Source organism: Peribacillus sp. FSL P2-0133 (genome assembly GCF_037975445.1).
In the GTDB taxonomy this organism is placed as follows: domain Bacteria; phylum Bacillota; class Bacilli; order Bacillales; family DSM-1321; genus Peribacillus; species Peribacillus simplex_E.
In genome coordinates this window covers 12,501-127,843 of sequence record NZ_CP150254.1, presented here as the reverse complement: position 1 = coordinate 127,843, position 115,343 = coordinate 12,501, and the positions used below count along the sequence as shown (strand labels likewise).

General features: G+C 42.9%; 97 protein-coding genes, 16 tRNA genes, 11 rRNA genes, 1 other RNA gene and 3 other annotated features (2 of these 128 cut by a window edge). Of the genes, 7 read left to right on the top strand and 118 right to left on the bottom strand.

Annotated features, from left to right (window positions below; all coding sequences use genetic code 11):
• The 57 genes from rpoC to spoIIE all read right to left on the bottom strand — a co-directional run.
• A protein-coding gene (gene rpoC / locus MKY17_RS00680) for a DNA-directed RNA polymerase subunit beta' (RefSeq protein WP_339201216.1) crosses the window boundary here: on the bottom strand, nucleotides 1-810 show its start. The gene continues 2,790 nt to the left of window position 1, outside the view; only the first 810 of its 3,600 coding nucleotides appear in the window; its start codon is at nucleotides 808-810; its stop codon lies off the left edge, out of view.
• A gap of 184 nt (nucleotides 811-994) precedes the next feature.
• Nucleotides 995-4,564 (bottom strand): DNA-directed RNA polymerase subunit beta, encoded by a 3,570-nt coding sequence (gene rpoB / locus MKY17_RS00675; RefSeq protein ID WP_048677874.1) that lies wholly within the window; start codon nucleotides 4,562-4,564, stop codon nucleotides 995-997.
• Nucleotides 4,565-4,802: 238 nt separating this feature from the next.
• Nucleotides 4,803-5,408, bottom strand: coding sequence for a class I SAM-dependent methyltransferase (locus tag MKY17_RS00670; protein ID WP_098373580.1), 606 nt, complete (start codon nucleotides 5,406-5,408; stop codon nucleotides 4,803-4,805).
• A 197-nt stretch (nucleotides 5,409-5,605) separates the two neighbouring features.
• A complete protein-coding gene (rplL, locus tag MKY17_RS00665; RefSeq protein ID WP_034305050.1) occupies nucleotides 5,606-5,965 on the bottom strand; it encodes a 50S ribosomal protein L7/L12 in 360 nt (119 codons plus the stop codon).
• A gap of 62 nt (nucleotides 5,966-6,027) precedes the next feature.
• The gene (rplJ, locus tag MKY17_RS00660; protein WP_098373568.1) at nucleotides 6,028-6,528 is read right to left on the bottom strand and encodes a 50S ribosomal protein L10; all 501 of its coding nucleotides are present in this window, start codon (nucleotides 6,526-6,528) and stop codon (nucleotides 6,028-6,030) included.
• A gap of 39 nt (nucleotides 6,529-6,567) precedes the next feature.
• Nucleotides 6,568-6,718, bottom strand: a sequence feature (ribosomal protein L10 leader region).
• A gap of 46 nt (nucleotides 6,719-6,764) precedes the next feature.
• Nucleotides 6,765-7,460, bottom strand: a complete 696-nt coding sequence (rplA, locus tag MKY17_RS00655) for a 50S ribosomal protein L1 (protein WP_057276474.1) — start codon at nucleotides 7,458-7,460, stop codon at nucleotides 6,765-6,767.
• 104 nt (nucleotides 7,461-7,564) lie between these two features.
• On the bottom strand, nucleotides 7,565-7,990 hold the full coding sequence (gene rplK, locus MKY17_RS00650; RefSeq protein ID WP_034305057.1) for a 50S ribosomal protein L11: 426 nt from the start codon (nucleotides 7,988-7,990) through the stop codon (nucleotides 7,565-7,567).
• A gap of 174 nt (nucleotides 7,991-8,164) precedes the next feature.
• Complete coding sequence (gene nusG / locus MKY17_RS00645) at nucleotides 8,165-8,698, bottom strand: transcription termination/antitermination protein NusG (protein ID WP_048677866.1); 534 nt, start codon at nucleotides 8,696-8,698, stop codon at nucleotides 8,165-8,167.
• Between the two features lie 257 nt (nucleotides 8,699-8,955).
• Nucleotides 8,956-9,138, bottom strand: coding sequence for a preprotein translocase subunit SecE (gene secE, locus MKY17_RS00640; protein ID WP_076372883.1), 183 nt, complete (start codon nucleotides 9,136-9,138; stop codon nucleotides 8,956-8,958).
• Between the two features lie 50 nt (nucleotides 9,139-9,188).
• On the bottom strand, nucleotides 9,189-9,338 hold the full coding sequence (gene rpmG / locus MKY17_RS00635; RefSeq protein WP_081113075.1) for a 50S ribosomal protein L33: 150 nt from the start codon (nucleotides 9,336-9,338) through the stop codon (nucleotides 9,189-9,191).
• Nucleotides 9,339-9,537: 199 nt separating this feature from the next.
• Complete coding sequence (sigH, locus tag MKY17_RS00630) at nucleotides 9,538-10,170, bottom strand: RNA polymerase sporulation sigma factor SigH (RefSeq protein WP_094246690.1); 633 nt, start codon at nucleotides 10,168-10,170, stop codon at nucleotides 9,538-9,540.
• An 85-nt stretch (nucleotides 10,171-10,255) separates the two neighbouring features.
• Nucleotides 10,256-10,765 carry an NYN domain-containing protein gene (locus tag MKY17_RS00625; RefSeq protein WP_098373569.1) on the bottom strand — a complete coding sequence of 170 codons (510 nt, stop codon included), beginning with the start codon at nucleotides 10,763-10,765 and terminating at the stop codon, nucleotides 10,256-10,258.
• Between the two features lie 4 nt (nucleotides 10,766-10,769).
• On the bottom strand, nucleotides 10,770-11,513 hold the full coding sequence (gene rlmB, locus MKY17_RS00620; protein ID WP_063235788.1) for a 23S rRNA (guanosine(2251)-2'-O)-methyltransferase RlmB: 744 nt from the start codon (nucleotides 11,511-11,513) through the stop codon (nucleotides 10,770-10,772).
• Nucleotides 11,510-11,932: a Mini-ribonuclease 3 gene (locus tag MKY17_RS00615; RefSeq protein WP_034305071.1), complete on the bottom strand. Its 423-nt coding sequence runs from the start codon at nucleotides 11,930-11,932 to the stop codon at nucleotides 11,510-11,512. The genes rlmB and MKY17_RS00615 overlap by 4 nt, the downstream gene beginning before the upstream one ends.
• A 3-nt stretch (nucleotides 11,933-11,935) precedes the next feature.
• A complete protein-coding gene (gene cysS / locus MKY17_RS00610; RefSeq protein WP_098373570.1) occupies nucleotides 11,936-13,333 on the bottom strand; it encodes a cysteine--tRNA ligase in 1,398 nt (465 codons plus the stop codon).
• Between the two features lies 1 nt (nucleotide 13,334).
• The gene (cysE, locus tag MKY17_RS00605; protein WP_098373571.1) at nucleotides 13,335-13,985 is read right to left on the bottom strand and encodes a serine O-acetyltransferase; all 651 of its coding nucleotides are present in this window, start codon (nucleotides 13,983-13,985) and stop codon (nucleotides 13,335-13,337) included.
• Nucleotides 13,986-14,069: 84 nt separating this feature from the next.
• Nucleotides 14,070-14,318: a binding site (T-box leader), on the bottom strand.
• A 42-nt stretch (nucleotides 14,319-14,360) separates the two neighbouring features.
• Nucleotides 14,361-15,818: a glutamate--tRNA ligase gene (gltX, locus tag MKY17_RS00600; protein ID WP_098373572.1), complete on the bottom strand. Its 1,458-nt coding sequence runs from the start codon at nucleotides 15,816-15,818 to the stop codon at nucleotides 14,361-14,363.
• 90 nt (nucleotides 15,819-15,908) lie between these two features.
• Entirely contained in the window at nucleotides 15,909-16,388 is a 480-nt protein-coding gene (ispF, locus tag MKY17_RS00595; RefSeq protein WP_098373573.1) for a 2-C-methyl-D-erythritol 2,4-cyclodiphosphate synthase, read from the bottom strand.
• A 14-nt stretch (nucleotides 16,389-16,402) separates the two neighbouring features.
• Nucleotides 16,403-17,089 carry a 2-C-methyl-D-erythritol 4-phosphate cytidylyltransferase gene (ispD, locus tag MKY17_RS00590; protein ID WP_339201211.1) on the bottom strand — a complete coding sequence of 229 codons (687 nt, stop codon included), beginning with the start codon at nucleotides 17,087-17,089 and terminating at the stop codon, nucleotides 16,403-16,405.
• 21 nt (nucleotides 17,090-17,110) lie between these two features.
• The gene (locus MKY17_RS00585) at nucleotides 17,111-18,208 is read right to left on the bottom strand and encodes a PIN/TRAM domain-containing protein (RefSeq protein WP_076372901.1); all 1,098 of its coding nucleotides are present in this window, start codon (nucleotides 18,206-18,208) and stop codon (nucleotides 17,111-17,113) included.
• A 225-nt stretch (nucleotides 18,209-18,433) separates the two neighbouring features.
• A complete protein-coding gene (disA, locus tag MKY17_RS00580) occupies nucleotides 18,434-19,507 on the bottom strand; it encodes a DNA integrity scanning diadenylate cyclase DisA (protein WP_076372903.1) in 1,074 nt (357 codons plus the stop codon).
• Between the two features lie 2 nt (nucleotides 19,508-19,509).
• Nucleotides 19,510-20,898 (bottom strand): DNA repair protein RadA, encoded by a 1,389-nt coding sequence (gene radA, locus MKY17_RS00575; protein WP_076372905.1) that lies wholly within the window; start codon nucleotides 20,896-20,898, stop codon nucleotides 19,510-19,512.
• 205 nt (nucleotides 20,899-21,103) lie between these two features.
• A complete protein-coding gene (gene clpC / locus MKY17_RS00570) occupies nucleotides 21,104-23,545 on the bottom strand; it encodes an ATP-dependent protease ATP-binding subunit ClpC (RefSeq protein WP_098373576.1) in 2,442 nt (813 codons plus the stop codon).
• 130 nt (nucleotides 23,546-23,675) lie between these two features.
• On the bottom strand, nucleotides 23,676-24,752 hold the full coding sequence (locus tag MKY17_RS00565) for a protein arginine kinase (protein ID WP_339201210.1): 1,077 nt from the start codon (nucleotides 24,750-24,752) through the stop codon (nucleotides 23,676-23,678).
• Nucleotides 24,749-25,300: a UvrB/UvrC motif-containing protein gene (locus MKY17_RS00560; RefSeq protein WP_339201209.1), complete on the bottom strand. Its 552-nt coding sequence runs from the start codon at nucleotides 25,298-25,300 to the stop codon at nucleotides 24,749-24,751. Before MKY17_RS00560 ends, MKY17_RS00565 begins: the two co-directional genes overlap by 4 nt.
• 21 nt (nucleotides 25,301-25,321) lie before the next feature.
• A complete protein-coding gene (locus tag MKY17_RS00555; protein WP_098373579.1) occupies nucleotides 25,322-25,783 on the bottom strand; it encodes a CtsR family transcriptional regulator in 462 nt (153 codons plus the stop codon).
• Nucleotides 25,784-26,147: 364 nt separating this feature from the next.
• Nucleotides 26,148-26,263 (bottom strand): 5S ribosomal RNA (gene rrf, locus MKY17_RS00550).
• A 64-nt stretch (nucleotides 26,264-26,327) separates the two neighbouring features.
• Nucleotides 26,328-29,260: ribosomal RNA gene (locus tag MKY17_RS00545) — 23S ribosomal RNA — on the bottom strand.
• Between the two features lie 175 nt (nucleotides 29,261-29,435).
• Nucleotides 29,436-30,986 (bottom strand): 16S ribosomal RNA (locus MKY17_RS00540).
• Nucleotides 30,987-31,144: 158 nt separating this feature from the next.
• A tRNA-Ala gene (locus MKY17_RS00535) sits at nucleotides 31,145-31,220 on the bottom strand.
• Between the two features lie 10 nt (nucleotides 31,221-31,230).
• Nucleotides 31,231-31,307 (bottom strand) — tRNA-Pro (locus MKY17_RS00530).
• Nucleotides 31,308-31,315: 8 nt separating this feature from the next.
• A tRNA-Arg gene (locus MKY17_RS00525) sits at nucleotides 31,316-31,392 on the bottom strand.
• 16 nt (nucleotides 31,393-31,408) lie between these two features.
• Nucleotides 31,409-31,497, bottom strand: a tRNA-Leu gene (locus MKY17_RS00520).
• A 12-nt stretch (nucleotides 31,498-31,509) separates the two neighbouring features.
• Nucleotides 31,510-31,584 (bottom strand) — tRNA-Gly (locus MKY17_RS00515).
• Nucleotides 31,585-31,589: 5 nt separating this feature from the next.
• Nucleotides 31,590-31,671 (bottom strand) — tRNA-Leu (locus MKY17_RS00510).
• Between the two features lie 9 nt (nucleotides 31,672-31,680).
• Nucleotides 31,681-31,756 (bottom strand) — tRNA-Lys (locus MKY17_RS00505).
• Between the two features lie 42 nt (nucleotides 31,757-31,798).
• Nucleotides 31,799-31,874, bottom strand: a tRNA-Thr gene (locus MKY17_RS00500).
• 11 nt (nucleotides 31,875-31,885) lie between these two features.
• Nucleotides 31,886-31,961 (bottom strand) — tRNA-Val (locus tag MKY17_RS00495).
• 10 nt (nucleotides 31,962-31,971) lie between these two features.
• Nucleotides 31,972-32,087, bottom strand: a 5S ribosomal RNA gene (rrf, locus tag MKY17_RS00490).
• A gap of 64 nt (nucleotides 32,088-32,151) precedes the next feature.
• Nucleotides 32,152-35,084: ribosomal RNA gene (locus MKY17_RS00485) — 23S ribosomal RNA — on the bottom strand.
• A gap of 175 nt (nucleotides 35,085-35,259) precedes the next feature.
• Nucleotides 35,260-36,810, bottom strand: a 16S ribosomal RNA gene (locus MKY17_RS00480).
• Together the 16S, 23S and 5S rRNA genes with 9 tRNA genes alongside form the textbook arrangement of a ribosomal RNA operon.
• Before the next feature lie 423 nt (nucleotides 36,811-37,233).
• Nucleotides 37,234-38,733, bottom strand: a complete 1,500-nt coding sequence (gene lysS / locus MKY17_RS00475) for a lysine--tRNA ligase (protein ID WP_179891136.1) — start codon at nucleotides 38,731-38,733, stop codon at nucleotides 37,234-37,236.
• A gap of 189 nt (nucleotides 38,734-38,922) precedes the next feature.
• The gene (gene dusB, locus MKY17_RS00470) at nucleotides 38,923-39,921 is read right to left on the bottom strand and encodes a tRNA dihydrouridine synthase DusB (RefSeq protein ID WP_098372680.1); all 999 of its coding nucleotides are present in this window, start codon (nucleotides 39,919-39,921) and stop codon (nucleotides 38,923-38,925) included.
• Nucleotides 39,922-39,944: 23 nt separating this feature from the next.
• Entirely contained in the window at nucleotides 39,945-40,157 is a 213-nt protein-coding gene (locus MKY17_RS00465; protein ID WP_098372679.1) for a helix-turn-helix transcriptional regulator, read from the bottom strand.
• Nucleotides 40,109-40,636 carry a 2-amino-4-hydroxy-6-hydroxymethyldihydropteridine diphosphokinase gene (gene folK, locus MKY17_RS00460; RefSeq protein ID WP_098372678.1) on the bottom strand — a complete coding sequence of 176 codons (528 nt, stop codon included), beginning with the start codon at nucleotides 40,634-40,636 and terminating at the stop codon, nucleotides 40,109-40,111. The genes MKY17_RS00465 and folK overlap by 49 nt, the downstream gene beginning before the upstream one ends.
• A gap of 2 nt (nucleotides 40,637-40,638) precedes the next feature.
• Nucleotides 40,639-40,998 (bottom strand): dihydroneopterin aldolase, encoded by a 360-nt coding sequence (gene folB / locus MKY17_RS00455; RefSeq protein WP_098372677.1) that lies wholly within the window; start codon nucleotides 40,996-40,998, stop codon nucleotides 40,639-40,641.
• 1 nt (nucleotide 40,999) lies between these two features.
• Nucleotides 41,000-41,836, bottom strand: a complete 837-nt coding sequence (folP, locus tag MKY17_RS00450; protein WP_098372676.1) for a dihydropteroate synthase — start codon at nucleotides 41,834-41,836, stop codon at nucleotides 41,000-41,002.
• 163 nt (nucleotides 41,837-41,999) lie between these two features.
• A complete protein-coding gene (gene cysK, locus MKY17_RS00445) occupies nucleotides 42,000-42,926 on the bottom strand; it encodes a cysteine synthase A (RefSeq protein ID WP_076372979.1) in 927 nt (308 codons plus the stop codon).
• A gap of 130 nt (nucleotides 42,927-43,056) precedes the next feature.
• On the bottom strand, nucleotides 43,057-43,953 hold the full coding sequence (locus MKY17_RS00440; RefSeq protein WP_339201205.1) for a peptidyl-prolyl cis-trans isomerase: 897 nt from the start codon (nucleotides 43,951-43,953) through the stop codon (nucleotides 43,057-43,059).
• Between the two features lie 18 nt (nucleotides 43,954-43,971).
• The gene (gene hslO / locus MKY17_RS00435) at nucleotides 43,972-44,853 is read right to left on the bottom strand and encodes an Hsp33 family molecular chaperone HslO (protein ID WP_098372674.1); all 882 of its coding nucleotides are present in this window, start codon (nucleotides 44,851-44,853) and stop codon (nucleotides 43,972-43,974) included.
• A 26-nt stretch (nucleotides 44,854-44,879) separates the two neighbouring features.
• The gene (locus tag MKY17_RS00430; protein ID WP_098372673.1) at nucleotides 44,880-45,659 is read right to left on the bottom strand and encodes a type III pantothenate kinase; all 780 of its coding nucleotides are present in this window, start codon (nucleotides 45,657-45,659) and stop codon (nucleotides 44,880-44,882) included.
• Between the two features lie 168 nt (nucleotides 45,660-45,827).
• Nucleotides 45,828-47,888 (bottom strand): ATP-dependent zinc metalloprotease FtsH, encoded by a 2,061-nt coding sequence (ftsH, locus tag MKY17_RS00425; RefSeq protein WP_098372672.1) that lies wholly within the window; start codon nucleotides 47,886-47,888, stop codon nucleotides 45,828-45,830.
• Between the two features lie 117 nt (nucleotides 47,889-48,005).
• The gene (hpt, locus tag MKY17_RS00420) at nucleotides 48,006-48,545 is read right to left on the bottom strand and encodes a hypoxanthine phosphoribosyltransferase (RefSeq protein WP_076373001.1); all 540 of its coding nucleotides are present in this window, start codon (nucleotides 48,543-48,545) and stop codon (nucleotides 48,006-48,008) included.
• 32 nt (nucleotides 48,546-48,577) lie between these two features.
• On the bottom strand, nucleotides 48,578-49,972 hold the full coding sequence (gene tilS / locus MKY17_RS00415) for a tRNA lysidine(34) synthetase TilS (protein WP_098372671.1): 1,395 nt from the start codon (nucleotides 49,970-49,972) through the stop codon (nucleotides 48,578-48,580).
• 93 nt (nucleotides 49,973-50,065) lie between these two features.
• On the bottom strand, nucleotides 50,066-51,064 hold the full coding sequence (locus MKY17_RS00410) for a protein kinase family protein (protein WP_339201203.1): 999 nt from the start codon (nucleotides 51,062-51,064) through the stop codon (nucleotides 50,066-50,068).
• Complete coding sequence (locus MKY17_RS00405) at nucleotides 51,030-51,767, bottom strand: VWA domain-containing protein (protein WP_063235926.1); 738 nt, start codon at nucleotides 51,765-51,767, stop codon at nucleotides 51,030-51,032. The genes MKY17_RS00410 and MKY17_RS00405 overlap by 35 nt, the downstream gene beginning before the upstream one ends.
• A gap of 200 nt (nucleotides 51,768-51,967) precedes the next feature.
• A complete protein-coding gene (gene spoIIE, locus MKY17_RS00400) occupies nucleotides 51,968-54,442 on the bottom strand; it encodes a stage II sporulation protein E (RefSeq protein WP_098372670.1) in 2,475 nt (824 codons plus the stop codon).
• 327 nt (nucleotides 54,443-54,769) lie between these two features.
• Here spoIIE and MKY17_RS00395 point away from each other — a divergent pair.
• Both MKY17_RS00395 and MKY17_RS00390 read left to right on the top strand, forming a co-directional pair.
• Nucleotides 54,770-54,843: transfer RNA gene (locus MKY17_RS00395), tRNA-Met, on the top strand.
• A gap of 19 nt (nucleotides 54,844-54,862) precedes the next feature.
• Nucleotides 54,863-54,934 (top strand) — tRNA-Glu (locus MKY17_RS00390).
• 165 nt (nucleotides 54,935-55,099) lie between these two features.
• Here MKY17_RS00390 and MKY17_RS00385 read toward each other — a convergent pair.
• The 30 genes from MKY17_RS00385 to metG form a co-directional block, all read right to left on the bottom strand.
• Nucleotides 55,100-55,555 carry a S1 domain-containing RNA-binding protein gene (locus MKY17_RS00385; RefSeq protein WP_034316303.1) on the bottom strand — a complete coding sequence of 152 codons (456 nt, stop codon included), beginning with the start codon at nucleotides 55,553-55,555 and terminating at the stop codon, nucleotides 55,100-55,102.
• 81 nt (nucleotides 55,556-55,636) lie between these two features.
• Nucleotides 55,637-56,023 (bottom strand): septum formation initiator family protein, encoded by a 387-nt coding sequence (locus MKY17_RS00380; protein WP_098372669.1) that lies wholly within the window; start codon nucleotides 56,021-56,023, stop codon nucleotides 55,637-55,639.
• A 13-nt stretch (nucleotides 56,024-56,036) separates the two neighbouring features.
• The gene (yabQ, locus tag MKY17_RS00375; RefSeq protein ID WP_098372668.1) at nucleotides 56,037-56,669 is read right to left on the bottom strand and encodes a spore cortex biosynthesis protein YabQ; all 633 of its coding nucleotides are present in this window, start codon (nucleotides 56,667-56,669) and stop codon (nucleotides 56,037-56,039) included.
• Nucleotides 56,666-56,974, bottom strand: a complete 309-nt coding sequence (gene yabP / locus MKY17_RS00370) for a sporulation protein YabP (protein ID WP_034316308.1) — start codon at nucleotides 56,972-56,974, stop codon at nucleotides 56,666-56,668. The genes yabQ and yabP overlap by 4 nt, the downstream gene beginning before the upstream one ends.
• Nucleotides 56,975-57,050: 76 nt before the next feature.
• On the bottom strand, nucleotides 57,051-57,314 hold the full coding sequence (locus tag MKY17_RS00365; protein ID WP_034316386.1) for an RNA-binding S4 domain-containing protein: 264 nt from the start codon (nucleotides 57,312-57,314) through the stop codon (nucleotides 57,051-57,053).
• 23 nt (nucleotides 57,315-57,337) lie between these two features.
• A complete protein-coding gene (gene mazG / locus MKY17_RS00360) occupies nucleotides 57,338-58,810 on the bottom strand; it encodes a nucleoside triphosphate pyrophosphohydrolase (RefSeq protein ID WP_141993372.1) in 1,473 nt (490 codons plus the stop codon).
• Nucleotides 58,803-60,425, bottom strand: coding sequence for a polysaccharide biosynthesis protein (locus MKY17_RS00355; protein ID WP_339201200.1), 1,623 nt, complete (start codon nucleotides 60,423-60,425; stop codon nucleotides 58,803-58,805). The genes mazG and MKY17_RS00355 overlap by 8 nt, the downstream gene beginning before the upstream one ends.
• A 222-nt stretch (nucleotides 60,426-60,647) precedes the next feature.
• Complete coding sequence (gene spoVT / locus MKY17_RS00350) at nucleotides 60,648-61,184, bottom strand: stage V sporulation protein T (protein WP_063235918.1); 537 nt, start codon at nucleotides 61,182-61,184, stop codon at nucleotides 60,648-60,650.
• A 187-nt stretch (nucleotides 61,185-61,371) separates the two neighbouring features.
• Entirely contained in the window at nucleotides 61,372-64,908 is a 3,537-nt protein-coding gene (gene mfd, locus MKY17_RS00345; RefSeq protein ID WP_339201199.1) for a transcription-repair coupling factor, read from the bottom strand.
• Between the two features lie 162 nt (nucleotides 64,909-65,070).
• Nucleotides 65,071-65,301 (bottom strand): anti-sigma-F factor Fin family protein, encoded by a 231-nt coding sequence (locus tag MKY17_RS00340; RefSeq protein WP_034316319.1) that lies wholly within the window; start codon nucleotides 65,299-65,301, stop codon nucleotides 65,071-65,073.
• Between the two features lie 104 nt (nucleotides 65,302-65,405).
• Entirely contained in the window at nucleotides 65,406-65,966 is a 561-nt protein-coding gene (gene pth / locus MKY17_RS00335; RefSeq protein ID WP_098372664.1) for an aminoacyl-tRNA hydrolase, read from the bottom strand.
• 259 nt (nucleotides 65,967-66,225) lie between these two features.
• Complete coding sequence (locus tag MKY17_RS00330) at nucleotides 66,226-66,864, bottom strand: 50S ribosomal protein L25/general stress protein Ctc (protein ID WP_098372663.1); 639 nt, start codon at nucleotides 66,862-66,864, stop codon at nucleotides 66,226-66,228.
• Nucleotides 66,865-67,025: 161 nt separating this feature from the next.
• Nucleotides 67,026-67,778: an ATP-binding cassette domain-containing protein gene (locus MKY17_RS00325; protein WP_098372662.1), complete on the bottom strand. Its 753-nt coding sequence runs from the start codon at nucleotides 67,776-67,778 to the stop codon at nucleotides 67,026-67,028.
• A 13-nt stretch (nucleotides 67,779-67,791) separates the two neighbouring features.
• Nucleotides 67,792-68,577, bottom strand: coding sequence for an aliphatic sulfonate ABC transporter permease SsuC (gene ssuC, locus MKY17_RS00320; protein WP_098372661.1), 786 nt, complete (start codon nucleotides 68,575-68,577; stop codon nucleotides 67,792-67,794).
• Nucleotides 68,540-69,712 (bottom strand): FMNH2-dependent alkanesulfonate monooxygenase, encoded by a 1,173-nt coding sequence (gene ssuD, locus MKY17_RS00315; RefSeq protein ID WP_098372682.1) that lies wholly within the window; start codon nucleotides 69,710-69,712, stop codon nucleotides 68,540-68,542. Before ssuD ends, ssuC begins: the two co-directional genes overlap by 38 nt.
• A gap of 13 nt (nucleotides 69,713-69,725) precedes the next feature.
• Nucleotides 69,726-70,706 carry a sulfonate ABC transporter substrate-binding protein gene (locus tag MKY17_RS00310; protein WP_098372660.1) on the bottom strand — a complete coding sequence of 327 codons (981 nt, stop codon included), beginning with the start codon at nucleotides 70,704-70,706 and terminating at the stop codon, nucleotides 69,726-69,728.
• Nucleotides 70,707-71,017: 311 nt separating this feature from the next.
• Nucleotides 71,018-71,971, bottom strand: coding sequence for a ribose-phosphate diphosphokinase (locus MKY17_RS00305; RefSeq protein WP_057276495.1), 954 nt, complete (start codon nucleotides 71,969-71,971; stop codon nucleotides 71,018-71,020).
• 15 nt (nucleotides 71,972-71,986) lie between these two features.
• The gene (gene glmU, locus MKY17_RS00300) at nucleotides 71,987-73,360 is read right to left on the bottom strand and encodes a bifunctional UDP-N-acetylglucosamine diphosphorylase/glucosamine-1-phosphate N-acetyltransferase GlmU (RefSeq protein ID WP_098372659.1); all 1,374 of its coding nucleotides are present in this window, start codon (nucleotides 73,358-73,360) and stop codon (nucleotides 71,987-71,989) included.
• Nucleotides 73,361-74,001: 641 nt separating this feature from the next.
• Entirely contained in the window at nucleotides 74,002-74,298 is a 297-nt protein-coding gene (gene spoVG, locus MKY17_RS00295) for a septation regulator SpoVG (RefSeq protein WP_034316332.1), read from the bottom strand.
• Between the two features lie 190 nt (nucleotides 74,299-74,488).
• On the bottom strand, nucleotides 74,489-74,863 hold the full coding sequence (locus MKY17_RS00290) for a RidA family protein (protein WP_053537019.1): 375 nt from the start codon (nucleotides 74,861-74,863) through the stop codon (nucleotides 74,489-74,491).
• 13 nt (nucleotides 74,864-74,876) lie between these two features.
• Nucleotides 74,877-75,701, bottom strand: a complete 825-nt coding sequence (purR, locus tag MKY17_RS00285; protein ID WP_098372658.1) for a pur operon repressor — start codon at nucleotides 75,699-75,701, stop codon at nucleotides 74,877-74,879.
• A gap of 61 nt (nucleotides 75,702-75,762) precedes the next feature.
• Complete coding sequence (gene ispE, locus MKY17_RS00280; RefSeq protein ID WP_098372657.1) at nucleotides 75,763-76,632, bottom strand: 4-(cytidine 5'-diphospho)-2-C-methyl-D-erythritol kinase; 870 nt, start codon at nucleotides 76,630-76,632, stop codon at nucleotides 75,763-75,765.
• A 322-nt stretch (nucleotides 76,633-76,954) separates the two neighbouring features.
• Nucleotides 76,955-77,131, bottom strand: coding sequence for a small, acid-soluble spore protein, alpha/beta type (locus MKY17_RS00275; RefSeq protein WP_034316340.1), 177 nt, complete (start codon nucleotides 77,129-77,131; stop codon nucleotides 76,955-76,957).
• Nucleotides 77,132-77,281: 150 nt separating this feature from the next.
• Nucleotides 77,282-77,533, bottom strand: a complete 252-nt coding sequence (locus MKY17_RS00270; protein ID WP_034316343.1) for a Veg family protein — start codon at nucleotides 77,531-77,533, stop codon at nucleotides 77,282-77,284.
• A gap of 313 nt (nucleotides 77,534-77,846) precedes the next feature.
• Complete coding sequence (gene yabG, locus MKY17_RS00265) at nucleotides 77,847-78,725, bottom strand: sporulation peptidase YabG (RefSeq protein ID WP_098372656.1); 879 nt, start codon at nucleotides 78,723-78,725, stop codon at nucleotides 77,847-77,849.
• A 199-nt stretch (nucleotides 78,726-78,924) separates the two neighbouring features.
• Complete coding sequence (gene rsmA / locus MKY17_RS00260; RefSeq protein WP_098372655.1) at nucleotides 78,925-79,803, bottom strand: 16S rRNA (adenine(1518)-N(6)/adenine(1519)-N(6))-dimethyltransferase RsmA; 879 nt, start codon at nucleotides 79,801-79,803, stop codon at nucleotides 78,925-78,927.
• A complete protein-coding gene (rnmV, locus tag MKY17_RS00255) occupies nucleotides 79,796-80,359 on the bottom strand; it encodes a ribonuclease M5 (protein WP_096340998.1) in 564 nt (187 codons plus the stop codon). The genes rsmA and rnmV overlap by 8 nt, the downstream gene beginning before the upstream one ends.
• Before the next feature lie 249 nt (nucleotides 80,360-80,608).
• A complete protein-coding gene (locus MKY17_RS00250) occupies nucleotides 80,609-81,763 on the bottom strand; it encodes a G5 and 3D domain-containing protein (RefSeq protein WP_260398226.1) in 1,155 nt (384 codons plus the stop codon).
• A 279-nt stretch (nucleotides 81,764-82,042) separates the two neighbouring features.
• Entirely contained in the window at nucleotides 82,043-82,810 is a 768-nt protein-coding gene (locus MKY17_RS00245; RefSeq protein WP_098372653.1) for a TatD family hydrolase, read from the bottom strand.
• A gap of 209 nt (nucleotides 82,811-83,019) precedes the next feature.
• Complete coding sequence (metG, locus tag MKY17_RS00240; protein ID WP_098372652.1) at nucleotides 83,020-84,981, bottom strand: methionine--tRNA ligase; 1,962 nt, start codon at nucleotides 84,979-84,981, stop codon at nucleotides 83,020-83,022.
• Nucleotides 84,982-85,613: 632 nt separating this feature from the next.
• On the opposite strand from metG, the gene MKY17_RS00235 reads away from it, so the two are divergent.
• On the top strand, nucleotides 85,614-85,898 hold the full coding sequence (locus MKY17_RS00235; RefSeq protein ID WP_048689982.1) for an AbrB/MazE/SpoVT family DNA-binding domain-containing protein: 285 nt from the start codon (nucleotides 85,614-85,616) through the stop codon (nucleotides 85,896-85,898).
• Nucleotides 85,899-85,946: 48 nt separating this feature from the next.
• Here the strand turns inward: MKY17_RS00235 and rsmI are convergent, their stop codons facing one another.
• From rsmI to tadA, 23 genes are all read right to left on the bottom strand, one after another.
• On the bottom strand, nucleotides 85,947-86,828 hold the full coding sequence (rsmI, locus tag MKY17_RS00230) for a 16S rRNA (cytidine(1402)-2'-O)-methyltransferase (RefSeq protein WP_098372651.1): 882 nt from the start codon (nucleotides 86,826-86,828) through the stop codon (nucleotides 85,947-85,949).
• Nucleotide 86,829: 1 nt separating this feature from the next.
• Nucleotides 86,830-87,090, bottom strand: coding sequence for a GIY-YIG nuclease family protein (locus MKY17_RS00225; RefSeq protein ID WP_076372928.1), 261 nt, complete (start codon nucleotides 87,088-87,090; stop codon nucleotides 86,830-86,832).
• A complete protein-coding gene (locus MKY17_RS00220) occupies nucleotides 87,077-87,820 on the bottom strand; it encodes a tRNA1(Val) (adenine(37)-N6)-methyltransferase (RefSeq protein ID WP_098372650.1) in 744 nt (247 codons plus the stop codon). The genes MKY17_RS00225 and MKY17_RS00220 overlap by 14 nt, the downstream gene beginning before the upstream one ends.
• Before the next feature lie 173 nt (nucleotides 87,821-87,993).
• On the bottom strand, nucleotides 87,994-88,368 hold the full coding sequence (gene yabA, locus MKY17_RS00215) for a DNA replication initiation control protein YabA (RefSeq protein WP_076372924.1): 375 nt from the start codon (nucleotides 88,366-88,368) through the stop codon (nucleotides 87,994-87,996).
• Between the two features lie 14 nt (nucleotides 88,369-88,382).
• Entirely contained in the window at nucleotides 88,383-89,213 is an 831-nt protein-coding gene (locus tag MKY17_RS00210; RefSeq protein ID WP_061440314.1) for a stage 0 sporulation family protein, read from the bottom strand.
• Nucleotide 89,214: 1 nt separating this feature from the next.
• Complete coding sequence (holB, locus tag MKY17_RS00205; protein ID WP_098372681.1) at nucleotides 89,215-90,213, bottom strand: DNA polymerase III subunit delta'; 999 nt, start codon at nucleotides 90,211-90,213, stop codon at nucleotides 89,215-89,217.
• A gap of 14 nt (nucleotides 90,214-90,227) precedes the next feature.
• Nucleotides 90,228-90,668, bottom strand: coding sequence for a YaaR family protein (locus MKY17_RS00200; RefSeq protein WP_098372649.1), 441 nt, complete (start codon nucleotides 90,666-90,668; stop codon nucleotides 90,228-90,230).
• 24 nt (nucleotides 90,669-90,692) lie between these two features.
• Nucleotides 90,693-91,022, bottom strand: coding sequence for a cyclic-di-AMP receptor (locus tag MKY17_RS00195; RefSeq protein ID WP_063235895.1), 330 nt, complete (start codon nucleotides 91,020-91,022; stop codon nucleotides 90,693-90,695).
• 101 nt (nucleotides 91,023-91,123) lie between these two features.
• Nucleotides 91,124-91,765, bottom strand: coding sequence for a dTMP kinase (tmk, locus tag MKY17_RS00190; protein ID WP_098372648.1), 642 nt, complete (start codon nucleotides 91,763-91,765; stop codon nucleotides 91,124-91,126).
• Nucleotides 91,766-91,804: 39 nt separating this feature from the next.
• A complete protein-coding gene (locus MKY17_RS00185; protein WP_098372647.1) occupies nucleotides 91,805-93,253 on the bottom strand; it encodes an aminotransferase class I/II-fold pyridoxal phosphate-dependent enzyme in 1,449 nt (482 codons plus the stop codon).
• A 240-nt stretch (nucleotides 93,254-93,493) separates the two neighbouring features.
• Nucleotides 93,494-93,712, bottom strand: coding sequence for a sigma factor G inhibitor Gin (locus tag MKY17_RS00180; RefSeq protein ID WP_098372646.1), 219 nt, complete (start codon nucleotides 93,710-93,712; stop codon nucleotides 93,494-93,496).
• A gap of 209 nt (nucleotides 93,713-93,921) precedes the next feature.
• Nucleotides 93,922-94,037 (bottom strand): 5S ribosomal RNA (rrf, locus tag MKY17_RS00175).
• A 64-nt stretch (nucleotides 94,038-94,101) separates the two neighbouring features.
• A 23S ribosomal RNA gene (locus MKY17_RS00170) occupies nucleotides 94,102-97,034 on the bottom strand.
• A 104-nt stretch (nucleotides 97,035-97,138) separates the two neighbouring features.
• Nucleotides 97,139-97,214: transfer RNA gene (locus tag MKY17_RS00165), tRNA-Ala, on the bottom strand.
• A gap of 16 nt (nucleotides 97,215-97,230) precedes the next feature.
• Nucleotides 97,231-97,307 (bottom strand) — tRNA-Ile (locus tag MKY17_RS00160).
• A gap of 115 nt (nucleotides 97,308-97,422) precedes the next feature.
• Nucleotides 97,423-98,973: ribosomal RNA gene (locus MKY17_RS00155) — 16S ribosomal RNA — on the bottom strand.
• Between the two features lie 338 nt (nucleotides 98,974-99,311).
• On the bottom strand, nucleotides 99,312-99,575 hold the full coding sequence (locus MKY17_RS00150; RefSeq protein ID WP_076373247.1) for a pro-sigmaK processing inhibitor BofA family protein: 264 nt from the start codon (nucleotides 99,573-99,575) through the stop codon (nucleotides 99,312-99,314).
• Between the two features lie 111 nt (nucleotides 99,576-99,686).
• Entirely contained in the window at nucleotides 99,687-99,905 is a 219-nt protein-coding gene (locus tag MKY17_RS00145) for a YaaL family protein (RefSeq protein ID WP_063236519.1), read from the bottom strand.
• A gap of 20 nt (nucleotides 99,906-99,925) precedes the next feature.
• Nucleotides 99,926-100,522, bottom strand: a complete 597-nt coding sequence (gene recR, locus MKY17_RS00140) for a recombination mediator RecR (protein ID WP_034316264.1) — start codon at nucleotides 100,520-100,522, stop codon at nucleotides 99,926-99,928.
• A 60-nt stretch (nucleotides 100,523-100,582) separates the two neighbouring features.
• Nucleotides 100,583-100,900: a YbaB/EbfC family nucleoid-associated protein gene (locus MKY17_RS00135; RefSeq protein WP_076373267.1), complete on the bottom strand. Its 318-nt coding sequence runs from the start codon at nucleotides 100,898-100,900 to the stop codon at nucleotides 100,583-100,585.
• Nucleotides 100,901-100,921: 21 nt separating this feature from the next.
• Nucleotides 100,922-102,610 (bottom strand): DNA polymerase III subunit gamma/tau, encoded by a 1,689-nt coding sequence (gene dnaX, locus MKY17_RS00130; protein WP_339201188.1) that lies wholly within the window; start codon nucleotides 102,608-102,610, stop codon nucleotides 100,922-100,924.
• 183 nt (nucleotides 102,611-102,793) lie between these two features.
• Nucleotides 102,794-103,058, bottom strand: an RNA gene (gene ffs, locus MKY17_RS00125) — signal recognition particle sRNA large type.
• A gap of 144 nt (nucleotides 103,059-103,202) precedes the next feature.
• The gene (gene tadA, locus MKY17_RS00120) at nucleotides 103,203-103,709 is read right to left on the bottom strand and encodes a tRNA adenosine(34) deaminase TadA (protein WP_098373826.1); all 507 of its coding nucleotides are present in this window, start codon (nucleotides 103,707-103,709) and stop codon (nucleotides 103,203-103,205) included.
• Between the two features lie 141 nt (nucleotides 103,710-103,850).
• Here tadA and MKY17_RS00115 point away from each other — a divergent pair, with 141 nt between their 5' ends.
• The 3 genes from MKY17_RS00115 (at nucleotide 103,851) to MKY17_RS00105 (ending at nucleotide 105,887) form a co-directional block, all read left to right on the top strand.
• Entirely contained in the window at nucleotides 103,851-104,396 is a 546-nt protein-coding gene (locus MKY17_RS00115) for an isochorismatase family cysteine hydrolase (protein ID WP_098373825.1), read from the top strand.
• Between the two features lie 182 nt (nucleotides 104,397-104,578).
• Nucleotides 104,579-105,238 carry a deoxynucleoside kinase gene (locus MKY17_RS00110; protein WP_098373824.1) on the top strand — a complete coding sequence of 220 codons (660 nt, stop codon included), beginning with the start codon at nucleotides 104,579-104,581 and terminating at the stop codon, nucleotides 105,236-105,238.
• A complete protein-coding gene (locus MKY17_RS00105) occupies nucleotides 105,216-105,887 on the top strand; it encodes a deoxynucleoside kinase (RefSeq protein ID WP_098373823.1) in 672 nt (223 codons plus the stop codon). The genes MKY17_RS00110 and MKY17_RS00105 overlap by 23 nt, the downstream gene beginning before the upstream one ends.
• 121 nt (nucleotides 105,888-106,008) lie before the next feature.
• On the opposite strand, the gene MKY17_RS00100 is transcribed toward MKY17_RS00105, so the two are convergent.
• From MKY17_RS00100 to guaB, 4 genes are all read right to left on the bottom strand, one after another.
• Nucleotides 106,009-106,101: transfer RNA gene (locus tag MKY17_RS00100), tRNA-Ser, on the bottom strand.
• A 131-nt stretch (nucleotides 106,102-106,232) separates the two neighbouring features.
• Entirely contained in the window at nucleotides 106,233-107,510 is a 1,278-nt protein-coding gene (gene serS, locus MKY17_RS00095) for a serine--tRNA ligase (protein WP_098373822.1), read from the bottom strand.
• Between the two features lie 63 nt (nucleotides 107,511-107,573).
• Nucleotides 107,574-107,800: a binding site (T-box leader), on the bottom strand.
• A 69-nt stretch (nucleotides 107,801-107,869) separates the two neighbouring features.
• A complete protein-coding gene (locus MKY17_RS00090; RefSeq protein WP_286177281.1) occupies nucleotides 107,870-109,189 on the bottom strand; it encodes a D-alanyl-D-alanine carboxypeptidase family protein in 1,320 nt (439 codons plus the stop codon).
• Nucleotides 109,190-109,362: 173 nt separating this feature from the next.
• Nucleotides 109,363-110,826 (bottom strand): IMP dehydrogenase, encoded by a 1,464-nt coding sequence (gene guaB, locus MKY17_RS00085; RefSeq protein ID WP_063236531.1) that lies wholly within the window; start codon nucleotides 110,824-110,826, stop codon nucleotides 109,363-109,365.
• A 111-nt stretch (nucleotides 110,827-110,937) separates the two neighbouring features.
• Between guaB and MKY17_RS00080 the strand changes: the two genes are divergently transcribed.
• Nucleotides 110,938-111,903, top strand: a complete 966-nt coding sequence (locus MKY17_RS00080; RefSeq protein WP_098373821.1) for a YaaC family protein — start codon at nucleotides 110,938-110,940, stop codon at nucleotides 111,901-111,903.
• Nucleotides 111,904-111,982: 79 nt separating this feature from the next.
• On the opposite strand, the gene rrf (MKY17_RS00075) is transcribed toward MKY17_RS00080, so the two are convergent.
• The 4 genes from rrf (MKY17_RS00075) to MKY17_RS00060 all read right to left on the bottom strand — a co-directional run.
• Nucleotides 111,983-112,098, bottom strand: a 5S ribosomal RNA gene (gene rrf / locus MKY17_RS00075).
• 64 nt (nucleotides 112,099-112,162) lie between these two features.
• Nucleotides 112,163-115,095: ribosomal RNA gene (locus MKY17_RS00070) — 23S ribosomal RNA — on the bottom strand.
• Between the two features lie 104 nt (nucleotides 115,096-115,199).
• Nucleotides 115,200-115,275, bottom strand: a tRNA-Ala gene (locus MKY17_RS00065).
• 16 nt (nucleotides 115,276-115,291) lie between these two features.
• Nucleotides 115,292-115,343, bottom strand: a tRNA-Ile gene (locus tag MKY17_RS00060); it runs 25 nt beyond the window's last position.

Below are 115,343 nucleotides of genomic sequence, written 5' to 3'. Positions count from 1 at the left end.
TCTTTTCAATCGATTATTACGGTTGATAACACGGCGATATAAATCATTTAGATCAGATGTGGCAAAACGTCCTCCATCAAGTTGAACCATAGGACGAAGTTCCGGTGGAATGACCGGAAGCACGTCAAGGATCATCCATGAAGGCTCATTTCCGGAGTTACGGAATGCTTCAAGCACTTCCAAGCGTTTGATTGCACGGGTTCTGCGTTGTCCTTGAGCTGTTTTAAGCTCCTCTTTCAACGACTCTACTTCCTTTTCCGTATCAATATCTTGTAAAAGTTTTTTAATAGCTTCCGCACCCATGGCAGCTTGGAATTTCTTACCGTATTTTTCACGGTATGTACGATATTCCTTTTCAGAAAGAAGCTGTTTCTTTTCTAAAGTTGTATCGCCCGTTTCAGTTACGACGTAAGATGCAAAGTAAATAACTTCTTCCAAAGCCCGTGGAGACATGTCAAGCACAAGTCCCATACGGCTAGGAATTCCTTTAAAATACCATATGTGTGAAACTGGAGCTGCCAGCTCAATATGACCCATACGCTCACGACGTACCTTAGCACGAGTGACTTCAACGCCACAACGGTCACAGACTACGCCTTTATAACGAACACGTTTATATTTTCCGCAATGACATTCCCAGTCCTTTTGAGGTCCAAAAATTCTCTCACAGAATAAACCGTCTTTTTCTGGCTTTAACGTACGATAGTTGATTGTTTCTGGTTTTTTAACTTCTCCATGGGACCAAGAACGAATCTTGTCTGGTGAAGCAAGACCAATTTTCATATACTCAAAATTATTAACGTCTAACAAGGGGCCTACCTCCCTTTTAATCTCCAGGTTTAACCCTTGATTGCCGTCAAATATCAGGCAATCTTACACCGGATGATGGTTGATTGAATCAATAAGGCTCTAACAAGGCAGCATGATCTTCAAACGAACATCTCGCTGCCAGTCAGAGCAGGTAATATATAACTAGATATGTTTATATTTAATTTTATTCTTTGACAGGTGCCCCTACTTCGGAAGCAACCATATCTTTAGTTTCTGAATCAAGGCTTAATTTGTCTGCTTGGTTGGCTTCATCTTCATCTTCCAAGTCACGCATTTCGATTTCACGATCTTCGGCATTGAGAATTTTAACATCCAATCCTAAACTTTGAAGCTCCTTAATCAATACTTTGAAGGACTCAGGAACGCCTGGTTCAGGGACATTTTCACCTTTGACGATCGCTTCGTACGTTTTAACACGACCTACGACATCATCTGATTTAACGGTTAGGATTTCTTGTAATGTATAAGCAGCACCATAAGCTTCAAGTGCCCATACTTCCATCTCACCGAAACGCTGTCCACCAAATTGCGCTTTACCACCAAGTGGTTGCTGCGTAACAAGGGAGTAAGGTCCAGTTGAACGTGCATGAAGTTTATCATCGACCATATGTGCCAGTTTGATCATATACATGACACCGACTGATACACGGTTATCGAATGCTTCACCTGAACGGCCGTCATAAAGGACAGTTTTTGCATCACGGGACATCCCGGCTTCTTCAATCGTACCCCAAACATCTTCCTCAGTAGCACCATCGAATACAGGAGATGCTACATGAATGCCAAGTGCGCGTGCAGCCATACCTAAGTGAAGCTCCAACACCTGACCGATATTCATACGTGAAGGTACACCCAATGGGTTTAACATGATGTCGACTGGAGTGCCGTCTGGTAAATAAGGCATATCTTCTTCAGGAAGAATCCTGGAGATTACCCCTTTGTTACCATGTCGTCCAGCCATTTTATCGCCTTCATGGATTTTACGTTTTTGAACGATATATACACGTGCGAGTTGGTTTACACCAGGAGGCAGTTCATCACCGTCTTCTCTGTTAAATACTTTAACATCAAGAACGATTCCGCCGCCGCCGTGAGGTACACGAAGTGATGTATCCCTTACTTCACGTGCTTTTTCACCGAAGATTGCATGTAATAGACGTTCCTCAGCAGTCAGTTCCGTTACACCTTTAGGCGTGACTTTACCAACGAGAAGGTCTCCGTCTTTCACTTCAGCACCCACACGGATTATTCCGCGCTCATCAAGATTACGAAGCGCATCTTCCCCTACGTTAGGGATATCACGTGTGATTTCTTCAGGTCCTAATTTTGTATCGCGTGATTCAGATTCATATTCTTCAATATGAATGGAAGTGTACACATCATCTTTAACCAATCTTTCACTCATGATGATGGCATCTTCATAGTTATATCCATCCCATGTCATGAAGGCAACCAATACGTTACGTCCAAGTGCCAACTCACCTTTTTCCATTGAAGGACCATCAGCAAGAATTTCACCTTTTACAACGTTGTCGCCAACACTTACGATAGGGCGTTGATTATAGCACGTTCCTTGGTTGGAACGAATGAATTTTAATAGACGGTATTTATCAAGGTTTCCTTTTACTTGCTGTCCGTCAACCTCACTTACCCTACGTACCCATACTTCACGTGATTCAACGTGCTCTACGATACCAGGGTGTTTACAGATTACAGCAGCACCGGAGTCTTTCGCTGAAACATACTCCATACCCGTTCCTACTCGAGGGGCTTCCGGTTGCAGCAAAGGAACTGCTTGACGTTGCATGTTCGCTCCCATAAGGGCACGGTTGGAGTCATCATTTTCCAAGAAAGGAATACATGCTGTCGCAGCAGATACAACCTGTTTAGGAGATACATCCATGTAATCTACGCGGTCACGCGGAACAACGGTATTTTCACCGCGGAAACGTGCAACAACATCATTATCAAGGAATGAGCCGTCATCTGACAGTCGTACATTCGCTTGGGCAACTACATAATTATCTTCCTCATCAGCTGTTAAGTAGTCAATTTGGCTTGTGATTTTACCTGTTTCAGGGTCCACACGGCGGTATGGTGTTTCAATGAAGCCATATGGGTTAACCTTTGCGAAACTGGATAATGAGTTAATCAAACCAATATTCGGTCCCTCAGGCGTTTCGATCGGACACATGCGGCCATAGTGGGAATAATGAACGTCACGTACTTCAAAGCCAGCACGCTCACGTGTCAGACCACCAGGTCCCAATGCAGATAGACGACGTTTATGTGTCAATTCAGCCAACGGGTTCGTTTGATCCATGAATTGGGAAAGCTGTGAGCTTCCAAAGAACTCTTTAATGGATGCAATGACCGGGCGAATGTTGATTAGTTGCTGTGGAGTGATTGTATTCGTATCCTGAATGGACATTCTTTCACGGACAACACGCTCCATACGGGATAAACCAATTCTGAATTGGTTTTGCAGCAATTCACCAACGGAACGCAGACGACGGTTACCTAAATGGTCAATGTCATCCGTGATTCCCACACCATGCAATAAATTAAAGAAATAACTGATGGAAGAAATGATATCAGCCGGTGTAATGTTTTTGACCTGGTCGGTCACATAGGCATTACCGATGATATTGATCACTTTTTCGCCTTCAGCATCGTTTGGCGCAAACACTTTAATAGGTTGAAGAAGAGTTTCTTCCTCTACTACACCGCCTGATGGATGGAATGTTTTGAATCCGATTCCACCTTCGATATGAGGCAGGATCCTATCAAGAGTCCGACGATCAAGCATTGTCCCTTTTTCAACGATGATTTCACCTGTTTCAGGATCAATCAAAGTCTCTGCAATACGTTGTCCGAATAAACGGTTCTTGATATGCAGTTTTTTATTAATTTTATAACGGCCTACATTAGCTAAATCATAACGTTTCGGATCAAAAAAGCGGGATACTAAAAGACTTTTCGCGTTTTCGACAGTAGGCGGTTCACCTGGGCGTAGACGCTCATAGATTTCTAGTAATGCTTTTTCTACACTCTCGGTGTTATCCTTTTCAAGAGTGTTGCGAAGGTATTCGTTGTCTCCGATTAAATCGATGATTTCTTGATCTGTTCCGAATCCAAGGGCACGCATCAATACCGTAATCGGTAATTTCCTGGTGCGGTCGATCCGAACATACACAACATCCTTGGCGTCTGTTTCATATTCGAGCCATGCTCCACGGTTAGGAATAACGGTCGCAGAGAATCCAAGCTTACCGTTTTTATCCATTTTTCCATTGTAGTAAACACTCGGTGAGCGCACTAATTGGGATACAATTACCCGTTCAGCACCATTGATGACAAATGTACCTGTTTCAGTCATCAGCGGGAAGTCGCCCATAAATACATCCTGGTCTTTCACTTCCCCTGTTTCTTTGTTAACAAGGCGCACTTTCACACGAAGTGGTGCAGAATACGTAACATCGCGTTCTTTTGTTTCTTCCACAGAATACTTCGGCTCAGCTAAGCTGTAATCGATGAATTCTAACGATAAATTACCTGTAAAATCCTCAATAGGAGAAATATCCTGGAACATTTCCTTTAAACCTACATCTAGAAACCATTGATAAGAAGCTGTTTGAATTTCAATCAGATTCGGAAGATCCAAAACCTCACTGATTCTTGCATAACTTCTACGTTGGCGGTGTCGTCCATACTGAACAAGTTGACCTGTCAACTGATTCACCCCTTAAATCAAGCGTTATAAGGATCCATTTGCCTCGGAAAAGGAATCATTTCCATAGACAAAAAGAAAATGGTTTTTATTTTAAAAACCACTATTTCTCATAAAACGAACTATTATTTATATATTTTTTCCATATTATCCATTGATTATACATCAATGGTATAAAAATTGCATAGTTACGGAATTATATATATGCATTTTATAATACTAACATAGCGAAAATTTAGAGTCAAACCTTTTTGGATAATAGTATATAGTAACCTTTTTTCTTAACGGGCACTTCAACATTTCCAAATAATTGCTCCATTTTATCCATTGCGGATGGAGCCCCTTGTTTTTTTTGAATGACAACCCATAATTCTCCACCAGCTACCAAACTGCGATAGCCTTCTTCTAAAATTTCGTGGACTACACTTTTACCTGCGCGAATGGGAGGGTTCGTAAGAATCGCCGCGAATTGATTGGAGGCAACTTTGTCAAAACGATCACTTTCGTATATCTTCACATTTGCGATCCCATTAGAAGCCGCATTCTCTTTTGACAATTCAACTGCCCTGCTATTTATATCAATCATTTCTATCGTTCTTTCGGGATAAGCTGCCGCAATCGATATTCCGATTGGTCCATATCCGCAACCAACATCAAGAATATCTCCTTTTACAGCTTCATCAAGGTTAAAACTCTCAACCAAAAGACGCGATCCGAAATCAACTTCCTTTTTCGAAAAAACACCATTATCACTTTTGAAGCGAAATGTACGTCCCTTTAATGTGAAATCCCAAAATTTCGGATTGCTTACGACATCCGGTTTATGTGAGTAGTAATGCTCTGTCAGAGTCATCTCCCCCTATCAGAAAGGAATATTGAAGATTTAATGAGAGAAGAGAATTGAAGAATGGATGCTTGCACGCCGGAATGTTCTAATAACGAAATCCTCTCGTTACCAAACCATTAACGGCTAGTTTCCGTCATTTCTTTAAAAATGAAGAAAAAAAGCCCGCCAGTGATAGCGAGCTTTTTGTTTATGCAAGATTACTTAACTTCAACGCCAGCTCCAACTTCTTCAAGTTTAGCTTTGATTTCTTCAGCTTCTTCTTTAGAAGCAGCTTCTTTGATTGCTTTTGGAGTGTTGTCAACAAGTTCTTTTGCTTCTTTAAGTCCAAGACCTGTAACTTCACGTACAGCTTTGATAACTTTGATTTTTTGATCTCCAGCAGATGTAAGGATTACATCAAACTCAGTTTTTTCTTCAGCAGCAGCGCCACCAGCAGCAGCTACAGCTACAGGTGCAGCTGCAGTTACGCCGAATTCTTCTTCGATTGCTTTTACAAGGTCGTTTAATTCTAAAACAGTCATATTTTTAACTGCTTCAATGATTTGATCTTTAGTCATTTTTATTTCCTCCTCGAAATGGTTGGTTTTTTTTGAATCAATAGGCTAGATAAGCGGTTAGCTTACGCGCCTTGTTCTTCTTTTTGCTCTGCAACAGCTTTTGTAGCAAGAGCAAGTCCGCGCATAGGTGCTTGTAGCACGCTGAGTAGCATTGAAAGTAGGCCTTCGCGTGAAGGTAGTTCTGCAAGAGCTTTAATTTCTTCAGCAGTTGCAACATTTCCTTCGATAACTCCAGCTTTGATTTCTAAAGCTTCATGTTTTTTCGCAAAATCGTTAAGGATTTTTGCTGGCGCAATAACATCTTCAGTTGAGAATGCAATTGCGTTTGGACCTGTTAATGATTCGTTCAAAGCGCTAAGTTCAGCACTTTCAGCAGCACGGCGAGTCATAGAGTTTTTGTAAACTTTAAACTCAACGCCAGCTTCACGAAGTTGCTTACGAAGTTCTGTTACTTCAGCAACAGTCAATCCACGGTAGTCAACAACTACTGTTGATTGGCTTGAAGTTAACTTATCAGAAATCTCAGCAACGATTTTTTGCTTTTGTTCAATAATTGCGTTCATCCTTACACCTCCTGTAGATTTGCTTGAAAACATTTATACCGTTTCAAAGAAAAAGCCTTCATCTCTATTGCAGACATGAAGGCAGTAATTTCAAAAGTCATAGTCTAGGACTATTATTATCGAATTACCTCGGCAGGGAATTAAGCTCGTAATGAGCACCTACTGTCTACGGTACAAATAGTATTCATTTATTCACAACAAAACTTATTATAACAATAATAGTTTTGATATGTCAATTATTTATTGAAAGTAGAAGGATCAACTTTCACACCAGGGCCCATTGTAGTTGTTACAGAAACATTTTTCATGTAAGTTCCTTTAGCAGCCGCAGGTTTAACTTTCATTAATGTATCATAGATAGTAGTGAAGTTTTCCACTAGTTTAGCATCTTCGAAAGATACTTTACCGATTGGAGCATGGATGTTACCAGCTTTATCTACGCGGTATTCAACTTTACCAGCTTTGATTTCATTAACAGCTTTCGTTACATCGAAAGTTACTGTGCCAGTTTTAGGGTTAGGCATTAAACCTTTAGGTCCTAATACACGGCCAAGTTTACCAACTTCACCCATCATGTCTGGAGTCGCAACGATTACATCGAATTCGAACCATCCTTGTTGGATTTTGTTGATGTAGTCAGATTCGCCAACGTAGTCAGCACCAGCAGCTTCCGCTTCTTTTGCTTTTTCGCCTTTAGCGAACACTAATACGCGTTGAGTTTTACCAGTACCATTCGGCAGAACAACAGCTCCACGAATTTGTTGGTCAGCTTTCTTAGGGTCTACGCCTAAACGGAAAGCAACTTCAACAGTCGCATCGAATTTTGCGAAGTTTGCTTTTTTAGCAACTTCGATTGCTTCAGTTACAGCATAAGCCTTAGAAACTTCTACAAGCTTAGCTGCTTCAAGATACTTTTTACCTTTTTTCGCCATGATATAAATCCTCCTAAATTGTGGTTTTAACGGAATGACCTCCCACGAATAAAGGTTGCGAGTATCAATCGCAACCCCGTAGAAACAAATAGCAATTACATGGATTAGTCTTCGATGACAATACCCATGCTGCGAGCAGTACCTTCAACCATACGCATTGCAGCTTCAACGCTTGCAGCGTTTAGGTCAGGCATTTTAGTTTCAGCAATCTCGCGCACTTGATCACGCTTGACTGTAGCAACTTTATTACGGTTAGGTTCACCAGAACCAGACTCGATACCAGCTACTTTCTTAAGCAATACTGCAGCCGGCGGAGTTTTTGTAATGAATGTAAATGAACGGTCTTCAAATACCGTGATTTCAACAGGAATAATTAGACCAGCTTGATCTGCTGTACGAGCGTTGAACTCCTTACAGAATCCCATGATGTTTACACCAGCTTGACCTAATGCAGGACCGACTGGCGGTGCCGGATTCGCTTTACCAGCAGGAATTTGCAATTTAACCATTTTAATTACTTTTTTAGCCACGAGACACACCTCCTTATAAGTCCGTGATGTGGTAATAGGGTAATACCCTCCCACTCATCTTGAATTCTTTATATATTAATAAAGAATGCTTGTATCGTTGAGGCCTAAAAATTGAAACATACTGACCTTTGAAATTTTACCACTTTCAAAAGGCAATTTCAAGTTTTTTTCCGTTTATAATTTTTCCACTTGATTAAAATCAAGTTCAACCGGTGTATCACGACCGAACATATTGACTAGGACCCTTACTTTCCCTTTGTCTTTATCAAGTTCTTCAATTGGCCCTGCAAAGGTTGCGAAAGGTCCTTCTTTAACTTGAACCGTATCACCGATTTCAAAATCAACTTCGATTTTGCTTTCATCCACGCCCATTCGTTTAAGGACGACTTCAATTTCTTCCGGAAGCAATGCAGTCGGTTTTGACCCAGCTCCAGATGAACCTACGAAACCTGTTACGCCAGGCGTATTCCGGACAACGTACCATGAATCATCCGTCATGATGATCTCAACCAATACATAACCTGGAAATACTTTCTTTTTGGTCACTTTCTTTTTGCCATCTTTCACTTCTGTTTCTTCTTCTTCTGGAACTACAACGCGAAAGATCTTGTCTTCCATCCCCATAGTTTCAACACGTTTTTCCAAGTTAGCCTTAACCTTGTTCTCATAACCTGAATAGGTGTGAACTACATACCAATTCTTTTCCATGTGTTAGGACTTTAACGTCCTTCCCTCCCTGCAATCAATCATTTTCTTTATTAATCTTTATCTTTGAACGTTTTAGCCAAAAAACCATACCGGCGTCATCCTGACTTAACTAGAAAATATTGTGATGATTCATATTACAGCAGTGCTCGATTTTGAGCTTCTTCACTTATTAAAAAAGACAAATTAAAAAACCCGTTTCCGGGCTTTTCTGCTGACACATATTATTCTATCACTATTATACCTTATTTTCGAATCTCTTATTCAATAACTAAGCGAATTAATTCGGAAATGCCCAAATCGACCACTGTAAAGAATAAAGCCATAAACAATACAGTCGTTACTACCACGATTGTATATTTGGTAAGCTCCTTGCGTTTCGGCCAGCTTACTTTTCGCATTTCGCGAGCGACTCCGCTGAAAAATTCGGTAAAACGTTTCATGAATGTACCTCCAAGCATTAGAAGCTTCTGTCAATCTATTTATAAAACGGTTATTTCGTTTCTTTATGAATCGAGTGTGAGTTGCATGTACTGCAAAATTTCTTGATTTCCAGTCGTTCGCCGCTTGTCGATTGTTTGCTCTCATAACTATAATTTCTTGAACCGCAATCAGTGCATGCAAGAACTATTTTTTTTCGCATTAGATACACCTATCCTATCTACTATATCCATAAAACCTTATCACGGCTGTTTTTTATTGTCAATATCAAAGCGGGTTTCACCAATACGGACACCGGAAATCAAAACTTCGGTTACTTAACATCCATTAAAAATTTTAGTGAATAATAAACTTCCTTGTGGAGAAGGGACAGATGAAATTAAGCGGAAAAAGCGGAGGGATTATAAACTGATTTCCCTTACTTCCAGATAGCGCTCGAGCTTTCTTTTCACTCGCTGAAGGGCGTTGTCGATTGACTTAACATGCCGGTTCAACTCTTCCGAAATTTCTTGGTAGGTTTGTCCATCCAGGTAAAGAGCTAACACTTTTCTCTCAAGATCACTCAGGAGCTCGGCCATCTTTAATTCGATATCGTCAAACTCTTCTTGGTTGATGATCAGTTCTTCCGGGTCCAAAACTTTCGTACCCGATATAATATCCATTAGAGTTCGGTCCGATTCCTCATCATAAATGGGCTTGTCCAGGGAAACATAGGAATTGAGCGGAATATGTTTTTGACGTGTTGCTGTTTTGATAGCTGTAATGATCTGCCTCGTAATGCATAGTTCTGCAAATGCTTTAAAGGAAGATAATTTATCCCCTTTAAAATCACGGACGGCTTTATATAAACCAATCATACCTTCTTGCACGATGTCTTCCTTATCGGCACCAATCAAGAAATAAGTCCTTGCTTTCGCTCTTACAAAATTACGATACTTTTGGATCAAATAATCCAGCGCCTCACTGTCTCCAGTGTGCACCAACCCTATCAATTCATCATCCTCAAACTGCAGATACTTTTCGTTCAGCTTCATTCCGAATTTGAGACCCACATTATATCCCCCTGACCTGACTCAGATAGAAATATTATACAGCAGGTAAATTTTACCCGTCAATGGTTCAAATTTTACCTCGACGCCATTTTTCGAAAATTTCTGCCACTTCTTCACTTAAAGGAATTTTGGCCACAGGTCTTATCGTCGTTGTTTTTCGTACATCTTTCTTGATTTCGCCTTGAATTTCTTCCATTTCAATAAGCAGTTCACGAGCGGATTTCCTTAGGGCCCCTTGGCCAAAGATCACCCACTGTTCCGTGAAGTCAGAGGTTGCCACTTGAATTTGCGTTTTGACATTATTCAGTTCAATGGCCATCTTTTCTATTCTTTCATCCGCAGTTTCATTTTCTTTTGTAAAAATTACGTCAACTTTGTGATTTTTGAATATACGGGCAATTCCCTGAACATATTGAGCGTCAAATACGATAATTACACGGTATCCGGTAAATGCTTGATATTCCGCCATCATTTCTATCAACCGGTCTCTTGCAGCAGCAAGATCCCGTTCTTTTAATTCTCTCAGTTCCGGCCAAGCCCCAATAATGTTATAACCGTCCACCAACAGAATATTCATTCCATCATTGCCCTAGAGGATTTCTTTTTCTATAAACCTCATACATCAATAAACCGGCCGCTACCGATGCATTTAACGAAGTTACTTGTCCTGCCATAGGGAGACGGATGAGAAAATCACATTTGTCCTTCATTAGCCGTGCCATGCCTTTTCCTTCGCTGCCGATAACAAGTCCGATAGGCATTTTTCCGTCCATGTTACGGTAATCATCGCTGCCTTTCGCATCGGTACCGACTATCCATACCCCTCGCTCTTTCAACTCTTCAACCGCTCGTGCCAAATTTGTAACGCGAGCTACCGGAATATATTCGATTGCACCCGTCGAAGCTTTTGCCACTGTTGCCGTCAAGCCCACCGCTCTTCTTTTTGGGATGATGATTCCATGGGCCCCAACTGCATCAGCCGTCCTCATGATCGAACCTAAATTATGCGGATCTTCAACTTCATCAAGGATCATGAAAAAAGGTGCTTCGTCCCGCTCAGCCGCTTTTGCGAATAAGTCATCCAGCTCCACATATTCATATGCGGCCACTTGTGCGATAACGCCTTGATGGATGCCTTCTGCCATTTGGTCAATTTTTTTCTTCGGTACGATTTGCACGAATACCTTCTTTTCCTTCGCCAGACCGATTAGTGGTTGCATCGAGCCTTTTTGCGAGCCCTCGGCTATCCAAATTTTATTAATATCCCGTTCGGAGCGAAGTGCTTCCAATACGGGGTTTCTGCCAATGATATATTCTTCGCTCATGGGTTACTCCCCTTTTCTTCTTCAATGTATTCAATGGATTTTTTGATGAGTTCTTCCATTCTTTCTATTCGACCGGATAAATACAAAAATCCCATAAGTGCCTCGAAGGCTGTACTGTAGCGATACGTTTGCACATCTGTATTCTTCGGTACCGTACCGGATTTTGCATTTCGGCCGCGCCGAACGACAGCGGATTCCTCTTCCGATAACCAATCTGACTCCAGGAAAAAGTGGATGATTTTATTTTGCGCTTTAGCAGCTACAAAAGATGTAGCTTTTTTGTGTAGTAGATTGGGCTTGACCGCTCCTTTTTGAATGAGGTGATGCCGTATATACGTTTCGTATACAGCATCACCTATATATGCCAAAGCAAGACTGTTCAGCATTTTTGCATCTACCTTACTATCGTAATGAAGCATTAATTACCCTCTTTTCCATCTTGTACCTTGAGGGGTATCCTCTAATATGATATTCATGTTTTTCAAGCGATCACGAATTTCATCGGACAACCCAAAATTGCGGTCTTTCCGCGCTTGAATTCTCTGCTGTATCAAGCCTTCAATTTCTTCATCCAAAAGCCCCTCTTCTTCAAGGGACAACCCTAGGACAGAAAATAAGATGTTGAATTTATCAAGGAAAGCATCAATCACTTCCTTGTCTGTGTTTTTCTCCATCAAGTAATAATTTGCCTGTTTGGAAAGTTCAAAGAGCATGGATATTGCATTAGCTGTGTTGAAATCATCGTCCATTTCTTTAATGAATTGTTCATGTAATTCATTCAGCTTCCCCAACCAAACATCATTATTCTCAGTCAATCCGTCACTAACTTGAAGGCGATGCTTTAAGTTTTGATAAGATGTCCTTAAGCGATCGAGGGACGCTTTTACATTTTCAAGCACTTCTTCACTATAATTGATGGGATGACGGTAATGTACAGATAACATAAAGAAGCGTAACACTTGTGGATCATGCTTCTGAATGATGTCGTGCACAAGGACGAAATTGCCTAAGGACTTAGACATTTTTTCATTCTCAATATTTATATACCCGTTATGCATCCAATAATTCGCAAAAGTCTTACCCGTCAATGCTTCGGATTGTGCAATTTCATTTTCATGATGCGGGAAAGCCAGATCTTGACCTCCGGCATGAATATCGATTGTATCACCCAAATACTTTTTGACCATTGCGGAGCATTCGATATGCCAGCCAGGACGCCCTTTACCCCATGGGCTCTCCCAAGATATTTCATCATCCTTTGCCGTTTTCCAAAGGGCAAAATCAAGGGCATCTTGTTTTTTCTCCCCTATTTCAATACGTGCCCCCACTCGCAGCTCATCGATGGACTGATGTGAAAGTTTTCCATAACCCTCAAACTTACGAGTTCGGTAATACACATCCCCTTCGGATTCATAAGCGAATCCTTTCTCAATTAATGCCGAGATGAATTCAATGATTGCATCCATGTTCTCCATTACGGTTGGGTGAGCATCGGCTTTTTTGCAGCCCAACGCCGACACGTCTTCAAAATAAGCCTTGATGAAACGCTCTGATATGGTTGGGACATCTTCCCCCAATTCTTTTGCCGCACGAATCAGCTTATCATCCACATCCGTAAAGTTCGAAACGAATTGCACATCATATCCGCGGTAATCCAAATACCTACGAACGGTATCGAATACGATTGCCGGTCTTGCATTACCAATATGAATGTAATTATAGACAGTGGGTCCGCATACGTACATCTTCACCTTTCCCTCTTCCATCGGGACGAAGGTTTCCTTTTTTCTTGTAGCTGTGTTATATATTTTAATCGCCATATTATAGACTCCTTTCCTTCTGCTTCTGTTCAGCCATCTTCGCTCTTAAAGCCCTGATTTCACTATCCAATTCCTTAAAGCGATCAGCGATTGGATCAGGAAGATCACAATGATTTAGATCTTTGTTGATTTTGATACCATCTTGAATGACCACTTTACCTGGAATACCCACCACTGTGGAATTAGGTGGCACTTCCTTTAAAACGACCGATCCTGCACCGATTTTTGAGTTTTCCCCAACAGTGATGGAACCCAGCACTTTTGCTCCTGTAGCAATCAAAACGTTATCCTTTATCGTAGGATGACGTTTTCCCTTTTCCTTTCCTGTCCCCCCAAGGGTTACACCTTGAAAGACAGATACATTGTCGCCAATTTCACAAGTTTCGCCAATGACGATCCCCATTCCATGGTCAATGAAGAAACGACGGCCAATCGTAGCCCCTGGATGAATTTCAATTCCGGTAAAAAACCTACTGATCTGAGATATACTTCTTGCCAGGAAAAAGAATTTCTTCTTAAATAGTGCATGAGCCATCCTATGACTCCAAATCGCATGTAAACCCGCGTACGTCAATATGACTTCCAAATAGCTGCGCGCAGCAGGATCTTGATCAAAAACCACTTCGATATCCTCTTTAAACACCTTTAACAAAATGATTCCCCCCTATGTTGCGTTCTTTTCCAACATCCCCTTTGAAGCTTTTAAAGCATATAAAAAAGCGTCTCTGTCCAAATAGACAGAGACGCTTTAAGCGCGGTTCCACTCTGTTTGGAATGTACGAAGCAGGTAAAGCTTTTTCCTGTTTATTCATCCCCAACTTTAATCCCTGTAACGGAGGACATTCCGCCTGTGCCTACTATAGGTTAGTTCAGCAAAGGACTCAAGGGTGCATTTCAGAAAACGAGAGGCTTGAACCACTTTCAGCAGGTTATGGTTCTCTCTAAAAAGCTTCGTTTACTTACTTCTCCCCATCTACGCGTTCTTTTGTAAGATTATTAAATACTATATTACATTTTTGACAAATTGTTAATATAAAATACTCTGAATACGCTGTTTAATTTTTTCTTTGCCCAGTAATGAAATCGCCTTAGGCAAGTCAGGACCATGTGTTTGACCCGTGACGGCCGCCCTTATCGGCATGAATAATTTTTTCCCTTTATGGCCTGTGCTTTTTTGTACGGCTTTAATCGACTTCTTGATTTCATCCGCGTTAAATTCTTCAAGGCCATCGATCTCCTGAAGGAAAGCTTTCATGACTTCCGGTACCTGTTCTTCAGCCAGTACTTCCTTGGCTTCTTCTTCGAACACGACCTCATCCATGAAAAACAGTTCAGATAGCTCGACTATTTCCGCTCCATAGCTCATCTGCTCTTGAAAAAGGGAAACTAGCCCATGTACCCACTCTTCTTCTTCGGCGGTCAGTGTCTCTGAAACCTTCCCGGCTTTAATTAAGTGAGGCATTGACAATTCCACTGCACGATTTCCGTCCAATTGCTTCACATATTGGTTATTCATCCATGTAAGCTTTTGTTTATCGAAAAGTGCAGGTGATTTAGACAGCCGATCAGCATCGAAAAGATTAATGAATTCTTCCTTCGTGAAAATCTCTTCTTCCCCGACCGGAGACCATCCTAATAATGTAATGAAATTGAATAAAGCTTCAGGTACATAACCAAGCTCTTCATATTGCTCAATGAATTGAATGATGGACTCATCACGTTTACTCAGTTTCTTCCTGCTTTCGTTTACAATCAGCGTCATATGTCCGAATACCGGCGGTTCCCAGCCGAAAGCTTCGTAAATCATCAGTTGTTTGGGAGTATTGGAGATATGATCATCACCGCGAAGGACATGGGAAATCTTCATCAAGTGATCATCGACGGCCACTGCAAAGTTATAGGTTGGAATGCCATCTTTTTTAACGATGACAAAATCACCAAAGCCATCCGCTTCAAACGAAACCTCATCCTTAACCATATCTTTGAAAGTAAGGACCTTCCCAGCTGGAACGGCAAAGCGAATGCTCGGTTTTCTTCCTTGAGCCACTAGTTCCGCTTGCTCTTCTTCAGTTAAATGCTTGCACTTCCCTGAATATTTTGGCGTTTCATTCCGTTCGACCTGTCCTTCACGCTCTGCTTCAAGCTCTTCTTCCGTACAATAGCATTTATATGCCAAACCCTTATCTAAAAGCTCTTGATACAATTCCTGATAAAGGTCGTTCCTTTCGGATTGACGATATGGCCCGAATTCACCGCCAACATCAACACCTTCATCCCAATCCATACCAAGCCATTTCAAATATTTAAGCTGACTTTCCTCTCCGCCTTCAATATTTCTCTTTTGGTCGGTATCTTCAATACGGATGATGAATTTCCCGCCTTTATTTCGTGCGTATAAATAGTTAAATAAAGCAGTCCGTGCATTACCAATATGTAAATGTCCAGTCGGACTCGGTGCATAGCGAACTCGAATATCGCTGCTCATGATATATATAGACCTCCCAGTCGTTCTATTCTATTGTATATATTATCATTTAAATACATTGGGATAAAGGCATCCACTCTAAAAACGAAATTAGTTTGATTTAACCAATAAAACCACAGCCTGTGCCGCGATTCCTTCGCTCCTGCCTGTAAATCCAAGTTTCTCGGTAGTGGTCGCCTTTACATTAATTCTGTCTATCGGCGCATCTAAAAGTTCAGCAATCCTGCCGCGCATTTCCTCAATATACGGTGCCATTTTCGGGCTTTGTGCAATGATTGTACAGTCCGCATTGCCTAGGGAATATCCTTCTTTTTTTACGATCGCCCAAATATACTGCAGCAGTTTTGCCGAATCGGCATCTTTAAATTCAGGATCGGTATCCGGAAAATGCTTACCGATATCCCCGGCACCAATTGCCCCCAAGCAGGCATCAGCAACAGTATGCAGAAGGACATCCGCATCCGAATGACCTAGCAAACCTTTCTCATACGGAATCGTAATCCCGCCAATAATCAAAGGTCTCCCCTCCACAAGCTGATGAACGTCATATCCTTGTCCTATTCTAAACATATCATTCTCCCCAATCATCTTTTTCCATGTTGTTTATGTAAAATCGCTTCTGCAAAATAAAGGTCTTCCTGAGTCGTAATTTTAATATTATCATAATTGCCCTCAATAATAACTACCTGTTCATTGATCCGCTCTAGCAAACTTGCATCATCCGTCCCTAAAAATGCATCAGCTTCTGCCTGTTCATACGCGCTTTTTAATATGGATACACGAAAAGCTTGTGGAGTTTGTACCGCCCACAAGCTAGATCGTTCCACTGTTTCCACTACCTTATTGTTTGACGCTTTTTTAATCGTATCCTTAACGGGCACTGCAATTACGGCACCTCCATGAAGGGAGGCTGCAGTAGTCAATTCACTGATTTGCCCAACATTGATAAAAGGGCGGGCACCGTCGTGGACCAGGACGATTTCTTCTCCTGCATGTTGCAGTCCATTATAAACGCTTTGTTGGCGCTCCTTGCCACCCATGACCAGTTTCTTGACCTTTTTAAGCCCATATGCTGCAATCAATTGACTGAAATAATCCTTTTCTGCCGGGTTTATCGAAAGGATAATCCCCCGACAGTCAGGATCTTCTTCGAAGACACGCAGTGTATAAACAATGATCGGGATACCCGATAGTTCAATAAAAAGTTTATTCTTGCCCGCCTTCATTCTTTTGCCTTGTCCAGCTGCAGGTATCACTACTTCATAAAACATAACGGTTTCTCCTACTCTTCTTTATAATGCTTTTTCTAATAGTTTCGGTTTAGCGAATATCATACGGCCTGCAGAGGTTTGCAATACACTTGTGACAAGTACATCGATGCGTTTCCCGATATGGTCACGGCCACCCTCGACAACGATCATGGTGCCATCGTCTAAATAAGCGATGCCCTGGTTCTGCTCTTTCCCGTCCTTGATGACCTGAACATTCATCTCTTCCCCAGGAAGCACAACAGGTTTTACGGCATTGGCAAGGTCATTGATATTAAGGACCGCCACATTTTGAAACTCGCATACTTTGTTTAAATTGAAATCATTGGTAACGACCATTCCGCCCGATATTTTGGCAAGTTTCACTAGTTTACTGTCCACTTCCTGAATGTCTTCAAAATCCCCCTCGTACATCTCCACTTTAATCGGAAGATCTTTTTGAATCCGATTCAAGATATCCAAACCACGTCTTCCACGATTCCTTTTCAATGCATCAGATGAATCGGCAATGTGCTGCAGTTCGTTTAATACGAATTGAGGAATGACTATGGTACCCTCCAGAAAGCCTGTCTGACAAATATCCGCAATTCTACCATCAATGATGACGCTTGTATCGAGAATCTTAAGCCGCTTGCTATACCCCTCTTCATCCTCTTCGCTCGCTTCACCATCAGTGTTCTTTTTCTTATTGCTTTTCGTGAATAAACTCAATAGCTCATCACGCTTTTTAAAGCCCACCTGAAAACCAAGATAACCAAATAAAAGCGTAAGGATGATGGGAACCACTGTATTTAAAATAGGAACCTTGATGGCACTGAAGGCGGAGCCAACCAAGAACGCCGCAAGCAGTCCCACTAAAAGACCGACGCTGCCAAAGATTATATCCGTAATTGGTATCTTTACAAGCTGTTCCTCCAGCCACTTCATAAAATAGATCACATGATCTACTGCCCAAAAAGTTATAAGATAAAAGATAATGGCACCCAACAGTACACTTACATAAGGATTGTTTATTAAAGCAATATCATCTGCATGTAAAACAATTAATAATTCTGGAATAAGTAACATACCAAGTGTTCCGCCGACTATTAAGAAGCATGCTTGTATAATGCGTTTTAACATCCCTTTCACCTCCTTCTATTCATTATTGACCAATAAAATAAAATGAAACCTTCGAAAATTCGTTTTCATTATATACGTTAAATTCACTTAAGGAATTAGTGGATTTACAAATATGATTTTTTCTCTTTTTCGTAATATTAGCCTAGCACCCTGAGTTTTGAGTGTCAAAAATAAACACCAATCAATTTCAAGCTAGTTCAGGGGAATTTAAAAGGCCAGCTGCACCTACATCCTTCTATTTGTGACAAGCTGATTTTTCAAAATCCGGAGTCCTTCTTTGATTTTATTGGCGCGGACTTCGCCTATGCCCTCCACATCGTCAAGGTTTTCAACCGTAGCTTTATTGACTTCACTAAAGCTTCCGAACTGTTTCACTAAATTTTCGATGATCAAACCCGGCAAGCGTGGGATTTTATGAAGAATACGGTAACCACGGGGATGTACTGACTCATCAAGGTGTATGTATCCATGATAGCCCAGCACCTTTAGAAGAATGCTTTCATCCAGTTTTTCCTGCATGGCCAACTCTTGAAGCCTAAAAATGATTTCCTCGGGATTTTCATCATTACTGGAGGTATAATCCTTGATAAGCCATTTTCCTTCCGTTTCAATATCTGCCAGAATTTCATTCATTTGCAAACGGATCAATCTTCCTTCCGTACCAAGCTCATTAAGGTACGTTAATAGCTCCGCCTTGATTCTGAGCACCATTACATATCGGTGAAATACCTGCAAAAGGTCGGCATAGGTCACGATTTCCTCAAACTCGAGTGCTCCTAAAACCGATATGCTCTGCTGCAGGACCACCTTGTATTTTTCCAAGGTCTGGATGGCTAAATTAGCCTTGGCAAGTATGACTCCTATATCTTTAAGGGCGTATCGGAAATTTCCTTGATATAAAGTGATGACATTCCGACGTTGTGAGATTGCGATGACCAACGACTTGGTCTCCCTTGCCACACGTTCCGCTGTCCTATGCCGCATTCCCGTTTCTGTGGAAGGTGTACTGTTATCCGGCACTAGTTGGGCATTTGCGAAAATGATCTTATCTGCTGTTTCATTTAAAATGATGGCCCCGTCCATCTTTGCCAACTCATATAATGTGCTGGGGGTACAGCTGCAGTTGATTTCGAAGCCGCCATCCACGATCACTCGCACCTTCTCATTATATCCGACCACTATCAAACCACCTGTGTTTGCCCTCAGGACATTTTCAATCCCCTCCCGAAGCGGGGTACCTGGAGCAACAATTTGCAGAATTTCCAATTTTGTTTTCTCATACCCTTTTTTATCTGTCATACTTAACCCCCTAACGATTGTTTAAGAGCCTCCGAAACCGATGAAACACCAACGATCTTAATACCCTTCGGCGCGGTCCATCCCCCTATATTATTAGCCGGTATGATAACCCGCTCAAACCCTAATTTTGCTGCTTCCTGCACCCTTTGTTCAATTCTTGACACCCTTCTTACCTCACCAGTCAGCCCCACTTCACCAATGATGCAATCGGCAGGGTTTGTTGGTTTATCACGGAAGCTTGAAGCAATGCTTATTGCGACAGCAAGGTCAATTGCAGGTTCATCCAGCTTGACACCACCGGCAACCTTTAAATACGCATCTTGGTTTTGAAGAAGCAAGCCCACTCTCTTTTCCAGAACAGCCATTAAAAGCGAAACTCGATTGTGGTCGATTCCCGTGGCCATTCGCCTCGGATTGCCAAAACTCGTAGGTGAAATCAATGCTTGAATTTCGACTAGCACCGGCCTTGTGCCCTCCATGGATGCGACGACTGTGGAACCCGAGGCTCCCTGCGACCGTTCTTCAAGGAAAATTTCCGATGGATTCGCGACCTCTTCCAATCCATGTTCTTTCATTTCAAAAATACCCATCTCATTCGTCGAACCAAAGCGATTTTTAACCGCACGTATAATTCGATATGTATGGTGTCTTTCACCTTCAAAATATAATACTGTATCAACCATGTGCTCAAGCAGCCGTGGCCCCGCGATGGCCCCTTCCTTTGTAACGTGTCCGACGATAAAAATCGCGATTCCGTTCGTTTTAGCAATGCGCATGAGTGAGGCTGTGCACTCCCTCACTTGTGAAACGCTTCCTGGGGCAGATGTAACCTCCGAATGGTATACCGTTTGAATGGAGTCAATAATGACCAAATCCGGTTTTACATCCGTAATTGCCTGTTGGATATAATCCATATCGGTTTCAGCATAAACGAATAGATTTTCCGACATGGTCCCAAGCCGATCCGCTCTCAATTTGGTCTGCTTGACTGATTCTTCACCAGAAATATAAAGCACTTTTTTCTGTTTATGCGCCAATTGGGATGATACCTGTAAAAGCAGGGTGGACTTACCGATACCCGGGTCCCCTCCGATCAATACAAGTGATCCCTGTACGATCCCGCCCCCAAGAGCACGATTCAATTCCATTAAATCCGTCTTAATCCGGGGTTCTTTTTCTGATTGAATAGTCGTTATGGGTGCTGCCTTCTCCCGTTCCCCGGAACCTCTAACCTCTGAATTGGTAAAAGCGCCTTTTCTAGCAGGTTTAACGATTTCGGTTTCCTCGACCATTTTGTTCCATTCACCGCATCCTGGGCATTTCCCCATCCATTTCGGTGACTCATATCCACAAGACTGACACATAAATTTTGTTTTCTTCTTTACAGCCATAAATTACTCCTTTTCCTCTGGAAAAAATATCTATATTAAGGATATTATACCTCGGTTTTATTTAAACCTTCTTAAGGCTAAGTTTTTTAAAAAAAATATTCACTCTGCACTCTGCTTGTCCCATTTATACTCAAATCTACCTATAGATAAAAAACAGAGGTACACTGCAAAAGAATCTGCGTGTACCTCGAAGTTTAGGATCTGGTTATTCACTTACATTAACAGGCTCGCCTTGTCGGATTGCAAACTCATTATTCACGACATCCATTACGACCGTTTGCCCTTTTTTCACGTTGCCCTTAAGCAACTCTTCGGATAGATAATCTTCTACATGCTTCTGAAGTGCCCTGCGGATTGGCCGTGCCCCATATTCCGGATCAAAACCTTCCGTAGCAATTTTTTCTCTAGCCGCATCTGTCAGCTCCAAGTATATCTCCTGTTCTTTCAAACGGGTAGTAAGCTGATTTGACATTAATGTAACGATTTGTTTCAAATGATCCTTCTCTAATGAGTGGAACACGATAGTTTCATCAATACGATTCAGGAATTCCGGACGGAATGCACGTTTGAGTTCTTCCATCACTTTCCCTTTCATATTTTTATAGTCCTGGCCAGTATCCTGGATATTAAAGCCGACATACTTATCAATTTTCAAGGCCGACGCCCCTACATTCGATGTCATAATCAGGATGGTATTCCTAAAATCGACAGTACGCCCCTTGGAATCTGTCAGTCTTCCGTCTTCCAATACTTGAAGAAGAATATTGAAGACATCCGGATGGGCCTTTTCTATTTCATCAAGCAGAACGACGGAGTATGGTTTCCTCCGCACTTTTTCCGTTAACTGACCGCCTTCTTCGTATCCAACATATCCTGGAGGGGATCCAACAAGACGTGAAGTCGAATGTTTCTCCATATATTCGGACATATCGATGCGGATCATGGCATCTTCATCACCAAAAATGGATTCAGCTAAAGCACGGGCTAGCTCGGTTTTACCGACCCCTGTAGGTCCTAAGAAGATGAATGAACCAATTGGACGTTTAGGATCTTTCAAACCTGCCCTTGCACGTCGTACTGCTTTAGAAACCGCAATGACAGCCTCTTCCTGCCCAATTACACGATCATGGAGGATTGACTCCATATTAAGCAGTTTGTCTGACTCTGTTTGTGCCAATTTAGTAACTGGAACTCCCGTCCAACTGGATACGACGTGTGCAATGTCATCCACAGTCACTTCACTGTTCTCCTGCCCTTGTTTTTCTTTCCAAGTCTTTTTCGTTTCTTCCAATTGTTCTCTTAAGCGTTGTTCTGTATCGCGAAGCGAAGCTGCTTTTTCAAATTCCTGACTCTGAACGGAAGCATCCTTTTCCTTACGAACATCATCCAGCTTCACTTCAAGTTCTTTTAAGTTAGGTGGCGTTGTGTATGAACGCAGCCTAACCTTGGAACCAGCTTCATCAATCAAGTCAATCGCTTTATCCGGTAAAAAGCGATCGGAAATATAACGGTCGGATAATTTGACTGCGGCATCAATCGCTTCGTCAGTAATCGATACGCGGTGATGTGCCTCATAACGGTCACGCAGCCCCTTGAGAATTTGGATGGATTCCTCAATAGTCGGCTCATCGACTTGGATTGGCTGGAAACGACGTTCAAGCGCGGCATCCTTTTCAATATACTTCCGGTACTCATCCAAAGTCGTGGCACCGATACATTGTAATTCACCTCGCGCCAATGATGGTTTAAGGATATTGGAGGCATCAATGGCACCTTCTGCACCACCTGCACCAATCAATGTATGCAATTCATCGATGAATAGGATGATATTACCCGCCTGACGTATTTCATCCATAACTTTCTTCAACCGGTCCTCAAATTCACCCCGGTATTTAGTACCAGCCACAACAGTACCCATATCAAGTGTCATTACGCGTTTATCACGTAAAATTTCAGGTACCTCATTATTGATGATCTGTTGGGCAAGCCCTTCAGCAATGGCTGTTTTACCAACCCCAGGTTCACCGATTAATACTGGGTTATTTTTTGTACGACGGCTTAATACCTCGATGACACGCTGTATTTCCTTACTTCTTCCGATAACGGGATCCAAACTTCCTTCCCTGGCAATCGCCGTTAAATCACGTGCAAGGCCATCCAGTGTCGGCGTGCTTGCATTTGAAGCGGCTGAACCTTGGTGACCACCTGATTCATTGCTTCCCAGAAGTTGTAATACTTGTTGTCGAGCTTTATTTAAACTTACTCCCAGATTATTCAATACGCGGGCAGCTACACCTTCCCCTTCTCGGATAAGACCTAGAAGAACATGCTCTGTCCCAACATATGAGTGACCTAATTTTCTTGCCTCATCCATGGAAAGTTCAATGACTTTCTTGGCTCTTGGGGTATAATGTATCGTTTGAGCCGTATCCTGTCCTCGGCCAATTAGATTTTCCACTTCTTTCTGAATCTTATCCGGACCCAATCCAAGAGCATATAACGCTTTGGCTGCAATACCATCACCTTCTCGGACAAGGCCCAGTAAAATATGTTCCGTGCCGATATTATTATGACCTAAACGGATTGCCTCTTCTTGGGCTAATGCTAATACTTTCTGGGCTCTTTCAGTAAAACGACCAAACATCATAGGGAATTCCTCCTTAAGAATTTTCGTTTTGAATAAAGTTGCTGGCAATTCTTTAAGTTATGGCAGAAGCTTCTTCTTGCTCTATATCTATTACATGAAATTTGATACTCCCTAAAGGGGTCAATGACCTCTATGAGGAGGAAGATTCCGTGAAATTCAAGCGTTCCCGGATGAGTGCCGCTCTACGGATATCCCTTTCATGGGGTCTTAAAGGGCCACCTGCGTACTTTTGTAAAAATCCCGACTGCGTCAAAATCATCAACTCATTTAGAATGCTTTTAGAAATATTCTTTATATACCCAAGATCTATCCCTAATCTAACATCGGAGATACAGGTAGCTGCTTCCTTGGTCTCGATGATGCGAGCATTGGACAAAATCCCATATGAACGGAAAATTCTATCTTCTAATTGTATGTGGGAAGTCCTCGCTAATGCATCCCTCGCTGACCGTTCCTGGGCTATGATTTGTTGCACTACACTTGTTAGATCTTCAACGATATCCCTTTCCGACTTTCCAAGAGTAATTTGATTGGAGATTTGAAAAATATTCCCCAAGGCTTGACTGCCCTCTCCATAAATCCCTCGAACCACCAACCCCAATTGGTTGATAGCCGGTATGATATTATTCATCTGCTGTGTAAGGACAAGGCCAGGCAGATGCATCATGACCGAAGCTCTTAATCCTGTTCCCACATTAGTCGGACAACTAGTTAGGTATCCTCTTTCCTCATCATATGCATAGTCTATGGATTCTTCAATCCAATCGTCAAGAACATTTGCAATCTTTAAGGTTTCCTTTAGCTGCAACCCCGACATTAAACATTGAATACGGAGATGATCCTCTTCGTTTATCATGATACTTATTTCTTCATTTTCCGAAAGGAGACATGCGCTTTTCGCTGAATCTTCAACTAAATGGGGACTGATTAAATGTTTTTCAACGAGAACACGCTTTTCCAGTGGCTGCAATTGGTCAATCTCTAATAGTTCCAGTTTTCCAAGCTCTGGGGTTACTTCTTCTTCGATTCTTTTTTTGACCAATTCAATGATTTTTTTAGCTTCTTCGTTAGAAAAGGAGGTTGGGAAGGTAAAGTCTTTAAAATTCCTGGCCAGCCGAATCCGCGAACTCAATACAATATCGATTTCCGGCCCTTCGGCACTCATCCAGGAACTCAAGGCGTTTTCTACAAACTTTTCCAAGCTCATAATTCCTCGCCTCCCTCTTGCGCTTCATACCTTTTTTCAAGGGAACGAACCTTATCTCTTACCTCTGCCGCTTTCTCAAACTCCTCTTGATCAATGTGGACCTTTAAAACTTCTTTTAAATCCAAAATTTGCTTTCGAAGATATATGGTGCCACCAATCCTTTTTGGAATTTTCCCTATATGTGCTGTATTGCCGCTATGAACCCTCTTTAAAATGGGATTTAACTGTTCATTGAACGTTTTATAACATTCGGCACAGCCAAACTTACCTATATGGACAAATTCTTTATAAGATCGATGACAATGCGGGCAACGCCTCTCTTCCGTTTTGGGAAATGCATTTGCCTTTGTCTGTTGAATATTCGACTCAATATTCAACAATCCTGCTAATAAATTATTTATTGAAAAACCAGGTCCACCTACATCCATGAACATTTCACCTTTTTCCTGAGCACATTTCTCACAAATCATGACTTCAGTCTTTTTTCCATTGATGATTTTGGTGAAGTGCAGGGTAGCAGGCCTTTGATGACATTCTTGGCAAATCAACGCTCATCACCTCTGCCAGTTTCATTTATATTTTAAAGTCGTAAGCATCGCAGTTAAAATTCTTGCCCTAAGCTCATCGCGGTCAGGTAGGTCGATATAAATCACCGATCTATCTATGACGCTCATCATAATCTTTGCTTCTCGTTCATTAATGACGTCTTCATTCATCAGCCTTGAAATTACTCCTTCAGCCATCGATTGGGTTACCCTTGAACCAATAAGCGATAATAATTGGTTGATAAGTTGCACGGAATCCTGCGATTCGACTTTCATGATGCGTATGTAACCGCCGCCTCCACGCTTACTCTCTACAACATAACCTCGCTCGATGGTAAACCTGGTATTGATTACGTAATTGATTTGAGAAGGAACACACTGAAATTTATCTGCTATTTCACTTCTTTTAATCTCTAAGATATCTTTTTGACTTATTTCAAGTACTTGCTTTAAATAAGTTTCGATAATATCAGATATGTTTCTCACTCAGCCTCCTCCATTCTGACTTTGACTATATTTGACTATTATTATACAAGGAATAATGCATTTTGCAACTTAAACGCACTTTCTCTTTCTGTATTATCCATTTTCCCCAAATTATATGTAGTTACATACCCCATTGAACATTAAAGTTGAAATATCTTACATAAATACCCTAAAAAGATAAATGCAAAACCTGATATTTTTCTTCTCTCTTAATGTTTCACCACTTAAATTCGGCCCAATTCCTCCTCATGATATTGTAACCAATTCAAATAAGGCCAGCCCTATGCTGTCCCTGAAAATAAAAAACCTTTTTTAAATTACGAATAACAAAAAAGACCAGCCGGATGGCTGATCTTTTTAAATGGCTTGGCGGCGTCCTACTCTCACAGGGGGAAACCCCCAACTACCATCGGCGCTGAAGAGCTTAACTGCCGTGTTCGGAATGGGAACGGGTGTGACCTCTTCGCTATCGCCACCAAACATAAAAGGAACGTTGTTCCTTCAAAACTAGATAATAAGAAGGTATTTCATTTTTTAAAAAGCGTTGGTTAAGTCCTCGATCTATTAGTATCAGTCAGCTCCACATGTCGCCACGCTTCCACCTCTGACCTATCAACCTGATCATCTTTCAGGGATCTTACTAGCTTGCGCCATGGGAAATCTCATCTTGAGGGGGGCTTCATGCTTAGATGCTTTCAGCACTTATCCCGTCCGCACGTAGCTACCCAGCTATGCCTTTGGCAAGACAACTGGTACACCAGCGGTGCGTCCATCCCGGTCCTCTCGTACTAAGGACAGCTCCTCTCAAATTTCCTGCGCCCGCGACGGATAGGGACCGAACTGTCTCACGACGTTCTGAACCCAGCTCGCGTACCGCTTTAATGGGCGAACAGCCCAACCCTTGGGACCGACTACAGCCCCAGGATGCGATGAGCCGACATCGAGGTGCCAAACCTCCCCGTCGATGTGGACTCTTGGGGGAGATAAGCCTGTTATCCCCGGGGTAGCTTTTATCCGTTGAGCGATGGCCCTTCCATGCGGAACCACCGGATCACTAAGCCCGACTTTCGTCCCTGCTCGACTTGTAGGTCTCGCAGTCAAGCTCCCTTGTGCCTTTACACTCTACGAATGATTTCCAACCATTCTGAGGGAACCTTTGGGCGCCTCCGTTACTCTTTAGGAGGCGACCGCCCCAGTCAAACTGCCCACCTGACACTGTCTCCCACCCCGATAAGGGGCGCGGGTTAGAATTTCAATACAGCCAGGGTAGTATCCCACCAACGCCTCCACCGAAGCTAGCGCTCCGGCTTCTCAGGCTCCTACCTATCCTGTACAAGCTGTACCAAAATTCAATATCAGGCTGCAGTAAAGCTCCACGGGGTCTTTCCGTCCTGTCGCGGGTAACCTGCATCTTCACAGGTACTATAATTTCACCGAGTCTCTCGTTGAGACAGTGCCCAGATCGTTACACCTTTCGTGCGGGTCGGAACTTACCCGACAAGGAATTTCGCTACCTTAGGACCGTTATAGTTACGGCCGCCGTTTACTGGGGCTTCGGTTCAAAGCTTCGCTTGCGCTAACCTCTCCCCTTAACCTTCCAGCACCGGGCAGGTGTCAGCCCCTATACTTCGCCTTGCGGCTTCGCAGAGACCTGTGTTTTTGCTAAACAGTCGCCTGGGCCTATTCACTGCGGCTTTTCTGGGCTATTCACCCTAAAAAGCACCCCTTCTCCCGAAGTTACGGGGTCATTTTGCCGAGTTCCTTAACGAGAGTTCTCTCGCACACCTTAGGATTCTCTCCTCGCCTACCTGTGTCGGTTTGCGGTACGGGCACCTTACATCTCACTAGAGGCTTTTCTTGGCAGCGTGGAATCAGGAACTTCGGTACTATATTTCCCTCGCCATCACAGCTCCGCCTTAATGGAAACGGGATTTGCCTCGTTTCCGGCCTAACTGCTTGGACGCGCATATCCAACAGCGCGCTTACCCTATCCTTCTGCGTCCCCCCATCGTTCAAACGATGTATAGGTGGTACAGGAATATCAACCTGTTGTCCATCGCCTACGCCTTTCGGCCTCGGCTTAGGTCCCGACTAACCCTGAGCGGACGAGCCTTCCTCAGGAAACCTTAGGCATTCGGTGGAAGGGATTCTCACCCTTCTTTCGCTACTCATACCGGCATTCTCACTTCTAAGCGCTCCACCAGTCCTTCCGGTCTGACTTCAACGCCCTTAGAACGCTCTCCTACCATCGACACCTAATGGTGTCAATCCACAGCTTCGGTGATACGTTTAGCCCCGGTACATTTTCGGCGCGGAGTCACTCGACCAGTGAGCTATTACGCACTCTTTAAATGGTGGCTGCTTCTAAGCCAACATCCTGGTTGTCTAAGCAACTCCACATCCTTTTCCACTTAACGTATACTTTGGGACCTTAGCTGGTGGTCTGGGCTGTTTCCCTTTCGACTACGGATCTTATCACTCGCAGTCTGACTCCCAAGAATAAGTATTTGGCATTCGGAGTTTGACTGAATTCGGTAACCCGTTGGGGGCCCCTAGTCCAATCAGTGCTCTACCTCCAATACTCTCATCTTGAGGCTAGCCCTAAAGCTATTTCGGAGAGAACCAGCTATCTCCAGGTTCGATTGGAATTTCTCCGCTACCCACACCTCATCCCCGCACTTTTCAACGTGCGTGGGTTCGGGCCTCCATTCAGTGTTACCTGAACTTCACCCTGGACATGGGTAGATCACCTGGTTTCGGGTCTACGACCTCATACTCATTCGCCCTATTCAGACTCGCTTTCGCTGCGGCTCCGTCTCATCAACTTAACCTCGCATGAAATCGTAACTCGCCGGTTCATTCTACAAAAGGCACGCCATTACCCATTAACGGGCTTTGACTACTTGTAGGCACACGGTTTCAGGATCTATTTCACTCCCCTTCCGGGGTGCTTTTCACCTTTCCCTCACGGTACTGGTTCACTATCGGTCACTAGGGAGTATTTAGCCTTGGGAGATGGTCCTCCCTGCTTCCGACGGGATTTCTCGTGTCCCGCCGTACTCAGGATCCACTCAGGAGGGAACGAAGTTTCAACTACAGGGTTTTTACCTTCTTCGACGGACCTTTCCAGATCACTTCATTTACCCCGTTCCTTTGTAACTCCATGTTGAGTGTCCTACAACCCCAAGAGGCAAGCCTCTTGGTTTGGGCTAATTCCGTTTCGCTCGCCGCTACTCAGGAAATCGCGTTTGCTTTCTCTTCCTCCGGGTACTTAGATGTTTCAGTTCCCCGGGTCTGCCTTCAGTACCCTATGTATTCAGGTAAAGATACTGTTCCATTACGAACAGTGGGTTTCCCCATTCGGAAATCTCCGGATCAAAGCTTACTTACAGCTCCCCGAAGCATATCGGTGTTAGTCCCGTCCTTCATCGGCTCCTAGTGCCAAGGCATCCACCGTGCGCCCTTTCTAACTTAACCGTTAAAAAAGTCTTACAGATGCTTTGAAAAAAATTAATTGCCTTCTATCTATTATCTAGTTTTCAAGGAACAAAGCAGAAAGAATCCATCACATCGTGATGCTTCTCTTTCCTATTTGAATGAATTACTCATTCAAAACTGAACAAAACAAAAGCGCTCTCGTAATTATCCTTAGAAAGGAGGTGATCCAGCCGCACCTTCCGATACGGCTACCTTGTTACGACTTCACCCCAATCATCTGTCCCACCTTAGGCGGCTGGCTCCATAAAGGTTACCTCACCGACTTCGGGTGTTACAAACTCTCGTGGTGTGACGGGCGGTGTGTACAAGGCCCGGGAACGTATTCACCGCGGCATGCTGATCCGCGATTACTAGCGATTCCGGCTTCATGCAGGCGAGTTGCAGCCTGCAATCCGAACTGAGAATGGCTTTATGGGATTCGCTTACCTTCGCAGGTTTGCAGCCCTTTGTACCATCCATTGTAGCACGTGTGTAGCCCAGGTCATAAGGGGCATGATGATTTGACGTCATCCCCACCTTCCTCCGGTTTGTCACCGGCAGTCACCTTAGAGTGCCCAACTGAATGCTGGCAACTAAGATCAAGGGTTGCGCTCGTTGCGGGACTTAACCCAACATCTCACGACACGAGCTGACGACAACCATGCACCACCTGTCACTCTGTCCCCCGAAGGGGAAAGCCCTATCTCTAGGGTTGTCAGAGGATGTCAAGACCTGGTAAGGTTCTTCGCGTTGCTTCGAATTAAACCACATGCTCCACCGCTTGTGCGGGCCCCCGTCAATTCCTTTGAGTTTCAGCCTTGCGGCCGTACTCCCCAGGCGGAGTGCTTAATGCGTTAGCTGCAGCACTAAAGGGCGGAAACCCTCTAACACTTAGCACTCATCGTTTACGGCGTGGACTACCAGGGTATCTAATCCTGTTTGCTCCCCACGCTTTCGCGCCTCAGTGTCAGTTACAGACCAGAAAGTCGCCTTCGCCACTGGTGTTCCTCCAAATCTCTACGCATTTCACCGCTACACTTGGAATTCCACTTTCCTCTTCTGCACTCAAGTTCCCCAGTTTCCAATGACCCTCCACGGTTGAGCCGTGGGCTTTCACATCAGACTTAAGGAACCACCTGCGCGCGCTTTACGCCCAATAATTCCGGACAACGCTTGCCACCTACGTATTACCGCGGCTGCTGGCACGTAGTTAGCCGTGGCTTTCTGGTTAGGTACCGTCAAGGTACCAGCAGTTACTCTGGTACTTGTTCTTCCCTAACAACAGAACTTTACGACCCGAAGGCCTTCTTCGTTCACGCGGCGTTGCTCCGTCAGACTTTCGTCCATTGCGGAAGATTCCCTACTGCTGCCTCCCGTAGGAGTCTGGGCCGTGTCTCAGTCCCAGTGTGGCCGATCACCCTCTCAGGTCGGCTACGCATCGTCGCCTTGGTGAGCCATTACCTCACCAACTAGCTAATGCGCCGCGGGCCCATCTATAAGTGACAGCGTAAACCGTCTTTCCATCTTCTCTCATGCGAGAAAAGAACGTATCCGGTATTAGCTCCGGTTTCCCGAAGTTATCCCAGTCTTATAGGCAGGTTGCCCACGTGTTACTCACCCGTCCGCCGCTAATCTCAGGGAGCAAGCTCCCATCGATTCGCTCGACTTGCATGTATTAGGCACGCCGCCAGCGTTCGTCCTGAGCCAGGATCAAACTCTCCGAAGAAATGTTTGACTTGCTCATTTGCTTTTTTGATAGTGTGTGCTCACTTAAAATTTAACGTTGGCGCTTTGTTTTGTTCAGTTTTCAAAGAGCAATTTGACTCTTCTTAAAGAATCAACTTTCTTATCATATCAAAGCCAAATGGGCTTGTCAAGTTTTTTTGGTGGAGCCTAGCGGGATCGAACCGCTGACCTCCTGCGTGCAAGGCAGGCGCTCTCCCAGCTGAGCTAAGGCCCCAAAAAAATCATGGTCGGGAAGACAGGATTCGAACCTGCGACCCCTTGGTCCCAAACCAAGTGCTCTACCAAGCTGAGCTACTTCCCGAAAAAATATGGTGCGCCCGGCGGGAGTCGAACCTACAACCTTCTGATTCGTAGTCAGATGCTCTATCCAATTGAGCTACGGGCGCATATTAAGATGAAAGATGGTGCCGAGGACCGGAATCGAACCGGTACGGTAGTCACCTACCGCAGGATTTTAAGTCCTGTGCGTCTGCCAGTTCCGCCACCCCGGCATAAATAAATAGTGGAGCGGAAGACGGGATTCGAACCCGCGACCCCAACCTTGGCAAGGTTGTATTCTACCACTGAACTACTTCCGCGAACATGCGGGTGAAGGGACTTGAACCCCCACGCCTTGCGGCGCCAGATCCTAAGTCTGGTGCGTCTGCCAATTCCGCCACACCCGCATAATAAAATGGTGAGCCATGAAGGATTCGAACCTTCGACCCTCTGATTAAAAGTCAGATGCTCTACCAACTGAGCTAATGGCTCATATATACTATTTATATATGCTATATCAAGCTTGTATGAAAATGGTGCCGGCAAGAGGACTTGAACCCCCAACCTACTGATTACAAGTCAGTTGCTCTACCAGTTGAGCTACACCGGCAAGTGTAAAAATGGTGGAGGATGACGGGATCGAACCGCCGACCCTCTGCTTGTAAGGCAGATGCTCTCCCAGCTGAGCTAATCCTCCATATATAACTGCTTGGCGGCGTCCTACTCTCACAGGGGGAAACCCCCAACTACCATCGGCGCTGAAGAGCTTAACTGCCGTGTTCGGAATGGGAACGGGTGTGACCTCTTCGCTATCGCCACCAAACATAAAAGGAACGTTGTTCCTTCAAAACTAGATAATAAGAAGGTATTTCATTTTTTAAAAAGCGTTGGTTAAGTCCTCGATCTATTAGTATCAGTCAGCTCCACATGTCGCCACGCTTCCACCTCTGACCTATCAACCTGATCATCTTTCAGGGATCTTACTAGCTTGCGCCATGGGAAATCTCATCTTGAGGGGGGCTTCATGCTTAGATGCTTTCAGCACTTATCCCGTCCGCACGTAGCTACCCAGCTATGCCTTTGGCAAGACAACTGGTACACCAGCGGTGCGTCCATCCCGGTCCTCTCGTACTAAGGACAGCTCCTCTCAAATTTCCTGCGCCCGCGACGGATAGGGACCGAACTGTCTCACGACGTTCTGAACCCAGCTCGCGTACCGCTTTAATGGGCGAACAGCCCAACCCTTGGGACCGACTACAGCCCCAGGATGCGATGAGCCGACATCGAGGTGCCAAACCTCCCCGTCGATGTGGACTCTTGGGGGAGATAAGCCTGTTATCCCCGGGGTAGCTTTTATCCGTTGAGCGATGGCCCTTCCATGCGGAACCACCGGATCACTAAGCCCGACTTTCGTCCCTGCTCGACTTGTAGGTCTCGCAGTCAAGCTCCCTTGTGCCTTTACACTCTACGAATGATTTCCAACCATTCTGAGGGAACCTTTGGGCGCCTCCGTTACTCTTTAGGAGGCGACCGCCCCAGTCAAACTGCCCACCTGACACTGTCTCCCACCCCGATAAGGGGCGCGGGTTAGAATTTCAATACAGCCAGGGTAGTATCCCACCAACGCCTCCACCGAAGCTAGCGCTCCGGCTTCTCAGGCTCCTACCTATCCTGTACAAGCTGTACCAAAATTCAATATCAGGCTGCAGTAAAGCTCCACGGGGTCTTTCCGTCCTGTCGCGGGTAACCTGCATCTTCACAGGTACTATAATTTCACCGAGTCTCTCGTTGAGACAGTGCCCAGATCGTTACACCTTTCGTGCGGGTCGGAACTTACCCGACAAGGAATTTCGCTACCTTAGGACCGTTATAGTTACGGCCGCCGTTTACTGGGGCTTCGGTTCAAAGCTTCGCTTGCGCTAACCTCTCCCCTTAACCTTCCAGCACCGGGCAGGTGTCAGCCCCTATACTTCGCCTTGCGGCTTCGCAGAGACCTGTGTTTTTGCTAAACAGTCGCCTGGGCCTATTCACTGCGGCTTTTCTGGGCTATTCACCCTAAAAAGCACCCCTTCTCCCGAAGTTACGGGGTCATTTTGCCGAGTTCCTTAACGAGAGTTCTCTCGCACACCTTAGGATTCTCTCCTCGCCTACCTGTGTCGGTTTGCGGTACGGGCACCTTACATCTCACTAGAGGCTTTTCTTGGCAGCGTGGAATCAGGAACTTCGGTACTATATTTCCCTCGCCATCACAGCTCCGCCTTAATGGAAACGGGATTTGCCTCGTTTCCGGCCTAACTGCTTGGACGCGCATATCCAACAGCGCGCTTACCCTATCCTTCTGCGTCCCCCCATCGTTCAAACGATGTATAGGTGGTACAGGAATATCAACCTGTTGTCCATCGCCTACGCCTTTCGGCCTCGGCTTAGGTCCCGACTAACCCTGAGCGGACGAGCCTTCCTCAGGAAACCTTAGGCATTCGGTGGAAGGGATTCTCACCCTTCTTTCGCTACTCATACCGGCATTCTCACTTCTAAGCGCTCCACCAGTCCTTCCGGTCTGACTTCAACGCCCTTAGAACGCTCTCCTACCATCGACACCTAATGGTGTCAATCCACAGCTTCGGTGATACGTTTAGCCCCGGTACATTTTCGGCGCGGAGTCACTCGACCAGTGAGCTATTACGCACTCTTTAAATGGTGGCTGCTTCTAAGCCAACATCCTGGTTGTCTAAGCAACTCCACATCCTTTTCCACTTAACGTATACTTTGGGACCTTAGCTGGTGGTCTGGGCTGTTTCCCTTTCGACTACGGATCTTATCACTCGCAGTCTGACTCCCAAGAATAAGTATTTGGCATTCGGAGTTTGACTGAATTCGGTAACCCGTTGGGGGCCCCTAGTCCAATCAGTGCTCTACCTCCAATACTCTCATCTTGAGGCTAGCCCTAAAGCTATTTCGGAGAGAACCAGCTATCTCCAGGTTCGATTGGAATTTCTCCGCTACCCACACCTCATCCCCGCACTTTTCAACGTGCGTGGGTTCGGGCCTCCATTCAGTGTTACCTGAACTTCACCCTGGACATGGGTAGATCACCTGGTTTCGGGTCTACGACCTCATACTCATTCGCCCTATTCAGACTCGCTTTCGCTGCGGCTCCGTCTCATCAACTTAACCTCGCATGAAATCGTAACTCGCCGGTTCATTCTACAAAAGGCACGCCATTACCCATTAACGGGCTTTGACTACTTGTAGGCACACGGTTTCAGGATCTATTTCACTCCCCTTCCGGGGTGCTTTTCACCTTTCCCTCACGGTACTGGTTCACTATCGGTCACTAGGGAGTATTTAGCCTTGGGAGATGGTCCTCCCTGCTTCCGACGGGATTTCTCGTGTCCCGCCGTACTCAGGATCCACTCAGGAGGGAACGAAGTTTCAACTACAGGGTTTTTACCTTCTTCGACGGACCTTTCCAGATCACTTCATTTACCCCGTTCCTTTGTAACTCCATGTTGAGTGTCCTACAACCCCAAGAGGCAAGCCTCTTGGTTTGGGCTAATTCCGTTTCGCTCGCCGCTACTCAGGAAATCGCGTTTGCTTTCTCTTCCTCCGGGTACTTAGATGTTTCAGTTCCCCGGGTCTGCCTTCAGTACCCTATGTATTCAGGTAAAGATACTGTTCCATTACGAACAGTGGGTTTCCCCATTCGGAAATCTCCGGATCAAAGCTTACTTACAGCTCCCCGAAGCATATCGGTGTTAGTCCCGTCCTTCATCGGCTCCTAGTGCCAAGGCATCCACCGTGCGCCCTTTCTAACTTAACCGTTAAAAAAGTCTTACAGATGCTTTGAAAAAAATTAATTGCCTTCTATCTATTATCTAGTTTTCAAGGAACAAAGCAGAAAGAATCCATCACATCGTGATGCTTCTCTTTCCTATTTGAATGAATTACTCATTCAAAACTGAACAAAACAAAAGCGCTCTCGTAATTATCCTTAGAAAGGAGGTGATCCAGCCGCACCTTCCGATACGGCTACCTTGTTACGACTTCACCCCAATCATCTGTCCCACCTTAGGCGGCTGGCTCCATAAAGGTTACCTCACCGACTTCGGGTGTTACAAACTCTCGTGGTGTGACGGGCGGTGTGTACAAGGCCCGGGAACGTATTCACCGCGGCATGCTGATCCGCGATTACTAGCGATTCCGGCTTCATGCAGGCGAGTTGCAGCCTGCAATCCGAACTGAGAATGGCTTTATGGGATTCGCTTACCTTCGCAGGTTTGCAGCCCTTTGTACCATCCATTGTAGCACGTGTGTAGCCCAGGTCATAAGGGGCATGATGATTTGACGTCATCCCCACCTTCCTCCGGTTTGTCACCGGCAGTCACCTTAGAGTGCCCAACTGAATGCTGGCAACTAAGATCAAGGGTTGCGCTCGTTGCGGGACTTAACCCAACATCTCACGACACGAGCTGACGACAACCATGCACCACCTGTCACTCTGTCCCCCGAAGGGGAAAGCCCTATCTCTAGGGTTGTCAGAGGATGTCAAGACCTGGTAAGGTTCTTCGCGTTGCTTCGAATTAAACCACATGCTCCACCGCTTGTGCGGGCCCCCGTCAATTCCTTTGAGTTTCAGCCTTGCGGCCGTACTCCCCAGGCGGAGTGCTTAATGCGTTAGCTGCAGCACTAAAGGGCGGAAACCCTCTAACACTTAGCACTCATCGTTTACGGCGTGGACTACCAGGGTATCTAATCCTGTTTGCTCCCCACGCTTTCGCGCCTCAGTGTCAGTTACAGACCAGAAAGTCGCCTTCGCCACTGGTGTTCCTCCAAATCTCTACGCATTTCACCGCTACACTTGGAATTCCACTTTCCTCTTCTGCACTCAAGTTCCCCAGTTTCCAATGACCCTCCACGGTTGAGCCGTGGGCTTTCACATCAGACTTAAGGAACCACCTGCGCGCGCTTTACGCCCAATAATTCCGGACAACGCTTGCCACCTACGTATTACCGCGGCTGCTGGCACGTAGTTAGCCGTGGCTTTCTGGTTAGGTACCGTCAAGGTACCAGCAGTTACTCTGGTACTTGTTCTTCCCTAACAACAGAACTTTACGACCCGAAGGCCTTCTTCGTTCACGCGGCGTTGCTCCGTCAGACTTTCGTCCATTGCGGAAGATTCCCTACTGCTGCCTCCCGTAGGAGTCTGGGCCGTGTCTCAGTCCCAGTGTGGCCGATCACCCTCTCAGGTCGGCTACGCATCGTCGCCTTGGTGAGCCATTACCTCACCAACTAGCTAATGCGCCGCGGGCCCATCTATAAGTGACAGCGTAAACCGTCTTTCCATCTTCTCTCATGCGAGAAAAGAACGTATCCGGTATTAGCTCCGGTTTCCCGAAGTTATCCCAGTCTTATAGGCAGGTTGCCCACGTGTTACTCACCCGTCCGCCGCTAATCTCAGGGAGCAAGCTCCCATCGATTCGCTCGACTTGCATGTATTAGGCACGCCGCCAGCGTTCGTCCTGAGCCAGGATCAAACTCTCCGAAGAAATGTTTGACTTGCTCATTTGCTTTTTTGATAGTGTGTGCTCACTTAAAATTTAACGTTGGCGCTTTGTTTTGTTCAGTTTTCAAAGAGCAATATCTTTCGGAACAGCTTATTTATAATAACATTTTCATTACTGCAAGTCAACAACTTTTTAAAACTTTTTAAAAGTTTGTAATCTGTTTGCAACTCGTTCGTAACGACAGATATAAATATAACACCATTACGTTAAGTGCGCAATACCTTTTTTAAAGTTTTTTTGAGATAATGTTGTTTTTCTTTCAAGCCCTAGAATCCACTCTATTAAAAGACATGAAATTATAATAAAAAAACAAAAAACCGAATGGGACATACCAGGATCATGAGCTACGCCCAATGATCCCAGCCATCCGAATTCGGCCTGCAATCAATATTCATTTTGCTTATATTAGCGATGTCTCATCAACGGGAATAACAGGACGTCACGTATAGACGGAGAATTGGTCAATAGCATAACCAAACGGTCAACACCAATTCCAAGTCCGCCAGTTGGCGGCATTCCATATTCTAACGCCTCCAAGAAATCTTCATCCATTTCATGGGCTTCATCATTACCTTGCTCTCGTTCTTTTAATTGAGCTTCAAAGCGTTGACGTTGATCAATAGGGTCGTTTAGTTCCGTGAAGGCATTTGCATGCTCCCTACCAACAATAAATAACTCAAAACGATCTGTGAAACGGGAATCTTCCGGATTTTTCTTTGCTAAAGGAGAGATTTCCACTGGATGGCCATAGATGAATGTAGGTTGAATCAACTTATCTTCTACCCTTTGTTCAAAGAATTCATTTACGATATGGCCGAACTCCATGGATTCCTTAACTTCAATCCCATTTTCTTTAGCAAGCTGCTGGGCTTCTTCTTTACTCATTTGAGTCCAGAAGTCCACACCAGTATATTCTTTTACAGCATCAACCATGTGAAGTCGTTTCCATTCCGGCTTTAACTCTATCTCATACTCCCCATACTGGATGGTAGTCGTCCCCAGAACTTCTTGAGCGATATGGGCAATCAGGTTTTCCGTTAAACTCATGATATCTTGGTAATCCGCATATGCCTCGTATAATTCGATCAATGTGAATTCAGGATTGTGTCTTGTGGATACTCCTTCATTTCTGAAAACCCGGCCAATTTCATAAACTTTCTCCAATCCGCCGACGATTAAGCGTTTTAGATGAAGTTCGATGGCAATCCTTAAATTCAAAGGCATATCCAAGGCATTATGGTGAGTAAGGAAAGGGCGTGCTGCAGCTCCACCAGCAACAGAGTGCAGTAGAGGCGTTTCCACTTCAAGGTATCCATGATCGTCCAAATACCGTCTCATGGCTTGTACAATACGACTGCGCATTATCAATGTGTTTTTGCTTTCCTCATTTGTAATTAAATCGACATAACGCTTCCGGTAACGCTCTTCAACATCCTTTAGGCCATGAAATTTATCAGGCAACGGACGAAGCGCTTTAGCAAGGAACACATATTCTTTAGCTTTAATGGAAAGTTCCCCGACTTTCGTTTTGAAAATAACGCCAGTTACCCCTACGATATCGCCAAGATCCGTTTGGTTGAAAATTTGGTAAGAATCTTCTCCTATGTTATCTAAACGGACGTAGATTTGGATTTGACCGCTAATATCCTGGATATGGGCAAATCCCGCTTTCCCTTTTCCACGCTTCGTCATGACACGGCCAGCGATCGTAACTTCAATTTCTTTTTCTTCAAGATCTTCTTTTTCTAATTCACCATAAGCACTGACTATCTCCTGAGTGTTATGTGTGCGCTCGAATCTGCTCCCGAAAGGGTCTTGTCCATTATCCATCATGGCCTGCATTTTATCGCGCCTTACCTGCAGTTGGTCATTCAATTCTTCATGACTCACGAAAATCATCTCCATCTTTATTAATAAATGCATTATATAATTAATCAGAAATTCTTTTGCATACATATTTATTCTTACATAAAGTAAAGGAATTCAACAGCTTTTTATCTTAAAACATTGTTTTATGTACATATAAAAACTGCCAGGATTACTGGCAGTTTAAGATAAGCGTATTATAGGAAAATAGGAAGGTAATGTCAAACATCAGACCATTTGGATATTTTGTTGCTTCGCTTCTATATCATCAACAAGTCCATATAGAAGGCTAACAACATCTTCCCTTGTTTCACAATCATTAATCCCTTTACGAGCCTTAGCATTCCCTTTAACACCTTTTAAATACCAAGAAGCATGCTTACGCATTTCACGAACAGCAACATTTTCATTTTTCAACGCAATTAGACGATCCATATGAAGCACGCAAACGTCCATCTTTTCACGAACGGACGGTTCATCCATCAGTTGACCGGTTTCTAGATATTTTACAGTACGGTATATCATCCACGGGTTACCTAGAGCTGCACGGCCGATCATGACTCCATCAACACCCGTTTCCTTCAGCATTCTTTCCGCATCCTGTGGAGTTTCCACATCACCGTTACCGATAAGGGGAATATTAATTGATTTCTTCACTTCACGGATGATGTCCCAGTTAGCTTTTCCTTCATACATTTGAACTCGTGTTCTGCCATGCATGGAAACAGCTTTACCACCTGCGCGTTCAACAGCCTGGGCATTTTGAATCGCAAAAACGTGCTCATCATCCCAGCCTATGCGCATTTTCACCGTTACCGGCTTTTCAACAGCATCAACCACCGCTGAAACCATCTCATAAATTTTGTTTGGATCGAGAAGCCACTTTGCACCCGCATCACATTTAGTGATTTTAGGAACAGGGCAGCCCATGTTGATATCAATGATGTCAGCATTTGTATTTTTATCTACAAATTGTGCTGCTTCGACCAAAGATTTCTTTTCTCCGCCAAAAATTTGCAAACTTAACGGCTTTTCTCTTTCATCTATATAAAGCATATTCATCGTTCTAGCATTTTGTAAAACGATTCCCTTGTCACTGACCATCTCCGCACAAACAAGGCCAGCACCAAATTCCTTGACGGTCAAGCGGAATGCCGAGTTACAGACTCCCGCCATCGGTGCTAGCACTACCGGATTCTTCATTTCTATATTGCCTATTTTTAACACGGTGTGCCTCCTATAACATTCTTTCATTTATCCTCAGGTGGCTGAAGCTCCTCAATGGAAACATGAAGAACTTCCGCCACTTCCAGTAAAAATGCTTCTGAAGGGATGCGGTTCCCTCGTTCGACTTCTCCTAACAAGGAAACGGAAACGCCTATTTCTCTCGCAAACCCTTCCTGGGTATAACCCTTTAACTTTCGAAAAGCGCGAATACGCCTTCCCCATTTTTCACCTTCCATAATCGAACTCCTTCTTTATCCGAAATCTGTTCAAGCAGGTCGCTCAAAGGTGCATGCATTAGCGGAAGTGATATATCAGGGTCCACTTCCATTAAAGGCACGATAACAAAAGCCCTCTCGTGCATACGAGGGTGCGGTACTGAAAGAATCTCCGTCTCAATATTTTCATGATTATATAACAAAATGTCAAGGTCTAAAGTACGGGGACCCCACCTAATTTCCCTTTTTCTCCCTAATTCTTGTTCAATTTCCATACAAGCGTGAAGTAATTTTTCGGGTTCCAAATCGGTATTCACTTTAAGGACAGCATTTAAAAAACAGTCCTGATCTTCATATCCTATCGGGTCTGTTTCATATAAAGAAGAGCATGCAACCAACTTGATATGCGGATTTTCAGACAATAATTGGAAAGCCCTTTGGAATGTTTCAAGGCGATCCCCTAAGTTCGACCCTATTGAAAGGTAAGCGATATTTACCACAATCAGCGTCCCCTTACAATCTCTATAGCAACCGAATCATAGTGACCTGCTATTGGAGGATCTGGTTTATAAACCTTCACGGTGCATGTCTCAATGGAAGAATATTCATTAAGTAGTTCAGAGGCAATTTTTTCAGCAACAGCTTCCACTAACTTAAAAGGTTTTCCCTCAACAACACCTTTACACACTTCATATAACTCACCATAGTTGATTGAGTCTTCAAGGTTGTCACTTTTCCCAGCCTTGGCTAAGTCAGTATGGACGATTAAATCCACTTTAAACCGCTGACCAAGCTTCGTTTCTTCCGGAAAAACTCCATGATAACCGTAAAACTCCATTTTATTCACATATATCTTATCCATTTCATTCACCTTTTCCTAATAGAGCATCCATCATCTTTGCAGTCCGTGCCATTTCCTTCACATCATGTACACGAACCATTTGACAGCCTTGTTGAATGCCATGGCAGATCGTGGCGGCTGTTCCTTCCATCCGCTCACTAGGCGGCAGGTCCAGAACATGTCCAATCATGGACTTTCTTGATGTGGCTAGCAGTACAGGATATCCTAATGATACAAGCTTATCAAGATTCCTCATCATTTCCAAATTTAACTTTAAATCTTTCGCAAAGCCAATTCCCGGATCGAGAATGATGTTTTCATCCTTGACTCCCGCATCCTTTACCAACATGATGCTTTCGAATAAATCTTGAAGTACATCACGAACAAAATGTCCATAACTCATATTATCCCTGTTATGCATCAAGATAATCGGCACCTTATATTCCGCAGCAACCTTTGACATCAAGGAATCGGCCTTACCTCCCCAAATGTCATTTAATATATGTGCTCCTGCTTTTACCGCCGCCTCGGCTACTCTTGATTTATACGTATCGACCGATATTGGTACCTCAATATTACGGGATATAGCTTCAATAATCGGGGCGACTCTCTCTATTTCCTCTTCATCCGATATCCTCTCATAGTTAGGACGGGTGGACTCTCCGCCTACATCCAATATATCCGCTCCGTCGTTGACCATCCGTTCGGCATGCTTCAAAGCAGCATCTATCCGATTATATTTCCCGCCATCCGAAAAGGAGTCTGGCGTAACATTCAAAATCCCCATAATTAAGGTTTTATTGCTGTAATCCAAATCAAATGAACCGCATTTTATTTTTGACGCTCCAGCTAATGACATCCAACGTTCTCCTTCACCTAAAGAAATCTATATATACGAGTTTACCCATTTACATAGGCATAGCGCAAGTTCCATGAAGATATGGAACGCTTCTGCAGACTTTACTACAAAAAGAAAAGCAAAGCCCCTAAGGAACTTCGCTTCTAGTTTTTAGTGTCTTGTCTTACTCAAAGTTATATAATGGCGTACTTAAGTAGCGTTCACCATTACTTGGTATGATAGCAAGTACCTTTTTACCTTTTCCCAGTTTGTCAGCCACTTTAATGGCAGCTGCAATTGCGCCACCAGAAGAAATTCCACCAAGGATTCCTTCCTCTTTTGCTGCACGGCGGGCATAATCAAAAGATTCCTCTGTATTGACTTGAATGATTTCGTCATAGAGATCTGTATTCAAAATACTCGGGACGAAGCCTGCACCGATTCCTTGGATTTTATGAGGTCCTGGAGTCCCACCCGATAATACTGGAGAGTCTGCAGGCTCAACAGCGTAAATCTTAATGTCAGGGTATTTTTCACGCAGCACTTCACCAGCACCTGTTATGGTTCCGCCAGTACCGATTCCGGCAACGAATGCATCCAGACCTTCATCACCAAATGCTTCAACGATTTCAGGTCCTGTAGTATTCCGATGAACTTCAGGGTTGGCTACATTCTCGAATTGCTGTGGAATGAAATAACCTTTTTCTTTAGACAGCTCAGTCGCCTTTGCGATTGCACCCTTCATTCCTTCAGGTCCGGGAGTAAGAACTAATTCTGCGCCATAAGCACGAAGCAAGTTACGGCGTTCCAAGCTCATCGTCTCCGGCATAACCAGAATTGATTTATAGCCCTTTGCCGCTGCTACCATCGCAAGTCCTATTCCAGTATTCCCGCTTGTAGGTTCAATGATCGTATCACCTGGCTTAAGGGTACCATTTTTTTCTGCCGCTTCGATCATCGCAAGGGCGATACGGTCTTTTACACTACTGCCTGGGTTAAAATACTCAAGTTTCAGATAGATATCTGCACTGTTTTCATTTTGAAGCTTGTTTAACTTCACAATAGGTGTTTGTCCAATTAAATCGATTACAGAATTAGCTATACGTGCCATTTTCTCCACTCCTTATCATTTCAAATACCGAGTATGTTTATTGGTTTTATAAATTTAAAGTTACCAGTTTTTATTGTTCATTGTCAATGATTTTATACTATATTCTAAATTTTCTCACACAACCATTGACCTACTTTTTTTCTTTCAATCCATAAAACCATTCTACATCAAATTCGTCCCAGAAAATTTTCCCTGAGACCGGTGCCTGAATCTGTTCAAGAGCTATTTGGCGGTGAATCTTGTCTTTAACTTCATCATATTCATACTGCTTGCCCTCTATTCTTTCATGCAGATAGATAATTGCCCAGCCTTCTTCCGTTTGAATCGGATCACTCCACTTATTTACCTTCAAATTCTCGGCAGCGGTAATGTATTCCTTGGAGACTTGCTCGTTATCCTGTGATATATAACCCATGTCGCCTCCTTGATTGGCAGTGAATTCATCAAGGGACTTTTCCATCGCTAAGACATCAAAGGAGACGCCTTTCTCCAGTTCACGTACGATTTGGTCCGCTTGCTTTTTTGTAGACGAGGTAATATGAGAAATATGGAAAGCAGTAGGGATTCTGTAGATATCCTTATTATTATCATAATGATTCCGCATTGCCGTTTCGGAGACCGAAACGTCCTTGGTGAGGAGCTTCTCGAGGAGGAGACTCGACTGAATTTCCTGCCTCAGTTGATCGTTACTTTTATTAAGGTTCTGACCGGCAGTCCCATACATCGTTTTCATCATTTTAAGTTCCCGATCAAGCTCTTCATCCGAAATTTTCACTTTGTATTTTTCAGCTGCCTGTTTCACGACCTCTTTATCGACCATTTCCTCAAGTACATCTTCCCCATATCTTTTTTCGAGCTCATTAATCCATGCGTCCCGGGAAATATCCTTGGATCCAACCTTTGCGGCCGTTTCTTCCCCGATGACGGATTTTGAAATGATTAGTGGTTTTATGACAAAGATAATGATAGTCAATAGGTTCAACAAGGCAAGGGCAGCAATAATCGCCCGAAGCTTTTGTTTTGGCAAACCCTTATCCCCCGTATATTATTTTTTGGTTTCCGCTTCTAGTTCCTCGAGTTCTTCCTTCGAGAATTGGTAGGTCTGATTACAAAAATGACAATGTGCTTCCGCTTGTCCATCTGTATCAATGATATCCCGAATCTCAGCTTGCCCTAGGCTAATCAATGCATTTGCAATTCTTTCCTTAGAACATTGACAGGAGAATTGGACATCCATTTTTTCTAGTATATTCACATTGCCCTCACCTAAAATTTCGGTTAGGATTTCTTCAGGAGTCATGCCGCTTTGAATCATCTTAGAAACAGGAGTTATCGTGCTTAGCCGATTTTCGATTTTTGTAATCGTATCTTCGGATGTACCCGGCATCAACTGGATGATGAATCCACCCGCTGCAAGGATTGAATTATCCGGATTAACTAGGACCCCAACCCCCACAGATGAAGGCACCTGTTCGGATGTAACAAAGTAATATGTGAAATCTTCACCTAATTCTCCCGATACAAGCGGTACCTGACCTGAAAAGTAATCACGAAGACCGATATCTTTGACAACAGTCAACAATCCATCGGTACCCACCGCTTTCCTTACATCAAGCTTTCCTTGCTCATTCAAATCAAAGTGAGTTTGCGGGTGAGTGACATATCCGCGGACTTCTCCCTTTGCATTGCTGTCGACCAGGATGGAACCAATCGGTCCACCGCCCTCGATTTTAATCGTCAGCTTTTCTTCACCTTTTAACATTCCACCCATCATAACGCCTGCCGTCATCGCCCGTCCAAGGGCAGCTGAAGCAGTAGGCCATGTATAATGGCGCCGCTGAGCTTCTCCTACCGTGTCTGTTGTTGAAACAGCATATGCCCGAACCTGTCCCTCATAACCTAACGCCTTTATTAGATAATCCTTCATTTATTTTGCTCCTTTCATGCTTTGTGTTACTTCTTCACTTGCTCACGATTACGTTTATAAATCAACTGCAACCCCTTCAAAGTCAAAAATGGCTCCACTACGTCAATCACAGTAGACTCATTGGCAATTAAGGTAGCCAATCCACCTGTTGCTATTACCGTCGGTTCTAGATTACTTTGCTCCTTAATTCGATTAACGATTCCTTCTACCTGTCCAACATACCCATACAAAATACCAGCCTGCATGGCGGACACCGTATTTTTCCCAATAATCCCTTCTGGCCGACTGATTTCTATTCTTGGAAGTTTGGCTGCCTTTGAATAAAGTGCTTCAGTAGAAATATTTATACCCGGAGCAATGGCTCCGCCCATGTATTGTTTATCCTCATTTATATAGCAATATGTAGTTGCCGTGCCAAAGTCCACGATAATGAGAGGACTTCCATATTCCTGGATGCCTGCGACGGCATTAACGATTCGGTCCGCACCCACCTCACGGGGATTCTCGTATTTAATATTCAATCCAGTTTTTATTCCAGGTCCAACTATAAGCGGTTTAATTCCAAAGTATTTTTTGCACATGCGTTCAAGCGCAAACATAATTGGTGGAACTACCGAAGAAATGATGATTCCATCAAATTGATCAAACGAAAGACCTTCATGTTGCAGCAAAGACTTTATGACCATTCCATACTCATCTTCTGTCTTGTGACGGTTAGTCTCAATTCGCCAATGATATTTTAAAATATCTTCATCGTATACGCCCAATACAGTATTCGTATTCCCAACATCCAATACAAAAATCATCGTTTCATCACTCCGGTAAATTATTCTCCAACATCATACCACACTGTTATTTTACCACGCTATTAGTCGCACTTTTCGAAAGGTATCCCAGAAACTTCATCATATTTAATTCAAGAGTGAAGAAAAGGGTATTTCCGAGGCGGAAATACCCTTTTGAATTCAGTCAACTTAAGACTTTTTATTGTCATCTTCGTTCGGGAAGGAAAGCGGCTGATCTTGAGGCGCACCTTCTTTGATTGGAGGAGTATTCAATCCTTCCTCCGTTATTTCAAGGTCCTCAGGTCCTCTCTTATCCAATGGATCTAATAGGGCCTCTTTTTCTTCCTTCTTCGTATTGATGTTCACCTTGACATTCTCATCAGTGGTTAAATTCCCATTAAGGGCTGTATAATCCCGTTCTGGCAATTTACCATTATGGAATAAACTTTTGATTTGTTCAGCATCAAGTGTTTCCACTTCAAGCAAGGTTTTTGCAACCAAATCAAGTTTTTCACGATTTTCAGTAAGAATCGTCTTACATCTTTCGTAAGCTTCCTTGATGATACGTTGAATTTCAAGATCAATTTCATATGCTATTGCATCTGAATAGTTTTGATCATTGTTGAAATCTCGGCCTAGGAAGACCTGACCTTGTGAATTACCAAATTGAAGTGGTCCGAGTTTACTCATGCCATATTCCATAACCATGCTCCGAGCTATGCCCGTTGCACGTTGGAAGTCGTTATGCGCACCGGTACTCACTTCTCCGAATGTAACTTCTTCGGCTACACGGCCACCCAATAGACCTACGATTTTATCTTTAAGCTCAGGTTCCGTCATGAAGAAACGATCTTCTTTCGGCAGCATAACTGCATAACCGCCAGCTTGACCACGAGGGACAATCGTAACTTTATGAACGACTTCGGCATCATCCAGAACCAATCCAATAATGGTATGGCCTGCTTCATGCCACGCTACGATATTTCTTTCCTTTTTGGAAATGACACGGTTTTTCTTGGCAGGTCCAGCGATAACGCGATCCGAAGCTTCATCCAAATCGGACATGTCGATCTTCTTCTTATCTTGACGAGCAGCTACAAGCGCCGCTTCATTCAGTAAGTTTTCAAGATCTGCACCAGAAAATCCTGGAGTACGCTGAGCGATCGCTTTCAAATCGACCGTTTCTGCTAATGGTTTATTACGTGCATGCACCTTCAGAACTTCTTCACGGCCCTTAACATCAGGGCGGCCTACCGTTATTTGACGGTCAAAACGTCCTGGACGCAATAAAGCTGGATCCAATACATCAGCACGGTTAGTCGCGGCGATGATTATGATTCCTTCATTACCACCGAAACCATCCATTTCCACCAGTAGTTGGTTCAATGTCTGTTCACGTTCATCGTGACCGCCACCAAGACCTGCGCCACGTTGACGTCCGACTGCATCAATTTCATCGATAAAGATGATACATGGTGCATTCTTCTTAGCATTTTCAAACAAATCACGAACACGGGATGCACCGACGCCCACAAACATTTCAACAAAATCAGAACCACTGATTGAGAAGAAAGGAGTTCCGGCTTCACCAGCCACTGCTCGTGCAAGTAAAGTTTTACCTGTACCAGGAGGCCCAACTAAAAGTACCCCTTTAGGAATACGGGCTCCAAGCTCGGCATATTTGCGAGGATCTTTCAAGAATTCAACAACCTCGACAAGTTCCTGCTTTTCTTCGTCCGCTCCGGCAACATCATTGAAGCGTACTTTTTTCTTATCATCATTATACAATTTCGCCTTACTTTTCCCGAAGTTCATGACGCGGCCACCACCGCCGCCCTGAGCTTGGTTAAGTAAAAAGAAGAAGAGGATAAAAATGATTACAAATGGAATGATGGAAGTGAAAAATGTCACCCAGCCACTTGTTTTTTCTGGAGGTTCAACAGTGATGATGTCCTTACCCAATTTGGTTACGGCATCATTGATTCTACTTTGAGAATATTCACTGAAAGGCACGTACGTCACAAAGAATTTGTTTTCCTCATAACCTTTGAGCTTTCCTGTGATTTCAAATACACTGCTTTCGGGCTGCATCGTCAGTGCAGTAACATCCCCATTCTCCAAATGCTTATAGAATTCATCTTGGGTCATTTTCTCCGTTGGTTCATTGTTATTATTAAAAATGCTTACAATCCCAATGATGACCAAAAAGATCAGTAAATAAAATATGGTATTACGGAAGATCCGATTCATCCCTTACCTCCTCCCACGGGTAAACAAACTATAGTAAATACTATCATACAAAATTAATGAATTACAATAATTTAACACCGCTGTTTTTATCTGGTCTTTTCTTTCAAACAGGTACGATTAATTCGAGTAAATTTCAGGCTTCAATATGCCAATATACGGGAGATTACGATACTTTTCCGCAAAATCAAGACCATATCCGACAACAAATGCATCCGGAACGATGAACCCGGCATAATCCGGAGTGATATCCGCTTTCCTGCCTGTTGGTTTATCCAATAAGGTAACGATTTTAATTGATTTTGCTTTTCGATAACGGAAAAGTTCCGCAAGATAGCTAAGAGTCAAACCGCTGTCGATAATATCTTCGATGATTAAAATATCCCGGCCTTCAACCGATGTATCAAGATCTTTGATGATTTTCACTTCACCGGAAGATACAGTGGAGTTACCATAGCTTGAAACATCCATAAAGTCCATTTCAAGATGTGTATCCACACGTTTCAGTAGATCTGACATAAATGGCATGGCGCCTTTCAGCACTCCGATGGCCAACGGGAACTTACCTTGGTAATCAGCTTCAAGCTGCGCACCCAATTCCCTGATTTTTTTTTGAAGTTCTTCCTCCGATATTAAAACCTTTTCAATGTCGTTTTGCATGGTCATTGTAATTAATTGCCCCCCAAGAAGAATTAAGCTTTTTTATATTCTAAGTAGATTAAAGATTTTTCATCAGAAATTATATCCGGCTCAATATTCGATTTCTTTAAACCAGGTAGCCAAATGGCCGTTCCCGTTTGATCGATGATGACCGGCCACACATTTCTTTCTAGCATCGGGATCTTTTCATTGATAAAAATATCCTTTAACTTTTTAGTTCCACCCAATCCCTTGACGGCCATCCGTTCGCCTTCATTCCTGGTTCGGACTGTAAGAGGAAACTGAACAGCTGATTCGGGAAGAATAAAAGAATGATTTCCTCTAAGTACCGGAATTTCTTCTTTTATATAGTGCGCTTTAATCTTATATCCATTCGGAAGAATAGTCTCACCGGGAATTTGTAAATTAAGGGAATATTTAAGGCTTTTTTGCCGAAAAAATCTAAAAGTGCAAATTTGATATGATTTTTCCGCAATAAGGCCCTCCGGAAGATGCAATTCTGCAGATGGTTGAGGATTCAAAAACAAAACTAAAAGTTGGTCAATATGTAATGCCGAAAGCGATGAAGGTCTCTCCAAATAAAGATAGTTTAATATTAGTTGAATCGCCCTTCTTTGTAAAGGTTTAGGCATCGCGAGAACCTTATCAATCTGAATAACCGCTTGATCTTTATCCTGTTGGATCCAAACCTCGGACATTTTGCTTGAAACCATGTTCAAAAAAAACTCTTCATCTTCATAAAGCTCTTCACTGAATCGTTGAAAATGCTCATGAACCTTTCTATTTTCTTTCTTTAAAAATGGAAGGATTTCATGTCTAAAACGATTTCTTGCATAGACACCCGTTTCATTGCTCGGATCAAACCTTGGTTCAATATTATGAAGGCCCGCATATTCGATTATTTGGCTTTTCGTGATCTCAAGAAAAGGCCTGATCAGATTCCCGGTATGGAACCGTCTCTTTATAGGAATTCCTGCTCTTGCCTTACCTGTCGCCCCTCTTGTTAAACGCATGAGCATCGTTTCTATTTGATCATCTCCATGATGCCCCAGGACAAGCGTGGAGGCTTGATGCTTATCCATCATTTCTTCATAGAAAGCAAAACGCAACTTTCTTGACGTTATTTGTGAACTTTCCCCCGTCTGCTCCATCCGGGCAGGAACATCGATCCTTTTCCCCTCGAATGTAATGCCCCACCGTTCACAAATATGCTCGACATATTTGTAATCCTCATAGGATTCTTCCCCTCGAAACATATGGTCAACACTTGCAACGATCATCTCGTAATGAAAAAGAGGTTGAATTTCCTTAAGGATATGGAGAAGCACCAATGAGTCCGGTCCTCCGGAAACGCCTATTAGCAACTTCGAGTGTTCCTTAATCAATTCGTTTCTATAAATGGTGCTCAGAACTTTTTCCTTTAACATACAATCTTCCTTCTTTATGAACAGGCATTAGTTTTATACGATTCAATCATGAAATGGTTTCAACTATTCCATGGCATTCACCTAATAACTATATCATAACAACTGTTCATATATGTATAGAACATAGAGCATCGATATGATGGCAACCAGCAAAAAAGTTTCAAAAAATCCGCCACTTTTCTTTTTTGAACGGTTTTGGGACCTTCTTGCTTGTCTCGTTGCAGGTTGTATTGTTTGCGGCTGACCCGCCGCTGCCTGAGTCTGGCCCTTTTTCTTCGAATGATTTTGCTTACTTAGAACCGTGACCAAATCCTCCCGCATTTGGAGGGCTGAATCATACTGCCCGTGGAGTGCTTTATCTAGCATCTTCCTATACGGGTTCAATTCCTTTTTCTGCTTAATCAGGTCGTTAAGCTGTCTATACCCCTCCCCTTTCTTGTGGAAACGTCCAGGATAGGCCGAATTGATTATAATCATCGCCACAGCGAACAAGTCATATTGCGGATCGGCCTTTCTTGATCCAAGTCCCCAGTAACCCCTGTCAAAGAACTCAGTGAATTCTTTAACAGATCGCCCGATTAAGGTGGTTCCGCCAACATCCACGCACCGTACCTTATAGGCTGGTGAAGTCACGATCAAATTCTCAGGTTTTAAATCCCCGAACACCCATCCATTGGTATGCAAGGCAGACAAGCTTGTTAAAAGCTGAAGCATTAAGACTCCAATCCATGATGACCCTTTTTTATCGATGAAACGCAAAAAATCGTGTCCGTGGATATATTCCATGACATAAAAAGGGAGCTGCTTTCCTGTTTTCATGAAATCATCCGCTTCCAAAAAGGAAGGCCCAAGGGTAGACCCCTGGACCTTTGAAAAGGATTTTAGGATATTCATCTCCGAAATAATGGACGTCCCATTATCACTGAGCTTTAAAGCATAATGACGATTTCCGCTTTCAACCAAATAGACGATCCCGTTCGCTCCACACCCCAATTCCTTAATTATTTTGTACTGATTTTTATTCCATTTTCCAGTGACCAAACTGCCAGGCAGGAGTTTACATTGATTCCTCAAAGTATTGTTCATCATCATGTGATAACAATCCCCTCAATGAACGTTTTTTATTGAAATATGTCAAAGCTTCACGAATGGCCGGACCTGTCGGAGTGAGTCCCCCTGTACTAAGCTTAGGAAAAGTTGCCGTCAAGGCTTCAAGGTTCGGGGTCCAATCCAGCAACTTTTCAACGTCATTTCTTTTCCCAGGAAATACGAATACGGAAAAACGGCTGTCACCCATTCTTGCATTCATACTAAGGGAAAGATCTAATAAGGAATCTTTTACTGTAGGCAGTTTATGTTTCATGCTTGCACTTGTATCAACAAGAATCAGTACTTCGAGCTTGCTTGTTTCCCCAAGCTCATCGACCACCTCCATCACTTCTCCTCGTTTATCAGGCGGAAGATCCTCCATCGTTTTTGAATCTCCAAGTATTTGTTGAAGTTCACGATTGATAACTCCCTGTATAGTTTGAGTCATTGCCTTTTGAGTCACCATTTGGACGGTTTGGGACAACTGCTGAGCATAGACTATTTGACTTACGCCACCTCCAGAACCAGCAATCTTCTCAATTTCCTTAAGCCCTTTTTCATCTATCACATCATTTTCCATGACACCTATGACATTGATGGTTATGCCTTGCTCCCTTGCTAATTCAGCCATGGCAGACGGTTCTTCACCATGATTTGAACATCCGTCGGTTATAAGCAAAATCTGTCTTAATGTTCCTGCTTTCATGTTTTGCTCTCCCTTCCTATCAATTTGTTACCATAATTGACTAAAAAAGGGGAAATTATACGCCAAGGACATCGCATCAAGTCACATCATGGAGTGAAGTGATTGAAAAGAGTTCAACCCTTTACCTTTTATCCGTCTTCCATTTCTCCACCTCATTTTGGTTTTATTTATTTTATTTATATTATTTATATAAACGGCCCCTACTGGGCCTTTTTACGTTTTGGAGAAACGGGAATGGATGCCCATTTCGGTGTGTTATGCTTAATTTTCGATGTAACCACTGTCATGTCATCATCTATGATCCCTTTTGTTCGGATGACCTCTTCCAATATTAAATCAGAGATTTCCTGTGGATCGTCTGTTTCCATTTCCTTGATTTTTCGTTTAAGCCAGAACTCGATATTTTCGACATGTGAAGGGCCATCGAACACACCATCGCTCATCATGATTAATATGTCCCCTGCCTTCAGCTCTTCTGATACAACATCAACATCGAAATCCTGGATGATTCCCATAGGAAGGTTACTTGATTCAATTTTTATTATCCTATCCCCCCTTTTAATGAAACTCGGTATCGAACAGATTTTTAAAAACTTAGCCCTTGCGTCCTGAAGATCAATCATTGCCAAATCAAGAGTCGAAAATATTTCATCGGTAGTGCGTAGAGATAATACGGAGTTTACGGATTTAATGGCTATTTTTTCTTCTATTCCCGATTGTAAAAATTTTTGTAGCAGCTTCAATGTCTCTGTACTTTCAAAATGGGCCCTTTCCCCATTTCCCATTCCATCACTGATGGCTATCGCAAATTTGCCGCAGCCAATTTCCATGGTCGTATAACTATCTCCTGATACAAGCCCTCCCCCCTTGGCAGCATGAGCCACACCCGTTTCGACCGTGAATTTTTTTGCTGACCTAAATATCACCTCACATTGCCCGTTTGGATATGTTGCACACTCTTCTGAATGAACGACTATCGTTTCACCTAAAATGTCAGAAAGCATGGGTGCAATCAACTTTTCACATTCCCCTCTGCCCTGGCAGTATGGGACACTCATCTCTATATCAACATTTCCTTGTTCTAGACTGTATATTTCAACATGACCTATGTGCAGGCCAAAATCCTGGATGGCTTCCAAAATGGATTCTTCATGTACATGATGATTCTTCCTTTCCCTTTGAATTTCTTTCGCAAAATCATCCATTACTGCCGAAACGCCCCGCAGTTGATCCGCCACTAGTTTCCGACTTTCCTTCACCTGCCTTTTTAATTTTTGGTTAGCTTCAAAATAAGTAAGTTCCTGTGCTATCGCCCCAATGACCTGAGGCCCGCGGCTACAATATTTCCCCCATTCTTTCGACGTTTTTTGGGGGAGCTGACCATTATTTTCACTTAATTGAAGCATAATTTCCTGCATGCCGTCATAGGTTGTATTAAAGTTCTTGGACCAGCATTGTTCCTTCTTAAAACAAAGCTGGCACGTCTTTTCCGTTACATTACTTAAGAAGTAGTCGAATTCTTTCTCATCTTCCTCCAATCTCCCCCTTTCATCCACTTGGGAAAAGCTATTTGAGAGCGCCTCAAATACATGTGAGAATTGCTCCACCCTTTGAGCGGTGACATCCCTCACTTTTCGGGCATACTGCTGTTGTTCATCAGAATTCTCGACTGTTCCCGGTATATGTTTCGCTATTTTGTTGATTATGGATGACGGTGTCAATATAAATAGGGCTACAGCTATAAGTGATTCATAAAGGGTCACCATAATATTATTGGTGCCCTCACCATATAAACCTATCAGTAATGTAGCAATCAAGAGGCCGCTAGCAACCCCTATCTTCCTTCCCTCCTTCAACAAACCTCCCAGAAGCCCTGAAAATGCGAGAAGGCTCATTTGATAAAGACTTGCAATACTTGCCAAGCTGAATATCAATCCAGTAACTACACCTACAGTGGAGCCTATGGCGGCCCCTCCCGCCAGCCCGAAGAGGAGGACCAGGTATCGCGAGAATATATGGTCGAGTGATAAATCGTATATCATCCAGCCGATGGTTCCGGTCATCACCGAAGCCAGCAGGATGATGATGCTGACGATTTCCTCCGTCTTTAATGATTGGGACTTTGTCCGAATGGTCAGCATCGGGATTGATTGTATGAAGATTAAGGTTAAAATCATTGCGAGTCCCGCCTCTACCCCTATCATCATCAAGTCGTACAGCTGAATCGTTCGAAATACCAGATATTGCTCGGCCAGGTTGACCAGGAATAGTGAAGCAAAGACGTACATCGACATTGTCTTGAATTGTCCTTCCACGGCGGGCCTCTTGATCTTATGAAATAACAGGAGCAGGAACGCCGATGCAAAGATGACTAAACTATTCGAATAGTGAACGGTCAGCCCACCTGCAATCAATCCGAATAAAGCCAGTGGAGCCCTATCACGCCTCATGAGGAAAACGGCTGCGAAAAACGGAAGTCCAAATGGTGCAAGCTGCGAAAGAATCAAAGCCCGTCCTAATAAAAAACCGATAATTGCTAAAGAGATACCTTTTTTTATGAATATGTCTTCCGACTTCATTTGCAGTTGTTGGATCCAATTGATGGCCCCTTCCTTCGCTTCTTTTAATTGAACATCTCCAAGAGGTTCCATCATAGGTCTTTCTACTTTTTCCATTTCAACACCCCATTCGTATTAGTGGTTTTTATTATATAGAGGGCTTGTCTATTTTTTTGTCAGAATTTTATAAGCGGATAAGAAAAACGTTCGACGAAATTCTTCTTGAACAATCATTTGTATACAGGTTTTTGTACCTTTTTTTTCAATACGAAAACAGGTGTTCTTTTTTTTTTGAAGAAAAGCAAAGTTTTTAGGTTATTTTTGCGGAAAATAACACGAATAAATAATCAGGAAATGGAAACCGACAAACTTTATTTTTTTTGTTGACATTTTTTCTTCACGACTGTAAGATATAACTTGTGCTTCAGTAGCACTTACCATTATGGCGGCGTAGCTCAGCTGGCTAGAGCGTACGGTTCATACCCGTGAGGTCGGGGGTTCGATCCCCTCTGCCGCTATCTTTCTCATGAAAATCACGGCCCGTTGGTCAAGCGGTTAAGACACCGCCCTTTCACGGCGGTAACACGGGTTCGAATCCCGTACGGGTCATCATATATCAAAAGCGCCTCTGCACACTTATATCGGTAAGTGTACAGAGGCGCTTTTTTTATGTCGTTGATAATTAAAAGAAGACAAGCCAGCAAGCTTGCCTTTATCTACACTATGAATAATTTCACAGGAAAAGTTGCTAAACTATTATTTTCAGCAGCAGTTTTATCCGCGTCTTCCTCCTCGACCTCCCCGTTTCGTTTCGGTGCTACGTTTAAGGGTCGTTAAGCGGTCTTCGCTATCTTTTAAGAATTTAGCCATTTTTTGCTCAAAGTTTTCTTTAGGTTGGAAACCATTACCTTTCGAGCGGAAGTCTTTGGAACGGCTGTCATTCCCTCTTCCTTGGCGCGGACGTGGTGTGTATGCAGGTTTTTGCTCAACTTCAGGACGGTCTATCGCTTTTTTTATGGACAAGCCAATCTTGCCATCTTTAACGTTGATGACTTTCACCTCAACTGTATCGCCCACTTTTAAATGATCATTGATATCCTTGACATAGTTATCAGCCACTTCACTGATATGGACCAGACCGGTTGAACCTTGAGGTAGCTCTACAAATGCACCAAAATTAGTTATGCCTGTTACTTTACCTTGTAACTTGCTGCCTACTTCGATTGACATAAAAAAAATGTTCCTCCTTAGAAATGTTAAAAAAATCTCTTCACACTATATTATAACGAAAGTAAAAAAACAGTGTCAATATTAGTCACTATCTTCCTTCCCTTTTGGAAGGGTAAAAATGATTTCACCTTTTTCAGATAAGAAATAATCCCGTCTGGCTATTTTTGCTATATAGTCGTCGTCATTAAGCTTTACGATTTCTTCTTTAAGAAGGGTCTCGTCTTTTTTCAATTCAGCTAACTTTCCCTTCAATTCTTCCTTTTGTTTAACTTTCTCATCCAGTGCAACATTTTGCGTTATGAGGGTGGAAACGGCAAAAATCAAAAAGACAGCGGCGAAAACTGAGTAAAGGGTTAATCTACGCATTAGACCACGCTTCTTTTTTTCTACGGTTTGTACTTTTTTCTCTTGTTGAGCGACGTAGGAATTTTCCATTTTTGCCACTTTCCTTTTACGCAGGCTACTCATTTTTTATCGCTCCTCATTTCTTTTTATTTCTCCATCCATTTAGCGTTCTAAATATAGAATTCTTTATTTTCAATAAAATCCCTTTTCCTTTATTATAAAACTTCCCGACGTTTTTCGTAACAAAAACCGGCAATAAATTCCATATATAAGTCAGAATCCATTTTAATGGTCTCCAGAATATAGTCAAAATAAAGAGAAGTATTTTCCCCGCCCATTTTAATAATACCAAAACGAACTTACCTATCCCGATGATGATGGCCAATACAGATACTAATACCCATTTTATCGGTAGAAATATCAGCATGTGAACCGAATTCGCTATAAATCTCGCCAACTTTATCACAAGTATGATCAAAAACTCTAATAAACGTTGATAGAAACCTTTGAAAAGTGCTTGATATGCTGAAAAACCGCATAATAAGGCCAAAAATAAATAGAGGCGAAACTCTCCCTCATTCACTAAAAACAAAACATAAAAAATAAGGAGACCCTGAATGATCCAGAAAAGGAAGTCATGGATGAATACAATCCACCTTTTCCTTTCTGAACGATTCAGGAACCGGCTATACGTATCCAGGGCAGCTCCAAAGCCACTGCCCATGCCTATCATCGCAAGCAACGTATAAAATTGGATCGTTAAGGTCATTTGAACAATTTGCCAAAGAAGCCTTTAGCTTTCTCCCCTGATTGCTCATCTAAATAAACAAGGTCGAAAATCTTTCCCTTAATGGAAACGATGCCTTTATCAACGTCTAAATTCTTCATTTGCAAGTTTTGGCCCCGGATAGATAAGAAACCCATTGACGTTTCGAGCAGAAATTCTTCATTATCGAAACTTTCAACTTGTTTGACACCGGTAATATCAAGTAAACGGCGGCCTTTCATCGTTACATCATGCTCTTGGGTCGTTCCTTTTGTGTAACCAGCATTCGGATCAATATATTGGCTCATTTTTTCATCCCTCACAGTACCACGGATTTTGTACAAGTGTATGTCCGTAAGAGTGGAATTAGAACCAAGCCTGTCCTTACTCCTCCGCTAGCTTTTCTTCCTTTACGATGGTATACATATCTGCAGCCGCTTCTTTTTTCGTCGTTTCTTGAATTTTATCGACACGGACCGTAACAAGCTTTTGACCGAACCTTACAGTCAACTCATCGCCATCTTTCACATTCGAACTTGCTTTGGCCTGTTGTCCGTTAATCGTGATTCTCCCTTTATCCGCAACCTCCTTCGCAAGTGTACGGCGCTTGATCAACCTTGAAACTTTTAGGAATTTATCCAATCTCATCGACATTCAAATCTCTCCCTTAATTAAAGTCCTTTAGCTTTTGCTTCATCCCAATATGAATCCAGTTCTTCCAATGTATAATCCTCAAATTTTTTGTTTGCCCTTTGAATGCACTCTTCTATATATGTAAAACGCTGGTGGAATTTCTGGTTTGCTTTGTAGACGGCTTCTTCCGCTTGTATGTCATAATAACGTGAAATGTTGACAAGCGCAAAAAAGAGGTCGCCCAGCTCTGATTTTATTCTTTCGACATCCCTGTTCGGGCTTAATATTTCCTCTTCCAATTCCTGCACTTCTTCCCTTACCTTTTTCCAGGCTTCGGAAACCTCATCCCAATCAAATCCAACCTTGGCAGCCCTTTTTTGATACTCTTCGGCCCGAAGTAAGTTTGGCAGCGATTTCTCAATACCATCCAGTATGGATTGCGGTGCTTTTGTTTCGCTCCCTTTTTCATCTTCTTTGATTTTCTGCCAGTTCACTAATACATCTTCCTCGCCGTTCACTTCAACATCTCCAAATACATGAGGGTGGCGTCGAATCATTTTTGCCGTAATGCCTTCAATCACATCATCTATCGTGAACATCCCCTCATCTTCACCGATTTGTGAATGAAGCATCACCTGAAGCAGCACATCCCCAAGTTCACCAATCATGCCCTCATCGTCCTCTTCATCGATGGAATCAATCAGCTCATATGCCTCTTCTATTAGATATTTCTTCAAGCTTTCATGAGTTTGTTTCTTATCCCAAGGACATCCGTCAGGACCTCTAAGTTCTGCAATGACCTGCCGCAGCTTAGAAAACTCCCTATATCGTAAAGCTTCTTCGCTAACAGGAGGGACATAAACACTCGTCAAGTTACTTAACTCCATCTGACGGTCGAGTTCGAAGAGAGCACATTTTGTCACTTTTTCCTGACTGCTTCCTGCCGCTGTAACGATATATACCTCGTAGTCATCCGGTAGCTTTTCCATTAAGGTCAGCTTCACATTGGATGCACTGAATGCGTCATATACCTGTCCGATTATCATATGCTGGGTAATGTGCAAATCATCTGGTGAAAGATCTGTTCCATCCAATAGCTGAAACCCTTCAATCGGGTCGATTCTAACAGCCTGAAACAAGGGATCAAGGAAACTTTGCCCGCCTTCCAGCTTAATGGCTATTCCAAGAGCCGGACCCTTTTCGAGCAAAAGCTGCACCGTTTTTTCCGCAACCATGGGATGCCCCGGAACTGCGTATAGAACGGAACGGTTCGAAGCCTCTTGTAATAATGTTCCGGCAATTTCTTCATATACAGCTTCAAATTGGTCGTGCTTTTCATATATCCCGTCAAACGCCGTGAAATTTATTCCTTCCCTTTTCAAATCCCCGATTACCGGATGATCAATCGTTCTAACGAAACATTGTTCTGTTTGTATCAATTTTTTATAAATCCCTAGAGGAAGCTGATCTAAATCGCCTGCACCAAGGCCTATTATCGTAATCTCATTCATGATTTCGTATACTCCTATTCGTTATTATAAATCGTTTAAGCTTTGAACCTGCAGGTATTAGTGAAAGTTCTTCTTCACTAAATAAGCCTGCACGTAGGGCGGTCATCACAAAAACGGCTGCACCGATTCCTACACCGATCAAAGCTTGGATCGTAGCTAACAACCGGCTATCGCCTGAGGACATCAATTCGAATAAGCCATTGAATAAAACAACCGCCGTACCCATGTAAACCGTACTCTTCAAGATTATTATCACGTGCTTCTTTTCAATTAATGTCTTTTTAATATGTACTCTCAATACCACATAAAATAATACAGTCATGAGCATGAAAGCAAGCACTGTTGCCAAGGCTGCTCCCGCGATCTTGTAATGGGGCACTAGAACAAGATTCAAAGCCCACTTGCTGCCCACCCCCACAAGCGTAATGATCACCGGTATGAACGAATAGCCTAAACTTTGAATCACTGCTGCTTCTGCCATTATGACGGATGTGAATAAAATCGATAAAGAGAAAATTGCTAAAGTAATCGTCCCTTTGGTGTCCATGAACAGCATATGATTGACAGGCTTCATCGTCACCACCAGGCCAATCGCGGCAGCGAGTCCTATCGTCGCACTTACACGAAGCGCCAATTTGATCTTATTCAATAATTCATGCTCACTTTTCCTCTGAACGAATCCGGATATTATAGGTACAAGCGCCAATGCAAAAGAATTAGCCACGACTGTACCTAGCTGAAGCAACGGCTGTCCTCGATCATATACCCCTTTCCATTCCTTGGCTTCCTTTTCCCCCATTCCCGTTTCCCTCAATAGGGAATACAGGTGCAGTGAATCGACAAACTGAAACAAGATAAGGATCAAGCCAGTTATGCAAAAGGCCAACCCTTGGAAAATCAGGGCTTTGGAAATTTTGATGAAATGTACCGGTTTGATTCTCATTCGTAAAAAAAGCTTCCATTCTTCTCTTAAAATAACGAAAGCAATAAGCAGGACCAGGCCAGTTATGCCGCCGGTTATCGAACCGAGGACTGCCCCCTCGCCGACCACATAAGGAGAGTAGCCCTGGTACACGAAAATTGTGGAAAGAACCAGTATCGTCAACACACGGATGCATTGTTCAGCGACCTGCGAACTTGCAGTCGGCAGCATGTCGTTTATTCCTTGAAAATAGCCTCTTAAAACAGATGAAATCGGCATTAATAGATAGGAATAGGCAACGATTCTCAGCAAACCGGCTAAATGCGGATCCTTCATCCATCCTGCAATCAAATCAGCTCCAAGGAATAGTGCAGCAAACATCATGACTCCTATCGAACTTAAGACGACGAATGAAGTCACTAAAATGTCCTTGACCGCAAAGTTATTTTTGGAAGATTCCCGTTCTGCAATAAGTTTGGATATGACAACCGGAAAGCCGAGTGTTGATAATGTAAAGGCAACACCGTAGAATGGATAAACCTGTTGATAGATATAAAACCCGATGTCACCCGCAATGTTCTGATATGGTATGCGATAGGCCGCGCTCAATACTTTTACGATAATCGCTGCTGCGCTCAAAATCAGCGCACCTCGAAAAAGTTCATTTGAAGTTTTATAAGGCTTTTCAGCCATTCTTTTTCCCCTTTTCACTCATATGTGGTAGTTATTATAGCATAATTCCAATGGTTGTTTTTCAATTCCTGCCATACTGTTAATTAGCTTCCATATTCACCTCGAAGAATATTCTCCGCCTCTTTATGTCTGCCCCCATCCGGTTAGCCTTTTAGAAAGAGCAAAAAGGACAGCGCGATTGCTGCCCTTTCCACCTTAAAAATTATAATGGCATGTCCAAGGTTACTGTTCCATTTGTCTAGCTAGGAAACTTGCTGCTGTTTCAACCGATTTCTGTTCCACTTCACCAATGGTACTATCTTTAGAGAAAATCAAGACGGCACCAATCGGGTCGCCACTCGCAATGATCGGAGCTGCAGTATAAGATTGGACCTCTTCATCATTGGAATCAACGAATGAAATTTGTCCGTTTGGAGACTCCAAAACAGGATTTCTTTCTTCCATGATTTTTTCCACTAGTTCACTAACGCTTTTATTTAAGTATTCTTTTTTGGAGCCGCCTGCAACTGCAATGTAAGTATCCCTGTCACAAATCATAACTGGGTTTCCAAGGCTATCATAAAGTGCTTCTGCATATTCCCTTGCAAAATCGCCTAATTCACTGATAGGTGAGTATTTCTTTAGGATGACTTCTCCATCTCTATCCACAAATATTTCCAGTGGATCTCCTTCACGAATACGGAGGGTCCTGCGGATTTCTTTCGGGATGACGACTCTTCCTAAATCATCAATTCGGCGAACGATACCAGTTGCTTTCATCTAATGTTGCCTCACTTTCATCTAATTGATTTGATAAATCCTCATTTTGTAGCAAAATCATCACCAGCTATTGTACTTAGTATTTTTCTAATGGTAAGTTCTATGCACTTTGAAAAAATTTTTCTTTTTGTTGCATTTTTTTACCATGGTACCTAAAAAAAATTCTCAAGAGGACAATCATTCAATTTTAGTTTTTAGTGGCTTGCGTCTCTTTTTTTACATACTGTAAACCCTTGGCCATCTCAAATAAGATATTAAGCCATTTGCTTTGTTCTACACCTTTTATGTGCAGGACCAGCTTCATTCGATTGCCGTCCATGCCAAAGCCAACCATACGGCCATACTTCGATCCCAGCTCGAACACCTTTTGTCCATCCACATCGCTGCTGACCTTTTCCCTAAGGAGAATGCTGATTTCCTGCTTTAATTGTTTAATGCTTTCAATTCCGGCCTTTTCAGCATATACCTTCATTTCGGCAATCATGAATAAATAGGAAACTTCTTCTGGATATTCTCCGAAACGATCGATCATTTCATCCTGTAATTCTTCCACTTCTTCAAGCGAAGCAATCCCTCTGAACCTTTTATACATTTCTATTTTCTGATGTCCATCCATTATGTAGGCATCAGGGATGTAAGCATCCACTTCAACGTCAATTTCCAGGGTGTTCTTTTCTTCGGCTGGTTGGTCATTACGTTTCGCATCTACAGCTTCTTTCAACATTTGTGAATACAGATCAAAACCAACTGAATCGATGAAGCCATGTTGTTGAGCCCCTAGAATGTTTCCAGCTCCCCTGATGGATAAATCACGCATTGCGATTTTGAACCCTGAACCCAATTCTGTAAATTCCTTAATGGATTGAAGACGTTTTTCTGCCACTTCCGTCAACACTTTATCTTTCCTATAAGTGAAGAATGCATATGCCACCCGGTTGGATCGCCCTACACGGCCACGCAGCTGATAGAGCTGTGAAAGTCCCATTCTATCCGCTTCATTCACTATAAGCGTATTGACATTCGGGATATCAACACCCGTCTCTATAATGGTTGTACTTACCAAAACATCATATTCGCCTTCTAAAAAGCCGAACATGACGGCCTCCAGTTCTTGCTCTGTCATTTGCCCATGAGCATAGGTGACACGGGCATCGGGCACCAGCATGGAAATTTCTTCTGCTTTTCTTGCTATATCCTCTACCCGATTGTAAAGGAAATAAACCTGACCCCCCCTGGCCAATTCCCGTTCTATGGCCTCCGTTACCAACGAGCCATTATACTCCATGACATAAGTTTGGATCGGGAACCTGTTTTCAGGCGGAGTTTCGATTACGGACAGGTCCCTCACGCCCAACATGGACATATGAAGGGTCCTCGGAATCGGCGTCGCAGTCAAAGTCAGTACATCCACATTAGTTTTTAACCGTTTAATCTTTTCCTTATGTGTAACGCCAAAGCGCTGTTCTTCATCAATGATAAGCAATCCCAAATCGCGGTACACGATATCTTTGGATAAAATCCTATGTGTGCCAACCACAATATCCACCGTGCCGGCCTTCAATCCTTTTATCGTCTCCGTTTGCTGTTTTTTAGTCCGGAAACGGCTCATATGACCAATCGAAATGGGATAATCCTGAAAACGCTCCCTTAATGTTTCATAATGCTGCTGGGCGAGGATTGTGGTCGGAACAAGAAATGCTACCTGCTTGCCATCCATTATGGCTTTAAAAGCGGCCCGGATCGCCACCTCTGTCTTCCCATATCCAACATCGCCGCATAATAAACGATCCATTGGCCGTTCACGTTCCATATCCTTTTTGATTTCGACTATGGAACGTAATTGATCTTCCGTTTCGTTATAAGCGAATGATGTTTCGAATTCTCTCTGCATATCACCATCAGGTGAAAAGGCATAGCCCTTTGCCGCTTCCCTTTCTGCGTATAACTTGATTAAATCATCGGCAATGTTCTCAACGGATGATTGAACCTTACTTTTGACACGTTTCCATTCCGTTCCGCCTAGCTTATAAAGCTTCGGTTCTTTCCCTTCAGAACCGACATATTTTTGGACAAGATCAATTTGGTCGACAGGAACATACAATTTGTCATCCGCTTGATAACGAATATTCAGGTAATCTTTATGGACCCCATTTATCGTAAGAGTTTCAATGCCCAAGTATTTACCGATACCGTGGTTAACATGAACGACATAGTCACCGATCTTCAGTTCGGAATAACTCTTGATTCGCTCCGCATTCGATAGTTTTTGTCTCCGTATTGATTTCTTTGACTTCTTATTAAACAATTCCGTTTCCGTAATGATACTGAATTTTTGCATAGGTAATTCAAAGCCGCTATTTAGACTGCCGCGTAAAATCTGTACTTTACCTGGAAGAATGCTGTCCGCATTAAACAGTTCTGCGGCCTCTATATCATAATCGGCTAAAACCGCATGCAGCTTTTTTACCCGTTCTTCATCCTGTCCAAGTATGACGACTGTATATTTCCCTTTTCTCCAACGTTCCAGTTCAGCTTTGAATACATTCATCTGTCCATGGAAATTTTGCATTTGTTTACTGGCAAAATTCAGGATATTCTGAGGATTCGTATGCGGTACATGCCGTAAAAACAATGAAAGGTATACAAACGGCCTGCTGGATTTCATTATTAATTCCTGCATGGGATGGGCTAATTTAATGTCATGGATAATTTGTCCCTGACTTAAAAGATCCGTGTACCACCCAGCCTCTTCTTTTTCCAAAGAATCATTGATTTCCTGGATTCTACTGATTTCATCCAAGAAAACCAAACCATTTACCGGTAAATAATCTATTAAACTAGCTGGATCTTCATACGCTAAACTTAAGTATTTAAAGATTTTGTCGGGTATATTCCCCATTTTCAGCTGTTCAAGTTCATAACTGATCGTTTGAACCAGCTGTTCCTTGGTTTTCTCGTCTTTAAGTTTCTTCAAGCTTTTACTTAATCCGCTCTCGAGCCTTGTTATGATTCTTTCGATATGCTCCGTCTCTAGCAAAGCCTCACTGACGGGACCAATCGTCACTTTCTTGAGTTTCTCTATGGATCGCTGATCTTCGCTTGAAAAGGTCCTTATTGAATCTATTTCGGTATCGAATAATTCAATTCGTATTGGATTAGGTTCGGTGATCGGATAAATATCGATTATACCGCCCCTGATACTGAATTCACCTGGAGAAGCAACCATTTCAGACCGGTTATAACCCATGGCAATGAATTTATTAAGCGTTGGTTCAAGCTCGATGTCTTCCCCTAAATTAAAGATAAGCTGATGCCTCTTCCAAATATCCTTTGGAGGAAGCACACGACGCACCCCGGGAATTGGCGCAATGACAATCCCTTTCTTTCCCTCCGCCCAAAAGTTCAATGCCTCTACACGTTGGGCCCTTAATTCCGGGCTGGCAACACTCAAATCAGCCGCAATCAATTCATTGGCTGGATATATATATAATTCTTCCTCGGGAATGAAACTGGATAAGTCCTCATGGAATTTTTGTGCTTGCAATAAATTATGGGTAACTAATAAAATAGGCCTATTCGTCTTTTCATATACGGAAGCCAGCAATAGTGATCTCGAGGAACCTGTCAGACCAGAGACGATCTGCTCCTTAAGTCCTTCATCGATGCCGGCTATTAACGAATGAACATCATCTTGTTTGGAGAACAAGTTCTGCAATCCATTCATTTTCTTTCCCCCCTCTCTATAACGTGCGAAAAACCATTTGAAACCTTTTATTTGAACTTGGCCATTTCACCAAGCGTCCTCTTTATTAACGGCAATTTTATGTGCCCTGGCATTCCAGACAAACGGAAAAATGCTTTGGATTTTGTCCAAAGCCCTCTCCCGCTAATGAATAATATAATCGTTTTCATATAAATCAGGGTTTCTTTGCAGCGATTCATGGCAATCTTCACATATCGCCCTTACATGCATATCCCCTTCAGAATCATAAACGATCATCTCTTGTCGCTCTTCATCGGTAAGTTGATTAAAACCTAACTGCTCCGTACTCAGTGAGTGTGCCTCGATTGAGCCCAGCTTAGTTCCGCAATGTCGGCATCGATAATGGAGAGCCATTTGGTAACCCCCTATTTTAGTAATAGTGTTAGTATGTACAAAAGTAGAGGGGTTTTATTCAGCGAAACAGGAAGTATTATTCTTTACTTATATCTACTCTCTGCTTATTGGTTATATTCGTTCATGACCTGTATAAATGGCTTTTCCATCCAGGCTTCACAAGAAGCTGCGCTTTTTTCGATCGTTGCCCCGACATGATCCCATTCTTCAGGCGAAAAACGCCCCAATACATAATCAGATACCGGAATGCGGCCAATCGGGCGGCCAATGCCTATTCTGATTCGATTGAATTCTTGCGTACCCAAATGGGCAATTGAAGATTTTATCCCATTATGACCTCCTGCACTACCTTTTTGACGAAGGCGAAGCTTCCCTGGAGGCAAATCAAGGTCATCATATATAATGACCACATCCGCGATATCCACCTTAAAGAAATGCATGACAGCCGAAATGGATTCTCCTGACAAATTCATGTAGGTTAATGGTTTAAGCAATAAAACTTTTTCTCCCTTTACCATTCCTGCACCATATATTCCCTTATGTTTTGCTTGATCAAGGGGAATCGACCATCTTTTGGATAACTCATCTATTACTTCAAATCCGACGTTATGCCGGGTTTTTTCATACTGTTTACCTGGGTTCCCTAACCCTACAATAATTTTCATGATTCACACTCCGTCATTACGGTTATTTAGGGAGTTACGCTGGGACGAAGTTTTTCCAAGATCATTGGTCTTAGAAAAATAGTACCCTAATTTCAAGCTGGCCTGCAAGCGACAGGAGAACTAATTAGGAAAAATCCTAATTAAAGGAATCCGTTACAAAAAATGGTCCGGTTTAAATTGATGCATCCAGAGATTGAAAAGACGTAACTCGTTAAGAGCTACGCCTATTATATCACGATTCACTTGTTTAATCCCGGCATCATGACTCTGGTGATGCCTTGGTTTCCCTGCCTTCTTCATTTTGAGGGATACCGCCATCCTGCTGTTCACCTGTACTGATTTCCTCTTCCTGACGAGGAGCCAAAACGGATGCAACAACTTCTTCACCATCATTGTCGATTGTAACTTGTTTATTCGTTTGGATATCGGATATGTAGATTGTATCCCCTACCTGAAGTTCGGTAACGTCAACATCGATGGAGTCAGGAATGTCATTAGGTTTAGCCGTAACCGTGACTTCATGAAGTGACTGCTGAAGGACCCCACCGTCTTTCACGCCTTTACAAACACCGACAAGGTTAATGCGAACTTGCGCTTGTAATTGAGCGGACATATCTACAATTAAAAAGTCTGCATGATAAATGGAGTTCTTTATTGGATCCTTTTGATAGTCAGAGAGCATGACTTTATAACTCGCACCCTCCAATTCCAAAGAAATGATTCCATTACGGCCTATTTCCTTGATTGTCTTTTGAAGCTCGATATTATTGACTGAAATGGACGTACTGTCATTTTTATTGCCATATACTATCGCAGGGATCTCGCCGCTTTCCCTCAAATTCCTTAAATTAGAGTGTTTTGAATCCGTACGTTCTTTTGCAGCTAATATATTACTCATACATCCTCCGCCTTCCTGAATATGAATTGCAAGTTTCTCTATATTTAACATTTCCCTAAATGGCGAATCATTAAACATGAAAGGTAAAATCCGAAGGGACCAAGAAGGGGATAAACATATGGTAAACATAGGTATTCGCCGCAAAATCTTTTTTCTCTAATTCAAGCGTGAACCGCCTTTTTTTCCATTTCTCCCTCAACTTGCATCACTCGGTTAAGGATTTGTGCTGCTAGTGATGAATATTGAATACTATCCTTTTTCCGTGGTCTAGGCAGATTGATTTCCTTATTCATGACGACTTTGCCTTCTTCGATTAATATGACACGGTCGGCTAGCATTACGGCTTCTTCAACATCATGTGTAACAAGCAAGGCAGTAAAGTCCCTTTTCCTCCATAGTTCTTCAATGAGCCTTTGCATGCCAATTCTCGTCAAAGCATCCAATGCCCCTAACGGCTCATCCAAAAGGAGAATGTCAGGTTGGTTCACCAATGCCCTCGCTAATGCAACCCTTTGCTTTTGCCCACCGGATAAAACGGACGGCCAATCACTTGCTCGATTTGCAAGGCCCACTTGCTCCAGTAATTCCATGGCATTTGGCTTCCAATCCCCTTTCAAGCCTATACCAATGTTTTCAAGGATTTTTTTCCAAGGAAAAAGCCTTCCATCCTGAAACATCGTACGTGAAGATTTATTTAATCCTTTCAATGGCTTTCCATTCACCAGTATCTGCCCGCCCGTCGGCTTTTCCAGTCCTGCCACAAGACGAAGCAAGGTGCTCTTTCCGCATCCACTCTTACCGACAATGGCTACGAATTCCCCTTTTTTAAATGTGAGGTCCATCCCCTTTAATACTTCAAACTCCCCAAAATCCTTTCTTACACCCTGCAACTCCAACGAATTTCCATTTTTCATATTAATGACCTCCTCATTGGTATGATGGATGCCACTTTAAGCATCTTTTTTCGATTATTTTGGCCGCAACGTCCGATATTTTCCCCAATAAGGCATATAAGAGAATACTAAGAACAACAATATCCATCCTCATGAATTCCCGGGCATTCATAGCCATATATCCAATTCCGGAATTAGCGGATATTGTTTCTGCGACAATTAATGTGACCCACATGATTCCAAGGGAGAAGCGGATACCCACCAAAATGGATGGAAAGGCGGCAGGGAGAATAACATTCCAGAATAAAGAAAAACCACTTAACCCATAAACCCTCGCTGCTTCGATCAATCCCTTATCCACCGATTTCACTCCATGAAATGTATTTAGATAGATAGGAAAAAGAACCCCTAAAGCGACAAGGAAAATTTTCGCTTCTTCTTCTATACCAAACCATAAAATCACCAGCGGTATTAAAGCTAAATGGGGAATGTTACGCAACATCTGAAGCGAGGTATCGAATAAGGTTTCAGCAATGGATGATAATCCATTTAATAAACCTAGTACAAAACCAATGATCCCGCCTATTAAAAATCCGATGAAGGCACGCTGGGCACTGATGCCGATATAATCTATAAGTTCACCTGTCTCCAATAAAGCGACACCTGCTTGAAACACTTCAGTCGGGGCAGGCAATATCCGATCCGACAAAATCCCCCACAAAGACAGCAGCTGCCAAGTTACCAAAAGGAGAATGGGCACAAGCCAAGATATGAGTTGGAACCTATTGAACTTTTTGTTTAATTTTTTCTGCATCTTCATTTTCACTTCCTTTTGTAGGGTAGTGGTCATTTGCCAGTATTTCCCCAAATGGGCTCGTAGCTTTTGAAACAGGACTTTCCAGCCGTTCAACAGGGAGTAAAGGGAATAATAATTCCGCAACTCTGTATGCTTCTTCAAGATGAGGGTATCCAGATAAAACAAAGGATTCTATTCCGATTTCTTCATATTCCTTCATTCTGGCAGCAACATTTTCTGCACTCCCTACCAGTGCCGTACCGGCGCCCCCGCGCACTAGACCTACTCCTGCCCAAAGGTTAGGGCTGATTTCAAGCGAATCCCTGTTTCCGTTATGGAGTTGCGACATCCGCTTTTGGCCCACTGAATCAAACCTTTCAAAAATCTTTTGTGAATTTTCAATCATTTCATCATCCACATATTTAATGAGTTCGTCCGCTGCCTGCCAAGCTTCTTCTTCCGTTTCCCTTACAATGACATGCATGCGAATGCCGAATCTGACTTCACGTCCGTACTCTGCTGCTTTTTTACGTACCTTTTCAATTTTTTCAGCCACTTGCTCCGGCGGCTCACCCCAAGTCAAGTACACATCAATATGCTTTCCCGAAATATCGATGGCTGGATCGGATGAACCTCCGAAATAGAGCGGTGGGTACGGTTTTTGTACAGGTGACAACAGAATATTCCCACCTTCAACCTTTAGGTGCTCCCCTTCATAGTCCACACTCTCACCAGACATTTCCTTTCTCCAGATATCGAGAAATTCATTTGTTTGCTCATAGCGTTCCTTATGATTCAGAAACACGCCATCACCTGCCAATTCGACTGGGTCCCCCCCAGTTACCACATTGATCAAAAGACGGCCATTCGACAACCGGTCGAAGCTTGAAGCCATACGCGCAGCTAAGGTTGGCGACATTAAACCTGGACGAATCGCAACTAGAAATTTCATTCTTTCCGTTGCGGAAATCAGTGAAGAGCCCACTACCCATGCATCCTCACAAGACCGTCCCGTCGGAAGCAAAGCCCCTTCAAAACCCAAATGATCAACCGCCTGTGCTATTTGTTTTAAATAAGGAAGCGTGATTGCCCTCCCTCCCTTTGTCGATCCTAAATAGCGACTTTCCCCATGCGATGGTAAAAACCAAAATACTTTCATTTTCATTTCCCCCTTAATTTTTTTTAACATCTGCAGATGCATCCAGAACATTAATCTTGCTTGGGATTAATTTAAGATTGTAAAACGTATCGGCAATCTTTTGTTGATCATCCAAAACCCCATTGGAAATCTCCTCAAGTCCATATTCTTTTCTATTTAATGTTTTTTCCAATGCCTCCACACTCATTCCAATTTCCGGAGATAGAAACTCAGCGACGTCCCTTGGGTTTTCTTCAATCCATTTATCAACTTTTATCAGTTCTTCTTTGATAATCTTCAAAGCCTCTTCGTTCTCGGCAAATGAATCAGTTGCCAAAAAGAATTCCCGATTCGCCACCAGTCCTTCTCCATCCTGAATCGTTTTCGTTTCAAGTTCCAATTCCGCCGCTGATAAAAATGGATCCCATATTACCCAGGCATCGATTTGGTTTCCTTCAAAAGCAGCCCTCGCATCAGCCGGTGGCAAGTAGACGGGCTGAATGTCATCAAGAGTAAGACCTGCTTCCTCTAACGCTTTGACCAATAAATAATGAACATTGGAACCTTTATTCAAGCCAACCTTCTTTCCCTTTAAATCTTTCACATTTTTAATGGGTGAATCCTTTTGTACAACTATAGCCTCTCCTGATGGGTTTGCCGGCTGATTGGCAATATAGACAAGCGGAGCATTGGCTGCTTGTGCAAATATCGGCGGTGCCTCCCCTGTGTGCCCAAAATCAATGCTGCCGACATTCAAGGCTTCAAGCAGCTGAGGTCCTGCAGGGAATTCAGTCCAATCGACTGTATATCCCACTTCCTTTAAATGTGTTTCCAGCTCCCCTTTTGATTTTAAAATATTTAATGTCCCGAATTTTTGATAACCGATTCGGATGGTCTTATCCGATTCTTTTGCATCAGCACTTGTGGAACTGTTCTTTTCCTGCCCGCATGCACTTACTATCAGCATGATGATGCTGAAGATGGACAGCAGCCATATTTTTCGTTTTTTCTTCATATTCTGCACACCCTTCTTAAACTATTTATATAAAAATAAAAGGCTCCTTTTCTTCACCAATAGGACAATAGGGCAAAAAGATGCCTAATGTTCAATGGTAAGTGAAAAGGAGCCTTCGGTAGTCCGATCGGCGTTAACCAATATGTACTTGCGTTAGTACAGGTTTTCATTCCATGAATATGAATTGAATTTGTATAGCCATTTTATTATTAGTATTCATATCTGTCAACTAAGAATTTAATATTTTTCGAAAATTCCAAACAAAAATACGGCGAGCCCGAAGGCCCGCCGTGTTTTGATTAATTTTGTTATCAATCGAATAATGTGCTGACTGATTGTTCCTCATGCACACGAATAATCGCCTCTGCAATCAAAGGTGCTACAGAAAGTCCAGTAATTTTATCGATTTTCTTATCTTCAGATAGGGCAATCGAGTTAGTCACGACCAATTCCTTGATCGTTGAATTTTGAATCCTTTCGATGGCAGGACCTGAAAGGACTGGGTGTGTACAACAAGCATACACTGCTTTAGCACCATTCTCCACAAGGGCATTGGCCGCTAGTGTAATAGTGCCTGCAGTATCGATGATGTCATCAATCAGTATTGCTGTCTTCCCTTCAATATTACCAATAATGTTCATGACTTCAGCCACGTTCGGTCTTGGACGGCGCTTATCGATAATGGCAATCGGTGCTTTTAGGCGATCTGCCATTTTACGGGCACGTGTTACACCACCATGATCTGGGGAAACGATGACGATATCACTTAAATCTTTTTCCTTGAAGAAATCAGCTAAAATCGGAACAGCAACAAGGTGATCGATCAGAATATCGAAGAAACCTTGAATTTGTGGTGCGTGAAGATCTAAAGTGATAACACGGTGGGCACCAGCCGTTTCTAAAAGATTTGCGACAAGTTTAGCTGTAATCGGTTCACGCGCACGCGCTTTACGATCTTGTCGGGCATAACCGTAATATGGCATTACAATATTGATCGTTTTAGCTGAAGCACGTTTAAGAGCATCGATCATAATTAAAAGTTCCATTAAATTTTCATTGACTGGTTGGCTTGTTGATTGGATTACGTAAACGTCACAGCCACGAATACTTTCTTCAATATTAATCTGAACTTCACCGTCACTGAAACTTGTTACGCTACATTTTCCAAGTTCAACACCGATTGCAGCAGCAATTTCCTGAGCTAAATCGAAGTTTGAATTTAAAGAGAATACTTTTAAATTAGGATCTAAATACTGATTTGACATGATGACCTCCGTCGGTTATTTATTAAATTTCAAATTCTTGACATAATCTTCTTTGTTAACTTGACGAGCCCGGGCAACGGATAGGGCTTCCTGCGGTACATCTTGCGTGATGGTTGACCCAGCAGCTACATATGCCCCTTCTCCTACCGTCACAGGTGCAACCAGATTAGAATTGCAGCCTATGAAGACATTGTCTTCAATCTTCGTCAAATGTTTATTTTTCCCGTCGTAATTCACGGTAATAGATCCGCAGCCTATATTAACATTCTCCCCAACCTCTGCATCTCCAATATAACTCAAGTGAGAGGCCTTGCTTCCTTCGCCAAAAACGGTCTTTTTAATTTCGACAAAATTACCGATCTTAACGGAATCCTTAATATCTGATTGAGGTCTAACATGTGCGAATGGACCGATTTTAACAAAACTTCCAATACTGCTTTCGTGTACAACCGATTGGAGGACTTCCGTTCCATCACCAATTTCACAATTACTGATTTCCGTATTCGGGCCAATCAAGCAATCCTGCCCGATAATACTTTTTCCTTTAATGAATGACCCAGGATTAATGACTGTATCCTGTCCGATTTGTACGTCCGCTTCAATGAACGTAGTTAGCGGATCGATGATCGTTACACCATTCCTCATATGCGTTTCATTGATGCGTTTCCGCAAAATTTGCTCCGCCTGCGATAAAGCCACTCGGTCATTTACACCCAATGTCTCCTCGAAATCACTTGATTGGAAGGCCGTCACCACTTCGCCTTCCTCTTTTAAGATTTCAATAACATCCGGTAAGTAATATTCTCCCTGGACATTTTCATTTGAAACTTTTTTCAGCGCGCTAAATAATGCTTGGTTATCGAAGCAATATGTACCGGTATTTATTTCCTTAACATATCTTTCTTCATCAGTGGCATCCTTATGCTCGACGATTTTTTCTACAAGACCGCCTTCACCGCGAAGGACCCTTCCATAACCAGCAGGGTTATCTGCATATGCCGTTAAGATTGTTGCTTTCGCCTGACTTTGCTCATGCAATGCTATAAGCTCTTTCATCGTTTCCGCTTTAATCAGAGGCGTATCACCGCAAATAACAAGAGTCGTTCCACTTTTTACGGATAAAACGCTTTCCGCTTGCATTACAGCATGTGCCGTACCTAATTGCTGTTCTTGTAAGGCATACTTGCATGAATCACCAAGTTGTTCTTGTACTTTTTCAGCTCCATGGCCGATGACTGTAACAATATCTTCTATTTGAAGTTGATTGACTTGATCGATAACATGTTGTACCATTGGTTTCCCGCAAACAGGGTGCAAAACCTTATAAAGCTTAGATTTCATCCTAGTACCTTGCCCAGCGGCCAATATTATTGCATAGCGATTACTCATAACAGGCCTCCATTTTCACCTTTTTATCCACTAAAAATATTATCTCAAATAGTGATTCTTTTCAAGGTAACAATTAAAAGTACATATAATTGTCAACCAATTAGGTAAAAAAAGTTCGATTTCCGACAGCCTCACTAAAGTTATTAATGGACCTTTTAGCATTATTTTAAATCATGGTCGATGTCATTTTCATTAACGACATAATACAGTAACCATGTCTCCTCCCCTTCATAACACCAGCAAGCCCCATTATCCCAAAACATCGCCATGATCGCGTTAGACCTATGTACAAGCCATCTGGAAGTACTGCACCCTTTGTTAACTTCCATTCCGAAATCAGATTAACGATTCAATTCATCTTCAGCTCTTTTGATTGATGGAGTAAGTGGTATCCTCAAATCCCGCTTACAGGAATTTCAATATCAGGATGGACAAAAAGGTTTAAAAAATAAAAGGATGGGTACTTAAACTCTAAAGATATCCCCTTAATTTTACAATTTAGATACTTAAAGCGAATTTCCGTATGATGAGCGAATAAGTTCTATACTTATCCGTTTATGAATAAATAAAAAAGAGCACTACTTATGAAGTAGGCTCTAGATGCACAAATTATAAATTTAAAGTTTAAAAGTAAGGTTATTTTAAGAAGCACCTGCTCCAGCTTCCTCTAATTCAGTTTCAAGTTCTCCCAATCGATGATATTCTGTCAAGACAGCTTCTTGAATTTTCCCGCGTGTCGAGGAATTGATTGGATGAGCGATATCCCGGAATTCTCCATCTGGAGTTCGTTTACTTGGCATTGCTACAAATAAACCATTGTTTCCGTCGATCACACGAATATCATGAACCACAAATTCATTATCCAGTGTAATTGATGCGATAGCTCTCATACGACCATCCGTATTCACACGGCGTAATCTTACGTCAGTTACTTCCATTTAAGCTCACCATCCCTTTTTGTTGTTGTTAAAACTTAAAGTACATATTCAACAAAAAAACGTGAACTCCTTCTATTATCTGTAATTTTTTTAGAAAATTCAGCCTAGTTTTCAAAAACACTAAAAATCATCCTTATATTACAGGAAAATACCCATTACGAATTTCCTAAAAAATAAAAAAAACGCCCGTTTATTTAACGAGCGCTACCACTTCTATTTCCACTAGTGCATCTTTAGGAAGGCGAGCAACCTCTACACAAGAGCGAGCAGGTTTGTGAGCAGAAAAATATTCTCCGTATATTTCATTAATCGAACCGAAATCATCCATACTTTTAATGAATACTGTAGCCTTAATGACAGTTTCCAATGAAGCCCCAGCTTCTTTCAATACGGCTTGGAGATTCTTAAAGACCTGGTGTGTTTGTTCCTTTACATCCCCAGTCACCATCTCACCAGAAGCAGTAAGTGGGATCTGTCCTGAACTGAAAAATAACTTATCCACGATCACGCCTTGTGAATATGGTCCGATCGCTGCCGGTGCTTCATCAGTATGTATCGTTTTCATTAAATGATTCCCCCTATTCCTTTTTCGTAAAATAATTCCCACGGCTTACATTAATTTTCTTGTCTCTTTCGACCACCTGCGTCAACTTGATTAAAGAAACATAGTCCTCGACAAGGCACTCTTCCGTATGTTCGGATTCGACCAGCACCGCTATTCCGGCAACTGTTGCCTTAAATTCATCCAATAGACTGATCATACCATTAACGGTACCCCCAGCCTTCATGAAATCGTCTACAATTAATACATTCGAACCCTCAACCAAGCTTCTCTTAGAGAGTACCATAGTCTGAATCCTCTTTGAAGAGCCTGAAACATAATTGATGCTCACTGTTGAACCTTCCGTTACTTTATTATTCCTACTTACAATTACAACTGGAACATTCAAATAATTTGCCACGGCGTATGCTAATGATATCCCTTTGGTTGCCATTGTCATGATGACTGAGATGTTTTTTTTGGCATACATTGAAGCGATTATCCTTCCAACCTTATTCACGGTTTGCGGATGTCCTAATATGTCTGTCATATATAGATAACCGCCAGGAAGTAGCCTTTCTGGACTAGCGATCGTATCGCATAATCCGTCAATGAAGGCACTGGCTTCTTCTTCCTTGATGGAAACAATATATTTCACTCCACCGGCCGCACCTGGAACGGTTGTTAAAGATCCTATCCCGCGTTGTTCGAAGGTATCTTTGATGATTGTCAAATCTTCACTGATCGAGGATTTTGCCGAACTATATCTTTCAGCAAAATAAGTCAGCGAAACAAGTTCCCCTGGATGTTCTAATAAATAATTGGTCATATCGACTAGCCTCTCGCTGCGACGAAATTTCATTGAGACACCCCCTTTGTGAATTCCGAATATTATATAGCAACTATACCACTAATGTACGTTTCTATTCAAGATTGTTTCGATCACCCAGTAAACGGACCGCATAGACTTGATCACAAAACCCGCGAAGTCCATTATAAATTCTTTGCATGCGCGAATCATGTTCCACCAAACCAAAAACTGTCGGACCACTTCCGCTCATCAAGACCGAATCCGCTCCAAATGTCTTCATTTGATCTTTAATGTTCGCAACCTCTGGGTATAACTGCAATGTCACTTGTTCCAGAACATTACCCAACCCTTCACATACATCGTGATAATTGTTTTCCATAATAGCCGAAATCATTCCAGGTACATCCGGATGCTCCATTTTTGAAGTTTGGAGCCTTTTGTATATATCTGCCGTCGATACGCCGATCGTCGGTTTGGCCAAGATGACCCAGCATTTTGGCGGTGCGGGAAGATGCGTGATTTTTTCCCCGCGCCCCCTGGCCAATGCCGTACCTCCATATACACAAAATGAAACGTCAGAGCCAATTTCAGCTCCTATTTCCGCAAGTTCATCCATGGAAAGACCAAGCTTCCACAGTCTATTCAAGCCTCTCAAGGTAGCTGCGGCATCACTGCTTCCACCAGCAAGTCCTGCGGCTACAGGTATATTTTTCTCTATAGTTATGGAAACACCTTTTTTGATTCCAAAACGTTCCTTTAGAATAAATGCAGCTTGATAAGCTAAATTCCGATGATCATCCGGAACAAATCGATTATGGGATAGAATTTGAATATGATTTCCCTTTATTTCCTTTAGTTCAATTCTATCGGCAAGGTCGACTGTCGTCATGATCATTTCCACCTCATGATACCCATCAGGCCGTTTGAAAAGCACATCCAAAGCCAAATTAATTTTAGCCGGGGCTTTTTCCATAAGCTTCAATATGTCCACCTACTTTAACGTTCTTAAAAGTTCTTGTCCTATTCTATCATATTTGTTTATATTCTAAAGGTTTTTTCATCGTAATTTCAATGTAATGAAGCTAAGACCGGCCCTTAGAGGAGAATAGACACATGTAGGCACATTGGAGAGCAGCTGCTTCCTGCAACCCAAAAGACTTGCTACATATCCATAAGCATTCACCGATACATAAAAAAACCAGACTCCTTAACTACAATGTAAGCAAAAATGAATGGAGCTATACATTGTATAAAGAGTCCAGCTTCTTTCGACATGACGGCATGATTCAATTAAGTGTTTGATCTTACTCTTTGTTCACCAATTGACGTTGTGCTTTTTCGATAGCAAGTTTTACCATGTTACCTGCGTCCCTGGCCCGGATTCCTCCCCAGCCTTCTTTCTGGACAACATCGTAAAATCCAAGTTCTTTAGCCAATTCCTCTTTAAGATCATTTGACATAATCCCTTTTTTCCTGCTCAAGCGAAGCAACCCCTTTCACATGCCGTCACATGCCTAGTGTTTGCATCATACGCTATTTCATTACATCCTTTTTAAGCCTTTATTGGAGCTCACAGGTATTCTATACAAAACAAAAAGCAGCAAACAAAGTTGTTCGCTGCCTCGTCTAAGTTACATCTCTTGTTGTTTGTTTAAAAATGTTAGTTCTACGGTTTCCGTTAAAACATCCGCATAGCTGTAAGATACTCTTTCAAACGCATTTTCATCTTGGTCGAGCTCAATTACAAAAACAGCCGGATAAGTTTCCGCCAAAGTTCCGAATCGTTCTACAGTCTTTCTTCTTCCACCGTTTGCTTTTAAGAGCAATCTTTTACCTAGGTTTGAATCAAGTGCAGTTTTAATATCAGCTAGAGTTTTTGGCATTTTCGGTCCACCTCACTAAGTTAAGTATATCACAATTCACAAATATACGCAAACAAAATAATAAATTATATCAGCACTTAAAAATGTAGTCAATATATTTTTATCTGAAATTCGGCAAAATCGCGAACAATTTTATTATATCCTGGGAAATGAAAAATTATGTAAACGAACTATTTCATTATCTATTAAGCCGAATTTTCGTAATTAAAACATTACCTACTATCATCACTCAACAAAAAACCAGTTTTTCTGTGACGATATCCGAATTCTTACCCACTAAAAGCAAGCTGCATTCTTTCAAAATGCAGCTCGTTCATTCTTCCTGAAATGGCTTGAAAGGCAACCCGGTCCGTAACACCCCTTTTGTCTCAATTCCCCCCAACCCCTTCTCTCCAGTTAATGTATTCCGAAGGACATCCCATACATGAATATGATCGGAAAAAGGCGTAAAGCTTATCTTTCCGACGATATATACCGGATCAAGAGCATGTATATTAACACGGGAAGGAGAACTTGCAAAATTTGCCCCCGCTTGGATCAGCGATTCAAAATGCGACTGACAAGCCCCGGCAAATATAATCAGTTGGTCTAAATGAGAAACCCTCCTTCGCGCTTCTCTAACCGTCTGTACAAAATCCTTTGAGTGACGGTAGGCATTAATATCGGATATCGGCCCTTTTGATTTTGAATAGGCATCATGACCGGTGACAACAAGAATGTCCGGCCGATAATGGTCCAACAGCCCCCCGATTCTTTGGGGCATTTCCTTTTCATTGCAATAGATGCCATTGACCGGAATACTGAATTTCTGATATAGATCCATGCATTTCCTTAAGTAAGATGCATCCCCATCAACATGGAGGACTCTCCCTGGTATCTGAAAATATTCACCGCTGTACCGATAACCATTACTGGATTGATAGCCATTTTTTTGTTGTTGCAGCTCTAGATCTTGTGTTAATAAGCGGTAAGATTGTTCTTGAAGTACCTCATTCGACCTTTGTCGATCATTTCTTTCATTATCATTAATGATCATTAAATCTTGAAAAGGTGCATCTGCAATCAGTCGGATATCTTCCCCATAAAGAACAGCTTGACGCCTTCCGTCAATATCACGGATATCAATTACCCGGAACACCACGTCGCATTTATAAGAAACCCGACCAACAATATCGTTTATTTGAATATTCATGGCCCCACCCCATGAGAAGACTTATTTTCAGCCCGCCCTAGTTTATTTTCATTCTTAAGTTATGCGAACCATTCTTGAATGGTGAAAGGTGGGGATTGATTACACTTTCGGATACGTTCCCTCATGGTTGGCCAAATTCAAAAAAAAAGCCGGAAGTTGGGATTGACCCCATTCCGACTTGAATCCTTCACATTTCCCTTTATTTGAAATTCGGCAATAATGCATCACTTAAGCGGCCAAATTCTTTGATGCTCAGCGTTTCCCCCCGTCTGGAAGGATCCACTTCCGCGGCTTCGAGAGCAGCAAGTATAAGTTCTTTTTTCGATTTACCATCTGGCAGCTGACTGGTTAAGTTATTTAAAATCGTTTTCCGACGCTGCGCAAAGCTCGCCCGGGTCACAGTGAATAAGAAATCCTCATCCATTACCTCGACGATCGGCTTCACGCGCTTTGTAAGGCGGATTACAGCTGAATCAACATTAGGCTGAGGCATGAATACCGTTTTGGGTACTATCATCACTGTTTCGGCTTCAGTATAATATTGAATGGCAATGGATAAAGAACCGTATTCCTTTGTCCCAGGTTTTGCGGCAATTCGATCGGCCACTTCCTTTTGCAGCATGCACACGATGCCCCTAATGGGCAGGTCCTCGGACAATAGCTTCAAAATGATGGGAGTCGTGACATAGTATGGCAGATTTGCAACAACCATCAGGTCCGAAAAGCCAGCAAATTCCTCCTCGATGACCTTCTTGACATCAGCCTTGAGAACATCCCCGTGAATGATGTTTACATTGCTATAGGGAGAGAGTGTATCCGATAAGATGGGCAGCAGACGCTGATCAATCTCAAAGGCCGCAACCTTTTTGCTGCTTTTCGCTAGTTGTTCCGTCAATGCCCCGATTCCCGGCCCAATTTCGATGGCGCCGCTTTCCTCTGTCAAATTGGCATGTTCGACAATACGTTTCAAGATATTCGTATCGATTAAAAAGTTCTGACCTAAGCTCTTTTTAAAGGAGAATCCATATTTCTTTAATATTTCTTTCGTTCTGACAGGGGTTGCAATATCCTTATTCATTTTTTTCCTCCTGAATTATCTGTACCATCGCTTTCTCAAAAGCCTCAGTTGATATTTGGAACATTTTTAGTCTCTTATATAACTGTTTACCATTGGTAAACCCGATTTTTAAAATAGATCCAAGTTTTTCCCTTCGTTCCTTGGCACCGGATCCCCCGATTAAACCTGCATCTATTAAATCCTGCTGTGAAATCTCTTCTGAAGCCTCTTCATCCATTAATTGGGCGTCCTTTAAAGCATTACGAATTGCCTCAGGAGAAGCGTGTTCCACACCAATTCCTCTACCTGACTTAGGAAGGGCTTCCTTCTTCGTTAAAAAGGCGTGTTTACAGCCTTTTACTTGTTCAGAAATTATATTCCTGATTTTTTGACCAGGAAAATCAGGGTCTGTGAAAATGATGGCTCCACGTGTCTTTTGGGCAAGCCTCACCTGCTCAATACAAGACTCATTCACCGCGGAACCGTTGGTTTCTATTGTATCAGCATTAACAGCCCTTTTTATCGCTACCGTATCGTCTTTTCCTTCTACAACAATAATTTCTTTAATCTTTTTCATGGTTTCCTCCATACAGAAAAGCGCAAGCGCTTTGATTAGCTCTTGGATAAACGTAACCGGTCCCCCGTAAAATTTTCTGGATAGAGAATCCAGTCAAGATCATTTATGAAGTTCACACGCATATATTAAATCTTATGGAATAGTGAGACGTCTATCTTATTAAAACAGTTTTACATAGGGTTTTTCAACAAACAGAAAATAAAACGCAAAAAACAGGAGACGAATTCATCTCCTGCGAGAGAAACCTTATTAGTCCAATACACGAACCTTTACCCTCTTTACACCCCAGCGATAGGCATCATTTTTTGAGGAAAAGAAGACGTCAATCCTATTTCCCTTTATTGCTCCGCCTTTGTCAGCAGCCACTGCATAGCCATAGCCATCCACATATACTTTAGAGCCCATAGGAATTACGTTTGGATCGACAGCGATGATTTTCGCACCCGGATTACTCTTTAGATCCACGCCTGTGGACGTGACACCGGAACAGCCCTTACAACTGGCAGTATACGCTGTTGATGATACGTATATTTCTTTTCCACTTGAAGAACTAACGTTAGTTACTCCGCGTGATGCCTGGGCAACCGTCGTTCGAGTTCCGACCGTTACAACTTTATCCTGCTTTTTATTAACTACTTTTTCTGAAAGTAATTCTCTTTTAACCTCTTTGCCATTTTCTTTAATAACTTCATATTCCTTGGAAATGAGTCCGTCTTTTCCTTCTTTGACAATTTTCTCTTTCCCTTTTGATAAAGAGTCATCTTTTTTAGTTATGACAGCAAAGTCAACTGGTTCTTCCACTACATCGGTGACTTTTTCAATTCGAACTACGTTTACCGTATTCTCAGCTTCAACTTTTTCGGTTAATTCTGGCTCAACTCGATCCAAATCATTGAGTTTTACTCCTTGTTGCTTTAAAAAGTCAGCGACAGTAGTCGAAGTTGACCATACCTGCTTTTCGTCTCCACCTACCACTAATTTCAGTGAAAAGGCTTTGTCTATGGCAACTTCCATATTCGCTTTCAGCTTCGTATTTTTCGAAGGGGTGATCTTATCCTGTTCCTTCACACTAAGATTTTGGTCTTTTAAAAGTTCGTCTACCGTATCGGCGGTAGACCAAACATCCTTCGTCTTACCATCCTGTACCATGACGATTTTTTGTGCAGGCTTCCAAACCACCTCTAAATCATCATCAACCTCGGTGGCTCTAGATGGGTGGACATAGTCTGCAGCTTTAACGGTAATCTCTAAATCTTCCAACATATCATTTACAGTAGCCGCGTGTGTACGCACTACCTCTTTTTTTCCGTCTAGCATAATTGTTACTGTATCCTTTGTTCCTTGATATATCAGTATTCCCAATGCTGTAGAAACAAGAATAGCACTGCAAATGGCAATTGCCATTCTCTTCTTCCCAAAAGGTTTGGGAATAAGGTTTTTCATAGTTTTTAATAGAATGAAAAACTCCTCCTTCCTCCCGGTGATTATATAGACTTAGTTATCAAGCTGTCAACCCATTCACTTCTCATTCAGGAAATTACTACCTATTATGCATATTTCATATTGAAAAGGAAAGGGTGACTTCTCGACATAATAAGCCTATAGTTGGAGTGAAATTTGTAGAAACCTTAAAAAAATTCAATTTTAGCTAGTGAACCCCGGGGGATATTGTAAAAAAAAATGTCAGTTAATGCCGAATAATTTCTTGGCATTTTCCGTTGTTGCCTGGGAAACTTCTTCTAATGTGAGTTGTTTGATTTCTGCAATTTGTTCAGCAACAAGCTTCACATACGAAGGTTCATTACGCTTTCCTCTATAAGGATGGGGAGCCAAGTATGGACAATCGGTCTCTATCAGTAAACGGTCTAATGGTACGGCGGCTGCCACTTCCTTTGGTTTTTTTGCATTCTTGAAGGTCACAGGGCCACCCAATGAAATATAAAAGTTCATATTGATGCATTCCAAAGCCGTTTCTGCACTTCCGCTAAAGCAATGCATGATGCCCCCAACCCTTGATGCCTCTTCTTCCTTGAGTATGTTCACGATATCCGCGGTCGCTTCCCGATTATGGATGATAATGGGCAGACCCACCTTTTTTGCCAATCGGATTTGCTTCCTGAACACCTCCATTTGAACATCTTTCGGCGATTTATCCCAATGATAATCCAGGCCCATCTCACCAATGGCCACAACCTTTGGATGATTGGATAATTCCTCGATCCATTGTAAGTCCTCTTCTGTCATATCTATAGCATCCACAGGATGCCATCCGACCGCGGCATACATGAAATCATAAGCTTCTATTAATTCCATTGCCCTTATAATAGTAGGCCGGTCAAAACCAACGACTACCATATTATTGACTCCTGCTTCCTTAGCTCTTTCTATTACGTCTTCGAGATCCTCGTTGAATTGTTCCGCATTAACATGTACGTGTGTATCAAATAACATTATTTTTCTTCCTTTCTAGCACTATTTTATAAAAAAATGAAAGTTTTATGTTTCACATTTAGGTAACAAAAAGATTACAAAGGATCCTATATGCCCAACAAATAAATGCAGAACAAAAAACTAAACCTGTTTTAAATTACTTTTTCCAAAAGCATAAAGAAAAAAACATAAAAATGTTTCATATGAAACACCTTTATGTTTTCATCGGTTTATTTCACCTTTGAACCATTAGGAATCGATGAATCTATTGTAGCGACTGAGAGCACTCCATCCTGGCTTCCCGCCAAAATCATTCCTTGAGAGAGCTCGCCACGAAGTTTAACAGGTTTCAAATTTGTTACGCATATCACTTTTTTGCCTACTAAATCTTCAGGTTTATAGTGCTGTGCAATGCCTGATACGACTTGGCGTTTCTCATAACCCAAGTCAAGCTGAAGTTTAAGAAGCTTATCCGCCTTCTTAACAGGCTCAACTTCCATGACCTGAGCAACACGAAGCTCCACTTTTGTAAAGTCATCAATAGTGATTTCATCAACTTCGGGAATCGTCTCTTCCACTTTTTCCTCGGCCTTGGGGGCGCCGCCCTGCATTTGATCTTTAATATATAAAACTTCCACTTCCATATCCAGACGAGGGAAGATCGGCTCTCCCTTCAAGACTTTTGTTTCAGCAGGAATTTGACCGAATTCCGCTAAACTGTCCCAGGATTTTAACACATCATCTTTGATGCTAAGCTGAGCAAAGATTTTTTCCGGTGTTTGCGTCAAGAACGGTTTCAAAAGGATTGCCGTCCTGCGTAATGATTCCGCCAAATGAACCATGACACTAGCAAGGTCTTCCTTCCTTGATTCATCTTTAGCAAGAGTCCATGGCTGGGTCTCATCAATGAATTTATTAGTTCTGCTCACGAGTTGCCAAATGGATGTTAGTGCAACTGAAAATTCCATGTTTTCCATTGCTTCCTCATACTTACCTACCGTATCTTGGTTCATTTCAAGCAAAGCCTTTTCGAATTCGCCATTGGATCCTCCGTAATTTGGAATCACACCATCAAAATACTTATTGACCATTGCAACTGTTCGATTTAATAAATTCCCTAAATCATTTGCCAGGTCAAAATTGATCCGTTCCACAAACCCTTCCGGTGTAAATACTCCATCTGAACCAAATGGTACTTCACGCAATAAGTAGTAGCGTAAAGAATCCAAACCGTAACGATCAATCAATGTAACGGGATCTACTACATTCCCTTTTGATTTGGACATTTTACCATCTTTCATGAGAAGCCATCCGTGGGCAAAGACTTTCTTTGGAAGCGGCACGTCAAGGGCCATTAACATGATCGGCCAATAGATTGTATGGAAACGAACGATTTCCTTTCCGACCAGATGTACATCGGCAGGCCAATAATTCAAGTATTTAGAATCATTATCCGTTCCATACCCTAATGCCGTTATATAATTGGTCAATGCATCAATCCATACATAAATAACATGCTTTGGATCTCCCGGCACCTTGATGCCCCAATCGAAAGTAGTACGGGAAACGGCCAGGTCTTCCAATCCAGGCTTGATGAAGTTATTGATCATTTCGTTTTTGCGCGATTCCGGTTGAATGAAATCCGGGTTCTCCTCATAAAATTTCAGTAACCGATCCGCATATTTACTCATCTTAAAGAAATAAGATTCCTCTTTCACCTTTTCAACAGGCCTGCCGCAATCAGGACAATTTCCATTGCTTTCTTCCACCTGACGTTCCGTGAAGAAAGATTCGCATGGTGTACAATATAATCCTTCATATTGGTCCAAATATATATCACCCTGGTCCAATAGCCTTTTGAAAATCTTGGCTACGACCTCTTTATGGCGATCTTCCGTCGTCCTGATGAAATCATCATATGAAATATCAAGCTTTTCCCAGAGCTCTTTAATCCCCGATACGATATTATCTACATATTGCTGAGGAGTGACTCCTTCCTCAGCCGCTTTACGCTGGATTTTTTGACCATGTTCATCAGTTCCTGTTAAATACATGACATCGAAGCCACGCATCCTTTTATAACGAGCCATGGCATCCCCTGCCACTGTCGTATACGCGTGCCCTATATGTAAATTACCACTCGGATAATATATGGGTGTCGTGATATAGAATGTTTTTAATTTATCTTGCACTTCGTTCCCTCCTCATCATTTGAAAAACCGGCTATAGGACTGGCCCAAGCTATAAGAATATATTTTAAGCTATTATCTCTATTTTAACGCTATATACAATTCTGCGCGACAATAATCACTAATCTAATCATCATGTTAATAGAATAAAAAAATATAAGTAAATCTCATTTTAACAATAAGGGTACTGGAAGTGAACTTCCCTTATGACAGCATTACCTCTTACCTCAACAAAATATACCTAAATTTCTTTTTTTGTGCAACAACTCACATATTCGTAAACTTTTTCAGAAAATTATCCTTAATTCAGAACTTTTGTTTTGAAACTAAATTATATTTAATCATATAATAGTGAAGTGTGTTTTTTATATGCATACTTTGTCGAAATGTGGTGAAGTGAGTAGTTCTTTGTATCCTGCTATTTCTTCACTTTTAAAGATATAACCGATTTTTCCTCTTTAAAAGCCTTTTTGTTACACGAAAAGAGGCATGCTATTTCTTACAAAAAAATGAAAATAAATCATTGACGAATTTGGGAATGGCTGGTATTATAAATTTATAAAAAAATTTGTCGAATAATGGCGAAAAAAATAGAAATAGGGTACTAGATTGTAACTGAGAGGAGAATTTTTAAAATGAAATCTACAGGTATTGTTCGTAAAGTTGATGAGTTAGGCCGGGTGGTTATTCCAATCGAACTTCGTCGTACATTGGGTATCGCTGAGAAAGACGCTCTTGAAATCTATGTTGATGATGAGCGCATCATCTTGAAAAAATACAAACCAAACATGACTTGCCAAGTTACAGGTGAAGTTTCCGATAACAACCTTACACTTGCTAATGGTAAATTGATCCTTAGTCGTGAAGGTGCAGAATTACTTATTCAAGAAATTCAACAAAACTTCACTGCTTCTAAATAAATGATAAAAAAACTTCCGGTCATCGGAAGTTTTTTTTTATGTTTATTATTATTGTATATCAATGTGATACGCTTGATATACATCACGTTTTTGCATATTACGATCTTTTGCGACCTGCTTGATTGCATCCTTTGAAGTGAACTGCTTGGTTTCTATATAATGATTAACATGACCGACGATATCAAGGGCCATCCACCAAGCTTCTTCAGGTTCCTCTTCCGACCATTGCCCACCTTCAATTATTAAACAGAACTCACCGCGAATTTCAGATTCCATCGCCCACGTCAATGCTTCACTCACAGTCCCTCGAATGAACTCTTCGAATTTCTTGGTTAATTCGCGGCATAATACTATACGGCGGTCACCTAAAATTTCATGCATATGTTTCAATGTTTCTTTCAATCGATGTGGCGATTCATAAACGATCCAAGTCGATTCCATTTTTTTTAATTTTTCCAGCTCCTGCTTTTTTTCTTTTGCTCCCCGTTGTAGAAAGCCATAAAAGTAAAAAGGCTGCGGAATCAGTCCAGATGCGATCAATGCAGTTAATGCAGCATTTGCCCCCGGCAATGGGATGACTTTAAACTGTTCGGCAATGGCATCTTTGACCAGTTCATATCCCGGGTCGGATATCGTCGGCAAGCCAGCATCACTCACCAATGCGATGACCTCTCCAGATCGAAGCCTCTCTAGCATTTGCTTCCCGCTATATTCCTTATTATGTTCATGGTAACTGACGATAGGTGTCGAAATTTCAAAGTAGTTGCATAACTTCTTCGTATTTCGCGTGTCCTCAGCAGCAATGACATCCGCTTCCTTTAATATTCTTAAAGCCCGGAAACTCATATCCTCAAGGTTTCCTATTGGTGTAGGAACCAGATATAGAGCTGGCTCCAATCCTTCTTTTTCAAAACTCTTTTGCTGCCACATATCATGTATCCTCCTTTGCCATCCACTTTTGCTTTTGTTTTCTTGTTAATTGCTTAAATTTATATTCAGCCTGCATGGCTAATGTCCGTGTTTCGAATATTTCATGATAAATCAGTTCAACCGGGGTCCGGCCTCGTGTATACTTTGCACCCCTGCCATTATTATGAGCATCAATCCTACGGTGCAAATTATTTGTATACCCGGCATAATAGCTGCCGTCCCTGCATTTCAAAACATAAAAATAATGCTTATTCCTCTCCATATAGAATCCTTCTGATTTCCGGATTATACTCATTCTGATCATTATATACAACAAGTGGAGGAAGAATCTTCAAATCAGGGTTGCCGTCCTTTATCCCTTCTATAAGAATCGTATTCGCTTCTTTTGAACTCTTAGGATAAACGAATTGCAGTCGCTTCGGTTCAATTCTGTACATCCTCATGAAATGCAGGATATCCATCAGACGGCCCGGTCTATGAACGAATGCAGCCTTCCCACCTTGACGCAGCAACTGACTTGAAACACGCATGACGTCCTCAAGATTACACATTATTTCATGTCGGGCAATTGCAAAGTGCTCATTCTTGTTAATTTCCTCGATCGATGGCGTCGGGAAATAGGGTGGATTGCAAGTAACGACATCATATTTGCTATACCCCATCTGTTTTGGAATTTCCTTTATATCCCCATGAATCATCTCGATTTGGGAGGATACGCCATTATAGTCCATGCTCCTCTGGGCCATGTCATATAACCGCTCTTGAATTTCAACACCGGTAATTGTCCCTTTCGTTCTTGTACTCAGCAGCAAAGGTACGACCCCATTACCTGAGCAAAGATCTACGATTTTCCCTTTTTGGATCGGTACATTTACGAACCTTGATAATAAAACGGCATCTAATGAAAAAGAGAACACCGATGGGCTCTGGATGATCCTTAAATTCTCAGCCAATAGATAATCCAGGCGCTCATCGCCTTTAAGTTCTACCATTGCTGTTACCCTCCTAATCATGTATCGAAAAAGCATGTTTAGGGACCATGCTTCTACATTACTATCGTACAAAAAGGGGTCTGACTCATAGTATGCGTCAGACCCCGAATCACTATATATTGTAAACGGTCTATCTATCACGTAAAAGAAACATCTTTTATATTATTCCTTTATCACTTCTTGTTTAAAAAAGATAAACAGAACAGGCAATCCCCTTCTTTTCGTAAACTGCCAAAATGCAGATTGCAAATATGAAAGCCTTCTTGATAGATACGGGCTAAATTATCATAGCCTTCCCCGATATCCATAACCTTGTCCGTACTTGCGGTACGGTTTTTCACTTTTTGTTTGACCTTTACTGCAGCAGGCGCACTTTCGACTTCCACAAGGCCCAACCGATGGCGCAAATGCTCTTTCTCCAGCTTGAGCGACTGATTTTCCTCAAGGATTTCAGCTAAGTTCTGCTTCAATTCTCCAAGCTGCTTATATAATTGGCCTATCTGGGTTTCCATATTGGTCACCGACTCAAAAATATCTTTCTTATCCACGCTCTCCCACCACCTTAATAATCTGTGGCTTGAATAGAAACGGCTCCCTCTTTTAGAATCTCATCTAGAGTATACTCTAATACTCTTTCTTGCTCGATTAGTTCAATCTGAAGTACGCGTTCTAGAATATTAAGCCCCACTACCTTGCCTTTGCCACCAGGCGTATTAATCATTTCACCTAAATCAGGAAGCATTTCCTTCGCACTTTCATACTCATCATTTTCATATTTCAGACAGCACATCAATCGACCGCATAAACCTGAGATTTTTGTAGGGTTTAATGATAAATTCTGATCCTTCGCCATTTTGATGGAAACCGGTTCAAAATCCCCAAGAAATGTGGAGCAGCAAAGCATTCTGCCACAAGGCCCGATGCCACCAAGCATCTTTGCCTCATCCCTTACCCCAATTTGGCGCAGTTCTATGCGAGTTCTGAATATGGCAGCTAAATCTTTGACTAAATCACGGAAATCCACGCGACCATCCGCTGTAAAATAAAACACGACTTTATTTCTGTCGAAAGTATATGACACATCAACAAGCTTCATATCCAGCTTATGCTCCACAACCTTTTGACAACATATAGAGTAAGCCTCTTCTGCAGCCGCCTTGTTCTCGTCTACAATCAGCTTATCCTTTGCATCAGCGACCCGAAGTACTTTTTTTAATGGCAGGACAACATCGTTTTCATCTACTTGTTTTCGGGCTGTAACGACTTTACCGAATTCAACACCGCGGACAGTCTCCACTATTACAAAATCGTCCTTAGGAATAGCGAATTCACCCGGATCGAAGTAGTATATTTTGCCCGCCTTTTTAAAACGGACACCTACAACATCATACAAATCATGATCCCTCCTGCAAATTCAGCACAAGCTGTTCCATCAACAGCTGTGGATTCGTGTTGGACATCAGCTTCCTTTTTGCTTCCAAAATGCAACCCATATGTTCAGCAAGGCGTCTTGGGGAAAGATGAAGAGCGTGAGTTTCAAATTCCTTCAGTTTATTTTGGAACACAACGAAGTCCTTTTTGTCCAACTGAATGTATAATAAATCCTTATATATAAGAAGTAACAAATCAAGACCTCTGTCAACCTGTTCTCTTTCTTTAAAGTGTGTGAACCAATCCGTCTGAAGGTACAGCAATGCCTTCAAGGAATTAAGTTTTAACACTTCATATAATTTTACCACTATTTTTTGAGCTTGTACAAACCATTCATCATGACTAAGCCCGATTCCAGCTTCCACATTCTGTGTTATGTGTACAATAACCGAAGCCAGCTGTGGTTCTACATCCTGTTCCATCAGCTTCCGTTTCACATTTTCAGGAGATAATGGCTTGAACGAAATCACTTGGCACCTTGATAATATAGTTGGCAGAATCCTCTGAAGCTGTTCGGTCATCAATATTGCTACAGTATCAGCCGAAGGTTCTTCTAAAAATTTCAATAGACTGTTGGCTGCCCCCACCGACATTTTGTCAGCATCGGCAATCATATAAACCTTCCGATCCGCCTCTACACTTTTTTTCGAAAATTCTTCCTGAAGACCCTTAATTTGCTCTTTCTTTATTGAGAGGCCGTCTCTTTCTATCAAATGGACATCAGGATGATTCCCACTTGAAATCCGTTTGCAATTCCGACAAAGTTCGCATGGCTCATAACCTGTTGTCGGGGCTTCACATAGTAAGCTTTTGGCAAAGGCATTGCTTATCTCTTGCTTACCTGTCCCTTTTTCCCCTTCAAATAAATATGCATGAGCCACCCTTTTCTTCGTTATGCTATTTTGCAGCATCGTCATTACCTGCGGCTGAATTTGACTCATTTCCTGCCATGTTTTTTCCAAAACCATCAACTCACTTAAGTATATAAATTAATCAGAAGACCTTTAATCTCGCCTATCATTTCCAATATTTCAAGCGAGCTTTTCTCTTTATTAAGAATTTCCTCACTTAACTCAACTAATCTTACATCTATCGTTTCCACGGTTTTCAACGGCCTGCTCTGTCCATATTCGTTCCAGCTCGTGGATTGCTTCAGTTCCAGTCCATATTCAACCGCTTCTTTAACAAACCGTTTCACCAATGCTTTATATTTTGCCAATTCCCTAAAAGTGCGTGACCTTACTAAACGCTGACCCGCCCCTTCAATATCGCCAATCAAACGGTTTAATGTTTGGATTTGCATCTTTTGATCCTGTGTCTGGACCATTTGCTGAAATCCGCCATTTCCAGTTTGAAACTGCTTGGCATCCTGACGCGATTTATCCAGCTTAATAGGGATATCATGGTTGATTTTCATAATGAACCTCCCTAAAACTAACCGTTAAAATTGTAAAAAGTTTTCAACCGGCAGAACAAAAATGGTCGCACCGCCTACTTGAATCTCCACTGGGTAAGGTACATAGGACTCGGCATTCCCGCCCATCGGTGAAACCGGTGATACTAATTGGGATCGCGACTGACAATTCTGTTTGATGATCTGGATTGCTTTGTCAACACGTTCATCCTCTGTGCCAATCATAAAAGTCGTATTGCCTGATTTTAAAAACCCGCCAGTGCTGGCTAGCTTGGTCGTTCCGAAATTATTTTCCACTAATTCATTCAGCAGGCGATGACTATCCTTGTCTTGAACGACAGCAATGATCATTTTCATTCTCATCATCCTCCGGTTACTCTGAATTTTTACTAACTCCATTATATCAACTAGTCCTTGTCTGGAATAGTATTGGTTGAATATTATGGAAACCTGTATATTTAGTTTCCTGCTTTCGCTAAAAATTTCAGCAAGCTGGCTTTCGTTTCCTCAAGGACTTCATCTATTGTCCGGCCTGCATCCACGATAATGAAACGGTCTTTCCATCTATTTATAATGAACTGATACCCCTCACGAACTTTTTTATGGAAGTCGAGGGCTTCAAGATCCAGACGGTTCACTTCCCGTTCCCCATTGGACTGGATACGTCTCAATCCCTCTTCTGGGTCTATATCAAAAAAGAACGTGGCATCTGGCATCATATCTCCAATTGCGAATTTATTGATATTATAAACTTCTTCTATATCCAAGCCCCTTGCATGACCCTGATAGGCTAACGAGCTATCTATGAATCGGTCACAGAGGACAATTCCCCCTCGTTCCAACTCAGGCATGACCACTTCCACTAAATGCTGACGCCTTGCTGCTGCGTATAATAAAGCCTCTGTTCTCGAGTCCATGGCTGTATTATCTTTATTAAGGATCACTTCCCTAATTTGCTCCGAAATGGGAACTCCCCCCGGCTCACGCGTTAATAGGACTTGATAGCCTTCTTGTTGCAGGGCCTTGCCAAGCATTTGGGTAATTGTTGTTTTCCCGGCACCCTCAGGCCCTTCCATTGTTATAAAAATACCACGTTTCATCGATGTACCTCCAAGGTTCTTTGTTTGTAGTATATCATTTTAATGCCCGCTTTCATAAACGATCAATTCTCCGTTTGAGAGGGAGGAACCTCCATGAAACCTTGATCCCAGTTCTAGCAGTCTCCTCAGATTGAATATATGCTCAGGAGTAATCATTTCCCCGGACATAATTAAAGGGATGCCCGGCGGATAAGGAATGACCATCTCGGCAGATACCTCACCCACTGCTTTCTGTAATGTTACAGATTTGGATTTACTATGCTTCATGGCGGAGTATGGCATTTCAAGTCCTGTCATTGATCTTCCATCAGGCCATAGGACCCCAAGATTTGATTCCTTGTTTCCAGTTCTGTCTTCAGTGGCACTTTTTATAGTTTGAACGATTTCATGAAAAGGAAATTCGGTACCCATTTTTAATAAGGGTAAAATCATTAATAAATTATCAGGATCAGCCAATTCCGTAAAAATGCCCTCGGCTTCACATAGCTGCTGTAACTCAAAACCGCTTAAACCATTTGTTGATTGAATGACCACTTTCAACGGGTCTGCCAAGGTGCCTAGTGGGGCCTCCAGCACCCTTACTGTTTGCAGGGCACCTAATTCCCACCTGAAGTCTGATATCTTTTCAATAAGGGATATTTTATCTTCTGATGTAAAAGCGGCTAAGTAGGCCCTAGCTAAGTCCAGCGATCCCATAATTGGGTAAGATGGACTGCTCGACTGAAGCATTTGTAAATAGAATGATACTTGATCGACATCAACTAAGGATGAATTCACATGAAGAAATGACCCCATTGTCATAGCCGGCAGTGTTTTATGCGCTGAATGGACAACGGCATCTGCCCCTGCCAAAATTGCTGGCTTAGGAAACGGGCTTCCTAACTGAAAATGAGCGCCATGTGCCTCGTCCACCAACACAGGGATCCCCTTTTGATGTGCGAGTCTTACCATTTCCGTCAAGTCTTCACCAAGACCATAATAATTAGGATAGGTAACAATGATTACTTTTACATCTGGATGTACACTCAAGGCTTCTTCAATTAATTCAGATCCCACACCGCCAGCAATGCCCCATTTCTCATAATAAGCTGGTTGTAAAAAGATCGGTTGTACATTCGCTAACATCAATCCATGTAAAATTGATTTATGGCAGTTTCTTTGGACAAGGACCTTATCACCTTCCCGGCAGGTAGCAAGAATCATGGCAATGTTGCCTACGGTGGACCCATTAACCAAAAAATAACTCCGTTTTACCCCATATAGGTCAGAGAGTAGTTGCTCGGACTGTAAAATGGCGCCCTCTGGAGCATGCAGGTCATCTAAACCGCTTATCTCCGTGGCATCAATACCAAGAAGGGGATTGTATAAGGCTTGGCCCTTTTTATTAAACACCCATCCATTTTTATGACCTGGGACATGCAGAGATATTGGGCTTTTTTTATAAAAAGCACTCAGTGCATCGAACAACGGTGTCTGTGATTGATTCATTTTTCTCTTCCCTCATATCATAGTATTTTTTCATTTTATCAAATTAGTTCAATTTTATCTCATATTGCGTCGGCTGAAAGGCAATTATGCGTCTCCGAACAGTCTATTTGAAGGGAAGATACAGAAACACTGGAGCATGTTGCCAAGCATTCTTCTAAAGTACAAAAAAAAGAATCAGAGATTAAAGAAACACATCATTTCTTTTTTCTCTGACTCTTTAACTCTCCACATACTATTTTTTCATGATAATAGTTCAGGATTAGTGATTTTTCTTAATTTCTTTAAGTAATATTGGTACTTGGGATCGTTCGTATCCGTCCTGATCATATCCCTTTCACATTCCTCACAAATAAAAGTCGTATATAAATGTATACCCATCCCTTTTATTTGTTCACAAACCGCGCACGTTTCCCCTGCCGTCGTTTTGGTTGTTGTTGTCCCCAACATCTCCACCTCCATACCTGCATTCTCCCCAAAAACCATTGTTCGCATACATTAATTTAAATAGTTTAAGAGAACCGGGGATGCTTTTAACAATGTATGATGAAGAATTTCAATACGTGTATGTCTTTATAAAAGTTTCCATAATTGATAATCCCTTTATATCCAATGATTTTTCTTTGCATTATGCAAAAAAAGACCAGCCGGATGGCTGATCTTTTTAAATGGCTTGGCGGCGTCCTACTCTCACAGGGGGAAACCCCCAACTACCATCGGCGCTGAAGAGCTTAACTGCCGTGTTCGGAATGGGAACGGGTGTGACCTCTTCGCTATCGCCACCAAACATAAAAGGAACGTTGTTCCTTCAAAACTAGATAATAAGAAGGTATTTCATTTTTTAAAAAGCGTTGGTTAAGTCCTCGATCTATTAGTATCAGTCAGCTCCACATGTCGCCACGCTTCCACCTCTGACCTATCAACCTGATCATCTTTCAGGGATCTTACTAGCTTGCGCCATGGGAAATCTCATCTTGAGGGGGGCTTCATGCTTAGATGCTTTCAGCACTTATCCCGTCCGCACGTAGCTACCCAGCTATGCCTTTGGCAAGACAACTGGTACACCAGCGGTGCGTCCATCCCGGTCCTCTCGTACTAAGGACAGCTCCTCTCAAATTTCCTGCGCCCGCGACGGATAGGGACCGAACTGTCTCACGACGTTCTGAACCCAGCTCGCGTACCGCTTTAATGGGCGAACAGCCCAACCCTTGGGACCGACTACAGCCCCAGGATGCGATGAGCCGACATCGAGGTGCCAAACCTCCCCGTCGATGTGGACTCTTGGGGGAGATAAGCCTGTTATCCCCGGGGTAGCTTTTATCCGTTGAGCGATGGCCCTTCCATGCGGAACCACCGGATCACTAAGCCCGACTTTCGTCCCTGCTCGACTTGTAGGTCTCGCAGTCAAGCTCCCTTGTGCCTTTACACTCTACGAATGATTTCCAACCATTCTGAGGGAACCTTTGGGCGCCTCCGTTACTCTTTAGGAGGCGACCGCCCCAGTCAAACTGCCCACCTGACACTGTCTCCCACCCCGATAAGGGGCGCGGGTTAGAATTTCAATACAGCCAGGGTAGTATCCCACCAACGCCTCCACCGAAGCTAGCGCTCCGGCTTCTCAGGCTCCTACCTATCCTGTACAAGCTGTACCAAAATTCAATATCAGGCTGCAGTAAAGCTCCACGGGGTCTTTCCGTCCTGTCGCGGGTAACCTGCATCTTCACAGGTACTATAATTTCACCGAGTCTCTCGTTGAGACAGTGCCCAGATCGTTACACCTTTCGTGCGGGTCGGAACTTACCCGACAAGGAATTTCGCTACCTTAGGACCGTTATAGTTACGGCCGCCGTTTACTGGGGCTTCGGTTCAAAGCTTCGCTTGCGCTAACCTCTCCCCTTAACCTTCCAGCACCGGGCAGGTGTCAGCCCCTATACTTCGCCTTGCGGCTTCGCAGAGACCTGTGTTTTTGCTAAACAGTCGCCTGGGCCTATTCACTGCGGCTTTTCTGGGCTATTCACCCTAAAAAGCACCCCTTCTCCCGAAGTTACGGGGTCATTTTGCCGAGTTCCTTAACGAGAGTTCTCTCGCACACCTTAGGATTCTCTCCTCGCCTACCTGTGTCGGTTTGCGGTACGGGCACCTTACATCTCACTAGAGGCTTTTCTTGGCAGCGTGGAATCAGGAACTTCGGTACTATATTTCCCTCGCCATCACAGCTCCGCCTTAATGGAAACGGGATTTGCCTCGTTTCCGGCCTAACTGCTTGGACGCGCATATCCAACAGCGCGCTTACCCTATCCTTCTGCGTCCCCCCATCGTTCAAACGATGTATAGGTGGTACAGGAATATCAACCTGTTGTCCATCGCCTACGCCTTTCGGCCTCGGCTTAGGTCCCGACTAACCCTGAGCGGACGAGCCTTCCTCAGGAAACCTTAGGCATTCGGTGGAAGGGATTCTCACCCTTCTTTCGCTACTCATACCGGCATTCTCACTTCTAAGCGCTCCACCAGTCCTTCCGGTCTGACTTCAACGCCCTTAGAACGCTCTCCTACCATCGACACCTAATGGTGTCAATCCACAGCTTCGGTGATACGTTTAGCCCCGGTACATTTTCGGCGCGGAGTCACTCGACCAGTGAGCTATTACGCACTCTTTAAATGGTGGCTGCTTCTAAGCCAACATCCTGGTTGTCTAAGCAACTCCACATCCTTTTCCACTTAACGTATACTTTGGGACCTTAGCTGGTGGTCTGGGCTGTTTCCCTTTCGACTACGGATCTTATCACTCGCAGTCTGACTCCCAAGAATAAGTATTTGGCATTCGGAGTTTGACTGAATTCGGTAACCCGTTGGGGGCCCCTAGTCCAATCAGTGCTCTACCTCCAATACTCTCATCTTGAGGCTAGCCCTAAAGCTATTTCGGAGAGAACCAGCTATCTCCAGGTTCGATTGGAATTTCTCCGCTACCCACACCTCATCCCCGCACTTTTCAACGTGCGTGGGTTCGGGCCTCCATTCAGTGTTACCTGAACTTCACCCTGGACATGGGTAGATCACCTGGTTTCGGGTCTACGACCTCATACTCATTCGCCCTATTCAGACTCGCTTTCGCTGCGGCTCCGTCTCATCAACTTAACCTCGCATGAAATCGTAACTCGCCGGTTCATTCTACAAAAGGCACGCCATTACCCATTAACGGGCTTTGACTACTTGTAGGCACACGGTTTCAGGATCTATTTCACTCCCCTTCCGGGGTGCTTTTCACCTTTCCCTCACGGTACTGGTTCACTATCGGTCACTAGGGAGTATTTAGCCTTGGGAGATGGTCCTCCCTGCTTCCGACGGGATTTCTCGTGTCCCGCCGTACTCAGGATCCACTCAGGAGGGAACGAAGTTTCAACTACAGGGTTTTTACCTTCTTCGACGGACCTTTCCAGGTCACTTCATTTACCCCGTTCCTTTGTAACTCCATGTTGAGTGTCCTACAACCCCAAGAGGCAAGCCTCTTGGTTTGGGCTAATTCCGTTTCGCTCGCCGCTACTCAGGAAATCGCGTTTGCTTTCTCTTCCTCCGGGTACTTAGATGTTTCAGTTCCCCGGGTCTGCCTTCAGTACCCTATGTATTCAGGTAAAGATACTGTTCCATTACGAACAGTGGGTTTCCCCATTCGGAAATCTCCGGATCAAAGCTTACTTACAGCTCCCCGAAGCATATCGGTGTTAGTCCCGTCCTTCATCGGCTCCTAGTGCCAAGGCATCCACCGTGCGCCCTTTCTAACTTAACCGTTAAAAAAGATCTTACAGATGCTTTGAAAAAAATTAATTGCCTTCTATCTATTATCTAGTTTTCAAGGAACAAGCTGTCCCAATCACAACGTGATTGTTTCATTGGTGGAGCCTAGCGGGATCGAACCGCTGACCTCCTGCGTGCAAGGCAGGCGCTCTCCCAGCTGAGCTAAGGCCCCGTTTCGGGAAATGGAATGGTGGGCCTAAATGGACTCGAACCATCGACCTCACGCTTATCAGGCGTGCGCTCTAACCAGCTGAGCTATAGGCCCATTCACATAAATAATAAGCTTCTGCTTCCCAAGCTTATCGCGGGATTGCTATTTAATTGAATGAATCACTCATTCAAAACTGAACAAAACAAAAGCGCCTCGTAATTATCCTTAGAAAGGAGGTGATCCAGCCGCACCTTCCGATACGGCTACCTTGTTACGACTTCACCCCAATCATCTGTCCCACCTTAGGCGGCTGGCTCCATAAAGGTTACCTCACCGACTTCGGGTGTTACAAACTCTCGTGGTGTGACGGGCGGTGTGTACAAGGCCCGGGAACGTATTCACCGCGGCATGCTGATCCGCGATTACTAGCGATTCCGGCTTCATGCAGGCGAGTTGCAGCCTGCAATCCGAACTGAGAATGGCTTTATGGGATTCGCTTACCTTCGCAGGTTTGCAGCCCTTTGTACCATCCATTGTAGCACGTGTGTAGCCCAGGTCATAAGGGGCATGATGATTTGACGTCATCCCCACCTTCCTCCGGTTTGTCACCGGCAGTCACCTTAGAGTGCCCAACTGAATGCTGGCAACTAAGATCAAGGGTTGCGCTCGTTGCGGGACTTAACCCAACATCTCACGACACGAGCTGACGACAACCATGCACCACCTGTCACTCTGTCCCCCGAAGGGGAAAGCCCTATCTCTAGGGTTGTCAGAGGATGTCAAGACCTGGTAAGGTTCTTCGCGTTGCTTCGAATTAAACCACATGCTCCACCGCTTGTGCGGGCCCCCGTCAATTCCTTTGAGTTTCAGCCTTGCGGCCGTACTCCCCAGGCGGAGTGCTTAATGCGTTAGCTGCAGCACTAAAGGGCGGAAACCCTCTAACACTTAGCACTCATCGTTTACGGCGTGGACTACCAGGGTATCTAATCCTGTTTGCTCCCCACGCTTTCGCGCCTCAGTGTCAGTTACAGACCAGAAAGTCGCCTTCGCCACTGGTGTTCCTCCAAATCTCTACGCATTTCACCGCTACACTTGGAATTCCACTTTCCTCTTCTGCACTCAAGTTCCCCAGTTTCCAATGACCCTCCACGGTTGAGCCGTGGGCTTTCACATCAGACTTAAGGAACCACCTGCGCGCGCTTTACGCCCAATAATTCCGGACAACGCTTGCCACCTACGTATTACCGCGGCTGCTGGCACGTAGTTAGCCGTGGCTTTCTGGTTAGGTACCGTCAAGGTACCAGCAGTTACTCTGGTACTTGTTCTTCCCTAACAACAGAACTTTACGACCCGAAGGCCTTCTTCGTTCACGCGGCGTTGCTCCGTCAGACTTTCGTCCATTGCGGAAGATTCCCTACTGCTGCCTCCCGTAGGAGTCTGGGCCGTGTCTCAGTCCCAGTGTGGCCGATCACCCTCTCAGGTCGGCTACGCATCGTCGCCTTGGTGAGCCATTACCTCACCAACTAGCTAATGCGCCGCGGGCCCATCTATAAGTGACAGCGTAAACCGTCTTTCCATCTTCTCTCATGCGAGAAAAGAACGTATCCGGTATTAGCTCCGGTTTCCCGAAGTTATCCCAGTCTTATAGGCAGGTTGCCCACGTGTTACTCACCCGTCCGCCGCTAATCTCAGGGAGCAAGCTCCCGTCGATTCGCTCGACTTGCATGTATTAGGCACGCCGCCAGCGTTCGTCCTGAGCCAGGATCAAACTCTCCGAAGAAATGTTTGACTTGCTCATTTGCTTTTTTGATAGTGTGTGCTCACTTAAAATTTAACGTTGGCGCTTTGTTTTGTTCAGTTTTCAAAGAGCGATTTTTCGCCGTTACTTCGTAAGCGACTTTATTATCTTATCACTTACTTAACCTGATGTCAACAATTATTTAAAATTGTTTTTCGATTGAGCAATTGACGATGTCGTTATTGGCGACTCCTAATATATTATCAGGTTGATGAGTTATCGTCAATGGTTTAATTGATTTTTTTTAAAAAAACTATAACATGATAAAAACCCCAGGGAGATATCCATGGGGTTTTCATAAGACTTCGACGGAATATCCTTTAAATGATCCAATAACCAATGGCCGCCAAAGCGGCAACTCCCGGTATTCCAAGCAGACCGGCGACTGCCGAGGTAACAGGGTTGATGGGTACATGAATGCCCGCTTGATTCCCAAGTGTATTCAAAAAGAACAAAAATGCTGCACCGATAATGACCTTTATAATCCCCTGCCCTATAAACCGGACAGGTCTTAATGGCGCCCCGATAATGAGGAGCATTAAAATCAGGCCGCCAATTACAGCAACAAAGACAACTGGTTCCAAACTCATTCCTCCCCGCAAGCTTGTACTACACTTATATGAAGAAATCGATGGATTAAGAACTGAAAAAAAATGGCCATGAGGAACACGCAATCCTTCACAGCCATTTCCTTATCATCTTTTTAAGCGGACATTCCTTCTTTTAACTTCCCTGAATAAGTAGAAATATTTCACTTCCGCCAGTCTCGTTTGGGCGATTACTTCCTCAGATGGATCAACGCTTTTTTCAAGTAATGATTTTTGATTATGCCAATTCCATTTCAAATGTTCAAGCTCTTCGATTAATGAATCATTGAATTCATTCCGAAGTTTCTTTTTTTTACGAAAGAACAAGTGAAGTCCTCCCAGCTATCTTATATTTCTCTTCTTCCTTCTATTGCTTTTGATAGCGTCACTTCATCCGCATACTCCAAATCTCCGCCAACAGGAAGTCCGTGGGCAATTCGGGTCACTTTGATGCCTGATGGTCTAAGCAACCGCGAAATATACATGGCTGTCGCTTCACCTTCAATGTTAGGATTAGTAGCCAAAATTACCTCCAGCACTGTTTCATCTTGCAGGCGCTTTAATAAATCAGGAATATTTATATCTTCCGGACCGATTCCGTCCATTGGGGAAATACTGCCATGCAGTACATGGTATAAACCATTGAACTCTCTCATCTTTTCCATAGCTATTACATCTTTCGGGTCCTGAACCACACAAATCAAACTTCTGTCCCTCTTTTGATCTTCGCAAATATAACAAGGATCTTGATCTGTAATATGACCACAGACTGAGCAATACATAAGATTCCGCTTAGCATTAACAAGTGCTTTTGCAAAATCCAAAACAGTATCTTCCTTCATGCTTAGTACATGAAAGGCTAATCGAGCAGCCGTTTTAGGACCAATCCCCGGCAATTTCATAAAACTGTCAATGAGCTTGGAAATTGGTTCTGGATAATGCATCGAATTCCTCCTAAAAATTTCAAAAGAAACCCCCTGAAAGGAAGTTTCTTTTGAACTTGCTTAAAACATACCCGGAAGGTTCATTCCCTTAGTGAATTGTCCCATCGTTTGGTTTGTCAGTTCTTCCGCCTTTTTCAAAGCATCGTTAGTCGCAGCCAGCACTAAATCCTGAAGCATATCGATATCATCCGGATCGACAACTTCCGGTTTGATGACTACATCGACTATTTCTTTATGTCCAGTAACGATGACCGTCACCATTCCGCCGCCAGCAGTTCCTTCAACCTTTTTTTCACCTAATTCTTCCTGTGCCTCTGCCATCTTCTTTTGCATCTTTTGCATTTGTTTCATCATGTTCTGCATATTACCGCCGCGCATACCCATTCTTCTTACCTCCAATTATTCTTTAATTTCAAGTAAATCATCGCCGACTAATTTTCTAGCCTCTGCTATAAAGGGGTCTTCTTCTTTTGATTCCGTTTCTTCTGGACCGTCGAACTGCTGTGTCGATATGAAATCCTCCCGCAACCTTTGCCACTGGCTCTCCGGAACTCCAGCTATCTCCATACGATGTCCGGTCAATTGCTGCATGATCGAGGCTATCACTTCCACGAAACGGTTATTTTCCATTGCCATTTGACAATGAATATCATATTTGAATTTTACCACAAAAGCTTCAGTAGACGCAGCAACAGGTTCTGCCTCCGTTAATAAAGCTGCCAATGATTTTTGATTTTGCTGACCTAACTGTTCAAGCACTTCCCCCCACTTACTTTTCACAGCAGTAAGGTCCGGCTTCGTAGCTTGTTTCAAAATTTGATTGATCTTTCCTGCTGGTGCTTTATACGCCTTTTTAACGGCCCTTTGCGCCTTAGCCTGCTCTGCAGGTTTTTCCGTCATGGCTGCCGGGATGCCGTTTTTCTGCATTTCGAGTAATTTCTTCTCTAAATCTTCTATTTTCTGCAGCAGCTGTTGAAGCTGCCCGTTATCACTTTGATTTGGCCTTTGCTCATTACATAACTTCACAAGTGCCACTTCAAGGAAAATCCTTGGATGATTTGTCCATTTCATATCCTGCTGTGTTTGATTGAAGCTTTCAATAATGGAGTAAATCGATTCAGAAGAGATTACTTCTGCCAATTCCTTAAATTGGGGATCTATCAAAACACGCTCGAAGGATTCTGCCAGTGCCGGTGCCGTTTGAAATAAAAGCATGTCACGGAAATAATAAATCATGTCTTCTATGAACCTAGCCGGGTCTTTTCCCATGGCCAGCAATTCTTCAAGGACTTCAAGTGCCACCGCTACTTCTTTATCATATATAGCCTTTGCCAGACGGCTTAAAAATGCCTGCGACACAGAACCAGTGACAGTCAATGCATCTTCCATAGAAACTGTCTCCGAACTGAAGGATATCGCTTGATCAAGAAGGCTTAGTGCATCTCGCATCCCGCCTTCGGCTGCCCTTGCAATGATATGCAGGGCTTGTTCATCACATGAAACACCTGTTTCTGCAATGATTTGTGACATCCTGCCAACTATATCTTGAGGCTGGATCCTTTTAAAATCAAACCTTTGGCAACGGGAAATGATCGTTAGTGGAATCTTATGAGGTTCAGTCGTCGCCAATATAAAAATCACGTGCTTCGGAGGTTCTTCCAATGTCTTTAAAAGCGCATTGAAAGCCCCTTGTGAAAGCATATGTACCTCATCGATGATATAAACTTTATATGTAACCGCGTTAGGAGCATATTTGACCTTATCACGAATGTCACGGATTTCCTCGACACCATTATTGGATGCTGCATCAATTTCTATAACATCTGATATGGAGCCATCGGTGATTCCGCGGCAGGTAGCACATTCGTTACAGGGCTCACTTGTCGGGGCATGCTCACAATTCACTGCTTTTGCTAGAATTTTGGCAGCACTTGTTTTCCCTGTTCCACGTGGACCGGAAAATAAATAGGCATGCGAAACCTTCTGCCCGACCAAGGCATTCTGCAACGTTTTCGTTACATGTTCCTGCCCGACTACATCAATGAATTGTTGTGGCCGCCATACCCGGTATAATGCTTGATACCCCACGGAAATCCCTCCTTCTTTTCTCCATCTTGTTTATTATACATTACTGATTTCCTTAATTTCAAAGTCTAAAAAGAAATTTCATCATTGCCTCATTTTTTTCAAAAATACCAAGCGCTTTACCTTCTTGGCATAAAAAAAAACCCACCCGATACGAATGAGTTTTTTGTTTATGTAAAATAACTGCCGTGCACCTTCTGTCGATTAGCAACCATAAGCGTTACTTAAGCAGTTAGCTCGACCCAGGCAACCCTGCGGCACATGAGAACTTCCACTTAATGCTGCTTCCTTCCGGACCTGACATGGTTCATGGAGTCCCATTGCGCAGGACCCGGGCGTCAACACCACTTACTTAAGGCAGGCCCTACAGAATGCTAACCTCGAGAAGGGATTCAACCTCGCTAGAGCGGATTGCGAGTACAGGGCACCGCTACCTCCCCGTCTAGCACGGCAAAAGTAATACCAATTTCACAGCGTCATGTCGACGCATAATTCATTATACTAAGGTAACAAAAAAAACGCAAGTGTTGTTCATGAACAGTTTGATTCCAAATTTATCAAACGAAGCAAACTTTTTTTCGACACTCGTTTTTCCCTATTTATTTTCTTCGGCAATCTTAAGTGCTTGCTCTCTTTTCAAAGTTTTCTTTCTATCCCTAAGCTCTTTAAAAAAAGAAGTCAATATCCAGCCGCACTCTTCCCCCAATACACCGCTTGTTACATCACATTGATGGTTAAAGCGTTCATCTTGAAGTAAATCCATGAATGTCCCTGCACAACCTGCCTTTGGATCATGCGCTCCAAAAACTACCCTTTTCACCCTTGATTGCAAGATGGCCCCAGCACACATGGGACAAGGTTCCAGCGTTACGTATAATGTCGCATCTTCAAGGCGCCAACTGCCAAGTTCCTTGCAAGCCTCATTGATCGCAAGCAGCTCCGCATGTGCCGTCGCATTCTGTTCCGTTTCCCTCAGGTTATGCCCTGTCGAAATAACTTGATCGTCTATTACGATTAAAGCGCCAATCGGCACTTCATTCAACATCTGCGCCTTTTTTGCTTCCTTTAAGGCTAAATTCATGTAATAAACATCATCCTTCATAAAAAAAACCCCCTCATATAAAGTAGGAGTAAACAGACACATATAAGACAAAAATAAAGGTCATACTACTTGTTCTAATGAATAGTAACGCATGCGGCATACGTGCTGCAAGTAAATTCTCACAATACAGGAGGATATACCATGAATCGACCTGAATCACCTTCTTTTGCATTGCTTATCATTGATATGATCAATGATTTTGATTTCAAATACGGGAATATGCTCCTTGAACATACGAAACTTATCGTCGATCCGATTTTGGAATTAAAAAAGCAAATGAAAGAAAAAGGTTTTCCAATCATTTATATCAACGACCATTATGATTTATGGCAGGCTGACTTCGATAAAATTATTGATAGATGTAAAAATGAAGGAAATGCCTCATTAATCGAAAGGATAAAACCTCAACAGGACGAATTCTTTCTCATCAAGCCGAAACATTCCGCATTTTATGGGACGGCACTCAATACACTACTTAAACGATTAAACGTGGAAACCCTGATCATTACTGGAATAGCTGGCAACATCTGCGTGCTATTCACAGCCAATGATGCCTATATGCGGGAATATAAATTATGGATTCCGAAGGATTGCATCGCTTCTGCATCAAAGGAAGATAATCATTACGCATTAAAGATGATGAACCATGTTCTCAAGGCATCCATAAAAGATGGTGAAGACTTTTAAGCATTCAATCGAACAAGGCACTGACCTACATACCACCCCCAATAAACAATCTTTCATTCTCTTTCTTTATCAACCTGACAAAAATGTCACTAAAGTCCCAAGTCTGTGATACAATATCTCTTGGCGAAAAACCTAATAACCGGGAATTTCAGCTTGATACCTCATGAAGGAGGACAGATTGGATGAAATCCACCCCATTTATCACCGTCGAAGGTCCAATCGGCGTGGGAAAAACATCACTTGCAAAAGTTATCGCAGATCATTTTCAAATTTCATTATTGAAGGAAATTGTAGATGAAAATCCATTTCTCGGGAAATTCTATAAAGATATTGATGAGTGGAGCTTTCAAACAGAAATGTTTTTTCTGTGTAACCGGTATAAACAATTGGAAGATATCGAAAAAAAGTATCTTACTAATAACCAAGCCGTGGTGGCTGATTACCATATATTCAAGAACTTGATATTTGCTGAACGAACGTTAAAGAACGGACAATACAATAAATACCTTGAAATATTCAATATTTTAACACGGGATATGCCTAAACCTAATATGGTGATTTATTTAAATGCAAGTCTTGATACTCTTATCTCCCGAATCGGTAAAAGAGGTCGTGAGTTCGAAAAAAATATATCCTCCATTTATTTAGAGCAGTTATCCGCGGATTATCGAACATTCATGGAAGCATTTGAGAAACAGCACCCTGACATACCTGTTCTTACATTCAACGGAGATGAGCTGGATTTTGTCGGGAACAAGGATGATTTGAAAACGATAATCAGCCAAATTGCGAACGCCCTGCACAAAGGAGTAAAGTCAAATGAACTTACGAAAGAAATATAACATTCCAAATAACGCTGTCATTACGATAGCAGGGACGGTTGGCGTAGGAAAATCGACCATGACCAATGCTTTAGCCGATGCCCTTCAATTCAGGACATCCTTTGAAAAGGTTGATACGAACCCCTATCTGGATAAGTTTTACGATGATTTTAATCGTTGGAGTTTCCACCTGCAAATCTATTTCCTCGCTGAACGTTTTAAAGAGCAAAAAAAAATCTTCGAATATGGCGGCGGTTTTATCCAAGACCGTTCCATTTATGAAGACACCGGGATATTTGCAAAAATGCATTATGAAAAAGGCACGATGAATGATGTGGACTACGAAACTTATACAAGCCTTTTCAACGCCATGGTAATGACGCCATACTTCCCGCACCCTGATTTACTTATCTATCTCGAAGGTTCGCTGGATGATATCCTCGACCGGATCCAAGAGCGTGGACGTCCAATGGAACAGCATACCCCAATTGAATATTGGCAGGAAATGCACGGCCGTTATGAAGAATGGATTGATCAATTCAACGCCTGCCCTGTCCTTCGGTTAAATATAAACGAATATGACCTTATGCAGGATGAAGCAAGCATCGAACCTCTTATAAAACGGATTGCCGAATATATGGAGCAAACCAAGTTGTTGCGAAATATTTAAAACAGAAAAACCACCGATTATCCGGTGGTTTTTTAATATATTAGAAAACAAAAATTCCGTTACATATCTGTAACGGAATTTATCGATATCCAATTTATGCGCTGTGGTTATTAATAAGTTATGGAGGAGGTAGAGGGATTCGAACCCCCGCGGGATTTGACTCCCCTGTCGGTTTTCAAGACCGATCCCTTCAGCCGGACTTGGGTATACCTCCGTATCAACATTTATTATATTACATGGAATTAAAATTAAAGTCAAGCTCTCTATAAAGTTTTTTTAAAATAATTTCAAACTTTGATAAAAAGGAGAATCAGCCTCTTTAATCAGAAGCTGATTCCTTTTAACTTACGGTTTAATGACTTCCGCACCGCGCATATATGGACGTAATACTTCAGGAATGATAACACTGCCATCTTCCTGCTGATAATTTTCCAAAAGGGCAGCGACTGTACGGCCGATTGCCAGACCTGATCCATTTAGAGTATGGACATGTTCCGGTTTGCCTTTTGCGTCACGTCTGAAGCGGATATTGGCCCGTCTAGCCTGGAATGCTTCAAAGTTACTGCAAGAAGAAATTTCTCGGTACGTCCCATAACTCGGGATCCAAACCTCGATATCATACTTTTTAGCAGCAGTGAATCCAAGATCTCCCGTACACATGCTCAGCACTCGGTATGGAAGGCCTAGCAACTGAAGGACCTTTTCGGCATGACCTGTGAGATTTTCCAATTCTGCATAAGAATCTTCCGGCTTCACGAACTTCACTAGTTCAACTTTATTGAACTGGTGCTGACGAATTAACCCGCGGGTATCACGACCAGCAGATCCTGCCTCTGAACGGAATGAAGCGCTGTATGCCGCATAGCTTATCGGCAGATCGTCCGTGCTCATGATTTCATCACGATGGAAGTTTGTCACCGGGACTTCGGCTGTAGGAATCAAGAAGTAATCATCACTTTCGATACGGAAAGCATCCTCTTCGAATTTTGGCAATTGACCTGTCCCAGTCATGCTTGCACGGTTCACCATATATGGCGGCAGCATTTCTTCATATCCATGTTCCTCAACATGAAGGTCCAACATAAAGCTAATTAAAGCACGCTCTAATCGAGCACCAAGACCCCTATAAAATACAAATCGGCTTCCGGTCACTTTTGCTGCCCGTTCAAAATCCAGGATGCCTAAATCTCCAGCTACATCCCAGTGTGGTTTCGGTTCAAACTTGAATTCCGGTAACTCTCCCCATTTACGGATTTCGACATTATCGTCTTCCGTCTCACCAACAGGCACACTTTCATGCGGAATATTCGGAATGGAAAGAAGTAATGTTTCTAACTGTGCTTCCACTTCACGAAGTTCATCATCGAACCCTTTGATACGGTCACCAACTTCACGCATTTGGGCAATCAACTGATCTGCATCCTTTTTTTCCCGTTTCAATACGGCCACTTGCTGTGAAACTTCATTTCTTTGGCTTTTCAACTTTTCCGTATCAGCAATCAAAGTCCGGCGCTTTACATCCAGTTCCTCGAATTTACCTAAATCGGTCAAATCTTCCCCTCTAAATTGCAATACACGCTTCACTTCTTCAAAATTATTTCTTACATATTTCAAATCCAACATTTTCAGTTCCTCCTTAATAATTCGATGATTTATCAAAGAACGCAAAAAACTCCCGTCCCCTGAAGAAGGGACGAGAGTTAACCCGCGTTGCCACCCTAGTTGAAGGCATATGAAAAACGCCTACCACTTAACTCGATAACGGCTTTTAACCGAAAGTATTTACTGACCCCCAAAAGGCTTTCCATACTCTGCTCCAGGAGGGATTCACAAGACTCTCACACCGATTTCCACCAGCCATCGGCTCTCTATAGAAAGAAATACTTGTTACTATTTCCTGTCATTGCTTTCTTATATAATCAGATTGTTTTCCATAATGTACTATAATTTTATACATTACGCAACCGTTTTATACGCGAAACTTAAAACCAGCCTTTAACAGTAGAAGCTACACTGCTCCATACGTCACCAAAGAATCCGCCAACCGCTCGCATTGATAATACGAACCAGTTTGCCTTTTCAACAGATTCAGCAGCTACGACGTTAACCTTAACTGGATCGCCGTTAATGTACCCGTAATCTTCTCCTTTTTTAGGAGTGACTGTGATGTAACCTAGCTTTTCACCTTTTTTGATTGGTGCAGTAAGCTTACCATCATCATTCAATTTGTTTTTATCGATCACTAAATCTGTTTTATAGTTATCTTTCTCACCATTTTCAACAAGTAGCTCGATTGCCTTTTCAGATTGAATCTTAACATTTTTTTCCTTGCCTTTTACTACTGAAAGTGTTTCTTTCCCTTTCACCTGGTAATTGGCTGGAAGGACTTTTTCCTTTTTAAAGGTTGCATAAGCATAGTTCATAAGCTTAGTGCTATCTGCAAAACGTTCGTTTTTATTAGTGGACTTCATAACCACCGTGATATAGCGCTGACCGTCTCGGATAACCGTCCCTGTATGTCCATAACCGGCAAAGTCGGTAGATCCCGTTTTTAGTCCATCTACGCCTTTATATTCAAATATCAGACCTGGCAACATCCAGTTGAAGTTCGGATATTCTTTTCCATCACGGAACTTCAATTTAGGAATGCTGGCGATTTTTAACACTTCCGGATAATCGTTTATTAAACGATAAGCAAGAAGACCAGTATCTTTTGCTGTCATGATATTTTCATCATCTTCATTACCCGAAGGATATTGCCCTAATAAATCGGAGTTATTCAAACCGCTGGCATTAACGAATTTATGGTTTTTCAAGCCTAGTTCCTTTGCTTTTTCGTTCATTAACTTAACGAAGCTCTTTTCACTTCCGGAAACCAACTGTGCTAAAGCTACTGTTGCCGCATTTCCGGAATAGACGGCCATAGCTTGATATAGTTCCTTAACTGTATAATCTTCACCTTCTGTTAACCCAACATTCGACAAATTAGGTGCTTTTGAAAGGTCATGTACGTATTTATTTATTTTAACTTTCTGATCCCAACTGATTTTCCCATTTTTGATTGACTCCATTATGATGTACTCGGTCATCATTTTAGACATGGATGCAATCCCTAATACTTTATCGGCATTTTTTTCATACACGATTTGTCCTGTTTCACCATCAATGATGATGGCTGCCTCTGCTTTTAAACCCAAATTATCAGATTCAGCAACAGCTTCCCCCGGTTGATAGGCAAATTGCGACATAACAAGAACTAAAACAAAAGTGAAAATGAGGGACATCTTGCTGATTTTTTTCAATTTCCAATACCTCCAACTTTTAAGCTAATCTCTATAACAAAGAAGAAACTTTATGTAATTCCCTTGACACCTTGTCTAGTTTATCACAGAAAAAATAAAAAAAATAGACAGAGTAATCGCAGACTCTGTCTATTTTAACAATAAATTTTAATGACGATTATATGTTAAATTCATTACATTGAGTAGTTCGGTGCTTCTTTGGTAATTTGTACATCATGAGGATGGCTTTCCCTTAACCCGGCACCGGTCATTTTGACAAATTGAGAGTTTTCTCTCAACTCTTCCAATGTGGCTGTACCGCAATATCCCATACCTGAGCGAATGCCGCCAATCAGTTGGAAAATGGTATCTGAAAGAGGTCCTTTGTATGGAAGGCGCCCTTCGATGCCTTCCGGTACGAATTTCTTGTTATCTTCTTGGAAGTAACGATCTTTAGATCCCTTTTCCATTGCAGCAACGGAGCCCATACCCCGATATACTTTAAAACGGCGACCTTGGAAAATTTCCGTTTCGCCTGGGCTTTCAGTTACACCTGCAAGCATGCTGCCAAGCATTACTGCATGTCCGCCTGCAGCCAGGGCTTTAACGATATCACCAGAGTATTTAATTCCGCCATCAGCGATAATCGTTTTACCATGTTTTCTTGCTTCTGTCGCACAATCGAAAACTGCCGTGATTTGTGGAACACCTACACCAGCCACAACCCTTGTCGTACAGATTGACCCTGGTCCGATTCCCACTTTGACTACATCGGCACCCGCTTCAATCAATGCTTTCGTTCCTTCAGCCGTTGCCACATTACCGGCAATGATCGTCAATTCAGGATATGTCCCGCGGATTTCCTTCACCATTTCAAGGACGCCTTCTGAATGACCGTGAGCAGTATCAAGTACGATTGCATCGACATGGGACTTAACTAGCATTTCTACACGCTTCATTGTATCCTTAGTCACTCCGACTGCAGCACCTGCAAGTAATCTTCCTTGCTTATCTTTCGCCGAATTCGGGAACTCAATGACTTTCTCGATATCCTTGATCGTAATAAGTCCTTTAAGGACTCCATTATCGTCTACAAGGGGAAGCTTTTCAATTTTGTACTTTTGAAGAATCTTCTCTGCTTGTTCCAAGTTAGTTCCCACTGGCGCTGTGACCAGATTCTCTACAGTCATGACACTGGAAATCTTCAAGGAAAAATCGGAAATAAATCGCAAATCACGGTTTGTAATGATACCCACAAGTTTTTGGTCCTCTATATTGTTGACTACAGGAACACCCGAAATGCGATATTTACCCATTAAATGCTCTGCATCAAATACCTGGTGATCCGGCGTTAAGAAAAATGGATCGGTAATTACACCGCTTTCTGAACGTTTTACTTTATCCACCAGTTCAGCCTGTGCTTCAATGGACATATTTTTATGGATGATACCTAAACCGCCTTGACGAGCCATGGCAATTGCCATCTCAGCTTCTGTCACGGTATCCATTCCTGCACTGATGATAGGAAGGTTGAGCTTTAAGTTTTCAGCTAAGTTGACTTGAAGGTTAACATCTTTCGGCAAAACCTCTGATTTCGCTGGAATTAATAGGACATCATCAAAGGTTAAACCTTCTTTTGCAAATTTATTTTCCCACATTATTTTCCCCTCCTGCTTAAAAATATTATTTGTAGGTTATCAATAGGACATACTACTGTCAAGAAGAGAAATAAAAGTTTGATTATTCTATTAATTCGGAGGATAGCTGCAATGCCTGAAAACAATGATAATTTCGATAAATATACACCTTTTTTTTCCGCATCTTCCTCACAACTTTTTTTACAAAAATGTTACACGCATGAAAAAATAGCAGAAGCGGAAATAAAAAGTTACGATAATTGTTATCCATTTATTTACCATCTTGAACATGCTAAAACTTATTATAATCAGGCTGCCATTGCACCACTTTCCATACAACCAATCTTAACATTTTATGGATTCGCCCAATTGTTAAAGGCTTGCCTGCTCACGATCGATCCCAACTATCCGGAATCAACTTCGATGCTTGCCCATGGGGTTACTACGAGAAAAAAGAAAAAACAGCAATATGAATTTTTAAAGGATGAAGTTAAAACGCAAAAAAACGGGCTTTTCACCTGCATTGCCGAGAAGTTATTTCATATAAAGCATCTGGAGGGTGAAAAATTTTCCATGGGAACGCTGATAAAGGAAATTCCGGATATGCAAAACTTTACATGGTCCGTTTCCAAGAAAAATTTCGTCGCCATGTTACCCTCTTTGGACGGTTTTCAATTACCCTCAGCGACCTTGGATAGCTATCAAATGTCCAGCAGTCGAATGGAAGAATTTTTGAAAGCTAAAACGAATCAAGTTTACAGTATTTCAGAAGCTCCTGGGACACTGCATTTAAAAACTGATGGCATTCCTATTCATAATGCTTCTTCCCCAATACGGTATAATTTGGCAGAAAGACAGTTCATGCTATCACTCAATAAAGATTCGTCAGCTTTTTCATTACCTGAACTTTTGATTCATTATTTGATTTCTTATAACCTTAGCATAATAGCTCGTTATGAAACAGAATGGTGGGCAGAACTGATGAAAACCATGCCCAATGATGATTACCCTTGCATTGTGCAATTCCTTAAAATAAGCCAAGCTAAGGTGCCATTTTTAATATTTGAATGGATTAAGTCCGAGAGGTTCCACTTTTGATCCTTGCAACATCCAATTGGTCAATTGATCTGTCCCGAACGACGAAAAAAGACCAGCTGGATGGCTGATCTTTGAAATGGCTTGGCGGCGTCCTACTCTCACAGGGGGAAACCCCCAACTACCATCGGCGCTGAAGAGCTTAACTGCCGTGTTCGGAATGGGAACGGGTGTGACCTCTTCGCTATCGCCACCAAACATAAAAGGAACGTTGTTCCTTCAAAACTAGATAATAAGAAGGTATTTCATTTTTTAAAAAGCGTTGGTTAAGTCCTCGATCTATTAGTATCAGTCAGCTCCACATGTCGCCACGCTTCCACCTCTGACCTATCAACCTGATCATCTTTCAGGGATCTTACTAGCTTGCGCCATGGGAAATCTCATCTTGAGGGGGGCTTCATGCTTAGATGCTTTCAGCACTTATCCCGTCCGCACGTAGCTACCCAGCTATGCCTTTGGCAAGACAACTGGTACACCAGCGGTGCGTCCATCCCGGTCCTCTCGTACTAAGGACAGCTCCTCTCAAATTTCCTGCGCCCGCGACGGATAGGGACCGAACTGTCTCACGACGTTCTGAACCCAGCTCGCGTACCGCTTTAATGGGCGAACAGCCCAACCCTTGGGACCGACTACAGCCCCAGGATGCGATGAGCCGACATCGAGGTGCCAAACCTCCCCGTCGATGTGGACTCTTGGGGGAGATAAGCCTGTTATCCCCGGGGTAGCTTTTATCCGTTGAGCGATGGCCCTTCCATGCGGAACCACCGGATCACTAAGCCCGACTTTCGTCCCTGCTCGACTTGTAGGTCTCGCAGTCAAGCTCCCTTGTGCCTTTACACTCTACGAATGATTTCCAACCATTCTGAGGGAACCTTTGGGCGCCTCCGTTACTCTTTAGGAGGCGACCGCCCCAGTCAAACTGCCCACCTGACACTGTCTCCCACCCCGATAAGGGGCGCGGGTTAGAATTTCAATACAGCCAGGGTAGTATCCCACCAACGCCTCCACCGAAGCTAGCGCTCCGGCTTCTCAGGCTCCTACCTATCCTGTACAAGCTGTACCAAAATTCAATATCAGGCTGCAGTAAAGCTCCACGGGGTCTTTCCGTCCTGTCGCGGGTAACCTGCATCTTCACAGGTACTATAATTTCACCGAGTCTCTCGTTGAGACAGTGCCCAGATCGTTACACCTTTCGTGCGGGTCGGAACTTACCCGACAAGGAATTTCGCTACCTTAGGACCGTTATAGTTACGGCCGCCGTTTACTGGGGCTTCGGTTCAAAGCTTCGCTTGCGCTAACCTCTCCCCTTAACCTTCCAGCACCGGGCAGGTGTCAGCCCCTATACTTCGCCTTGCGGCTTCGCAGAGACCTGTGTTTTTGCTAAACAGTCGCCTGGGCCTATTCACTGCGGCTTTTCTGGGCTATTCACCCTAAAAAGCACCCCTTCTCCCGAAGTTACGGGGTCATTTTGCCGAGTTCCTTAACGAGAGTTCTCTCGCACACCTTAGGATTCTCTCCTCGCCTACCTGTGTCGGTTTGCGGTACGGGCACCTTACATCTCACTAGAGGCTTTTCTTGGCAGCGTGGAATCAGGAACTTCGGTACTATATTTCCCTCGCCATCACAGCTCCGCCTTAATGGAAACGGGATTTGCCTCGTTTCCGGCCTAACTGCTTGGACGCGCATATCCAACAGCGCGCTTACCCTATCCTTCTGCGTCCCCCCATCGTTCAAACGATGTATAGGTGGTACAGGAATATCAACCTGTTGTCCATCGCCTACGCCTTTCGGCCTCGGCTTAGGTCCCGACTAACCCTGAGCGGACGAGCCTTCCTCAGGAAACCTTAGGCATTCGGTGGAAGGGATTCTCACCCTTCTTTCGCTACTCATACCGGCATTCTCACTTCTAAGCGCTCCACCAGTCCTTCCGGTCTGACTTCAACGCCCTTAGAACGCTCTCCTACCATCGACACCTAATGGTGTCAATCCACAGCTTCGGTGATACGTTTAGCCCCGGTACATTTTCGGCGCGGAGTCACTCGACCAGTGAGCTATTACGCACTCTTTAAATGGTGGCTGCTTCTAAGCCAACATCCTGGTTGTCTAAGCAACTCCACATCCTTTTCCACTTAACGTATACTTTGGGACCTTAGCTGGTGGTCTGGGCTGTTTCCCTTTCGACTACGGATCTTATCACTCGCAGTCTGACTCCCAAGAATAAGTATTTGGCATTCGGAGTTTGACTGAATTCGGTAACCCGTTGGGGGCCCCTAGTCCAATCAGTGCTCTACCTCCAATACTCTCATCTTGAGGCTAGCCCTAAAGCTATTTCGGAGAGAACCAGCTATCTCCAGGTTCGATTGGAATTTCTCCGCTACCCACACCTCATCCCCGCACTTTTCAACGTGCGTGGGTTCGGGCCTCCATTCAGTGTTACCTGAACTTCACCCTGGACATGGGTAGATCACCTGGTTTCGGGTCTACGACCTCATACTCATTCGCCCTATTCAGACTCGCTTTCGCTGCGGCTCCGTCTCATCAACTTAACCTCGCATGAAATCGTAACTCGCCGGTTCATTCTACAAAAGGCACGCCATTACCCATTAACGGGCTTTGACTACTTGTAGGCACACGGTTTCAGGATCTATTTCACTCCCCTTCCGGGGTGCTTTTCACCTTTCCCTCACGGTACTGGTTCACTATCGGTCACTAGGGAGTATTTAGCCTTGGGAGATGGTCCTCCCTGCTTCCGACGGGATTTCTCGTGTCCCGCCGTACTCAGGATCCACTCAGGAGGGAACGAAGTTTCAACTACAGGGTTTTTACCTTCTTCGACGGACCTTTCCAGGTCACTTCATTTACCCCGTTCCTTTGTAACTCCATGTTGAGTGTCCTACAACCCCAAGAGGCAAGCCTCTTGGTTTGGGCTAATTCCGTTTCGCTCGCCGCTACTCAGGAAATCGCGTTTGCTTTCTCTTCCTCCGGGTACTTAGATGTTTCAGTTCCCCGGGTCTGCCTTCAGTACCCTATGTATTCAGGTAAAGATACTGTTCCATTACGAACAGTGGGTTTCCCCATTCGGAAATCTCCGGATCAAAGCTTACTTACAGCTCCCCGAAGCATATCGGTGTTAGTCCCGTCCTTCATCGGCTCCTAGTGCCAAGGCATCCACCGTGCGCCCTTTCTAACTTAACCGTTAAAAAAGATCTTACAGATGCTTTGAAAAAAATTAATTGCCTTCTATCTATTATCTAGTTTTCAAGGAACAAGCTGTCCCAATCACAACGTGATTGTTTCATTGGTGGAGCCTAGCGGGATCGAACCGCTGACCTCCTGCGTGCAAGGCAGGCGCTCTCCCAGCTGAGCTAAGGCCCCGTTTCGGGAAATGGAATGGTGGGCCTAAATGGACTCGAACCATCGACCTCACGCTTATCAGGCGTGCG

What these genes read in the sequence shown, in the direction of transcription:
- rplL (WP_034305050.1), bottom strand. Translation starts at nt 5,965, where the DNA reads ATGACTAAAGATCAAATCATTGAAGCAGTTAAAAATATGACTGTTTTA.
- rplJ (WP_098373568.1), bottom strand. Translation starts at nt 6,528, where the DNA reads ATGAACGCAATTATTGAACAAAAGCAAAAAATCGTTGCTGAGATTTCT.
- rplA (WP_057276474.1), bottom strand. Translation starts at nt 7,460, where the DNA reads ATGGCGAAAAAAGGTAAAAAGTATCTTGAAGCAGCTAAGCTTGTAGAA.
- nusG (WP_048677866.1), bottom strand. Translation starts at nt 8,698, where the DNA reads ATGGAAAAGAATTGGTATGTAGTTCACACCTATTCAGGTTATGAGAAC.
- secE (WP_076372883.1), bottom strand. Translation starts at nt 9,138, where the DNA reads ATGAAACGTTTTACCGAATTTTTCAGCGGAGTCGCTCGCGAAATGCGA.
- rpmG (WP_081113075.1), bottom strand. Translation starts at nt 9,338, where the DNA reads ATGCGAAAAAAAATAGTTCTTGCATGCACTGATTGCGGTTCAAGAAAT.
- sigH (WP_094246690.1), bottom strand. Translation starts at nt 10,170, where the DNA reads ATGAAGCTGAACGAAAAGTATCTGCAGTTTGAGGATGATGAATTGATA.
- MKY17_RS00625 (WP_098373569.1), bottom strand. Translation starts at nt 10,765, where the DNA reads ATGAATATTCTGTTGGTGGACGGTTATAACATTATTGGGGCTTGGCCG.
- rlmB (WP_063235788.1), bottom strand. Translation starts at nt 11,513, where the DNA reads ATGAGCGAAGAATATATCATTGGCAGAAACCCCGTATTGGAAGCACTT.
- MKY17_RS00615 (WP_034305071.1), bottom strand. Translation starts at nt 11,932, where the DNA reads ATGCTTCATTACGATAGTAAGGTAGATGCAAAAATGCTGAACAGTCTT.
- cysS (WP_098373570.1), bottom strand. Translation starts at nt 13,333, where the DNA reads ATGGCGATTAAAATATATAACACAGCTACAAGAAAAAAGGAAACCTTC.
- gltX (WP_098373572.1), bottom strand. Translation starts at nt 15,818, where the DNA reads ATGAGCAGCGATATTCGAGTTCGCTATGCACCGAGTCCGACTGGACAT.
- ispF (WP_098373573.1), bottom strand. Translation starts at nt 16,388, where the DNA reads ATGTTTAGAATAGGACAAGGATATGACGTTCATCAGCTTGTGGAGGGG.
- ispD (WP_339201211.1), bottom strand. Translation starts at nt 17,089, where the DNA reads ATGTTTTATGAAGTAGTGATACCTGCAGCTGGACAAGGCAAAAGAATG.
- MKY17_RS00585 (WP_076372901.1), bottom strand. Translation starts at nt 18,208, where the DNA reads ATGTTAAAACGCATTATACAAGCATGCTTCTTAATAGTCGGCGGAACA.
- disA (WP_076372903.1), bottom strand. Translation starts at nt 19,507, where the DNA reads ATGACAGATAAAAAAGGGTATGAGAAAACAAAATTGGAAATTCTGCAA.
- radA (WP_076372905.1), bottom strand. Translation starts at nt 20,898, where the DNA reads ATGGCTGTAAAGAAGAAAACAAAATTTATGTGTCAGTCTTGTGGATAT.
- clpC (WP_098373576.1), bottom strand. Translation starts at nt 23,545, where the DNA reads ATGATGTTTGGTCGTTTTACTGAAAGAGCCCAGAAAGTATTAGCATTA.
- MKY17_RS00565 (WP_339201210.1), bottom strand. Translation starts at nt 24,752, where the DNA reads ATGAGCTTGGAAAAGTTTGTAGAAAACGCCTTGAGTTCCTGGATGAGT.
- lysS (WP_179891136.1), bottom strand. Translation starts at nt 38,733, where the DNA reads ATGGAGATGATTTTCGTGAGTCATGAAGAATTGAATGACCAACTGCAG.
- MKY17_RS00465 (WP_098372679.1), bottom strand. Translation starts at nt 40,157, where the DNA reads ATGGAAGGTGAAAAATGGGGAAGGCGTATTCGCGCTTTTCGAAAGTTA.
- folB (WP_098372677.1), bottom strand. Translation starts at nt 40,998, where the DNA reads ATGGATAAGATATATGTGAATAAAATGGAGTTTTACGGTTATCATGGA.
- folP (WP_098372676.1), bottom strand. Translation starts at nt 41,836, where the DNA reads ATGTCATTAGCTGGAGCGTCAAAAATAAAATGCGGTTCATTTGATTTG.
- cysK (WP_076372979.1), bottom strand. Translation starts at nt 42,926, where the DNA reads ATGGCACGTATAGCTAATTCTGTAATCGATTTAATTGGACAAACACCT.
- hslO (WP_098372674.1), bottom strand. Translation starts at nt 44,853, where the DNA reads ATGAAGGATTATCTAATAAAGGCGTTAGGTTATGAGGGACAGGTTCGG.
- MKY17_RS00430 (WP_098372673.1), bottom strand. Translation starts at nt 45,659, where the DNA reads ATGATTTTTGTATTGGATGTTGGGAATACGAATACTGTATTGGGCGTA.
- ftsH (WP_098372672.1), bottom strand. Translation starts at nt 47,888, where the DNA reads ATGAATCGGATCTTCCGTAATACCATATTTTATTTACTGATCTTTTTG.
- hpt (WP_076373001.1), bottom strand. Translation starts at nt 48,545, where the DNA reads ATGCAAAACGACATTGAAAAGGTTTTAATATCGGAGGAAGAACTTCAA.
- tilS (WP_098372671.1), bottom strand. Translation starts at nt 49,972, where the DNA reads ATGTTAAAGGAAAAAGTTCTGAGCACCATTTATAGAAACGAATTGATT.
- MKY17_RS00410 (WP_339201203.1), bottom strand. Translation starts at nt 51,064, where the DNA reads ATGATGATGAACAATACTTTGAGGAATCAATGTAAACTCCTGCCTGGC.
- MKY17_RS00405 (WP_063235926.1), bottom strand. Translation starts at nt 51,767, where the DNA reads ATGAAAGCAGGAACATTAAGACAGATTTTGCTTATAACCGACGGATGT.
- spoIIE (WP_098372670.1), bottom strand. Translation starts at nt 54,442, where the DNA reads ATGGAAAAAGTAGAAAGACCTATGATGGAACCTCTTGGAGATGTTCAA.
- MKY17_RS00385 (WP_034316303.1), bottom strand. Translation starts at nt 55,555, where the DNA reads ATGTCAATCGAAGTAGGCAGCAAGTTACAAGGTAAAGTAACAGGCATA.
- MKY17_RS00380 (WP_098372669.1), bottom strand. Translation starts at nt 56,023, where the DNA reads ATGAGTAGCCTGCGTAAAAGGAAAGTGGCAAAAATGGAAAATTCCTAC.
- yabQ (WP_098372668.1), bottom strand. Translation starts at nt 56,669, where the DNA reads ATGACCTTAACGATCCAATTTTATACGTTGCTTGCGATGATAGGCATG.
- yabP (WP_034316308.1), bottom strand. Translation starts at nt 56,974, where the DNA reads ATGAGCCAATATATTGATCCGAATGCTGGTTACACAAAAGGAACGACC.
- MKY17_RS00365 (WP_034316386.1), bottom strand. Translation starts at nt 57,314, where the DNA reads ATGAGATTGGATAAATTCCTAAAAGTTTCAAGGTTGATCAAGCGCCGT.
- mazG (WP_141993372.1), bottom strand. Translation starts at nt 58,810, where the DNA reads ATGAATGAGATTACGATAATAGGCCTTGGTGCAGGCGATTTAGATCAG.
- MKY17_RS00355 (WP_339201200.1), bottom strand. Translation starts at nt 60,425, where the DNA reads ATGGCTGAAAAGCCTTATAAAACTTCAAATGAACTTTTTCGAGGTGCG.
- spoVT (WP_063235918.1), bottom strand. Translation starts at nt 61,184, where the DNA reads ATGAAAGCAACTGGTATCGTTCGCCGAATTGATGATTTAGGAAGAGTC.
- mfd (WP_339201199.1), bottom strand. Translation starts at nt 64,908, where the DNA reads ATGAATGGATTGCAGAACTTGTTCTCCAAACAAGATGATGTTCATTCG.
- MKY17_RS00340 (WP_034316319.1), bottom strand. Translation starts at nt 65,301, where the DNA reads ATGGCTCTCCATTATCGATGCCGACATTGCGGAACTAAGCTGGGCTCA.
- pth (WP_098372664.1), bottom strand. Translation starts at nt 65,966, where the DNA reads ATGAAAATTATTGTAGGGTTAGGGAACCCAGGTAAACAGTATGAAAAA.
- MKY17_RS00330 (WP_098372663.1), bottom strand. Translation starts at nt 66,864, where the DNA reads ATGAGTAATATATTAGCTGCAAAAGAACGTACGGATTCAAAACACTCT.
- MKY17_RS00325 (WP_098372662.1), bottom strand. Translation starts at nt 67,778, where the DNA reads ATGAAAAATGGAAATTCGTTGGAGTTGCAGGGTGTAAGAAAGGATTTT.
- ssuC (WP_098372661.1), bottom strand. Translation starts at nt 68,577, where the DNA reads ATGAAGATGCAGAAAAAATTAAACAAAAAGTTCAATAGGTTCCAACTC.
- ssuD (WP_098372682.1), bottom strand. Translation starts at nt 69,712, where the DNA reads ATGAAAGTATTTTGGTTTTTACCATCGCATGGGGAAAGTCGCTATTTA.
- MKY17_RS00310 (WP_098372660.1), bottom strand. Translation starts at nt 70,706, where the DNA reads ATGAAGAAAAAACGAAAAATATGGCTGCTGTCCATCTTCAGCATCATC.
- MKY17_RS00305 (WP_057276495.1), bottom strand. Translation starts at nt 71,971, where the DNA reads ATGTCAAATCAGTATTTAGATCCTAATTTAAAAGTATTCTCTTTAAAT.
- glmU (WP_098372659.1), bottom strand. Translation starts at nt 73,360, where the DNA reads ATGAGTAATCGCTATGCAATAATATTGGCCGCTGGGCAAGGTACTAGG.
- spoVG (WP_034316332.1), bottom strand. Translation starts at nt 74,298, where the DNA reads ATGGAAGTAACTGACGTAAGATTACGCCGTGTGAATACGGATGGTCGT.
- MKY17_RS00290 (WP_053537019.1), bottom strand. Translation starts at nt 74,863, where the DNA reads ATGAAAACGATACATACTGATGAAGCACCGGCAGCGATCGGACCATAT.
- purR (WP_098372658.1), bottom strand. Translation starts at nt 75,701, where the DNA reads ATGAAATTTCGTCGCAGCGAGAGGCTAGTCGATATGACCAATTATTTA.
- MKY17_RS00270 (WP_034316343.1), bottom strand. Translation starts at nt 77,533, where the DNA reads ATGCCAAAAACTCTAGCTGATATTAAAACTGCACTTGATTCAAACCTA.
- yabG (WP_098372656.1), bottom strand. Translation starts at nt 78,725, where the DNA reads ATGAATATTCAAATAAACGATATTGTTGGTCGGGTTTCTTATAAATGC.
- rsmA (WP_098372655.1), bottom strand. Translation starts at nt 79,803, where the DNA reads ATGAATAAGGATATTGCAACCCCTGTCAGAACGAAAGAAATATTAAAG.
- rnmV (WP_096340998.1), bottom strand. Translation starts at nt 80,359, where the DNA reads ATGAAAAAGATTAAAGAAATTATTGTTGTAGAAGGAAAAGACGATACG.
- MKY17_RS00250 (WP_260398226.1), bottom strand. Translation starts at nt 81,763, where the DNA reads ATGGCAATTGCCATTTGCAGTGCTATTCTTGTTTCTACAGCATTGGGA.
- MKY17_RS00245 (WP_098372653.1), bottom strand. Translation starts at nt 82,810, where the DNA reads ATGTTATTTGATACACACGTACATGTTAATGCGGAACAATTCAACGAG.
- MKY17_RS00235 (WP_048689982.1), top strand. Translation starts at nt 85,614, where the DNA reads ATGAAATCTACAGGTATTGTTCGTAAAGTTGATGAGTTAGGCCGGGTG.
- rsmI (WP_098372651.1), bottom strand. Translation starts at nt 86,828, where the DNA reads ATGTGGCAGCAAAAGAGTTTTGAAAAAGAAGGATTGGAGCCAGCTCTA.
- MKY17_RS00225 (WP_076372928.1), bottom strand. Translation starts at nt 87,090, where the DNA reads ATGGAGAGGAATAAGCATTATTTTTATGTTTTGAAATGCAGGGACGGC.
- MKY17_RS00220 (WP_098372650.1), bottom strand. Translation starts at nt 87,820, where the DNA reads ATGGTAGAACTTAAAGGCGATGAGCGCCTGGATTATCTATTGGCTGAG.
- MKY17_RS00200 (WP_098372649.1), bottom strand. Translation starts at nt 90,668, where the DNA reads ATGAAAATCAACCATGATATCCCTATTAAGCTGGATAAATCGCGTCAG.
- MKY17_RS00195 (WP_063235895.1), bottom strand. Translation starts at nt 91,022, where the DNA reads ATGAAAATGATCATTGCTGTCGTTCAAGACAAGGATAGTCATCGCCTG.
- tmk (WP_098372648.1), bottom strand. Translation starts at nt 91,765, where the DNA reads ATGAAACGTGGTATTTTTATAACAATGGAAGGGCCTGAGGGTGCCGGG.
- MKY17_RS00185 (WP_098372647.1), bottom strand. Translation starts at nt 93,253, where the DNA reads ATGAATCAATCACAGACACCGTTGTTCGATGCACTGAGTGCTTTTTAT.
- MKY17_RS00180 (WP_098372646.1), bottom strand. Translation starts at nt 93,712, where the DNA reads ATGGAGGTGGAGATGTTGGGGACAACAACAACCAAAACGACGGCAGGG.
- recR (WP_034316264.1), bottom strand. Translation starts at nt 100,522, where the DNA reads ATGCATTATCCAGAACCAATTTCCAAGCTCATTGACAGTTTTATGAAA.
- MKY17_RS00135 (WP_076373267.1), bottom strand. Translation starts at nt 100,900, where the DNA reads ATGCGCGGCGGTAATATGCAGAACATGATGAAACAAATGCAAAAGATG.
- tadA (WP_098373826.1), bottom strand. Translation starts at nt 103,709, where the DNA reads ATGAAGGATGATGTTTATTACATGAATTTAGCCTTAAAGGAAGCAAAA.
- MKY17_RS00115 (WP_098373825.1), top strand. Translation starts at nt 103,851, where the DNA reads ATGAATCGACCTGAATCACCTTCTTTTGCATTGCTTATCATTGATATG.
- MKY17_RS00110 (WP_098373824.1), top strand. Translation starts at nt 104,579, where the DNA reads ATGAAATCCACCCCATTTATCACCGTCGAAGGTCCAATCGGCGTGGGA.
- MKY17_RS00105 (WP_098373823.1), top strand. Translation starts at nt 105,216, where the DNA reads ATGAACTTACGAAAGAAATATAACATTCCAAATAACGCTGTCATTACG.
- serS (WP_098373822.1), bottom strand. Translation starts at nt 107,510, where the DNA reads ATGTTGGATTTGAAATATGTAAGAAATAATTTTGAAGAAGTGAAGCGT.
- guaB (WP_063236531.1), bottom strand. Translation starts at nt 110,826, where the DNA reads ATGTGGGAAAATAAATTTGCAAAAGAAGGTTTAACCTTTGATGATGTC.
- MKY17_RS00080 (WP_098373821.1), top strand. Translation starts at nt 110,938, where the DNA reads ATGCCTGAAAACAATGATAATTTCGATAAATATACACCTTTTTTTTCC.